Here is a 115,343-nt window from a genome sequence, read left to right as displayed (position 1 = left end):
CGACGCTGCTGGTGACGGGCGGCTCGCTGGGAGCTCTGCACGTGAACGAGTCGATGACCGGTGCCGCCGATGCGCTTCCGGAGGGTGCCCAGGTCGTGCACCTGACCGGCCGCGGCAAGGACGAGCCTGTCCGCGCCGCCGTCGAGGCAGCAGGTCTGTCGGATCGCTGGCATGTGATCGACTACCTGACGACGATGGAGGATGCGCTGGCCGTCGCAGACCTCGTCGTGTGTCGGTCGGGCGCGGGAACCGTGGCCGAGATGGAGGCCCTGGGCCTGCCCTGCATCTACGTGCCGCTGCCGATCGGCAACGGTGAGCAGCGTCTGAACGCGGCGGACCACGTGGCCGCCGGTGGCGCGCAGCTCGTTGACGACAAGGACTTCACGGCCGACTTCGTGCGCCGTAACGTCTTCCCGCTGCTGGGCTCGACCCGCCTGGCGGACATGGCGGCCGCATCCCAGTCGCTGGGCCGCGCGGGAGCTGCCCGTGCGCTGGCAGATCTGGCTCTTGAGCAGGTAAAGGAGGCCGGCCATGAGTGAGCCGACGCTGCAGGATCGTTTCCATCTGATTGGTATCGGCGGCGCGGGCATGAGCGTCGTCGCGGAGCTGCTGGCTTCGCGAGGCGCCACGGTCGAAGGCTCTGACCGTGAGGAGTCCGCCGTTCTCGAGCACCTGCGCTCGGTGGGCGTTCGCGCTTTCGTCGGGCACGAGGCCTCGCACGTGGACCCGAGCTCCGTGGTCGTGGTCTCGACGGCTATCCGCGAGGACAACCCGGAGCTGGCGATTGCGCGCGAGCGCGGCCAGCGCGTCATTCACCGCTCGCAGGCTCTTGCTCTCGCGGCCTCAGGCATGCGTTTCGTCGGCGTCGCCGGCGCGCACGGGAAGACGACGACGTCGGGCATGCTCGCGATCGGCCTGTCGGCCTGCGGGCTGGACCCGTCGGTGGCCGTCGGTGGTGTGCTGCCCCAGCTGGGTACTGGCGCACACCTGGGCGGCGGGGACGTGTTCGTCGCCGAGGCGGACGAGTCGGACGGCTCGTTCCTGAATTACACCCCGGCGATCGAGATCGTCACCAACGTCGAGCCTGATCACCTGGATCGGTACCACTCCCGCGAGGAGTTCGAGGAGATTTTCGTCGAGTTTGCGAGCCGCATGGTCCCCGGGGGCCTGCTGGTGACGTGCGCGGAGGACGAGGGTGCCGTTCGGCTGGCCCAATCTGCGCGCGCCGAAGGGCTGCGAGTCGTTACCTACGGTCGCGTCGAGCGTTCGCTGTGTACCCCCGACGTGGTGATCGCTGACGTGCACGTCGAGGCACACGGGGCTGGCGCGTCGCTGACGTGGGGCGAACTCAGCGCGTCGCTGGCGCTGAGCGTCCCCGGCGAGCACAACGTGCTCAATGCGGCTGCCGCGTGGGTCGCGGGCATCGAATGCGGGTTGTCGCCTCAGGCGATCGCCGACGGGCTGGGAGAGTTTAGCGGCGCGGCACGCCGATTCGAGGCCCGCGGCCAGGTCGGTTCGCGTCGCCTGTTCGATGACTACGCCCACCACCCGACGGAGGTGGAGGCCGCGATCCGTGAGGCGCATGTCGTGGCAGGCGAGGGCGATGTGACCGTCGTGTTCCAGCCGCACCTGTACTCGCGCACGCGCATCTTCGCGGAGCGTTTCGCCCAGGCGCTGTCGGGCGCTGACCACGTCGTGCTCGCGGGCATCTACGGCGCCCGGGAGGATCCTGAGCCGGGAGTCGACTCGTCCCTCATTTCGTCGCGCATTGAGGGCGCGTCCTACGTCGAGGACATGCACGAGGCCGCCCGCCTGGCCGCTTCTATGACTCCCGAGGGCGGCGTGTGCTTGACGATGGGCGCTGGTTCGATCACTCACTGTGCGTCTGACGTGCTCGATGAGTGGAAGCGGATGGGGGCATGAGGCCACCGTCGCCGAGGCGCCCGGGAGGTGCTCGCTCTCACGAGGAGCCGTCGTCGCGCGTGGAGGAGGCTGCCTCATCCTTCGATGAGGTCGTGTCCCCGTCGGCGGATGAGGAAGCGCAGGAGCCGAAGCGTCGTGCCTCCTCGCTCACGCAGCGCCGCCGTGCGCGCACGACCGTGGACCGTCCTATGCCCGTCGCCGATGCCGCATCCCTGCTGGGCGGCGAGGAGACAACGGATCTGGGGGATCGACTGCGTGAGCGCACCCGCGCGCGTCGTATCCTCCTCGCTCGTCGTATCGCGATCACGTTTGTGACGCTCGCGCTTGCAGCGGGAGGCGTGTGGGTCGCGTTCTTCTCGCCCGTTTTCGCGTTCTCGTCGTCCGCGGTCGTCGTTTCCGGCGAGGATGGCACGCTGGTGACGGCGGATTCCGTGCGCTCGTCAATCGCCTCCTTCGAGGGGGTTCCGCTCACGCGCCTGAACACGCAAGCGGTGGCTCGCGCGGTGGAGTCGAACGTGGCGGTGCGCTCGGCGAGCGTGTCGCGTCGATGGCCGACGAGCCTGCGCGTGTCGGTGACGATGCGGACGGGCATGGCTGTTGAGGCCGCGTCGGGTGGCTACTGGCTGGTGGACGATCAGGGCGTCGCCTTCCAGCAGGTGCCGTCGGCGGGGGATTACCCGCTCGCGACGCTGCCGGAGGACCGGGCCACCGGCGCGGCAGATATTGCCTCCGTGCTGGGTGCTCTGGACGAGGCGACGCGCGCCCAGGTGTCGGCCGTGACGTCGACGGGAACTCAGGTGAACTTCACGCTGCGCGGTGGTCAGACCGTCAAGTGGGGAACCCGCGGAGATGCGCCGCAAAAGGCGCGGGTGTTGGCGACTCTACTAGCTAATGTTCAGGCGAGCACCTACGACGTGTCGTCGCCGAATCACCCTGTGACCAGTTAAGCCTTTTCTTTTGTCCGCGTGTTGGCTTGAAGGATTGCCCGCGGACCCCTAGGTTCTTTCCGACACGAAGCACGTTAAACATCAACCTTCAACTAGAGGTTGAGGGTCTGATGCAAGGGAGACATCCATGGCGACACCGCAAAACCACCTGGCAGTGATCAAGGTCGTCGGCGTCGGCGGCGGCGGAGTTAACGCCGTGAACCGAATGATCGAGGTCGGCCTCAAGGGCGTTGAGTTCATTGCCGTCAACACTGACGCGCAGGCTCTGCTCATGTCCGATGCCGAGACCAAGCTCGACATCGGTCGCGAACTGACGCACGGCCTGGGCGCCGGCGCGGATCCGGCCGTCGGTCGTAAGGCTGCGGAGGATCACATCGACGAGATCACCGCCGCGCTCGAGGGTGCGGACATGGTGTTCGTGACCGCCGGTGAGGGAGGTGGCACCGGTACCGGTGCCGCCCCCGTTGTCGCCAAGATCGCCCGCGATGCTGGCGCTCTGACGGTCGGCGTTGTGACCCGTCCCTTCTCGTTCGAGGGCAACCGTCGTGCGGCTCAGGCTGAGGGCGGCGTGACGACCCTGCGCGAAGAGGTCGACACCCTGATCGTCATCCCGAACGATCGTCTCCTGGAGATCTCTGACGCGAACATCTCCGTGCTCGACGCTTTCCGTGCTGCCGACCAGGTGCTCCTCTCGGGTGTCCAGGGCATCACCGAACTGATCACCACCCCCGGCCTCATCAACGTGGACTTCAACGACGTCAAGTCGGTCATGAAGGACGCCGGTTCGGCCCTCATGGGTATCGGTGCGGCGACCGGCGAGGATCGCGCACTGCGCGCCGTCGAGAGCGCCATCTCCTCCCCGCTGCTGGAAGCCTCGATCGACGGCGCCCACGGCGTGCTCATGTTCTTCCAGGGTGGCTCCGACCTCAGCCTGCAAGAGGTTTACAGCTCCTCGCAGCTCGTGCGCGAGGCAGCCCACCCCGAGGCGAACATCATCTTCGGTAACGTCATCGACGATGCTCTGGGTGACGAGATCCGCGTGACGGTCATCGCCGCCGGTTTTGACGAGGCCGCGGATGCGGCGCTGTCGCGTCCGAACGTTGCCCGCGTGTCCGCTCCGGTGGCTCAGCAGCGTCCCGCCGCCCCCGAGGCCAAGGCTCCGGCCGCCGAGACCACCCGCATCACTCAGCTGTCGACGCGTCGCCCGCAGCACCGCGCCGACGTTGCGGCTCCCGTGCGTGAGGCCGCTCCGGCCCCCGTCGAGACGCCCGCTGCCGCTGAGTACGAGGAGTCCGAGTCCGAGCACTCCTTCGAGGTTCCTCGCGTCTACCCCGAGGCGCCCGAGAAGGAAGAGCTGGATATTCCTCCCTTCCTGCGCTGATGAGTGACAAGCTCTGGGCCGGTGCCCGGGTCCACCTCACGGAGGTGGACCCGGGCACCGGTGCGCTATGCGGCAATGTTGGCCTCCACGTGGGCGACCAGGAGCCGCTCGTGCGTGAGCGCAGGCGTGCCCTGGCGGCGACGCTCGGACGCGATATCGTCTGGATGGATCAGACTCATTCGACTCGGGTGGAGCTCATCGTTCGAGGTGAGAGCGCGCCCATTCTGGCGGCTTCTGGAGAGGCGCTCGGTAAGCCTGCGACGGGGGAGTGGGGGCCCGTCGACGCCGACGGCATCATCGTCGATGCCCGTGGCTGGCAGGGAGCTCCTGCCCTCGCCGTGCAGACCGCGGATTGCCTGCCCGTCGTGTTCTCCGCCGCCTCCGGTCGGATTGTCGCAGCCGTGCATGCGGGTCGTCGCGGCCTTCTCGGCGGGATCCTTGACAAGACCGTTGAGCGCATCCGTAGCCTCGACGGTGGCCCGATCGATGCCTTGATAGGTCCGGCGATCTGCGGGCGCTGCTACGAGGTGCCCGCCGACATGGCCGATGAGAGCGAAGAACTCATGCCCGGCATCCGTTCCGTCACGTCGTGGGACACTCCTGCACTTGACCTTCCCCGCGCTGCAGCCTCGACCCTGGGAGCCCGGGGCGTGAGAGTGGTGATCGATGAGCGCTGCACCCTCGAGGACGCCGACCTCTTCTCCTATCGCGCCGACTCTTCCTGCGGTCGCCAGGCGCTCATCATCCTTCCCGCCTGACTGGCACCTATGCCTTTGAATGGACCGTGGGTTGGCGGCTTTCCCGTGCCATGGTTCGGCGCTGAAACACCTCGTGACGAGGCTCGCCGGCGCGGTCCTTGCGACGCGCCGAGCGCCCTGCTCGGCGATGCCGCTCGGTAACTGTAGCTTGTGGCTATGCATCGGCTGAAGGAGGAACAATGAGCGAGTCGTTCGGTGCACGCGCACGTAAGTTTATGGGCTGGTACTCACCGGAGGAGCCCATCGATGAATTCGACGAATTCGACGAGGTGGAAGAGGTAGCTCCCGTGGCCGACATTACTCCCGTGTCCCGTCCGACCCTGACCAGCATTCGCCGTGACGAGCCGGCCGAGGATCTCACTCGCATCGTGACGATCCACCCCACCGCTTACTCTGATGCCGTCACGATCGGTGAGGCGTTCCGCGATGGTACGCCCGTCATCATCAACCTCACGGACATGGGCGAGGAAGAGGCGCGTCGGCTGGTTGACTTCGCAGCCGGCCTGACCTTCGGCCTGCACGGCGTCATCGAGCGCGTCACCAACCGTGTCTTCCTCCTGTCCCCGGCCACGGTCGAGGTTGCGGGCGATAACACCTCCGGCCGTCGCGGCTCCCTCTACAACCAGGGCTGAGGTCGCTCGTGGCCATTCTTGGCTGGATCGGGTGGGGACTGAGCGTTCTCATCAACCTCTACATGATGGTGCTGTTAGCGCGCGTCATTCTGGACTGGGGTCTGTTTTTCGCGCGCGGATGGCGCCCGAGTGGCATTCTGCTGGTCCTCGCGAATGTTCTCTACGCGCTGACTGATCCTCCGATTCGGTGGATCGGACGCTTCGTTCCGCCCCTGCGTCTGGGTGGAGGCATGGCAATCGATGTCGGTTTCATGCTCTTATTCCTGGTGCTTATCGTTGGGCAGCGATTCGCTAGTTTCCTGTACTTTTTGAGCCTGTAGAGCTCAAAAAGGGGGATGAGAGGTCCCACAAAAACGACCCTCACCTCGTGATGGATGTTGCTAGTGTGACAATTTCAGTTATTATTTTCGTGACGTGATAGCGGGCGGCCTTCCCGGTCGTCCAGGCGTGCGGCTTCCGCACGTCCAATCGAAACGACCGAGAGGCGAAGAAATGGCCCTGCTCACCACCGAGGATGTCCTCAACAAGAAGTTCCAGTACGTCAAGTTCCGCGAGGGATACGACCAGGACGAGGTTGACGAGTTCCTCGACGAGGTTGTCTCCACCATCTACTCCCTGCAGATGGAGAACCAGGATCTGAAGGAAAAGCTCGAGGCCGCTGAGCGCCGCATTGCCGAGCTGTCCAACTCCGACTACACGCCGGCCGAGACCCCCGCCCCCGTGGCAGCTCCGGTCGTCGAGACCCCGGCCCCCGCCGCCCCGGCCCTCACCGGCCCGCAGGATGCGGAGTCCGCCACCTCCATGCTGGCCCTCGCCCAGCGCGTCCACGACGAGTACGTGCGCGACGGCGAAGAGCAGTCCGCGAAGATCATCGCCGAGGCCAACGCCGAGCGCGACGCGATCATCGCCGACGCCCAGAAGCAGAAGGACTCGCTGCTCTCCCAGCTCGACCAGGAGCGCGAGCTGCTCGAGAACAAGATCAACGGTCTGCGTACCTTCGAGGCCGAGTACCGTTCGAACCTGCGCAACCACCTCGAGACCCTCCTCAAAGAGGTCGACAACGGCGAGAACTGATCGCAATCGCTTTGACCGGCGGCGGTGCACTTCGTGGTGCGCCGCCGCCGCTCGTTTAAGATAGGGAACCATGGCTGACTCCTCCCACCCGACCCACACCCGCGCGACGTGGATGTACGCGGGCCTCGTGTTCGCTGCCGCTATTGCCACCGATCAGGTGTCAAAGATGTGGGCGCGGACCGCCCTCGACGGCCAGGGGCCGCGCCCGCTCATCGGGCAGTGGCTGTCGCTGTCCCTTGTGCACAATTCGGGTGCCGCGTTCTCCTTCGCCGCCGGCAAGACGTGGGTTCTGACGATCTTCACCGTTGTCATCATCGGCGTGCTGGTCGTGATGGCGCGTCGCGTCCACCGCGCCTCGACCCTGCTGGCGATCGCACTGCTGGCGGGCGGCGCCGTTGGAAACCTGATCGACCGACTGACTGCCGAACCCGGCTTCGGCGTCGGTCATGTCACCGACTTCATCGCCTACGGCAACTGGTTCGTCGGCAATGTAGCAGACATTTGGATCGTCCTCGGGGCGCCTTTGCTGGCCCTCGCGCTCTCCCGTGAACCCTCGAAGGAGGACGCCCAGTGAGCTCCCGTATGCTTCCCGTCCCCGACGCCCTCGTGGGGGAGAGGGTTGACGCCGCTCTGGCCCGTATGCTCGGCCTGTCGCGCTCGCGCTGCGCGGAGCTGGCGGGGGAGGGGCACGTCCTCGTCAACGGCGTTGCCGCTGGCAAATCCGATCGCCTCGGGGCCCTCGACATCATCGAGGTCACCATTCCGGAACCGGAGAGCAAGCCGACGCCGGTCACCGACATGGCGATTCTCTACGACGACGAGGACATCGTCGTCGTCGATAAGCCCGTCGGCGTCGCCGCACACACCGGCCCCGGTTGGGAAGGCCCCACGGTCCTGGGCAACCTGGAGGCGGCCGGATATCGCATCACCACCTACGGGCCCCCCGAGCGCCAGGGCATCGTGCACCGCCTCGACGTGGGCACATCCGGCGCGATGATGGTCGCCAAGTCCGAGCTCGCCTACACCGTCATGAAGCGCGCGTTCAAAGAACGCACGATCGAAAAGGTGTACCACGCCGTCGTGGCAGGGCACCTTGACCCGGCCTCGGGCACGATCGACGCTCCGATCGGTCGTCATCCTTCGCGCGAATGGCGCATGGCCGTCATCGACGGTGGCAAGCGCGCCGTCACCCACTACGACACCCTCGAGCTCATGGCGGGAGCTCAGCTCACCGAGGTGCACCTGGAGACGGGACGCACCCACCAGATCCGCGTGCACATGGCCGCCGTCGGGCACCCGTGCGTGGGTGACACGTTCTACGGCGCTGACCCGACCCAGGCGGAGCGCCTGGGGCTCACCCGCCAGTGGCTGCACGCCGTTCGACTCGGATTTGCCCACCCTCGCACGGGCATGCCGATGAGCGTGTCCAGTCCCTATCCGGATGATCTCGCCGATGCTCTCGAGGAGCTGCGCCACCCGCGCGACTGACCCGACAGCACGGTGCGTCACCCTCCTCGGCCCCGGCCTCGTCGTGGCTGTCCGCCGTGAGATGAACGACCGCTCCGCTCGGGGCGTTCGCCGTGGGTGCGCGCGCCTCGGACAGTAGAATCGACGCATGGCTGATTCCTTCGTGCACCTCCACAACCACTCCGAGTATTCGATGCTCGACGGAGCGGCGAAGACGAAAGCGATGGCGGAGGAGGCCGCCCGTCTCGGGCAACCCGCGATCGGCCTGACGGATCACGGTTATCTTTTCGGCGCCTTCGACTTCTATACGAACTGCACGAACGCGGGCGTCAAGCCGATCATCGGCCTTGAGGCGTACGTGACGCCGGGGACCTCGCGCTTCGATCGCCAGAAGGTCCTGTGGGGTGAGCCGTGGCAGCGCTCCGACGACGTGAGCGCCGGCGGCTCCTACAACCACCTGACCCTGGTCGCCTACAACACGACGGGTATGCACAACCTCTTCCGCCTGGGGTCCTACGCTTCGACCGACGGCCAGTTCGGCAAGTGGCCGCGTGCCGACAAGGAGCTGCTCAGCCAGTTCCATGAGGGCCTCATTGTGTTCACGGGCTGCCCCTCGGGTGCCGTGCAGACGCGCCTGCGCCTGGGGCAGTGGGACGAGGCCGTGGCTGAGGCCGCGGAGCTGCGCGACATTTTCGGGGCGGAGAACTTCTACGTCGAGGTCATGGACCACGGCATCGACATCGAGCGACGCACCCACCAGCAGGTCCTCGAGATTGCCAAGCTCATGAACGCGCCCCTCGTGGCGACCAACGACGCGCACTACGTCAAGCGCGAGGACCGCAAGATCCAGGACGCACTCCTGTGCATCAACTCGGGTTCGCGCATCAACGACCCCGACCGATTCAAGTTCGACGGCGACGGCTACTACATCCGCTCCTCGGACGAGATGCGTGCGCTGTGGAGCGAGCTGCCCGGCGCCTGCGACTCGACCCTCGAGATCGCCGAGCGCTGCGACGTGCACTTCACGACCACGAAGGAGGGCGCCAACTACATGCCCGACTTCCCGGTGCCCGAGGGTGAAGACAAGACCTCGTGGTTCATCAAGGAGGTCGAGCGAGGCCTGCGCGATCGCTTCCCGAATGGCATCCCGGACGACGTGCGCAAGCAGGCCCAGTACGAGGAAGACGTCATCATCAAGATGGGCTTCCCCGGCTACTTCCTCACGGTCGCCGACTACATCAACTGGGCGAAGTCGCAGGGGATCCGCGTGGGACCCGGGCGTGGCTCGGGCGCGGGCTCGATGGTGGCCTACGCCTTGAAGATCACCGAGCTCAACCCCCTCGAGCACGGCCTGATTTTCGAGCGATTCCTCAACCCCGAGCGAATCTCGATGCCCGACTTCGACGTCGACTTCGACGAACGCAGGCGCGACGAGGTCATCGCCTACGTCAAGCGCAAGTACGGTGAGGACCGCATCAGCCAGGTCGTCACCTACGGCACGATTAAGACCAAGCAGGCCCTGAAGGACTCCGCGCGCATCCTCGGCAAGGACTTCAAGGTCGGTGAGCAGCTCACTAAGGCGCTGCCCCCGGCGATCATGGGCAAGGACATCACGGTCCACGGCATCTTCGACGAGAAGGACAAGCGCTACGCCGAGGCCTCGGAGTTCCGTAAGTTCTACGAGGAGAACCCCGACACGCACGAGGTCGTCCAGTACGCGCTCGGCCTGGAGGGCCTGACACGCCAGTGGGGTGTGCACGCGTGTGCGGTCATCATGAGCTCCCACACGCTCACCGACATCATCCCGATCATGAAGCGCCCGCAGGACGGCGCGATCATCACGCAGTTCGACTACCCGACGTGCGAGACGCTGGGCCTGCTGAAGATGGACTTCCTGGGCCTGCGTAACCTCACCGTCGTGTCCGACGCCCTTGAGAACATTGCGCTCAACGGCAAGCCGGACCCGGACCTCGACCACCTGACCTTCGACGACAAGAAGACCTACGAGCTGCTGGGACGAGGCGACACCCTCGGCGTCTTCCAGCTGGATGGTGGCGGCATGCGCGACCTCCTCAAGCTCATGAAGCCCGACAACTTCGAAGACATCTCCGCCGTCGGCGCCCTGTACCGCCCCGGCCCGATGGGTGCGAACTCCCACACGAACTACGCGCTGCGTAAGAACGGGCGTCAGGAGATCACGCCCATCCACCCGGAGCTGGCGGAGCCGCTCGAGGACATCCTGGGAACGACCTTCGGTCTGATTGTGTACCAGGAGCAGGTCATGCAGATCGCCCAGAAGCTGGCGGGCTACTCGCTAGGCCAGGCAGACATTCTGCGTAAGGCCATGGGTAAGAAGAAGAAGGAGGTCCTCGACCAGCAGTTCAAGGGCTTCCGCCAGGGCATGGTCGATAACGGCTACTCCGAGGAATCGATCAAGGCCCTGTGGGACGTCGTCGTTCCCTTCTCCGCCTACGCGTTCAACAAGGCCCACTCGGCCGCATATGGCCTCGTCTCCTACTGGACGGCCTTCCTCAAGGCGAACTTCCCGACGGAGTACATGGCAGCCCTGCTGACCTCGACGAAGGACAACAAGGATCGTCGAGCCCTGTACCTGGCGGAGTGCCGTCACATGGACATCACGGTCCTGCCCCCGGACGTGAACGCGTCGATGGGTAACTTTGCGCCTGATGGCGAGGCGATCCGCTTCGGCTTGAACGCCATCCAGAACGTGGGCGGCCCGGTCGTCGACGCGATTGTGGAAACCCGCGCCGAGAAGGGGCGTTTCGCCTCGTTCCAGGACTTCCTGGACAAGGTGCCTCAGGTGGTGTGCAACAAGCGCACGATCCAGTCCCTCATCCGTGCCGGCGCTTTCGACTCGATGGGTCACACGCGTCGCGCCCTCCTCGCGCGCTGCGACGAGGCCGTGGACGCGATCATCGACGTCAAGCGCAACGAGGCGATCGGACAGTTCGACCTGTTCGGTGCTCTGGGGGAGGACGAGGATACGGGCTCTGGCCTGACGATCGACATCCCGGACCTGCCCGAGTTCGACCGCAAGACGAAGCTGGCGGCCGAGCGTGAGATGCTGGGCCTGTACGTCTCCGACCACCCGCTGCGCGGCGTGGAGGCGGCGCTGGCTCGCCACCAGGACTACGAGATCGCGCAGGTCGTCGGCTCGGACGGGGCGATGGCGGACCGTATCGTGAAGATCGCGGGCCTCATTTCGGGCGTCACGACGAAGGTGACGAAGCAGGGCAACGCGTGGGCGATCGCGACAATCGAGGACCTGTCGGGTTCGGTGGATGTGCTATTCTTCCCGCGCTCCTACGAGTCGATTCAGACCTACCTCGCGCAGGACATCATCGTCCAGATTGAGGGCAAGGTGAACGTGCGTGAGGAGGGCATGACCATCTACGGCCAGTCGATGACCCTCCTGGATCTGTCGGGCGGGGCGGACCTGCCTCTCGACCTGCGCCTGCCGGCCGCGCGTTGCACGCCCGAGCTGCTCACCGACCTGCGCGGCGTCCTCGAGTCTTACCCCGGCGGCTCCCCGGTGCGCCTGCACCTGACGGAGCCGGGACGCACGACGGTCGTCGAGCTGGATCCGAAGCTGCGCGTTGAGCAGACGAGCGCCTTCTTCAGTCATATCAAGGCAGTCGTCGGTGCGGGCGGTGTCGTCACCTCGTCCTAATATGATGCGAGCCGGGCCCCGGTGGGACTCGGCTCGCGTCGTCGACGGGCGTGCTTAGGAGGCGGATCCGACGATCGCGGAGGCCCTGCCCCAGGGGGCGTCGACCTCGACGAGGTCGCCGGCGCTCAGGTGATGGCCGCGGCGCGTCTCCACCTCGCCGTTGACGGTCACGTCGCCGGCCTGGATGAGTTCGCGGGCCTGTGCGCCGTCTTCCGCGAGGGAGGCGAGCTTGACGAATTGGCCGAGCTTGATCTCCCCGCGCACGGGGATCGTCGGTGTGCTCATGGTGATTCCTTTCGCTGGTGGAGAGCGCATCACGCGCGAGGGCGTGGATGAACAGTATCCTTGGGTAGAGACACACAGTATAAGGAGGAGCGGTGAGCGCTCACAACGACGATATCGACGCGGAGTTCCAGTCGCTGGTTGCATCGCTGGGATCGACGCCCGCCGCGGGCGATTCTCTGCCGTCCCTCGATCCGGACGACACTCCCGTTGACGAGTCCCTGCACCTGGAGGGCGGCCGCCTGTCGGTTGCCCTCGTGCTCGCCCCGATTTCCTACCCGGAGGCGCTCCACTCGCTGCTCGCTCTGACGGGTGTGCGTGAGTCGATCGTGCGTCTCAAGCCGTGGACCGCCGTGTGGCTGCGCGTTGAGACGACGCCGACCGACGAGGAGGAGCTCGACGCTCTGCTGACCGGCCAGCGTCCGATGCCCGACGCGGTGGATCGCGTGGCCCGCGCCGTCTCGAACCTGTCGAAGTACGGGGCGGTCGCTCTCATGAGCTGGCTCGTCGAGGGGGATGGCGTGGAGCCGGGCGTCTCGGGCCGTATCTCCGCCCAGCGCTACGTGAGCGGTGAGCCCGAGGAGACGATTCCCGCGGGCCTGCTGCTGGGTGCGATGCCCGCGGCGACGGAGGATCTCCTGTTGGGGCGTACGACGCCCGCCGACTACAAGGATTCCGTGGCCGCCGACGGCAGCTGCCAGGGCGGCGGCCCCTTCGGTTGGCTGCGCCGCAAGCAATCATGACGATCCTCGAACTGCTGCCCGCGATCGACGTGATGGGCGGTCAGGCCGTGCGCCTGTCCTCCGGATCGATCGACGAGGGCTCCTGGGGCAGCCCGATCGATGTCGCCCGTTCGTTTGACGAGGCCGGGGCTCGCTGGGTGCACCTCGTGGACCTTGACCTGGCGTTTGGTCGCGGCGAGAACTCTGAGCTGCTCGCCCGGGTGATCCGTGAGGTTCCCGTGCGTGTTGAGTTGTCGGGAGGCATTACGAGCCGAGCGGCCATCGAGGCTGGGCTGGCGATGGGCCCCGAGCGCGTCAATATCGCGACGCAAGCCCTTGAGGACATCGATGCCGTGTGCGAGGCCGTTGACACTTTCGGCGAGCGCGTCGCTGTGTGCCTGGACGTGCGCGGCGATCGCCTGGCCGCACGCGGCGGAAGTGGCGAGGGTGGCAACGTCTGGGAAGCCCTGCGCGTCCTGAATGAGGCGGGTGTGGCCCGGCTGGTCGTCACAGACGTGACTCGTGACGGTCAGATGAACGGTTCCAATCGAGACCTGCTGGCCCGCGTCGCGGATCAGAGTTCCGCCCGGATCATTGCCTCGGGCGGGGTCAACTCCCTGGCCGACATCGAAGCTCTGCGCGCCCTCGGCATCGAGGGTGCAATCGTCGGAAAAGCCCTGTACCAGGGCGCATTCACTCTGGCCGATGCGCTGGACGTTGCCGGATACGAGGAACTCTCATGACTCCCACGCCCCCTTCTCTCACCGAGGAACAGAAGAACCGACTGGCGCAGCGCCTGTCGATGATGAGCCACGACCGCGCAGACGTGGGACAGGGGCTTCCCCGGACCGCCCGGGCGCTTGCGCTGGGGCAGGGGAGTGACGCGGGGGCGGCCAGGCTTGAGGCGCTCGTCGATGCTCTCGTCTTTGAACGCGTGATTGTTCCCATCGACGTCGAACCAGACCCGCGTGTGACGGGCGTTCACGCCGGCGAAAACGGACACAACCCGATCGACTTCGTGCGCGCGCAGACCCCTGCGGGGGAGGCGCTCGCCATCTATTCGTCGGCGCAGGCACTGTCCGCTCACCGCCCCGGTGACCGTCCGATGGCCCTGGACTTCCGCACGATCGGTCTGACGGCCCTCGTGGAGACGGGCGGGCGCATCGTCGTCAACCCGGGTACCGATGCGGTGCTGCTGCCGCGCCCCGCCGTGGCCGCGCTCGCGCAGGGGGATGAGTGGTTGCCCGCCTGGCGCGACGAGGATCTGCGCGAGCTCCTGCTCGCCGATGCCGCCGCAGCGTGCCCGGCCATCGTCGACGTTGAGATCGCCTACGCGGGCGACGGCCTCACGCGCGTGCTCGTGTCCGTGGACCGCGCGTCTTTCGCCCAGGGGGCCGATGCCTCGGCAATGAAAGAAACCCTGTCGGCAGCCTTGAACGCCCTGGGGTCCAACCCGCGCCTCATCGCCTCGGCCGACCGGGTCGAGATCGCGCCTGTCCTGCGCTGAACGGGCATCGAACGTTCCCAGTAAAGCGTGAGGCGCGCAATGATTGCTGATCTGGCGATCTCTCATTATTTCTGGTACAGTTGATACGACCGTCTGGGCGAAAGCCCGGAACGCAAGCGGAGAAATCCCACCTGGATACCCGCCTCTCGCCAGAGAGGATGCCGCCCACAGGGGCGTTGCGCAGGGGATCGGGTACGACGGTCAACACCCGTGTGTGTTGACCTATGGAAGCCTCCGTGCGCGTCGCGTAACGGAGGCTTTTCGTTACACGCATAAGGATTCTGTGGAAGGAGCCGCTCATCAGCGAGACTCGCATCAATGAGCGTATTCGAGTCCCCGAGGTTCGCCTCGTGGGACCCGGAGGTGAACAGGTCGGCGTCGTCCGAGTTGAGGACGCGCTGCGTCTGGCCGAAGAGGCCGGGCTCGACCTGGTTGAGGTTGCGCCGAACGCCAAGCCGCCCGTCGCAAAGCTCATGGATTACGGCAAGTACAAGTACGAAGCCGCCCAGAAGGCCCGCGATGCTCGCCGCAACCAGGCGAACACGCAGCTGAAGGAAATCCGCTTCCGACTGAAGATCGACGATCATGACTTCGGCGTCAAGAAGGGCCACGTTGAGCGCTTCCTGTCCGCCGGCGACAAGGTCAAGGTCATGATCATGTTCCGCGGTCGAGAGCAGTCTCGCCCCGAGGCTGGCGTTCGCCTCCTGCAGCGCCTCGCCGAGGAGATTGGTGACCTTGCCACCGTCGAGTCGATGCCCCGTCAGGACGGGCGCAACATGACGATGGTGCTGGCCCCCACCAAGCGCAAGGCTGACGCCCTGACTGAGCAGCGCAAGCGCCGCGAGGCCGAGCGCGCTGAGCGCCGGGGCAAGCGCGCGGAGCGCGCCAGCAAGGACCAGGCCCGAGTGGCAGCCGACAAGGCTGACGAACAGGACTGACGGCGATACCCATCGCCTCACAACGAAGGAATAGAAATGCCGAAGAACAAGACTCATTCCGGTGCTAAGAAGCGCTTCCGCACGACCGGCTCGGGCAAGATCATGCGCGAGCAGGCCGGCGCCCGCCACCTGCTGGAGCACAAGTCCAGCCGTAAGACCCGCCGTCTGGCGACCGACCAGGTCCTGGAGACCGCTGACGTCAAGCGCGTCAAGCGCATGCTGGGCATCTGAGCTCGAGTAAGAGGAGAACAGTAGAAAATGGCACGTGTTAAGCGTTCTGTCAACGCCAAGAAGAAGCGTCGTACCGTACTCGAGCAGGCCTCCGGCTACCGTGGCCAGCGCTCGCGCATGTACCGCAAGGCCAAGGAGCAGGTCACTCACTCCTTCGTCTACTCCTACCGCGACCGCAAGGCCAAGAAGGGCGACTTCCGTCGTCTGTGGATCCAGCGCATCAACGCTGCTTCCCGCGCCCAGGGCCTGACCTACAACCGCCTCATCCAGGGCCTGAACCTGGCCGGCGTCGAGGTCGACCGTCGCATGCTGGCCGAGCTGGCCGTCAACGACATCAACGCGTTCAACGCCCTGGTGAAGGTCGCCAAGGACGCGCTGCCCGCCGACATCAACGCCCCCAAGGCCTGATAGGTGAGCTTTTCCGCCGAGCGCCTGACCGTTCTCGATAATCCCCGCGCCGATCGCGTGCGCAGGGTGTCGGGTCTGGTCGGGCGCTCGGCGCGTTCACGCTCGGGTCTGATGCTCGTTGAGGGGCCTCAGGCAGTGCGTGAACTAGCCCTGCACCGACCGGATGCGGTGCGCGACGTGTACGTGCGCGAGGACGTGTGGGAGACGCACGCGGACGTCGTGGACGTGGCCCGCCGCGCCACGCGCTGGGTGCACCCGGTGTCCGCCGAGGTCTCGGCTGCCCTTTCGGGTGACTCGCAGGGTATCTGCGCAGTCGCATCTCTTGATGCGCTGTCGCGTGAACTGCCCGAGCCGAGCGTCGGTGAGACGATTGTCGTGCTCGCTCAGGGGCGCGACCCTGGCAACGTCGGCACGATCATCCGCACGGCCGACGCATTCGGTGCGGTCGGTGTCGTGGCCGTTGCGGGCACAGTCGACGCCGCGAGTCCGAAGGTTGTGCGCTCGAGCGCCGGCTCGGTCTTCCACATTCCCGTGTGCGTGGTTCCCTCTTTTGCTGACGCCCGCGCTCTTATTCACGGTCGCAGCGCGGCCCTGCTGGGCACCAGCGGTGGCGCCGGTTCAATCAGCCTCTCCGACCTCCTCGTGCAGGGCGTGTCGGCGCGCTCGCGCCTGTCCCAGTCGCACGCGTGGGTGTTCGGCAACGAGGCACGCGGCCTGTCGGGCGACGAGATGCGCCTGTGCGACGCCCTCGTATCCATTCCCATGACGGGGGACGCGGAATCCTTGAACGTTGCCAGCGCAGCCGCGACCTGCCTCTTTGCCTCCCAGACCGTGCGAGGCGTCGAAAACTGAGGTGCCTTCGCGGCGCGGTGCTGCGCCCGCGACTAGTCTGGTTCCTATGAAGTTAGCTGAGCTATCCGAGGCGCAGTTGGTGTCTCATTTCCGCGAGTCTTTCCCGCGCGGCGAGCGCACGATGATCGGCATTGGTGACGACTGTGCCCAGGTCGCGGCTCCCGAAGGATCGTTCATCGTGACGACGGACGTCATGGTGGAGGACCAGCATTTCCACCTGTCCTGGTCGACCGGCTACGAGGTCGGAGCCCGCGTTGCCGCCCAGAACCTCGCGGATATCGATGCGATGGGCGGACGTCCCTCGGCACTCGTCGCCTCGGTGGTGGCGCCGCGCGATATGGACGCGGACGTTTTTCTGGATGTTGTCCGAGGCCTCGGGGACCGCGCGCGAGAGGTCGGAGCCGGTGTGGTTGGCGGAGACCTGAGCGCGGGGGAGAAGCTCGTCATCTCGATCACGGCCTTCGGCTATTGCCCGGGACCGGTGGTGCGCCGTGACGGCGCGCGCCCCGGTGATGTCGTGGCGGTCAGCGGCACCCTCGGATACTCCTACGCCGGCCTCGATCTCCTGGAAGGTGGGCACGTCGATCCCTCGTCACGAGGAGTTGAGCAGCTGGGCGATCTGGCGCCCTTCATCGAGACCTACCGCGCGCCGAGACCTCCGCTGGGCTCCGGCGTGGCCGCCGCGGCCGCGGGCGCTCGCGCCATGATGGACCTGTCGGATGGACCAGCGACGGACGCAGCGCGTATCGCTCAGGCCTCGGGCGTCGTCATTGAGTTCGATCGTGATGCCATCGAGGCTGAGGCATCCCACCTGGCTCCCGCCGCCCGCGTCTGCGCGGTCGATCCTGTGCGGTGGGTCCTGCAAGGGGGAGAGGAACACGGCATGATCGCCGTTTTTCCGCCGGATGCGCAGCTGCCCGACGGCTTCCGGGTTGTCGGCGCGGTGCGAGCATGCCGGGCTGAGGAAGAACCGCAGGCGATGATGGATGGGGCGGTCCTGCGCGGGGCGTGGGATCATTTCTCGGCGGATTCCGTAGACTAGTGTGATGTGGGCCGCTGGAGTCTTTGTTGATAGACGGGGAAGCGAAGCGGCGTGACGACCAACGATTGGAGTACATCAGGATGACCGCGTTGACTGAGGGCACCCCGGCCTCGTCTCGACCGATGTCGCGCGTGGCGCGCAAGCTCGCGGAGTCGTCGGAGGAGATTCCGGCGACCGCTGGCCTGTCCCTGCCCGCGCTGCAGGGTGACGCCTGCGTGCCGCCGACGAAGGCCCTGCCCGTCGTCGATGCGGAGACTGACGCTGACGCCTGAGGGAGCTCAGCGCCTGACCTACCGTGCCGACGGTGACGCTCGTGTGCGTGGGTTCGCGTGGCCGACATGATGCGATCCCCGCGAGCGTCCGGCATGCGTCGGTCACAAAAGTTCAGTTGATGAAGAATATACCGTGTGAGAAAATTTAGCGGTTTCGGTGTGGCCAACCTCGTCAGTGGCACCGCAGCGCCTGCCCATCGGCGCGCACAACAGTGAGGATTGAGAGATGTCTGAGCAGCACTACGATGCGAATCAGGGTGCGGTGCCCCCGCCCCCGGCCCCTTCCCAGAGCCCGACGCCTCCGCCCGCTCCTAGCCCCCAGAATGTGGTCGCTCCGGCTGTCGCAGTCCCGCAGGCGGGCGTGACCTTTACGCCGATGTCGGACAAGAGCCGCCGTCGCATCAAGCGCATCGTCGTGGGCGTTGTAGCCCTTGTTGTCCTCGGGGTTGTCACAACCGTCGCCTTGGCGATCGCCAACTGGACGCGCACGCCCGAGGCGCAGGTTCGCCAGTACCTTGATCTTCTCGCGGACGGAAAGGCCAGCGCTGCGACGGCGATGGTTGATCCGGGCCTGCCCAACGATCAGCGCGGTTTCCTCTCCGACGAGGTCATGGCCTCGTCGAGCGCCCGCATTGAGGTTGAGGACGTCACCGTGGACGATGCGGAGCACTCGAAGGAACGGGTGGTGACGGCGACGATGCGCCTCGACGGCGAACGCTTCACCCGTTCATTCCGTGTCAGTGCAGCGAAGAATACCTTTGGCCTGCTGAAGAACTGGAAGATCCAGGATGCGATGGTCGCTCGTGTGGATGTGCAGGCAGACAACGTCACGCACTTCTCGATCGGCGGCGAAAAGATGTCGGTTGCGACGCTGAAGGAAGCCCCGAGTAGCTCCATCGTGCTCTACCCGGGCGTCTACACCTTCACCCCGGAGGAGACGGGCGAGTATATCGACGCTGCGCCCAAGACCATTTCGGTGAAGGCAGCAACGGGTTACGACAGCTCCTACTACGGTGGAACGGTCGAGCTGAAGGGCACCTACAACGACAAGATGGCTGCTGCCGCGCTCGATGCTGCGGCCGCGCTCACGAACTCGTGCGCGACCGTCCCCGGCAACATCGACACGGCATGCCCGAGCGCGGTTCAGTCCCGGACCCTGGCCCTGCTGCAGGTCAAGACGATGCCCACGGCCATGAAGGCGACGACGGATGAAGGCGGTGTCTATACCGGCGAGGCAACGTTCACGACCCAGGGCATGGAGAGCTGGGAGAAGCAGCGTGACGTGACGTCCCGGGTGACCGCGACGGTGAAGACCGACAAGGACGGCAAGCTCGAGTTGGACGCTTCGGGCAAGCCACAGTTCGAGGTTCGATTCGGCTACTAAGGCCTCGTAAGGCCTCGAATCACGCCATTGATGCACCGGGTATGCGGACTCGATGAAAGAAGTTCGCATACCCGGTGGCGTATAAGCGGTTGCACGCTATGATGGGTTGTTGGTAACTCTGTCACACCGAACATGGAGCAGCCCGCATGAGCAACGATGCTAAGGCAACGAGCACCCGTCGGCCCGGCCGTCCGAAGGCCGGTAGCGAGGATAAGAAGGCGCGCATCCTGTCGGAGGCGCTGACCCTTTTCTCGACGCAGGGCTACGTGGCAACCTCGCTTGCAGACATCGCGCGTGCCTCCGATATTTCGAAGGCGGGGCTCCTGCATCACTACTCCTCGAAGGATCAGCTGCTCGCGGCAGTCCTGGACGAGCGTGATCGCCGCATCGTCAGCCGACTCCCACGCCCCGAGGAGGGGGCCGAGGCCGCGCTGGATGCCTGGGTGGACATGGTGGCCCACAACCAGCGCCATCCCGACGGAGTGGCGCTCTACACGGCGATGTCGGCTGCCGTCATTGATTCGAAGCACCAGGCGCACCCGTGGTTCCGCGAGCACCTGATCGGTGCGATTTCCTACCTCGTTGAGGCTTTCGAGCACGGCAAGACCACGGGCGAGGTGCGTGAGGACGCTCCGAGTGAGCAGATCGCGCGCCGCCTCGTTGCGATATCAGACGGGCTTCAGGTCCAGTGGCTCTGCTCGCGCGCGGACGGTGGTCGTACGCTCAATATGCACGAGGTCATGGCTGGCGTCGTGCTCGACATGAAAGAGCGGTGGCTCATTCGCCCGGAGTGAGGCGGGGCGCAGCTGCGTAGAGCGACGTCCTTATGTGAGAAGCGACACTTGATATCTGACTTTGTGGGCGTTTCCTGCGTTTTGGGGCTTAGGTCCCTTGTTTGATCGTATCGGTGATGAGCGATGCCAATACGGGTAGGTCGTACGCGCGTTACGATGGACAAACCAGCATCCTTCACAACGTCGGGAGTAGTGCTGAGCGTGTCCAGCGTTGGCGCTCCACCCGAGGCCGAGAATCCGTCGCACATCCACGCCTGGAGGTCTACGCATGGCGAACGCCGCTGTTCCCACCCCGTCCCACCACAATGCCAGCGCTCGACGCTGCCCCGATGACCTATGGGCCTTGGGGGAGCGGGCGATCATTCGGGCCCGCCGCTGGGCCGATGAATCGGCCTTTGAGCCCACGCCGCGCTCGGCCAAACTCCTGTCTCGTATCCTCGCCGATCCGGACGGACTTACTTTCACGACCCGATTCGTCGATGACGTCGTGCGTCCCGCGGACCTGGACGTAGCCAGCGCAGCCATGAAGCGCTTGTCGGCTGGGCGTAAAAACTTCCTGCCCCCGGCCCTGGCTGCGGCGATGGGCCTCGGCTCGACAGCATCGCTCCTCGCTCCGCGCACGGTGACGGCGGTGGCCCGACGTGTATTCCGCGAGATCGTCGGTGACCTCGTCGTCGATGCGACCGACAAGGGCCTGGGGCCCGCGCTCGCCCGCCTGCGTCAGGGCGGCCATCGCCTGAACGTGAACCTCCTCGGAGAGGCTGTCCTCGGTGAGAAGGAAGCATCCCATCGCCTGGCCGAGGTCTCGCGCCTCGTGACCCGCGAGGATGTCGACTACGTGTCCATCAAGGTCTCCGCGGTGACAGGCCCCCACAACCCGTGGGGCTTCGAGGAGGTCGTCGAACACGGCGTGAGCGCGCTCCTGCCTCTCTACCGACTCGCTCGCGATCACGGGACCTTCCTCAACCTCGACATGGAGGACTACAAGGACCTCGACCTGACGATCGCGGTGTTCACCGCCATCCTCGACCAGCCGGATATGCGCGACTACGAGGCCGGCATCGTCCTCCAGGCCTACCTGCCCGATTCGCTCGGTGCGCTCCAGCGTCTCCAGGAGTGGGCGCGCGCACGCGTGGACGCGGGAGGCTCGCGCATCAAGGTTCGCATCGTGAAGGGCGCGAACCTGTCCATGGAGAAGGTGGACGCCGAGATTCACGGCTGGGAGCTGACGACCTGGCCGTCCAAGCAGGCCACCGACACCAACTACAAGCGCATGCTGAACTGGGCGATGACGCCCGAGCGCACCCGGGCGATTCGCCTGGGCGTCGCCGGACAGAACGTCTTCGATATTGCGTTCGCCTACGAGCTGCGGGCAGCACGCGGCGTCGAGGACAGCGTCGAGTTTGAGATGCTCTCCGGCATGGCCACCGGCATTCAAGAGGTCGTCCGACGCGATGTCGGCTCCCTGCTCCTGTACGTCCCGGTTGTCAACCCCCGAGAGTTCGACGTCGCCATCTCCTACCTAGTGCGCCGCCTAGAGGAAAACGCCGCGCCTGAAAACTTCATGTCCGGGGTCTTCGACATCGCCACAAACGAGGATATCTTCGCTCGCGAGCGCGACCGTTTCCTCGCTGCGCTCTCCGACGTTGATCCGGACGCCCCCTTGCCGGTTCCCAACCGCGTCCAGGATCGTCTGGCCGAGCGTAAGGCCGGGGTTCCGGCTGAGCAGGGGAGCCTTGCCGAGCGCGCGCGTCGTCCCTTTGTCTCCGAACCGGATTCAGATCCCGCCCTGGCGGCCAACCGCCAGTGGGCCCGTGAGATTGCTGCGGCCATCCCCGCCTCGACACGAGGTGTAGAAGCCGTGCGTGCCGGCGCGCAGGCTCTGGATACACGCGAGGCGGTCGACGCCCTCGTCGAGGCAAGCACCAAGGCGGCGCACGCCTGGCAGGCCCTGGCCCCCGAGGAGCGCGCAGCCGTGCTGCATCGCGTCGGTGATGTTCTCGCCGCGCGCCGTGGGGAGCTCATCGAGGTCGCCGGATCTGAGGCCGGCAAGACCATCGATCAGGCTGATCCTGAGGTGAGCGAGGCGATCGACTTCTGCCATCACTACGCGGACGCCTCGTTGCAGCTCTCCGATGAGACCTACATGGCGGGTGCGCGATTCGTGCCCGTGAACGTCACTGTCGTTGCCTCGCCCTGGAACTTCCCCGTAGCCATTCCCGTGGGTGGCGTCGCCGCTGCTTTGGCGGCGGGCAGCGCGGTGATCCTCAAGCCGGCCCCGCCGGCCAAGCGTTGCGCCGCGGAGCTTGTCGCGGCTTTCCATGAGGCCGGGGTTCCCCGTGAGCTGGTGGCGCTCGCCCCGCTTGAGGACGGCGACGTGTCGCGCTACCTGGTGACCCACCAGGGTGTTGATCGCGTTGTCCTGACGGGCTCGTACGACACGGCCCGCCTCTTCCGTTCGTGGAAGCCCGACATGCACCTGCTGGGCGAGACGAGCGGCAAGAACGCCATCATCGTCACTCCGTCCGCTGACCCCGACCTGGCGGTGCGCGACATCGTTCATTCGGCCTTCGCGCACGCGGGACAAAAGTGCTCGGCGTCCTCCCTGCTGATCCTCGTCGGATCTGCGGGGCGCTCGAGCCGCATCGCTCGCCAGCTCGTGGATGCGGCCGCCTCGCTGCGCGTGGGCCTGCCGGCATCCTTGGACTCGCAGGTCGGCCCGGTTGTCGTGCCCGACGACGAGAAGGCCGTACGAGGCCTGACCACCCTGGGAGAGGGCGAGCACTGGGTGCTCAAGCCCCGGTACCTGGGTGACGGGCTGTGGACGCCGGGCATCCGCGCGGGCGTGGTGCCCGGCAGCGAGTTCCACCTGACCGAGTACTTCGCGCCCGTCCTCGGCGTCATGCGCGTCGACACCCTCGAGGACGCTATTGAGGCCGTGAACGAGGTCGACTACGGACTGACCTCCGGCCTCCATACCCTCGACACGGATGAGTTGGCGACCTGGCTGGAGGGCATCGAGGCCGGCAACCTCTACGTCAACCGCGGAATCACCGGCGCGATCGTTCGCCGTCAGCCTTTCGGCGGCTGGAAGCGCTCGGCGATCGGGTCAACGACGAAGGCTGGCGGTCCCTCCTACCTGCTGGGTCTGGGCGAGGTCGAGCCCGACCGTGATGCGGTGGCGGGGGAGTCCGGCGCTCCCACGGCGTCGCTCGATCCGAGTGTGCTCGCCCTGTGTCGTGCGGCCGGTCCTCATCTGAGCGCGGACGATGCGGCCGAACTGAGCCGCGCCGTCGCCGCCGATGGCGCTGCCTGGGCATCCGATTACGGAGTCAATCGTGACGTTACCGGCATGGCCTGTGAGCGCAATGTCTTGCGTTACCGTTCCACGCCCGTGCTCGTGCGCGCCGGGAGCGGGACTGCCCTCGCCGACACGGTGCGTGTGCTGGCAGCGGGCATCCTCGCGGGTGGCCCCATCGGGCTGTCCGTTGCCGATGAGCTTCCGGCTACCATCCGGGAGCTACTGGAGGGCTGGGATATCGAGGTGACGGTCGAAGACGCGCACTCGTGGGGTTCTCGCCTGGCGATGGTGGCGAACTCCGGTGGCCTGGGCATGCGCGTGCGTGTCCTCGGTCCGCGCGATGAAAGCTCGCAGCAGCGCTGGGCGGAGGCAACCCGCGCGAGCGGTGGCAGCCCCGACGTCGCCCTGTACACGGGTGCCGTCACGGCCTGGCCGCACTCGGAGCTCCTGCCGTTCCTGCGCGAGCAGGCGGTCTCGATCACGAACCACCGTTTCGGAACCCCGCTCGACCTGGCCGCGGATCTTCTCTGAGCCTCGCCTCCTGAGAGCGGACGGGGAATCCAGGCACGCAAGGTACGGGTCAGCGCCCGCGACGTCTCGTCGCGGGCGCTGACCCGTACACGCGCGGGGCGCAAGTAATGGGGGAGTAGATGAGATAAACGCCGGAGGGGCGAGCCTCTTGGCTCACCCCTCCGGCGTTACGTCAGTGTCGACTCAGATCGCGCGGGCGACCTTGTCGGACTTCAGGCACTTGGTGCAGACGTTCAGGCGCTTGGGCGTCCCATTGACAAGGGCGCGAACGCGCTGAATGTTCGGATTCCACCGGCGGTTGGTGCGAACGTGCGAGTGCGACACGCTCTTGCCGAAGCCGGGTCCCTTACCGCACACGTCACAAACGGCAGCCACGATGTTCTCCTCGGTATGTCTTCCAGTTCAGTCTTTGTCTCCGCGCTTGCGGAGAACGCATCCTTCGGTGCTTGAACCGAAGGCAACCATGACAGAATAGCGGACGAACCACGCTTTCAACAAGTCGCAGCCGATCTGGGTCGTGTCAGGTCGCACACACCGAGCCGCGCAGGGACAATGGGAGGGGGCTGAAAGGGGAGTCATGGATCTGAATGCATCTGTCATTATCGAGGCGTGTCGTGCCGGGGCTGAGGAGGCCGCCAGGCTCGCCCCCTTCCTCGATGACCTGGACGGATGGGATGGGGCTGACTGCGATACGGGGTCGAATGGTGCGGCGACGATGGCTGCGCTCGAGGCTGCTATGGACTCCCTGGACCCGCGTGCTCACCTGCGCGACGCGCTTGAAGCGGCCGTGGAGACGATTATCCGCCGCGGCCTTGGACACAGCGGCATGGCCCTCGGAGCTCTTTTCGAGGCGTGGGCCGGCGCTCTCGGGGACGAACACCATGTCACGCCTCTCGTCCTGCGTCGCATGCTCGCCGCATCCCTGAGCCCTGTGGCCTCCTCCATCGAGTGGTCCGATGCCCTCGTGGAAATGCTCGGCGGCGCGGTGCGCGAACTTGAGGACCTGGGGGCGACGCTCCCGGAGGTTGACGACGTTTTCTCTCGTTTCTCTTCCCAGGCGCAGATCGGCCTCGTTGAGGCGACGAACGAGGCGACGGGGCGTATCGACCCCGGTGGTGCTTTCATCGCCCTGGTCCTGGCCTGCATCGACGCTTCGATGCGAGGCGACGCCGGAATCCTTCAGTCGTTCACCGCCATGCTGGCCGACCTTGCGGAGCGTCATTCGCGTGCGCCCGAGGCCGCCTCCCCTCCGCCCGGCCGCGACTTCACGGTCGATATCATCCTGGAGGGGACCCAGGAGGACCTGGACGCGCTGCTCGCGCGCCTCGGTGGTCTGGGGGCGCGCCTGTCCTACGTGGGCAGGGTTGATCTCTTTGGCATGGGGGAGTGGAGGCTGCACGTCGACACCTCCGCGCCGCTGGCCGCGCACCCGACTTCGGGGCAGGTCATTCGCTTCCAGGTCTGCGACGCCCGCCCAGACGCGCAGATCGGCATTGACGAGCTGGCCGACGAGGGCCTGAGCCACCGCGGTGTGCGCCTGCTGCAGCGCCGACCTATGCGCCGCGTTGAGCGTGCCCGCGTCATTGCCTGCACCAGTGCCCCCGGCCTCGTCGAAGATCTCGCGCGTGCGGGAGCGGTCGTCTTCTTGGACCTGAGCTCTGGGGATGCCGCGGGCATCGTGTCGGCGGCGACCTCGCGCACGGGCGTGACCCTCGTGGCCACGTGCGACGAGGCCAGTGCCTCCCTGGTCGGTACCGTGGCCTCGGTGCTGCCTTCGCCCGCCCCGGGTGTTCCAGCGATCTTGCGCGCGGGTAGTCGCGATGACCTCGACGTCCTCGCGGTCGCGCGAGCCTGCGCCCCGCTGTTCGTGCCCCAGCCGGGTGGTGTTGAGGCCGCTCCGACGCTGGCGCGCATGCTGCGCGACGGCGCACACGACGCCCTCGCCTCGTGCGCGAGCGCCCCGCTGCCCCCGGGCGGCGACCCGGAGGGCATCGCCGAGGCCCTGGCCGAGGCCTCACGCAGTGGCGGTGATTCCTGGCGCCTCCTTATTTCGCGCGACGACGACGGCCCCTACACCGTGGCCACCGTTCGCCAGCTGCTCTCCACGCGCGACGCGTCGTCGACGATCGACCTGGAGACCTGGGATGGCGGGCAGAGCGGGCCGAGCCTGGTCGCGGGGTGCGCCTCGTGAGTGCACTCGACGTCCCCCTGTCCCTGCGCCTGCCGAAAAAGACGGCGAAGGCCCTTGAGGGGGCGGGTGTGGCAACGGTCGGCGACCTGCTGCTGGTCGCACCGCGCCGCTACTACCACTGGGGTCGCCTCACGCCGCTGTCTTCCCTGCGCGAAGGCGAGGACGTGACGATCCTCGCCGAGGTCGCAGGTGCACACCTCGTCGCCAACCGATCCGGCTCGGGCGTGCGCTTGGAAGTCACCCTCACCGACGGCGTTCAATTCCTGTCAGCGACCTTCTTCGCGAAGAACCAGTACAAGCTCGCCCCCATTGAACGTCTCCTGACGCCGGGGCAGTCCTTCCTCTTCGCCGGCAAGGTCGGGGCCTACCGCGGCAAGCTGCAACTCACCCATCCCTCCTTCGAGGGCGTGGACGGGGAGGACATCGAGCGCATCGCCTCGCGCCCCATCCCGATCTACCCGGCGACCGGATCGCTGGCCTCGTGGGCGATCGCCCGAGCAGTCGGCATGGTGCTGGATCACCTGGACGATGCTGATGTGCCCGACCCGGTTCCCGCCGATGTCCGCGAGCGCGCCGGCTTCGCCTCCCACGCCGAGTGCCTGCGTGCCCTGCACCAGCCCGAGACGGACGAGGACTACCAGCAGGCGCGCAAGGCCCTGGCCTTCGCCGAGGCGTTCGTCCTCCAGGTGGGGCTGGCCGCGCAGCGCCGGGGCGTGCGGGCCGTGGCGGCGCTGGCCTCGCCGGTCAACGCGCCGCTGTGCGAGCGTTTCCGGCAGTCGCTGCCTTTTGAGCTCACGGACTCCCAGCGCGAGGCGGTCGCCCAGATTGGGGCCGACCTGGCCGGTGAGGTGCCGATGCAGCGGCTCCTGCAGGGAGACGTGGGATCGGGCAAGACCGTCGTCGCGCTCAGCGCGCTGCTCCAGGTGGTCGCCGCTGGTCACCAGGGGGCGTTCGTCGCGCCGACCGAGGTCCTGGCGGAGCAGCACGCCGCCTCCCTGCGGGCGCTCCTGGAGCCCCTGGGGATGGACGCCCCGGACGTTCGGCTGCTGACGGGTTCGACGACGCCCGCCGCCCGCCGCGAGATTCAAAGCGCGATGAACGCCGCCGAGCCCCTCATCGTCGTGGGAACCCACGCTCTCTTCCAGGAGAGCGTGCGTTTCGCGGACCTGGCTCTCGTCGTCGTCGACGAACAGCATCGCTTCGGCGTCGAGCAGCGAGCCGCGCTGCGCGGGGCACGCGAGGACGGGCGTGCGGTTCACGAGCTCGTTATGACCGCGACTCCGATTCCGCGAACAATCGCCATGACCGTCTTCGGAGATCTCGACGACACACGCATGAGCGGGATGCCTTCGGGGCGCACCCCCGTGGCCACCTACCTCGCCGACAGTGCCAACGCCGCGTGGGTGGAGCGCACGTGGGCGCGGGCCGCGGAGGAGATCGCCCAGGGGCGTCGCGTCTACGTCGTGTGCCCGCGCATCGACGCCTCTGACGACGTCGCCGACGCCGAGGAGGAGGGCGCACGCGCCCTCGCCTCTGTCGAGGAGGTCGCCGCGTACCTGCGCTCCCACCCCGCCCTGTCCGGCATCGCCATCCATGAGTTGACGGGACGCACGCCCTCGCCCGTCAAGGCGCAGATCATGGAGGATTTCTCCACCGGGCGCGCACCCCTCCTCGTCGCCACAACCGTCATCGAGGTTGGCGTCGACGTGTCGGAGGCGACCCTCATGGTTATCCTCGACGCCCAACAATTCGGCCTTGCCCAGCTTCATCAGCTGCGTGGGCGCGTCGGACGCTCCTCCCTGCCCTCGCTGTGCATCGCCATGCATCGCCACGAACTCACGGACTCGGGCAGAGCGCGCCTGCAGGCCTTCGCGGACACGACCGACGGTTTCGAGCTTGCCGAGGCCGACCTGCGCCTGCGCAAGGAAGGCGACGTCCTTGGAGCCGGCCAGTCGGGCACGGCCACCCACCTGCGCTTCCTCTCGGTGCGCCGCGACGAGGCGCTGATCCGCCGCGCGAAAGGCGAAGCCGAAACCCTCCTGGAACAGGACCCGATGCTGGAGCGCCACCCGGACCTCGCCCGGGCGCTGCGCGCTGCATCGGACGGACAGATCGAGTGGATGCAACGCTCCTGAGGTGCGCCCGGTAGGGTAGGGGTATGACCAGAATCGTCGCAGGCAGCGTCAAGGGGCGTACCCTCGCCGTGCCCAAGTCCGGCACCCGTCCCACTTCCGAGCGGGTTCGCGAGGCGCTCTTTTCGCGCCTGGACCACATGAACGTGCTGGACGGTGCGACCGTCCTCGACCTCTATGCCGGAACGGGTGCCCTCGGCCTGGAAGCCCTGTCGCGCGGAGGCACCCATGCCACCCTCGTCGAAAAGGCTTCGGCCGCCGCCCGCGTCGCCTCCGCAAACGTTCGCTCGACGGGCCTGCCCGCGCGCGTCGTCACCGCCGACGCGCGCACCTACCTGGGAGCGCGCAACGGGGAAGCGCTCGCGGGAGACATCGACCTGGTCTTTATCGACCCGCCCTACGACATCGCCGAAGACGACATGATGACGGTGCTGGCCTCCCTCGGTCCGTGGATCGGCCCCGATGCCCTCGTCGTCGTCGAACGGTCCACGCGTGCGCCCGCTCCCACGTGGCCGGATTTCCTCGTCCTCGAGGACCAGCGCACCTGGGGCGAAACCGTCGCCTACTTCGCCGGTCCGCCCCTGCCCAAGGACGAATCCGTCGACAGCCCGCAGCCCCTCGAGGATGCCCAGGCCTCGTCGCACGCGGAGGAGGAAGACCGATGATCGCGCTGTTCCCAGGTTCTTTTGACCCCTTCACGAATGGGCACCTCGACGTCGCCGAGCGCGTCTGTGCCATCGCCGACCGCCTGATCATCGGCGTCGGAGCGAACCCCACCAAGCGCGGCCTGATCGCCCCCGAAGAGCGCGTCAGGCTCATCCGGGAGGCCACCGGCCACCTCGGCGGCGTTGAGGTCGTCCTCCTGCAGGGGGCGACCATGGATGAGGCCTCGCGCCTGGGAGCCACGCTTATCGTCAAGGGTGTGCGCTCGTCGATCGACGTGGACTACGAGGCTCCCCAGGCGGTCTTTAACCGTGAGATCGGGGGCGTCGACACCTGGTGGATTCCGACCCGTCCGGCCCTCGCACACATATCGTCGAGCGCCGTGCGCGAACTCGTGGGTCTGAAAAAGGATATTTCTCGGTATGTCCCTCCAGCGATTGAGCGATTTTTGACCGACAATAGAAGCTGAATAATGCCCGGTGGAACCCAGGAGGCAGCCATGGCTGACACGACCGACAACCAGACTCAGGACGAGTGGAACGAGGAAACCGTCTACGGTCCCTCCACCGTGATCGCCGCCCTCGACCAGATCGAGGACCTCGTTGAGTCCTCGCGTGCGGTGCCCCTGTCGGCCTCGATCATGGTCAACAAGGCCGAAATCCTCGACCTGCTCGACCAGGCCCGTGAGGCTCTGCCGGAGGACCTCGTGGCCGCCGACGCCGTCGTCGCCGACGCGGATGCCGTGCTGGGACGCGCCGATTCCGCCGCCGAGACCCGCATCGCCGAGGCGAACTCGCGCGCCTCTTCCACCCTCGATCAGGCCAACGAGCGCGCCGCGCAGATCCTCGCCGATGCAGAGGAAGAAGCCGAGCGCACGCGCTCGCGCGCAAACGACGAGGCCACCGCGCTCGTCTCGCAGGCCCGCTCGGATGCCGAGGCCACGATCGCCGACGCGAACGCCCAGGCCGCCCGCATCGTCTCCACCGAGAACATCGTGCGCATGGCCGAGGATCGCGCCCGCGAGATCGTCTCCGAGGCCAAGCGCTCGGCAGCATCCCTGCGTGAAGGCGCGGACGACTACGTGGCCTCCTCGCTGGATGAGCTTGCCCACCTCATCTCCGACCTCGCGCGTCGCACCGACGCTGGACGTCGCACGATCGCGGAACGCCGCGGCGTCGACGTCACCGATGTGGATCTGACCAATGAGTGACAATTCCCTGACCCTGTCCCTGGCGCGCCTGCCGCGCGCCCTGGGTTCGACGCTGCACCAGGACCTCGTGTGGGTCACCCCCGACGACCTGGGCACCCCCTCCATGTCGGCCGTCCCCGGCGTCCCCCTGGACGTGTCGGTGGACTTCACCAGCGTCGAGGACGGCGTGCTCGTGCAGCTGACCACCTCCGTGGATCTCATCGGGGAGTGTGTGCGCTGCCTCGATGAGGTGCGCGACCATCACGACGTCTCCAGTGCGGAGGTCTACTTCGAGGCCGACGCGCCCGCCCTGACCCCCTCCGAGGACGACGAGGAGGTCGATGATCTGTTCGTCATCGGCGAGCGCGACACCGTCGACATCGAGACGCAGCTGCGCGATGCGATCGTTCCTCTTGTGGATCCGCGCCCGCTGTGCAGCGAGGACTGCGCGGGCCTGTGCGACGTCTGCGGCGAGAAGTGGGCGGATCTGCCCTCCGACCACGAGCACTTTGTCGTCGACCCGCGCTTGGCTTCCCTGGCCTCCCTGCTGGGCGACGACGCCGAGCCGGGGCGATCCTGATGAGTCGTTCCAAGCACCTGCCCGTTCCTCCGCGCACCGACACGGAGGCGCTGGTGGAGGCGTGGGGGACCCGCATCGACGCCCCGCTCCTGCAGCTGGCGCTCGTACACCGGTCCTACGCGAACGAGGCCGGGGGCATCGCGAATAACGAACGCCTTGAGTTTCTGGGTGACTCGGTCCTGTCGATCGTGATCGCGCAGAAGCTCTACGAGCAGTACCCGGACGTGGCAGAGTCGGACCTGTCGCGCATGCGTGCCGCGACCGTCTCCCAGCAGCCCCTGGCTGCCGCCGCCCGCCGGATCGGCCTGGGTGACTTCGTGTTCCTGGGCAAGGGCGAGTCGATGCACGGCGGACGCGACAAGGATTCGATCCTGTCCGACACCTTCGAGGCTCTCATCGGCGCGACCTATCTGACTAGCGGCCTGGAAGAGGCGCGCCGGGTCATCCTCGAGCGCCTGAGCTTCCTCCTCGTGGACGCCCCCTCGCGCGGCCAGCACCAGGACTGGAAGACGATCCTCATCGAATACTCGCAGGCTCAGGGCCTGGGCGAGGTCTCCTACGAGGTCGAGGGGGAGGGGCCGGACCACCAGCGCGTGTTCACAGCCCGCGCTTTCGTCTCCGAGCGCCCCGATCCGATCGGCTCGGGGCAGGCCTCGTCGAAGAAGCACGCGGAGAACGCGGCCGCGCAGGACGCGATGAGCCGCCTGTCTCCCGAGAAGTAGTAAGTACACGAGGGCGTTTGCCCTCCCGACGGTTAGAATCAACACGTGAGTGAAAATACGTCCGCGCGCACGCGCGTCATGATCATTGACGACCACGAGATCGTTCGACGTGGCATAGCCGAGATCGTCGACCGCGACGACGCCCTCGAGGTTGTCGCTGAGGCCGGCTCCGTTGCTGATGCCGTGCGCCGCGCTGACCTGGTGCGTCCCGACGTGATCCTGGTGGACCTGCAGCTGCCCGACGGCACCGGCATCGACATCATGAATCGACTGCGTTCCTCGCACCCGCAGATCCTCCCCGTCGTGCTCACCTCCTTCGATGACGACGAGGCCCTGGCTGAGTCCCTCGAAGCGGGTGCTCGTGCGTACATCCTCAAGACCGTGCGCGGCGCGGAAATCACCGACGTGATCAAGGCGGTCGCCGACGGTCGCGTGCTGCTCGACGAGCGCACTCTGACGCGTCGCCGCGTCGATCACGAGGATCCGACCGCCGACCTGACGCCGTCGGAGCGCAAGGTTCTGGACCTGATCGGCGATGGCCTGTCGAACCGCGAGATCGGCGAGAAGCTGGGTGTCGCGGAAAAGACCGTGAAGAACCACATCACCTCTCTCCTGTCGAAGATGGGCCTGCAGCGCCGCACGCAGGTGGCCGCGTGGGTGGCCGGGCAGAGGGCAGCGTCCTGGCGTAACTGAGCCACTGCCTCGTCCCGGATGGGACCAAAGCGGATGCGAGCGGGTCGGAATTATCCGGCCCGCTCGGCTTTTGTGTGCGCCGTTCGGCTTATTCCCCGCGCGTCTAGTTGTGTGCTAATCGGGGGTATCCCTGATTTGTGAGAAAGCTACTATCAAACTGGTTTATGGAAAAGCCCTGTGGGGTAACGTTCGCCTCATCCTCACCGTTGAGGACGGACACTGTCGTCCACCATTACCCCTTGAAAGGACACCCCGTGAACCTCAAGCGAATGCTTGCCGGTTGTGCGGTTGCTACGGCACTGGTGCTCGCACCCATGAGCGCCCCGAGTTTTGCCGACGCAGCACCAGCGCCCACCGGCGTCCCCGCAGCGGTCCCACTGAGCTCCACCCCCAAGATCGCCAAGTGGCAAGAACTCCAGTACGGCATGTTCATGCACTTCGGCGTCTACTCCGTATACGGCGGCTACTACAACGGCCACCGCCAGGGCATGGGCTACCCCGAGCAGATCAAGGCCTGGGAGAACATCCCCACCGACGACTACCTGCTCAAGGCCAAGGACCTGGCCGCGAACTTCGATGCCTCTGCTATCTGCAAGACGGTCCACGACTCGGGTATGAAGTACCTGATGATCACGTCGAAGCACCACGACGGCTTCGCCATGTGGGACACAAAGACGACCGACTACAACATCGTCAAGCAGTCCAACTACGGCAAGGACCCGATGAAGGAGCTGTCGACCGAGTGCAACAAGCTCGGCGTGAAGCTCGCCTTCTACTTCTCGATCATCGACTGGACCAAGCAGACGCCCGAGCCCTACGGCAACGTCAACCCCATCGATGAGGACCTGATGACGACCGTCATCAAGCCCCAGCTGACCGAGCTCCTCACCAACTACGGCCCGATCGCCGAGCTGTGGTTCGACATGGGTGGCCCCACCGCCGAGCAGTCTCAGCGCATGGCCCAGTGGGTTCACGAGCTCCAGCCCGAGACGATGGTCAACTCGCGCGTCTGGAACAAGGCCGGCGACTTCGAGGTTGGCGGCGACAACTCGGTGACCACGGACTTCCACATGGGGCCCTGGGAGTCGATTCGCTCGATCTACCCGGCCTGCTGGGGATACTGCTCGTGGGCGAACCGCGACGATAGCGCGAAGAGCTACAAGGAACGCGAGCTGGTCAACAACCTCATCGGCACGGTCGCCTCGGGTGGCCAGTTCGCCTACAACATCGGCCCCAAGGGGGACGGCACGATCGAGGCCTTCGACGCCGGCGTCGTCACCGAGGTCGGCCAGTGGATGCAACGTCACCCCGACGCCATCACGGGAGCTCGCCCGACGTGGTACCCCGCCCCCGCCTGGGGCAAGGTCATGACCAAGGGCAACGACCTCTACTTCTTCCCCGAGCTGTGGAGCCCCGGCAAGACACTGACGCTTCCCAGCGTCGGCGGCCACGTCACAGCCGTCACCGTGGACGGCACCGACCGTTCCCTCGAGTTCACCCAGGACGGCACCACGCTCACGGTGACCATGTCGGGTGAGAACCCGGAGCCGAACCTGCGCCCCGTCGTCAAGGTCACCTTCGATGCCGCACCCACCTACGTGCCCACGCAGACGGTCACCGCCGTCGACGGCGCGACCATCTCCTCGGAGCAGTTCTTCGGACGAGCCTCCGCGCTGCGCTACTCCGGCGCGCAGGCCTACGACGCCTACCTGGTGAACAAGACGGACAAGGCCATCACCGACCTGACCCTGAAGTTCTCGGGGAACTTCGACGCCTCCACGACCTACAAGATCACCCTCGGGGCCACCTCCATTGAGGTGACCGGCGCGCAGATTGAGGCCGGAGAAGTCGGCGAGGGCCTCAGCCTCGAGCCCGGCAAGGTCACGCCCTTGCGCCTCGAACTGGCACACCCCTCCTACTACGCCAACCCGATCGGCCTGCGCTCCGTGAGCGCGACCCTGCACGTCTACGGTGAGAACGCGGCCACCCAGCCGCCCGTCATTGCCACGGACCCCTCCTCGGTCTCCGTCAAGGCGGGGGAGAGCGCCACCTTCACCGTCGTCGCCTCGGGCCGACCAGCCGCCACCATCCAGTGGTACCGCGTCCCCAAGGGGGCAAGCGAAGGAACGGCGATTCCGGACGCCACGAACGCCATGTACACCCTGACGACGACGCTCGAGGATGACGGCGCACAGTTCTACGCCGTCGCCACGAACGCCAACGGCTCCACGACCTCCCAGCGTGCGACCCTGACCGTCACCAAGGGCAGCGACAACCTCGCACTCAACAAGACGGCCACCATGTCCTCGACCGGCTGGGGCGGCACCGCCTCGCGCGCCGTCGACGGCAACACGGACGGCGTGTGGGACAACGGCTCGGTCGCCCACACCGGCAAACAGGCCAACCCCTGGTGGGAGGTCGACCTCGGCGAAACCCACCCCCTGGGTGTCGTCAACGTCTGGAACCGCTCCTCCTCCGACAACTGCCAGGGAATCTCCTGCGACCAGCGCCTGCACGACTTCTGGGTCGTCGCCTCCGAGACGCGCCTCGACGCTTCCTTTAACCCCGCCACGGCTGGCGCGGTCGACGGCGTCCACATGATCAAGGTCGACGGAGTCGGCGGCCGCCCGAGCGCGGTCGACTTCGAGGGCTTCGATGCTCGCTTCATTCGCGTCATCCAGCCCACCGAGTTTGGCGAGTTTGCGCTCGCGGAGGTCGAGGCCTTCGCGGCTGCTGCCCCCACCCCGGATCCGGGCGATCAGGAGCCTCCGGTCATCAAGCCGCTGACCGTTACCGCTAACCCCGCCGAAGACGCGCAGATCTCCGGTGACGGCGCCTTCCGCACCGTGACGGCGAAGGAAGGCACGCAGGTCACGATCAAGGCCGAGGCGAGCGGCAAGCCCACGCCGACCCTGTTCTGGCAGATCAAGCGCGAGGGCTCCGATTCGTGGGCTATCGTCGAAGAGGAGAACGGCCCCGAGCTGACCCTCACGATCGACGGTGAGAACAATGGCTCGGTCATCCGCGTCATGGCTATGAACGAGGCCGGGTTCGCTGAATCGGGCCTCGTAACCCTCTCCCTTGCCGAGGAACCGGCGCCCGATCCCGAGCCCAGCCCCGATCCGACCCCGGACCCCGCACCGACGCCCGATCCGACCCCGGACCCCGCACCGACGCCTGATCCGACTCCGGACCCCGCGCCCGCTCCCGATCACACGGTGGGCACCTGGATGAACGACGGCACCGGCTGGTGGTGGAAGATCAGCGCCGGCGGCTACGCCAAGAACGAGACCCTCACGCTCGGTGGCAACGTGTACCGCTTCGACCAGAACGGCTACATGCTCTCCGGCTGGGTCTACTGGGATGGCGCGTGGCGCTACCACAACGGCGCCGGAGCGCAGGTCACCGGATGGGTCAACCTGGGTGGCTCGTGGTTCTACTTGACGCCAGAGACCGGCGCGATGGTCACCGGCTGGCAGATGGTGGGAGACAAGTGGTTCTTCTTCGCCTCTAACGGTGTCATGATGACCGGCTGGCTCTACACGAGCGGCGCGTGGTACTACCTGGATCCGTCCGGTGCGATGCACACCGGCTGGCTTCAGATGGGCTCTCACTGGTACCTGATGAGCGACAGTGGCGCCATGACGATCGGATGGAAGCCGCTGGGAAGCACCTGGTACTACTTCGGTGCCTCGGGCCAGATGGCCACCGGCTGGCAGCAGATCGGAGGCGCCTGGTACTACTTCGGGACCGGAGGCGACATGTACACGGGCGGCCACTGGATTGGGTGGCGCTGGTACACCTTCGGCAGTGACGGACGCTGGCTGGGTTGATGCTCAGCTGAGAGCCGGGAGATAACAACTCCCGTCCGCACGCGGTGGGGGTGGAGTTCCAATCGGAACGTCCACCCCTACCGTCGTGTTGTGCGTGTGCGTCTGGTCAGCACTCAAGCGGAGCGATCCACCGGATCTGGGTGCCCACCCCGCCCTCGCCGCTGCCGGCATCGAACGAGCCGCGGTGTCGTCGTGCACGTTCCGCCATGTTCGCCAAGCCGGAGTTGCGGGTGCGCGATGGGTCGATGCCTCGACCGTCGTCGGTGATCGTGATGCGCACGCGCCCCGATTTGCCCCGCCCCGACACATCGACGCACACGGCCGCTGCGGTTGCGTGGGCGTGGCGGGCGATATTAGACAGGCCTTCGCGCACGATCGCAACGACATCGTCGGACAGGTCCGGGTCGACGCGACCGTCGAACTCGTCGATGACGACGAGCTCGTTATCCAGGTCCGAGTTGATGGCACTGCCGTCAAGTGTGATGAGCAGCGAGGGCGCAAAACCGAGGGCGGAACGCGTCAGTGACGATTCGCGGCGGATTCTCTCCACCAGGCCGACGGCCTTGTCGCGCTCGCGTAGGTTGTGCACGATCGTGCGGATCTGACGCACGGCCTCGTCGATTGAGGCGAGCGAGGAATCGATGAGGGACTCGAGGGCAGCCGGGTCCGTCTGGCCGGCTGCGACCTTCTGCTTGGCCGCATCCAGGGCCATGCCGGTCGCAAACAGCTGCTGGATGGCAAAGTCATGGAGGTCGCGCCCGATACGGTCGCGCTCGTCCAGCAGTGCGGCCACGTCCTGCGCGTGGCGGGCCGATGCGAGCTCGAGGGCGAGCGTGGCCTGGGAGGCGAGGGACTCGGCGAGCGAAAGCTCGGAACTGTCGAACTCGGGTGCGCCGATCTGACGGAGCAGGATGAGGACACCGGAGGACACGCCACGTGAACGCAGGGGAGCGTAGAGAGCCGATCCGAAGGCCGCCAGCTGGGGGACGCGCATTGTCTGCGCACGCGACATCGAGTCGACGATCATGCCGGTGCCCTCGTGCAACACGCTCATCGCGCGCCCTTCGGGCGGGAAAGTCAGGCCCAGCAGGCTGGAGGCGTTCTTGCCGTCGACGATTTCAGCTGCCCAGGTGTCACCCACGGACTGAAGGACGATGATGGCGGTGTCCGCGTGGGACACTTCGCGCACTGTCTTGGCAATGAGCTCGAGCGCCGCCTCCTCATCGGCGCCCTCCAGCATGGTGGTCGTCAGCGACTGAGAGGCGCTGATCCACCGTGCGGTGCGCTTCGAGTCCGCGTACAGGTGCGCGTTTTCGACGGCGATGCCGGCGGCGGGCGCGAGCGCGCTGAGGACGGCGGCATCGGCGGATGAATACCCGCCCGCCTTTCCGCACAGGTAGAGGCGTCCGTAGACCTGCTCGTGCACGAGGATCGAGACGCCCAGAAACGGGGGAGTGGTCTCCGGCAGATCGAGGTCGGGTGCGTCCGACGGCGAGTTGACGAGGAGAGGCATGCTCGCGGGGATCGCCGTCATGAGAGCTTCGGGGACCTCAGGAATTGGACCGGGCTCGTGGAACTCGAGTTGCAGGGTGGTGGCCCCCCACGTGTCCAGGACTGAAAGTGTGGCGTGCGGAGAGGACGTGAGGACGCAGGCCTGGTCCACGAAGTTTTGCAGGCCGGCCTTTAGATCCAGGGAACTGGTGAGGTCTAGGGCCGCTTTCAGCAGCGTGAAGTCTGTGGAGTCGGTGCTCATTGTTCCTCCTGGTCGAGGGCCCATCGGTAGGCGGGGAGGGCCTGCAGGACCTCGTCGTGTGTCCCGCGCGCGGCGATCGTCGCGCACTGGCCGGGCTCGGGCGCAGCCAAGACGATGACGTGGTCGGCCTGGTCCAGGGCGCTCAAGCGGTGGGTGACCACCAGGGTAGCCCGCTCGGGTGAGCGCGTCAGGAGTGTTTCCATGAGGCGGTCGGCCGTCGCCGCATCGAGGTGCTCGGAGGCCTCGTCGAGAGCCATGATCGGAGCGGGCGCGGCGAGAGCCCTGGCCATGAGAAGGCGGCGACGTTCGCCGCCGGACACGGTTGTGCCTCCGGAGCCGATCACGGTGTCGAGGCCGTCGGGCAGGGACTGGACCCACTGCGCGAGGCCGGCACGGGACAGGAGCTCCGAGGCCTCGTCCCGGGTGAGGGATGCGCGGGCAACCCGCAGGTTTTCGTAGATGGTGGTGGCGAAGACGTGTGCGTCCTCTGCTGTCATCGTGATGCGTGAGGTGAGTTGGTCGCGATCGGCTCCCCACGCGGGAACGCCGTTGATCAGAGCACTGCCCGACTTGGGCGGGATAATACCCGTGAGGGTCGCCAGCAGCGTCGTCTTGCCGATGCCCGAGGGCCCGACGATTGCGAGGGACGATCCGGGGCGCAGCGTCAGCGAAATACCCGTTGCGAGCGTTGGTCCGCCCGGCCAACCGATGGCGAGATCGCGTGCCTCGATGACGGTGGGTCCCTCCGGGATGTCGTGGGGCTGCGCCGGTGCGTCCTCGTCGAGGAGCGAACAGATGCGCGTCGCGGCCTGGGCGCTGCGCACGAGCTGGGCGGCGGCGGGCGTCAGCTCGGCGACTCCCTCGAATGCGGATAGCGGGACGAGGACGATGACAGCCAGGAGGACCTGCGCGAGGACCCCCGAGGTCGTCTGTGGGATCCCGATCAGGAGGGCGCCGATCACCGCGACGCCCATCGCGCACACGTCGAGGCCGCGCGCGAACGCGGACAAGCGCGCCGAGCGGGCCAGAGCGGCGCTCAGCGCGGCCTCGGACTTGTTGAGCGAGCGGCGTGCGCGCTCCAGCGTGCCCGCCATGGACAGCTCGGTGGCACCCTCGAGGATCGCGAGCGAGGTCGCCGCGATGTCGGTGCGCGCATCGGCTCCCTGGCTCTCGGCCAGGCGCACCGAGCGGGCGATGAGGGCCGGGGCGATGACGCCCGAGACGACGAGGCTGATCGCGAGGATGATGCCGGCCGCCGGAGAGATGATCGCGATGACGCCGACCGTACCCACGCCGACGATCGCCGCGACAAGAGCCGGCAGGAGAGTCTTGACGACGACGTTGCCGACCTCATCAACGTCGGCTCCCGCGCGGGTCATGAGATCGCCTCGGCGCAGCGTGGAAAGCTTCGTTCCGGGGGCCGCGGCCAACTCGTCGTAGAGGTTGTTGCGCAGGCTATCCATGCCCGTCAGCGCCACCTTGTGGGAAGCGAGGCGCGACAGGTAGCGTGCGAGTGCACGCGAGACACCAAAGAGACGAACCGAGGTGGCGGCGACCGTCAGGTAGAGCACCGGGGGTTGCTGGGAGGCGCGAGCGATGAGCCAGGCGGCGGTGCCGCCGAGAGCGATTGCGGCGCTGAGGGCGGTGACGCCGAGAAGCAACGATAGAGCGAAACCCGAGCGCGAGACTTCGAGCATGGAGATGCATCGGCGCAGCGCAGCGGATTCGGAGCGGGTGAGAAAGAGCTTCATGCGCGTGCCTCCTCGTCAGCGGCCGAGCGAACGTCGATGACAGCATCAGCTGCCTCCATCATGGCTGCACGGTGCGCGATGACGATGACGGTGCGTCCTGCGTCACGCATCGCGTCGATGGCCCGCACGACGGTCTCTTCGCTGACGGCATCGAGGTGCGCTGTGGGCTCGTCGAGGATAACGACCTGGGAGTGTGCGGCGAGGGCGCGCGTGAGGGCGAGGCGCTGGCGCTGACCAACGGACAGGCCGACGCCGCCGGAGCCGATGACGGTATTCCACCCGTTGGGGGTGCTGGCCAAGACCTCATCGAAGCCGGTTGCCGCTGCCGCATCGCTAAGGTCGTCCGGAGGCAGATCGCCCATGTTGTCCAGGATCGTACCGGGTACCAGCGTGGGGGATTGAGGCACCCACGAGATCTGGCGACGCCACGCGGCGGGATCGATATCTGACAGGATGGACTCGCCGCTTTCGGAGGACGAGGCCGACGGCCGCAGCAGGATGCGACCTGCATCCGGTGTCATGTCGGCCAGCAAACACGCAACAATCGTTGACTTTCCCGCGCCTGAGGGGCCGCACAGCGCGGTCACGATGCCAGGCGTGATGACGCCGCTCGTCGGAGCTGGAGCCCATGCACCGCGCGCACGCACACCGAGGCCATCGAGAACGATGTCAGTGCGTGCCATGTCGGGGCATGCGTCGGTTCCGGGGGAGTCCACGGCCTCGGCCTCTTCGATGATGTCGAACGCTGCCTTCGACGCCGTCACGCCGTTCGCCGACGCGTGGAACTGCGCGCCGACCTGGCGCAGGGGTTCGAAAACCTCGGGCGCGAGCATGATGACGGCGAGGCCATGAAACAGCGAAATGTTGCCGAAAACGAGGCGCATACCGACCTCGACGGCGACGAGGGCCACCGACAGCGTCGTCAGGAACTCGAGCACGCCGCCCGACAGGAACGCGACGCGAAGCGTGGCCATCGTGGCCTTCGTATTCGCGGCACCCAGAGCGTGCAGGTGCGTGCGCGGTGCCTTTTCGCGGCCGAGGCCGCGGAGCGTGGGCAGGCCCGACATGAGGTCGAGGAGCTGGGCGGTCAGGCGCTTCATCGACGCGAGCTTGTCCTCCGAGGCTGCCTGCGTAAAACGCCCGATGAGAATCATGAAGATCGGGATCAGAGGGATAACGAGGAGGGCGATGAAAGCGGACCAGAAGTCGAGCAGAAGAATGACGCCGAGGGCCGCCGGGGTCACCGTGCACACGAGGACAAGCTGAGGCAGGAAGGAGACGAAGTAGGGGCGCAGATCCTCGAGCCCGGTCGACAGCAGGGTCGTCGTCTCTGCGCCCTTGGTCGCCCTCCAACGAGGCCCCAGCGTGACGCTCGCATCGACGACGCGTCCGCGCAGCTCCCTGACCGCGGCGGCGGCCGCACGAGTGCTCACCGCCTCACGGGCGGCGACGATCAGTGCGCGGCAGGCGAACACGGCCGCAATACCCACAATGAAGGGCCAGACGTCGGCCAGGGACGCGGTACCCGACACGACGGGGGAGAGGGCTGCGGAAATGAGAAGCGCCTGGGCGAGAACCAACAGCGCGGTCAACGTCCCCAGGAGGGCCGTCACAGCGATGGGGCCGCGCGCTGAGCGGGCATAACGCAACAAGCGAGGATCAAAGGGACGCACGTATCTATTGTGCCTGAAAAAGCCTCGTCATGGGCCAAAGGTCCCCATTCTCGTGGCGTGACAACAAACGCGCCCGGCCCCTGCGTGAGGGACCGGGCGCGTCGTGATGCGAGGATCAGTTGGCGAAGAAGTTTTCGCCCACGCGGATCTTCTTGAGCAGCAGACCCGTCTGCGTCTCAACGTCCTCGGCGCCCACGCGAGCGCGGAACATCCAGTAGGACCAGAAGACGTAGACCAGGACGATCGGCAGCAGGCAGACGGTCACGATGGTCATGACAGTCAGCGTCGACGGGGTCGAGGAAGCCTGATCAATCGTCAGCGAGTACGCCGGGTTGATCGAGGACTTCTGGACGGCCGGAGCCATCGACGCGAACACCCACGCGACAGTGCCGGCGATGGCGACCGAGGAGGCCACGAAGGACCAGCCCTCACGACGCAGCGACGCCTGCGACAGAGCCGTCGACGCGATGATCGCGAGCGCGGCGACCACGAGGGGGATCCACGCCAGAACGTTCGTCGTGTAGGCGAACTGACCCCACACGAGCCAGGCGGCGGCCAGGACAGTCGCGGCGATCGTCGCGGGGGCGGCAATCGCGTTGGCGCGGTCGCGGACCTCGCCCGTCGTCTTCAGCGCCAGGAACTGTGCGCCGTGAGCCAGGCACACGGCCATAACGGCCAGACCGCCCAGGATGGTGTAGGGCGTGAGCAGCGAGAAGAACCCGCCGGTCAGCTGGTGCGTCGCGGTTGCCAGCGACTGGTTGACCAGCGTCGGGTCGATGACGGTGCCGGTGGCCACGTCAACAACCTCAATGCGCATGCCCTGGACGAAGTTCGCGAAAGCGACGCCCAGCAGGATCGGGACGAGCCACGCGCAGATCGTGTGCGCCCAGTCCCAGGCGTGACGCCACTTCTCGGTGGCGACCTTGGAACGCCACTCGAGGGCCATGACGCGGATGATCAGGCAGACGAGGATCAGGAACAGGGCGAGGTACATGCCCGAGAACATGGTCGCGTACCACTCGGGGAACGCGGCGAAGGTCGCGCCACCGGCGGTGAGCAGCCACACCTCGTTGCCGTCCCAGTGGGGGCCGATCGTGCGCACGGTCTGAGTGCGCTCACGGTCGCCCTTGGCAACGAAGGGGAGGAGCATGCCGACGCCGAAGTCGAAGCCCTCGAGGATCAGGTAGACCGTCCACAGAACGGCGATGAGAATGAACCACAGGATAGACAGAGTCATGATCGGTGTTCCTCTCAGTATCCGAAGGACAGGTCGGCGGGAGCATCGTCCTTAGCCTTGTCGGCCTTGGACGAGTGGATGCCCTCGACGGCGTAGCGCTTCATGAGGATGTACCACATGACGCCGAGGACGCCGTACAGCAGGGTGAACAGGATGAGCGAGGTGAGCATCTGGCCAGCCGGAACGTTGGGGGAGATGCCCATGTCGGTCATCATGTTGACGGAGCCCAGGTCGGAGCCCGCGGACAGCGCCTGCAGGTTCGGGACGACAACCCACGGCTGACGACCCATCTCGGTGAAGATCCAGCCGAAGGAAGCGGCTGCGAACGGCAGGGGAAGGTTGACCAGGGCGAGGACGCTCAGCCACTTGTTGGACGAGGTACGACCGCCGTGGGTGGCCCACAGGCCCCATGCTGCCAGCAGGAAGGCCAGCATGCCCAGGCCGATCATGAAACGGAACGACCAGAAGGCGACCATCTGCGGAGGACGGAAGTCGTACTGCGAGGCGTCACCGTACTTGGCGGTGAAGTTCGCATCGGAGTTGAGCAGCTCCACCATGCGTTCCTGGACGTCGGCGACGCCCTCGGAGGTGGCCGTGAAGGAGTTGTGCGACATGAAGGACGCGACGCCGGGGACCTTGATGAACTGGGTCGGCTGCGCGCCGTCATCGCCGAGGGGGCAGGAGCCGAACTGGGCGACCGTGAAGGCCGCGCCCTCGGTGTCCACACAGATGCCTTCGGCGGCAGCCATCTTCATGGGCTGGACCTCAACCATCTCCTGGCCCTGGATGTGGCCGGAGGCAGCGGTGCCGAGGCCGCCGATCAGGACGGCGGTCAGGCCGAAGCGGGCGATCGGGCGCCAGACGTCACGCGACTGAGCCATGGCCTCGTCGGAACCCTCGCGGGCGGTGCGCACCATCCACCAGATGGAGATACCGGCAACGAAAGAGCCGGCGACCAACCAGGCGGAGGTGATGACGTGTGCGTATTCGCTCAGGTACACGCCGGAGGTGATGAGCTCCATGAAGCCGCTCACGCCGTCGAGCTCGGCGCGGCCGGTCTCGGGGTTGAAGCGGGCGCCCACGGGGTGCTGCATCCAGGCGTTCGCCGCGAGAATCCACGCCGCGGAGAACATGGTGCCCAGGGCGACGCACCAGATCGTCAGCAGGTGCATGCCCTTGGAGAGGCGGCCCCAGCCGAAGATCCACAGGCCCAGGAAGGTGGACTCGAGGAAGAAGGCGAGGAGGGCCTCAACGGCCAGGGGAGCGCCGAAGATGTCGCCGACGAAGCGGGAGTATTCGGACCAGTTCATGCCGAACTGGAACTCCTGCACGATACCGGTGGCGACACCGAGCGCGAAGTTGATGAGGAGAAGCTTGCCAAAGAAGCGGGTTGCTTGCAGCCAGTATTCCTTGCCGGTGCGGTGCCACGCGGTCTGCATGATGGCAACCAGCAGGGACAGGCCGATCGTCAGCGGCACGAGGACGAAGTGGTAGACGGTGGTAACACCGAACTGCCATCGTCCGACGGTGACCGCGTCAAGCGCTGTCTGCGCGAGGGTCATGATGGGACCTTCTCGTGTTGGGATTAGGGTCGATTGTCCCGTGTCCGAAGTCCGTGGGACCTATGTCACGGGTTGATATTAATGTAGCCCAAAAACGTCGGTTGGATTGGTTGAAATGCTGGTTCAGAGGCCGTTTTGTGACATACGCGTCCGAATAATTTTTACGGGTTCTTCCGTGAGATATCGCTCCGTGTTGCGTTGTCCTGATCACCCCATCGTCGGTACGAGGCCCTGTTGTGCGACAATAGAGGTGAATGGATGTCGCGGGAGTGCCCCCGCGACGAGAGCCGAGCGATGACGTATTCATATGCCGCCGGCCGCTGCGCATCAGCGCTCCACTAGGTTTCCGCCCCATGCGGGCGATGAAAAAGGGTGCGTCCAGGCACGGGGCGCGCACCCGCCATTGGAGAATCGTGACAACCGAATCCACCACGCCCGTGGCACCCGCCGCGTCGTTGCTGTTCCAGGCGCCCGTGTTCCAGGCTGCCCCCGAGGTCGCTCCTCCCGCAATTGTCGAGGAAGCCGAGCCCAAGCGTCGCCGCAAGTCCGCTGCCGCCGACGAGGAGTCCGCTCCTCGCGAAGAGGCGGCTCCCAAGCGTCGCCGTCGCTCCAAGAAGGCCGCTGACGAGGCCGAGACTGCGGAAGCCTCCGAGGCGCCCGCGTCCGAGTCTGAGTCTGAGGAGGCGCCCGCCGAACCGAAGACCCGCCGTCGCCGTCGCTCCAAGAAGGCGGACGAGGCCTCGGCCCCCGCACAGGAAGACGCCGACAAAGCCGACGCGCCCGCGCAGGACTCCGATTCCTCGGACGAGGAGGAAACCTCCGGTCGTCGCCGTCGTCGCCGTCGTCGCCGTCGCGCGCGAAGCTCCGCCTCCTCCGAGGAAGGTGGCGATCCCGCGGACCAGGTCCAGGCCCTGAAGGGATCCACGCGCCTGGAGGCGAAGAAGATGCGTCGTCGCGAAGGTCGCCGTGAAGGCCGCCGTCGCCACTCCATCTCCGAGTCCGAGTTCCTCGCGCGCCGTGAGTCCGTCGAGCGCACGATGGTGATCCGTGACCAGGACGGCCTCGATCAGATCGCGATCCTCGAGGACGGTCTGCTCGTCGAGCACTACGTCGCGCGTCGCACGCAGTCCTCGATGGTTGGCAACATCTACCTGGGCCGCGTCCAGAACGTGCTTCCCTCGATGGAAGCGGCATTCGTCGACGTGGGCCGCGGGCGCAACGCCGTCCTGTACGCCGGCGAGGTCAACTGGGACGCCGTCGGAATGGAGGGCAAGCCCCGTCGTATCGAGGCGGCGCTGAAGTCTGGCGATCCGGTCCTCGTTCAGGTGACGAAGGATCCGATCGGCCATAAGGGCGCCCGCCTGACCTCTCAGATCACGCTGGCCGGCCGCTACCTGGTCCTCATCCCCGGCGGGTCCATGATGGGCATCTCCCGCAAGCTGCCGGACAAGGAACGTGCTCGCCTGAAGAAGATCCTCAAGGCTGTCGTGCCGTCGGGCTCTGGCGTCATCGTGCGTACCGCCGCGGAAGGCGCGACGGAGGAGCAGATCCGCGACGACGTCGCTCGCCTGACCCGTCAGTGGGAGGACATCGAGAAGAAGCGCGCCAACACGAAGAGCGCCCCGACGCTGCTGCGCGGCGAGCCCGAGCTGGCCGTGCGCGTTGTGCGAGACATCTTTAACGAGGACTTCTCCAAGCTCGTCATCGAGGGCCGCGACACCTACGCGACCGTCAAGGAATACGTCGACGAGCTCAGCCCCGAGCTCTCCGATCGCGTCGAGCAGTGGGTCGGCACGGAGGACGTCTTCCACGCGCACCGCATCGACGAGCAGCTCGCCAAGGGCATGGACCGCAAGGTCTGGCTGCCCTCGGGCGGCACCCTGATCATCGACCGCACCGAGGCGATGACCGTCATCGACGTCAACACCGGCAAGTTCATCGGCGCCGGCGGCACACTCGAGGAGACGGTGACCCGTAACAACCTCGAAGCTGCCGAAGAGATCGTGCGCCAGCTGCGCCTGCGCGATATCGGTGGCATCGTCATCATCGACTTCGTGGACATGGTCCTCGAATCCAACCGTGACCTCGTGCTGCGTCGCCTGGTGGAGTGCCTGGGACGCGACCGTACGCGCCACCAGGTCACCGAGATTACGTCCCTGGGCCTCGTGCAGATGACCCGCAAGCGCGTGGGTGAGGGCCTCGTCGAGGCATTCTCCTCCTCGTGCGAGGCCTGCGAGGGTCGCGGCTTCATCGTTCACCAGCACCCGGTGGAGACCTCCGGTTCCGAACAGTCTTCGAAGGGGTCGAAGGGGTCGAAGAAGCAGCAGAAAAAGGCTGAGCCTCGCCGTATCGAGGACAATGCCGATCACGAGCGCGCCAAGGAGGCCCTGAGCGCGATCGCCGCTGCCTCGACCCGTAAGGAAGAGGAGAGTGCGGCTGAGGAGGCCGCTCCCACCAAGAAGCGCCGCACGCGTGCCGCTTCGACCGAGGCCAAGGAACCCGAGGCTACTTCCGTCGAGCAGGTTGCAGCGCCCGAGGCCACCGCTGAGGAATCCGCGTCTAAGCCCGCCGCCGAGAAGGCCGAGGAAAGCGCGACCAAGCGTCCTCGTCGTCGCCGCCGCGTCGCCGAGTCTGCTCCGCTGCCCGAACTGCCCGTGCACATCGACCTTCCCGAGCCGGTCGATCACTCGGACGAGCCTGCGGCCCCCGCCAAGGATGCCTCCGAGATTCAGCTGCCCGAGCATCGCGAGAAGGCTCCGGCCACCCGCCGCCGCGCATCTCGCACAGCTGCCACGGCCTCGTCCGACGAACCGGCCGAGGCGCCCGCACCGAAGAAGACCCGTCGCCGCGCCACCGCGCAGACGGCTGTTCCCGAGGTGCAGACGGACGAGACTCCGGCCACTGCGCCGGTGAGCGCGCCGGTCGCGGAGGAAACTCCCGTCCAGGCGCCCGCCGCGCCGCGCAAGACTCGTAAGCGCCGTGCCGCCGTCTCGACCGGCGTCGTCGAGCCCGACGCGGCTCCCGCCCCCGTCGTCATCGACCTGCCCGCGCGCGCTGAGGTGAGCGCTCCGGCGGTGCCGACCAAGTCGACCGATGACATTGCGCTTCCCGAGGCGAGCGATCAACCGCGCGTCAAGCGCCGTCGTCGCGCCGTATCGACCGGCATCGTTGACGCCGGTTAATGCTCCAGGCGCCGGGGGAGGGGCGATCATCCCTCCCCCGAGCGTAGGGTGTGGAATCGCACAGCACTTCACACCCGCCCGTGACCGTGCCGGCTTGCAATCCGGCGTGCGAATCGGCTAAATTTGATCGTCGGCGCAACAAGCGCCAACGGAATCATGACAATGAGACAAGTCCTCGGCAGTTTCGAGGCGCGATTCCGGTTACGAATACGAGAAGAGATGAGCTCCAACGTGGTCTACGCGATCGTCAAGGCTGGCGGCCGGCAGGAAAAGGTGTCCGTCGGTGACGTCGTCGTCGTCGACAAGCTGGCAGAAGAAATCGGTTCGAGCATCGAGCTCCAGCCGCTGATGCTGGTGGATGGCGACGCCATCACCGTTGACGCAGCCAAGCTGGGCAAGGTTTCCGTCAAGGCTGAGGTTGTTGACTCGGCCAAGGGCCCCAAGATTTCCATCATTAAGTACAAGAACAAGTCGGGCTACCGCAAGCGCCAGGGACACCGTCAGAAGATGTCGGTCGTCAAGATCACCGAGATCGCCTGAACCCGACGTTCCCACGAGCAGAAAGTAGCAACTGATGGCACATAAGAAGGGCCTTGGTTCCTCCCGTAACGGTCGCGACTCGAACGCGCAGCGCCTCGGCGTGAAGCGCTACGGCGGCCAGCTGGTCAACGCTGGTGAGATCCTCGTTCGTCAGCGCGGCACCCACTTCCACCCTGGCGACGGCGTTGGCCGTGGCAAGGATGACACCCTGTTCGCCCTGCGCGCCGGTGCGGTTGAGTTCGGCCGCAAGCGCGATCGCAAGGTCGTCAGCGTTTCGCCGGTCTCTGCCTGAGACCGCGCGCATAAAGGGCGTCCGGCGTTGCCGGGCGCCCTTTTCAACATTCATTTTCAGTCGTCAGGAGCAACAGTGGCAGACTTCGTGGATCGCGTGACTCTGCATGCGATGGGTGGTAACGGCGGTAACGGCGTTGCCTCGATTAAGCGTGAAAAGTTCAAGCCGCTGGCCGGCCCTGACGGCGGAGACGGCGGCAATGGTGGCTCGGTCATCCTGGAGGTGAGCGAGCAGGAGACCACGCTGCTGAACTACCACCGTAGCCCGCATCGTCGTGCGGATAACGGCACGCCCGGCATGGGTGACTTCCGTCAGGGTAAGACCGGCGCGGACATCATCCTGCCGGTTCCTGAGGGCACGGTCGTCAAGTCGATGTCGGGTGAGCTACTCGCTGACCTGACGGGTGCGGGCGCCCGATACGTGGTCGCCGAGGGCGGTCGCGGTGGCCTGGGCAACGCGGCGCTGGCGTCGAAGGCTCGTAAGGCCCCTGGCTTCGCCCTGCTGGGCGAGCCCGGCGAGGAGCGCGACGTCATCCTAGAGCTGAAGTCCGTCGCGGACGTGGCTCTCGTTGGCTTCCCGTCGGCGGGTAAGTCCTCGCTGATTGCGGCCCTGAGCTCGGCGCGCCCGAAGATCGCCGATTACCCCTTCACGACGCTGGTCCCGAACCTGGGCGTCGTGTCGGCCGGCGACACGCGCTACACGGTCGCCGACGTTCCCGGCCTGATCCCCGGTGCCTCTCAAGGACGAGGCCTCGGTCTTGACTTCCTGCGCCACATCGAGCGTTGCGCCGTCATCGTGCACGTGCTCGACACGGCCGCCTTCGAGACTGATCGCGAGCCGGTTGAGGACCTGCGCATCATCGAGGCAGAGCTGGAGGCTTACCAGGGTGACCTGACGCAGGTCGAGGGCTACGTGCCGATCATGGAGCGCCCCCGCGTCATCGTTTTGAACAAGATCGACATCCCGGACGGGCGTGATCTCGCCGAGATTACGCGCCCGGACCTGGAGTCTTTCGGCTGGCCCGTTCTCGAGGTGTCTGCCGTGTCCCACGAGGGCCTGAAGGAGCTGTCCTTTGTTCTGGCCGGCATCGTCGAGGCGGAGCGCGCAAAGCGTCCCGCTCTCGAGGCTGCTCGTCCCGTCATCCGTCCCAAGGCTGTCGGGCGCAGCGTGGAGATCACGGTGCGCAAGACCCGTAAGGATGGCGAGGAAGTGTTCCAGGTGCGCGGCGACAAGCCGGAGCGCTGGGTGCGTCAGACCGACTTTGCTAACGACGAGGCCGTGGGTTACCTTGCGGATCGCCTGAACGCCGCGGGCGTCGAGGACGAGCTGATGAAGGCCGGCGCGGTCGCCGGCGACACCGTCGTGATCGGCGACCTGGATGGAGGCGTCGTCTTCGACTGGGAGCCGACCCTGACGACCGGACCGGAGCTGCTGGGCTCGCGCGGCACCGACCTGCGCCTGGACCAGAACGCGCGCCCGAGCCGTAAGGAGCGCCGCGAGGTGTACCACCAGGTTATGGATGCCAAGACCGCTGCCCGTGACGAGCTGTGGACGGAGCGCCAGGCCGGGCACTGGACCGATGCGTCGGACCAGTCATGAGCGGAGTGTCTGCGGCTTCTCGCATCGTTGTCAAGATTGGCTCGTCGTCGCTCACGCGTGAGGACGGCGGACTGGATCTGAACCGTATTGACTCGGTCGCGCGCCTCGTGGCGCGCTGGCGCGGGACGGATCGCGAGGTCGTCATCGTGTCGTCGGGCGCGGTCGCGGCGGGCCTTGATCCGCTTGGCTTCACCTCGAAGCCGAAGGACCTGCCGAGTGTGCAGGCCGCTGCGGCGATGGGGCAGGGGCTTCTGATGGCGCGGTGGACGGCTGCCTTCCAGGCGCATCACTTGGATGCCGCCCAGGTGCTGCTGACCACGGACGACGTTATGCGCCGCGATCACTATACGAACGTGCGCGCCTCGCTGACGCGTCTCCTCGGCCTCGGCGTCGTCCCGATTCTCAATGAAAACGACGCGGTGACCACCCGAGAGCTGCGTTTCGGCGACAACGATCGTCTTGCGGCGCTCATCGCGCAGATGATCAAGGCCGACGCCCTCGTGCTGCTGACGGACGTCGACGGCCTCTACACGGCTCCTCCGGACCACCCGGGCTCGAAGCTGATCGAGCGCGTCGAGAGCGCGGACGATCTCATGAGCGTGCTCGTGACCGGCGCTGGCTCTCGCGTAGGCACGGGCGGCATGGCGACGAAGGTGCAGGCCGCCATGCTGGCGACCACCAGCGGCATCGGCGTGCAGCTCGCCTGCGCGGATGCTCTGGAGTCGGTGCTCGCGGGTAAAAACGTCGGTACGTGGTTCGAGCCTTCCCAGGAGCGTCCGGCCTCGCGCCGCCTGTGGATCGCCCACGTGGCCCCGTCGCGCGGCGAAATCATCGTCGACGGGGGTGCAGCCCAGGCGATCACGGTCGGTAAGAAGTCTCTGCTGGTCGCCGGAGTGCGTTCCGTGCTCGGCCACTTCGAGGCCGGCGACGTCGTCGATGTGGCCTCCCCGACGGGTCTGGTCGCCCGCGGCGTGTCGGGATACGACTCCGACACCCTGGCCGAGATCGCAGGATCGGGCACGGCGGAACTGCAGGCTGCAGGCCATGAGCACCCCAGGCCGGCCATCCACCGCGACGACTTGGCGGTGTTGGGTGACGCATTTTCTGCGCTGAGCGCTGACTGACGCGGCTTGACAGGCTCTCGTGTGCCATGATGGCCCGGTGGATACTGCTGCAGATATTTCCCAGGTGACGGATGCTGCTCGCGCTGCGGCGCGAGCGCTTGCGAACGCGACGACCCAGGTGAAGAACCGCGGTCTCGAGGCGATTGCGGCTGCGCTCATTGATCGCAGTGACCAGATCCTGGCCGCTAATGCTGAAGATGTCGCCCGCGGTCGCGCGGAGCAGATGAGCGAGGGCCTGCTGGATCGCCTTGCGCTGACCTCCGATCGTATTCGGGGAATCGCCGAGGCCGTCCGTGAGATCGCTGGTCTGCCCGACCCGATCGGTCAGGTCGTGCGCGGAATGCGCACCGATATTGGCCTGCGCGTGACGCAGGAGCGCGTGCCCCTGGGCGTTATTGGCATCATCTACGAGGCCCGACCCAACGTGACGATCGATGCTGCCTCGCTTGCTGTGAAGGCCGGCAACGCGGTCGTACTGCGCGGTGGAAGCGCCGCGCAGTCCTCGAATCGCGTGCTCATCGAGGTGTGCCGCGATGCGCTGACCTCCGTCGGCCTGCCCGCTGATGCGATCACCACGGTGGATCCGTGGGGCCGCGCGGGCGCCCGAGCGATGATGCGTGCGCGTGGCGCGATCGATGCGCTGATTCCGCGAGGGGGAGCGGGGCTCATCAATGCTGTCGTCGAAGAGTCGCGGGTTCCGGTCATCGAGACGGGCACGGGTAACTGCCACGTGTACGTGGATGCCTCCGCTGACCTGGAGGCCGCCGAGGCCATCATCATGAACGCGAAGACGCAGCGCGTGGGCGTGTGCAACGCGGCGGAGACGCTGCTCGTACACGCCGATGTCGCGCAGCGTTTCCTCGTCGCCGCCGTCACCCGTCTGACGACGGCGGGCGTGACGATCCACGCCGACGAGGCCACACGGGCCATCGTCGATGGCCAGCCGTCGATTGACGCGGACATGATTGTTGACGCCACCGAGGTCGACTGGGAGACCGAGTACCTCTCGATGGACCTGGCTGTGCGCGTCGTCGCCGACGTTGACGAGGCGATTGAGCACATCCGTCGCTATTCCTCGGGCCACACCGAGGGAATCGTTGCCTCCGACATCGCCGCCGTGCGTGCGTTCCGTGCGGGCGTCGACGCGGCTGCGATTGCTGTGAACGCGTCGACGCGCTTTACGGACGGCGGACAGCTGGGCCTGGGTGCCGAGGTTGGTATCTCGACGCAGAAGCTGCACGCGCGCGGCCCCATGGGCCTGACCGAGTTGACCACGACCACGTGGATCTACGAGGGGGAGGGAACGATTCGCCCGTGAGCACCACGAACACGCAAACGGAGCAGGCCTTGGAGGAGATCGCGCTCGAAAAGACCACCGAGGCCACGGCGGGGGCGACTGCAGCCCCGGCCTCGCCCCAGCATCCCCCGCGCGCGCTGCGTCGGCGCCGCGCGATCGGCATCATGGGCGGTACCTTCGATCCGATCCACCACGGTCACCTCGTTGCGGCCTCGGAGGTCATGGACGTCTTCGGCCTTGACCAGGTCGTCTTCGTCCCGGCGGCCATGCAGCCCTTCAAGGCGGATCGACGTGTGACCTCGGCCGAGCATCGCTACCTGATGACGGTTATCGCTACCGCATCGAATCCGCGTTTCGCCGTGTCGCGCGTCGATATTGACCGCGGTGGGACGACCTACACGATCGATACGCTGGCGGACCTGTCTCGCGAATACCCGGACTCGGATTTCTACTTCATCACGGGTGCCGATGCGCTGGCGCAGATCGCGCAGTGGAAGGACGCCGATAAGCTCTTTGAGCAGGCGCACTTCATCGGCGTGACGCGCCCCGGGCACAACCTGTCGGATCCCGGCCTGCCGCACGAGTCCGTGTCGCTGCTGGAGGTGCCCGCCATGGCGATCTCGTCGACGGACTGCCGCACACGCGTCGAAGAGGGCAAGCCGGTGTGGTACCTGGTGCCCGACGGCGTCGTCCAATACATCAATAAGTACGGCCTGTACCGGTCCTAACCCAAGGAGAAACGTGAGCCTTCCCGACGCTACCGCAGAACTGGCGAGCCTGGTTGCTCGCGCCGCACACGACCGCGGCGGCATCAACCCCGTGCTTGTCGATGTGACCAGCAAGCTCGCCCTGGCGGATGCTTTCGTGGTCGTCTCGGCCCCGACGGACCGTCAGGTTCGCGCCATCGCCGAGGACATCATGGATCGCATCTGGGGTGAGCATCAGCGCCGCCCCGCCCACATTGAGGGCCGCGCGGAGGGCACGTGGGTGCTCCTGGACTACTCCGACCTGCTCGTTCACGTCCTGTCCGAGGAGGAGCGCGAGTACTACGCTCTTGAGCGCCTGTGGGGTGACTGCCCGGCCGTGCCGATCGACGTTGACACTGACGAGGCTCGCGCCGCTGCCGCCGAGCGTGCTGCCGCGCACGGTGCGGAGAGCGCACAGTGAGCGCCTCGCGGATCGTCCTGCTGCGCCACGGCCAGACGGATTTCAACCTGGCGAGGCGCTTTCAGGGGCGGATCGATCAACCCCTGAACGAGGCCGGACGGTCCCAGGCGGCGGGCGCCGCCGGTGTGCTGGTGAGCCGACTGTGCGAGCCGAGCGCCGAGGTTGGCATGATCGCCGCCGAAGACGGGCGCAGCTACGACGATGGGGGAGTGCGTATCGTGAGTTCGCCCCTGGGGCGCGCGGTTGATACCGCGAAGATCGTCGCGCGTGTGTTCGATATCGCGGGCTACCCCTGCGAAGGGCCGGAGCTCGATGAGCGGCTCACGGAGCGCTTCTACGGGAGCTTTGAGGGTAAGACCTACGAGGAGATCGCCGCCGAGCAGCCCGAGGCCTATGCCCAGTACCGCGCGGACGGCGAGTGCGACCTTGCCGAGGTGGAACGCTCCGAGGTGGTGGGTGCGCGCGTGCGCGATGCTGTCTTGGAAGCCGCGCGGGCGTGCCGCGATGATCAGTCGCTGATCGTGGTCTCGCACGGCTCCGCGATCGCGCGGGGCATTGTGTCCCTGTTGGGGCTGGACCCCGCCGTCTTCAACGGACTGCGAGGCGTGGACAACTGCCACTGGTCGGAACTCGTGCCCGTAGGGATGTCGACTTCTAAGAGTGCGGCGATCAGCGGGTGGCGCCTGGCGTCGCACAACATCGGCTCTCGTGAGGACATTTTGGGGGCGTGATGCCTCTCGGGTCCCTCGTCACCGCAGAATCTTGAGATTTTCGAGCGTTGTGACGAGGGGCACTCGATTGGATTTGCGTCATTCTCGAAAGGTCCGCTATTATTTATCAGGTCGCCAGGGCGACGAACTAAATAACGGGGCTATGGCGCAGTTGGTAGCGCGCTTCCATGGCATGGAAGAGGTCGGGGGTTCGAATCCCCCTAGCTCCACAGAAAATTTCGACATCCGACTTCGGATGTCGATTTTTTATTGCTGGAGCAGTGGTTGTGCTTGTGATTGCAGCTTGGTCAGTTGTTTTATCCGAAATATAACGTTTCGGTATCGGCATGTGGGATGTTCAAAATCTGTCAAACTGAGAAAGCCTTGAAAATAGGTAGATTCACCTATAAAGACTTACTGAAAAAATCTTGAAAAATGCTGTACCGCGTGGAAAGATTTACCTGTTCTTGTTCCATTGTGTTAGGCCGGTAGTCAATGTCGTTCCAGCTCACTCGTACACACACGTCCGTGGTCCTCGCTGCAACCACGATCGCGGCTTCCCTCGTCGTCATCCCCACCCTCGCTGAAGGAAATGCGACGACCAGCGACGCGTTCTGCAACGCCCTGTCGGGGGCGGAAGGCCGCATCACCGCTGAATACAATCCGCTTCTGGCGAGCTACGCCGCCGCGGCCGCGGGTAACTCTGCGACTCCCGCCCTGGACCCCGCCCGTGAGTCCGAGCTGCGAGCTGCCGTCGCCGATGCGCAGGCCGCACTCGAGGCTGCGCAGCAGGGCGCCCTTGAGCCCACCACGTCCGCCGGTGAGGCTGCGCCCGCGGCTGATACCGCGAGCCGTGGCCTCGACTGGGTTGACTGGTCCCAGGTTGACGACGCCACTCAGGCGCGCATCATCGAGGCTCTCATCATTCAGAAGATGAACGCCTACCGAGCCAACGCTGGCCTGCCCGAGCTGGTCGTCTCCGATACGGTGACTACCGACGCTCGCGCGTGGAGCAAGCACATGTCGGACAGCGATGACTTCAACCACGACCCGGACTACAAGTACTTCGGCGTAGGCAAGCTCGACGGCGGTGACACAACCTACGCCGGTGAGAACATCGCCTACAACCACCGCGAGAACTTCGGCGACAAGTGGGGCGCCTACGGCACCTCCAAGAATCCGATGCAGGCGGCGGACGCCCTCTTCGATCAGTGGAAGAACTCCTCTGGCCACGACAAGAACATGCTGGCCCAGAACAATGTTGTCGGCGTCGGCGTGCACATCGCGAAGCACGGTAACTTCACGCGTATCTACGGCACGCAGAAGTTCTACGCCGTCACCGGCGGCTCGCCCAACGCGTCGCGCTTCCACACGACTGGCGATACTGCGTCCGCGTACGGCTTCGACGGCGCCGCTTTCAACGCTGACAACACCAACTACGTCTCCGGCCTCGCGGGTGGCGGCGACGCACAGCGCGCCAACTCCTGGCAGAACAAGGTGGGCTCCCTTCCCGGTGTCGCCCTCCCCGTCGACGTGTCGAGCCTCCCCGCAAAGGCTGGATCTGCTGCGCCCGCGACCTCAACGCCCGCACCCGCCGACACCGCACCCTCCGCTGATCGTCAGCAGGCCGTGATCGACGCGCAGGCATCTGTCAACGCCGCTCAGGCTGCTCTGGACGAGTACCTGGCCTCGGCTGAGGAAAGCAAGCCCGCCACCTCTCTCGCGGATATCGACGCTGAGCTTGACCGTGTCGCGGAGTCCATTGCGTCCCAGACCGCCGTGCACCCCGAAAAGGATGGTGGCGTCACGCTGCAGGGTGGCGAGAACGCTGGCCGCTACTTGACCGCCACCGAGTACCGTGATGCCCTCACGCGTTGCACGACCCTCTCTGTCGAGCAGGATGGCAACAACCCCTCCGTGGGTGACGCGGCAGGTTCGACGCCGGATCAGCAGAGCCCATCGGATGAGGCGCCCGCGCTTGCGAACGGTGACGAGAACCCCTCCGTGGGCCAGGAGCCCGGTCAGACGCCCGCTCCTTCCGTTCCATCTGCCGTGCCTTCTGCCCCCGCCAACGGTGATGGCAACCCGTCGGTCACGCCTTCCACCCCCGCCAACGGTGATACCACCCCCGCGAACGGTGATACCATCCCGGCTGCACCTGAGACGAACGCTCCCGCTGACGATCAGGGCGCGGTGACCGCTCGCGTCGACATCACCCCGAGTGCTGATCCGACGCAGGCATCCACCCCTGCAGCCAAGAATGCTTCCACCCCGACTCAGGCGCGCGCCGATGCCCTCGCTGCGACCGGTGCGTCCTCGGTGTGGGTGGGCGTGGGAGCCGTCGCGGTTCTGGTTGCCGGCGCCGGTGCGGTGGTTGCATCGCGCCGAGCTAAGCGCTGACGTATCGCTCTGAAGCCTCGGCTTCATCCTTCATCGAAAGCCTCTCGTTTCTTGGAGATCTCCAAGAAACGAGAGGCTTTTCGTGCCTGTGGACCTGTAACTCAAGCATGATCGTTTGCCGGTGAGCGGGGTCGTGGCTGGTCACTGTTCGTTGGTGCCTGAGCCTCACTGTTGAAAGTCATGCTGCCCGATGCCAGTGCCGGTGTGGGGGTTTTGCACTACACGAGGCCCTCTGACGGCGTGTCGCCGGCGTGTCGCTCCCTCTTGCCGTGCAATTCCCCCCGCCTCGCAGGCAGTCTGAACGGCGTGGCACCCAAAATACAGACCGTCTCGCCAAAACGGCGAGAAGGGGAGGCTGCGACTGAGGTGGCCTGTGTGTAGGGACAATCCCGCGGGGTGGGTGCGCACGAATACGTCGGTGAGCACGTGACGAGGGTGCTCGTGATCCAACCGAGCATGTGCTAGCACGTTAACCCCTGAGCATGCGCGTAAACCGATTGATACGCGCGTAAACCGCTCAACATGCGTGTGGGCGGGGCCGCCAGTTGATGTCCTCTGTCGACGCTCGCAGTACGGGCAAGACAGATGAAGGGGGCGTGGCCACGCGGCCACGCCCCCCCCTGGCGTCTCTGTGAGGCTGATCAGCCCGCGTCCACCGCCTGGTTGGCGATCTGACGCTCACACACGTCGATGAGCTCGCGGATGATGCGGATCGTGCCGGCGGATGCGTCCGCGTGAGCCTCGATCCAGGCCTTGCCGGAGGCGACCACGTCGACCTCGGGGGCGTAGCCCGCCAGCGCGTTCGGGAAGAGCAGCGTCGTGAGGTCCTCGGCGGTGTGGAAGGTGAAGGTCTCCCAGATGCCCGCCAGGGCCTCGAAGTACTCGCCCACGTAGCTGGCGTATGCCGACGGGTTGGTGCGCGCCTGCGCCCAGAAGCCCGAGATCATCGCCCAGCGGGTGTCGTTGGGGATCGAGGTGTCGGTGAGGACCTTGTCCCACACGTCAGCCTTGATCCACTCGCCCTCGCGAGCCGCACGAGCGGCGGCCGCGTTCTGGTGGCCGGTCATCGTGTCGTCGGTAGCCTCCAGGGCTGCGATGTCCTCCTCGGTGGCGGCGCCTCCGCGCACCAGGGCGATCAGCAGGTCCCACTTGAGGTCGACGTCGAGGTCCAGGCCGTCCAGGGTCTGGGTGCCGTCGTAGAGGGCGCGGATGGCCTCGAACTGCTCGGGGCTGGTCGCGTTGCGGGCCGCGGCGGCGACGAGCATGCGCTGCGCGTCGGAGCCGGAGGCGGCCGTGCGAGCCAGGAGGAGCAGGCGACGGCCCGTGTCCTCGGCGGCCTCAGCGCGGTACTTCGGTGCCACGAAGGTGCGCACGGCCTCGTCGATGTGACGCAGGGTGAGCGTCAGGAGGCTCATGTTGTCCTCGACGGGAACGGCGCGCAGGGCCAGGTTCAGATAGTCGCGTGCCGGCATCTCGCCGTCGCGGGTCATGTCCCACGCGGAGGCCATGACGACGCCGCGGGTCAGCGAATCCGTGAACTTGGTGATGTTGGTGATCGCGAAGGCCAGGGACTGCTCGTCGAGGCGGACCTTGGCGTAGCCGAGGTCTCCGTCGTTGACGAGGATGAAGTCCGGGCGGGCGATGCCCGCGGCGGCCTCGATCACCGTGGAGGCGCCGTCGATGTCGAGCTCCTCGCGGAAGACCTGGGCCAGCGTCCCCTCTTCGGTCAGCGAGTAGCCGGCCACGCCCATGCGGTGCGGGCGCAGGGATGCGCCCTCGGAGAAGGCTTCCTGCGTGATCTCGAGGCGCTCGATCGTACCGTCCTCAGAGGTCGTGATGACCGGACGCAGGAGGGTGACGCCGGCTTCCTCCAGCCACACCTTCGACCACGAGGCCAGGTCGCGACCCGAGGCGGCGGCCAGCTCGGAGAGCAGGTCGTCCAGCGTGGCGTTGGCGTAGGAGTGCTTCGTCAGGTACTCGTGCAGGCCCGCGAAGAAGGCGTCGCGTCCCACGTAGGAGACGAGCTGGCGCAGCACGGAGGCGCCCTTGGCGTAGGTGATGCCGTCGAAGTTGACCTCGACGTCGGCCAGGTCGCGGATCTCGGCAGTGATCGGGTGGGTCGTGGGCAGCTGATCCTGCTTGAGGCCCCAGTCCTTGCGGACCATGAAGCCCGTCCAGCCTTCGGTGTACTTGGTGGCCTCGGCCAGAGCCAGGTGGCTCATGAACTCGGCGAAGGACTCGTTGAGCCACAGGTCGTTCCACCACTTCATGGTGACCAGGTCGCCGAACCACATATGCGCCAGCTCGTGCAGGATCGTGTTGGCGCGAGCCTCCAGCTGAGCCTCGGTGGGACGCGTACGGAACACGTAGGCGTCGCGGAAGGTCACGCAGCCGGCATTCTCCATGGCGCCCGCGTTGTACTCGGGCACGAAGATCTGGTCGTACTTGGTGAAGGGGTAGGCGATGCCGTAGGCACCCTCGAAGAACTCGAAGCCCTGACGGGTGATCTCGATGATCTCGTCGGCATCCAGGTGCTCGACGATCGAGGCGCGGGCGTAGACGCCCAGGTCGATCGTGCGGCCGTCGGAGGAGGTCAGCGTGGCCGTCGTGCCCTCGTAGGGGCCGGCGACGATCGCGGTGATGTAGGTCGACATGACCTCGGTGGTTGCGAAGCGGTAGATCCAGGCCTCGCCCTCTTCCTCGGGGGTGGGGGTCGGCGCGTTGGAGAAGACCTTCCAGCCCTTGGGGGCCTTGACCGTCAGGGTGAAGGTGGACTTCAGGTCGGGCTGCTCGAAGGTCGTGTAGACGCGGCGGGCGTCCGGGACCTCGAACTGGGAGTAGGTGTAGGCCTGGCCGTCGGCGGGGTCGACGAAGCGGTGCAGGCCCTCTCCCGTGTGCATGTACTGGCAGGACGCCTCAACCTCGAGGACGTTGTGCTCGGCAAGGTTCTCCAGCGCGATGCGGTTGTCCTGGTGCACCGAGAAGGGGTCCAGGGCGTTGCCGTTCAGCGTGATCGAGTGGACGTTGTTGGACACGAGGTCAGCGAACGTGGAGGCGCCTTCGCGCGCGTCGAACTCGATGCGGGTGAATGAACCGAAGTCGGTGTCTCCGCGCGTGAGGTCCAGGGAGATCTCGTAGCGGGTCACAGAGGAAATGATCGAGGCGCGCTCGGTCGCTTCCTCGCGAGTCAGGTTCAGGCCTGGCATGGGTTGCCTTTCCGTTGATGGAATGGGAGCGCTGTTGCGCTCAACATTCCTATGTTGTCATGTGTTGGGTGTGATTGCGCGGGGCGCGCCGTATTTTGTCGGCTGGGACACGCTTTTACCAGATGGTGACGCGCTGAGAGGGCTCCAGCCACATCTCGTCGGTGGGGGTCACGTCGAATGCCCGGGCGAAAGTGTCAAGGTTGCGCAGTACCTGGTTGCAGCGGAACTCGGCGGGCGAGTGGGGGTCGATCGCCAGCATCTGGCGCGCAAACTGGGGGCGCGTGGCCGTGCGCCAGGCGCGTGCCCACGAGTAGAAGAAGCGCTGCGGCCCGGTGATGCCGTCGATGACGGGAGCAGACTGCGGGGTCAGCCCCTGCTCGGCGAGCGAGGCCGCCCAGGCCTTCCATGCGATGGTCAGGCCGCCGAGGTCGCCGATGTTCTCGCCGATCGTGAGCGCGCCGTTGACGTGGGGGAGCGTGCGCTCGTTACCCTCCTCCGACTCTTCGCCCTGCTCGAGGAGGATGGTCGGGGTGAGTGCGTCGTACTGCTCGATGAGGGCGTGCGTGCGCTCTTCGAAGGCGGCGCGGTCCTCATCCGTCCACCAGTTCGACAGGTTTCCCTCCCCGTCGTAGCGCGAGCCCTGGTCGTCGAAGCCGTGCCCGATCTCGTGGCCGATGACCGCGCCGATCGCGCCGAAGTTCACCGCGTCGTCGGCCTCGGTGTCGAAGAATGGAGGCTGAAGGATCGCGGCGGGGAAGACGATCTCGTTCTGCGTGGGGTTGTAGTAGGCGTTGACGGTCTGGGGAGTCATGTACCACTCGTCGCGGTCGACAGGGCGGCCGAGCTTGGCCCATTCGCGGTCGGTGGCGTGAGCGTTGGCGGCGCGAACGTTCTCAACGATCGTAGCCTCAGGGTCCAGGTGCAGCGTCGAGTAGTCGCGCCACTTGACGGGGTAGCCGATCTTGGGGTTGAAGGTCGCGAGCTTGTCGAGCGCCTTGACCTTGGTGTCCTCGCTCATCCAGTCGAGGCCGCGGATCGACTCGCCGTATGCGTCGAGGAGGCGGCGCACCAGGGCATCCATTGCTTCCTTGGCGTTGGGCGGGAAGTGGCGGGCCACCCACGCGCGGCCCATGGCCTCGCCCAGGTAGGCCTCGATGAGGCCCAGTGCGCGCTTCCAGCGCGGACGCAGTTCCTCCGTGCCGGACAGGGTGCGGCCGTGGAAGTCGAAGTTCTCGTTGACGAAAACGCTCGACAGGAGCGACGCGTGGCAGTCGATCGCCGAGGCGCTCAGCCATTCCTTGAGCACGGACAGGTCGGTGTCGGCCCACAGGGCGGCGGCAGCCGACAGGAAGTCGGGCTGGTCGACGTTCACGACGAGGCCGGTGACGGGCATGCGCGCGCCCTCCGCCCACGCGTCCCAGTCGAACCCGGGGGCCAGGGTGGCAATCTCCTCCCAGGGGGTCGGGTTGTCGGAGAGTAGCGGGTCGCGGTTGCTCACGGAGTCGCGGTGGTGGGAGGCGATCGCGGTTTCCAGTTCCATGATGCGCGCGGCCGCGCCCTCCGGGTCTGCCATGCCGGCGAGGCCAAGGAGGCGGGCGGTGTGGGCGACGTAGGCCTCGCGGATCGGTGCGTAGTCGTCCTCGCGGTAGTAGGCCTCGTCGGGCAGGCCGATGCCGGACTGGACGAGGGAGACCATGTAGCGCGAAGAATCGTGCGGATCGGTGCCCACGTATGCGCCGACGAGGCCTCCGATGCCCTCGCGCATGAGGCGGCCCATCTCGCGGGCGAGTTCCTCGTGGGTGGTGCAGGCGTTGATGGCGTCGAGGTCTGGGCTGAGGGGAGTGGCGCCTGCTGCTTCGATGGTGTCCTCATCGAGGAATTGAGTCCACAGCGTGGCGATGCGGTGCGCATCCGGATCGTCCAGCGTGCCATCGGCTGCGTCCTGGGCGATTGCGCGCGCGTACTTTTCGGATGCGTCGCGCAGCGTGTGGAACGCCCCGTCCATGGGGCGGTCCGCGGGGATCGTGTGGGTCGCCAGCCACGTGCCGTTGACGTGGCGGTAGAAATCGTCCTGCGGGCGCACCGTCGAATCGATGTTCGCGGTGTCGAGGACTCGGGCGAGCAGTGTGTTCGTCATGTCTTAACTCTAGGGGGAGAGGCGGGGGTCGCGTGGGATGAGTGTTCACGAGGGACACGTCGATTGTATTTACGTGATGGGCATGGGATGTAATTCGTCATTTTCTCGCGGAATTGTGCGGGGGAGTGCGGATGTCAGTTTGAGACACCCCCGTCGTGCACATATGTGCACAGCGGTGTGTACATTCGTGCAAAAGGGGCGTGTAGGGGCATGATGGAGAGAGCAATGAGGCACTTCCTCATCAAGAGGTGAAGGGATTTTTAACGGTGAAGACACTTCGCACTGACGTGTGCGTCATCGGTGGCGGATCCACCGGTGCCGGCGTCGTCCGCGACGTCGCCATGCGCGGCTTCTCAGCCGTCCTCGTCGACCGGGCGGACATCGCTCAGGGAACCTCCGGTCGCTTCCACGGTCTGCTCCACTCGGGCGGCCGCTACATTGCGTCCGATCCTGAGTCGGCCACCGAGTGCGCCGAAGAAAACGAGATCGTCAAGCGCATCAACGCCAACGCCGTCGAGGCCACCGGAGGCCTCTTCGTTGTGACCGCCCAGGACGATGAGGAATACGCGGATCAGTTCCTGGCCCGCGCAGCGGCTGCAAAGGTGCCCGCCGCCGAAATCTCCATCGCCGAGGCGCTGCGTCGCGAACCGCGCCTGGACCCGCGTATTAAGCGCGCCTTCGAGGTCCAGGACGGCACGGTCGATGGCTGGCAGATGACCTGGGGAGCGATTCGCTCTGCGCAGGCATACGGGGCGCAGGTCCTGACCTACCACCGCGTCACCTCGATCGAACGCGAGGGCGAGCGCATCAGCGCCGTCATCGTCCACGACGAGCGCGGGGGCGAGGACGTGCGCATCGAATGCGGCTTCGTCCTCAACTGCGGCGGCCCCTGGGCCGGACAGATCGCCGCCATGGCGGATTGCCACGGCGTCGACGTCGTTCCCGGCGCCGGCATCATGATCGCCATGAACCACCGGTTGAGCCATTCGGTCATCAACCGCTGCGTGTGGCCCGCCGACGGCGACATCCTCGTGCCTGACCACACCGTGTGCATCATCGGCACGACCGACCTCAAGGCCGACGACCCGGATCGCCTCTCCATCCCCGCCGACCAGGTTCAGCAGATGCTCGACTCCGGCGAGGCCATGATTCCCGGCTTCCGCAAGTCCCGTGCCGTGCACGCCTGGGCCGGTGCGCGCCCCCTCGTCAAGGACTCGCGCGTGTCCGCGACCGACACCCGCCACATGGCGCGCGGCATGAGCATCATCGACCACAACACGCGCGACGGCGTCTACGGCATGCTCACCATCGCGGGCGGTAAGCTCACCACCTACCGCCTCATGGCTGAGCGCATCGTCGACATCATGTGCGAGGAGATGGGCGAAAAGCGCGCCTGCAAGACCGCCGACGAGGCCGTTCCTCCCGCCAAGGAAGAGCGCCTGTACACGATCGGTCACCGCCTCGACAATGTAGAATCGCGCAACGAATCCCCCTCCCACGAGCAGATCATCTGCGAGTGCGAGATGGCTACGCGAGCCATGCTTGAAAACGTCATGGACACCCTGCCCAAGGGGCAGCTCGACGACGTGCGTCGCCAGATGCGCCTGGGCATGGGCCCCTGCCAGGGTGGTTTCTGCTCCCAGCGCGCCGCGGGCATCGCCCACGAGCGCGGAGACATCGACTCGATGCGCGCCAACTCCCTCCTGCGTCTCTTCCTGAAGAACCGCTGGATCGGATTGTGGCCCATCATGTTTGGCAAGCAAGCCAGGCAGGCCGCACTGGATGCCTGGATCCACGAGGGCACGCTCGATGTCGAGCACCTGCCCGCACCCAGCGAGGAGGTCGTTCGATGAGGGACGTCGTCGTTATCGGCGCTGGCCTGGCAGGCCTGGCCGCCGCAATCAAAGCAGCTGACGCGGGACTGAGCGTCACGCTCGTCACGAAGGGTGTGGGTGGCATCCAGCTCGGCACGGGCACGGTCGACATCCTCGGCTACCGCCCCGAGCCGGTCGAGAAGCCCCTGGAGGCTCTCGAAGGCCACGTGGCCTCGCGCCCGACCCACCCCTACAGCCACGTCACCCCCGACTTTGTCGGCGCATCCGTCGCGTGGCTGCGTGACCTCGTCGGCGCGGACGCCCTCATCGGCGATGAGGCCCGCAACGTGCGCATTCCCACCGGGGTTGGCGCGCTGCGCCCCACCTGCCTGATCCCGCCCTCCATGGAGGCTGGCATCCCCCAGGCAGGCGCCCGCTACGCCATCGTCGGACTGGCGCGCTTCAAGGACTTCTACCCCGGCCTCGTCGCCGAGAACCTGACGCGCCAGAACGGCCCTGACGGCGCCCCGATCAAGGCGCGCGCCCTGTCCGTCGACTATGTCGTGCGCGAGGGTGAGGTCGACTCGACCGGCACCAACCACGCGCGCAGCCTCGACCGCGAGGAGAACCGCGCGCGCCTGGCAGACCAGATCCGTCCCCTCCTCGAAGAGGGGGAGATCGTCGGCCTGCCAGCCGTCCTCGGCCTCGACGATCCGAATGCATGGCGTGACCTAGCGGACAAGCTCGGACACCCCGTCTTCGAGATCCCGATCCAGCCCCCGTCGGTACCCGGCATGCGCCTCAACGCGCTGCTCACCCGCATCGCCTCCGACAAGTGCCGAGTCATCCTCGGATCCCCGATCAAGGCTGTGCACACGGCAGACGGACGCGTGAGCGCCGTCGAGTACGCCAGCGCGGGACGCTCCACGATCGTGGAAACCCGATCCCTCATCCTGGCCGCCGGCGGCTTCGAATCCGGCGCCCTCGACATGGACTCCTACGGCACCGTGCGAGAGACCGTCTGCGGGCTGCCCGTCATGGGCGCCTCCGGACAGCTCCTGCACGCCGACTTCTGGGGCGAGGACCAGCCCCTCTTCCTCTCAGGACTCGCCGTCGACGACAACATGCGCGTCCTGAACGAGGAAGGCGTGCCCGTGTGCCCGAACCTGTACGCGGCCGGAGGCAACCTGGCCGGCGCCACCCGCTGGCGTGAAAAGAGCGGCGAAGGAATCGCGCTGGCCAGCGCGCTCGCGGCCGTCGACTCGATCGTGGAGGAACTGAAATGACCCTCGAAATGTCAACGCTGATGGGACCGGGCGTGGAGGAAGAGGACGTCTTCGCCCTGAGTGGTGACGCCGCGCTGCGCGCGAGCCTCGACTCCTGCGTCAAGTGCACGATCTGCGAGACCCAGTGCCCCGTCATGCGTGTCACCGACCTGTTCGCCGGCCCCAAGTACTCCGGCCCGCAGGCCGAGCGCTTCCGCAAGGACGGGCAGATGGTGGACAAGTCCATCGACTACTGCTCCTCATGCGGCACCTGCTCGCTCGTGTGCCCCCAGGGCGTGAAGGTCACCGAGATCATCCACCACCGCCGCACCGCCATGAAGGAAGCGCACGGCATTCCGCTGCGCGACCGCCTCATCGGCCGCACCTCCCTGATCGGCACCATGATGACCCCGGTCGCCCCGATCGCAAACTGGGCGCTCGACGTCAAGCCGATTCGCCTGGCGATGGAGGCCGTCATCGGCGTGCACCGCTCGGCCCCCATGCCGCGCGCGTATGGTCGTACCTTCGAGTCCTGGTTCAAGAAGCACAAGCCGCTGCCGAACTCGGGCACGCGCGGCCAGGTGATCTTCTTCCACGGATGTGCCGGCCAGTACTTCGAGGTTGAGACCTCGATCCACTCGGTCATGGTGCTTGAGCACCTCGGCTACGAGGTCCTGGTCCCCAAGCACGGCTGCTGCGGCCTGGCCCTGCAGTCCAACGGCCTGTACGACGATGCGCGCAAGTACGTCTCGAAGCTGACCAACGACCTGCGCAGCGTCAACCGTGACGCCCCGATCATCTCCGCGTCGGGCTCGTGCGGCGGGATGCTGCGCCACGAGGCCCACGAGATCCTCGAGATGGACACCCCGGAGCTGCGCGACGTGGGCTCCCGCACGTGGGACATCAGCGAGTTCTTGCTACACCTGTACGACAAGGGCGAGCTGGACACGAACTTCCAGCGCATCGACGTCACCATTCCGTACCACGCGCCCTGTCAGGTCAAGTCCCAGGGTCTGGGCAAGCCCGCGATCGAGCTCATGAGCCTGATTCCCGGCGTGACCGTCAAGGACTCCGAGCAGCCCTGCTGCGGTATCGCGGGTACGTACGGCATGAAGAAGGAGAAGTACGCGATCGCCCAGGCTGTGGGCGCCCCCGTCTTCGACTTCATCAAGCAGGTCAACGCCGAGCTGGCCGCCTGCGACACGGAGACGTGCCGCTGGCAGCTGCGCACGGCCACGGGCGCGAACGTCGTCCACCCGATCTGGCTGATCCACAAGGCCTACGGCCTGCCCAACGGCTGAGACGCCAGCGAGTATCCCCGGGCGCGCACGACGGTGCGTACCCGGGGATATTACTGTTGCCCTATGAGCAATTCGCGCCGCGTCGTCGTCACTGGAGCATCCACTGGAATCGGACAGGCCACCGCCCGCCTGTTGGCGCAGAGGGGGTGGAGGGTTGTCGCCGTGGCCAGGCGCCGCGAGCGCCTGGAGGCCCTCGCCGCTGAAATTGGCTGCGAATACTGGGCGGCCGACCTCACCAATGAGGCGCAGGTGGAGGAGATGGCCGCCCACATCCTGGAGGGTGGCCCCGTGGATGCAGTCGTCAACAACGCTGGCGGAGCCATTGGTGTAGACCGGGTCGCGGAGGGAGATCCGGCCAGGTGGAGCGCGATGTTTGAGCGCAACGTGCTCACCGCCCTGCATTGCTCGCGCGCCTTCCTGCCGGGGATGCGCGAGCGCGGGGGAGACCTCGTGTTCCTGACCTCGACCGCCGCCCACGACACCTACCCGGGAGGCGGCGGCTACGTGGCCGCCAAGCACGCCGAGCGCATCATCGCGAACACGCTACGCCAGGAGCTGGTGGGTGAGCCCGTTCGCATCATCGAGATCGCGCCCGGCATGGTGCGCACCGAGGAGTTTTCCCTCAACCGCCTCGGCTCCCAGGAGGCTGCCGACCGCGTCTACGAGGGCGTTGCCGCCCCTCTCGTCGCCGAAGATGTCGCCGAGGCGATCGTGTGGACCCTGGAGCGTCCCTCCCACGTCAACATCGACTCGATGATCGTGCGCCCGGTGGCTCAGGCGACGAACACCCTCGTGGCGAGGGATACTGCCGGAGCGTAGTACCGCTGTCAGCTGACAAATAAATCAAACCTCAAAAGGTGATGTGCGACACCCGTTATTTCATAGCGTTTTCACAGTCTCGCCATAACGTCCGCTTATGTGTTGCTCCTAATCTGCGAAGCAATGATGCACAAATCAGCAGAAAGGAGCGTCCCCATGGCGGACGACAACAAGAACCTGGCAGGTGACACCGAGCGCACTTCGATCCTGCCCCAGTCGGAGGCGCAGGCCACGGAGCAGACCGAAGTCCTGCCCACGCACGCGTCTCAGGCGGAAACGGCGCAGATGCCTCCCGTCGCCCAGGAGGAAACCAGCAATGCGTTTGCTGGTACGCCCCTGGAGTCGGTCGCGCACTCTTCTTCCGACGAGCATTCGCAGGACGAGGCCGTGGCGGCTAGCGCCGCGACAGTCGAGCCTGCAACGAAGAAGACCTCGTGGGGCAAGCGCGCGGCCATCGCCGGCGCCGCAGCCGCGGTGCTGTCCGTCGGCTTCGGCGCGGGCGTCATCACGCATGCAGCCGTCATGGGCGATGGTCAAGACTTCTATGAACAGGGCTACGAGGACGGCTACAACGACCAGGGCTACGGCGACGAGGACGAGGATTTCGGCCCCGGCAATGGCCAGCAAGGTCCGGGTAACGGCCAGCAGCAGGGTCCTGGCGGCCAGCAAGGTCCGGGTAATGGCCAGCAGCAGGGTCCTGGCGGCCAGCAGGGGCCGGGCGGTGAGCAGGGCGATACGGGCAGCACCCGCCCGGGACCTCCCCCGGAGGGAGGCCGAGGCCCCGGCAGCAAGAATGGAAGCCAGGGCAGTGCGGACACCTCCTCCCAGGGCGAAGGAACGACCGCTAGCTGAGCGCTGAGGGCGCGCGAGACGATATCAGTCTCGCGCGCCTTTTATGTGAGTGTAGCTGCCAGGGTCGAGACGGCCACGCACACCAGAAGCGCAGCAAACACAAAACCCAGCACGCGATTTGACACTCTCTTTGTGAGCCTGGCCCCCACGATGCCTCCTCCCATTGATGCTGCGGCGAAGAGCGCGACCATGACCCCGGCCTCGGCGGTGATCGTCAGGGTCCCGGCGGCCGTGCGCGACGCCAGCCCGAAGGCTGCGGTGATGACCATGACCAGCAGGGATGTCGCGGAGGCCCGCTTCATCGGGTAGCGCAGCGCTAAGTGCAGCGCGGGTACGATCGCGAAGCCGCCGCCGACGCCGAAGAATCCCGTGAGGAAACCCGTCAGCGTCGCCAGCGCGACAACCCGGCAGATGGTCACGAGCGTCCAGGACCCCTGAACATCAGCGGCACCCCCGGCCTCGTCTGAAGAGGACGAGGCAGATGGGCTCAGCTGGGAGCGCACCATGAAGACCGCGACCGCTCCCAGGAGAGCGCAGAAGGAGAGCATCAGGGCACGCGCTGGGACGAGTGGGCCGAGCGTCGAGCCTGCCCACGTGCCCACGAGGCCAGCCAGGGCGAAGAGAGCGCCCTCGCGCCATGCGACGTTCCCGCTGCGCGCGCGCGTCGCCAGCGAGACGGCGGCCGTCAGCCCCACGATGATGAGGGATAGGCCCGTCGCCTGGTGAGGATCCTGCCCAAGAATGTAGACGAGGATCGGCACCGACAAGATGCCGCCTCCCGCGCCGAGCGAGCCGACGACGATGCCGACGAATGCGCCGATGAGGAGCGCTTCAATGATCATTGGTCAGTCCGGATGGATGTGGTGAGAGATAGTCCGAGGGAGGTAGAGACCGCGGGGTCCATGATGTCCGAGGCCGGCCTGCCCGCCGCGATCAGCATGCCCATTGCGCGCAGGGCCGGGGTGGCGTGCTCGTAGAACGCCCGGTACCCCTCGCACAGGTAGTTGTGTGAGGACTCGCCGCGGCGCACGAAACGGTCTTTCGGGCACCCGCCCCAGCACAGCCGCAGGTGCGGGCACGCGCGGCACTCGTCGTCCAGGCTGGGCTTGAGGCGTGCGAAGTCCCGCATCTTGTCCGAGGCCGCCAGCTGCGTGAAGGACGAGGAGTTGATCGAGCCGACCAACCAATCCGGCTCTACCCAGTGATCGCAGGCGTAGACGTCGCCGTTGAATTCCATCGCCATGTTCGCCCCGCACTGGGGTGCGTGTACGCACACCGTGGCCGAGCCAAACATGGCCGACAGGGTCGAATCCACGTCCTGGATGAACACCTCGCCGACGTCGGCGGCCAACCACTGGTCGAACACCTCGCACAGGAAACGCCCGTAGGAAGCGGGGGACGTGGAACGGCTGGTGACGCAGTCCCCGTCCTGGCGGTACAGGAGCGCCGAGGTCCCGGAACGCCAGCCACGCTCAGCCTGGGCCAAGTCGGCTGCGCGCACGCGCTCGACGATCGGAATGAACTGCAGGTAGCGAGCCCCCAGATCGTCGCGGAAGTAGCGGTACACCCGCTCCCCGTACTCCTCGTTGGCGGCGTTGACCGTGCACAGGATGTTCGTCTCCACGCCCGCGCGGGCGAGGGCCTCCCAGCCGCGCACAACCATCGCGTGGGTGCCGCGCCCGCCGCGATTGAGCCGGTAGGCGTCGTGCAGGGGAGCGGGACCGTCGATGGACACGCCCACGAGGAAGTCGTGGTCCGCGAAAAAGCGTGCCCACTCGTCGGTCACCAACGTACCGTTTGTCTGCAGAGCGTGACGCACGCGCTGGGTGGGGCGACGGTAGGCCTCGCACAGCTGAATGAGGCGCTCAAAAAAAGGCAGGCCACGCAGGGTCGGCTCCCCACCCTGCCACAGCATCGTGACCTCGCCGTCGGGGCTCGACTCCAGGTACGCCTCGACGTAGCGTTCCAAGGTCTGCTCGGACATGGTCTGCGCGGCAGCGTCGTAGAGAAGCTCCTTGGACAGGAAAAAGCAATACTGGCAATCCAGGTTGCACGCTGCCCCCGTCGGTTTGGTGACGACGGAGAATGGGATTGAGCGTGTCACGGCATGCCCCCGCGATCGGTGCGCGTCTCCATCGACGAGGCAGGCCCCGCCTCCCGGGCTGAGCCTTCCTCGGGATGGTGGGCGGCTGCGCCGTCCTCCTCAAAGGGGTGGGCGGCAATATACGCGCTGGCCTGAGCGGCCCCCAAAGGCCCCAGCGATGCCCCCACGACGTCGATATCCCACTCCATGACGGGAATGAGCTCCCTATGCATGGCGGCCGCGATGTCGGATCGCAGGGAGGGAAACGCGTCGACGATTTCGCCGGCCACGATGATGGCCCGAGGGTTAATGAGGAGCGCGGCCGAACCCAAGACATAGCCGACAGCCTGGGCAGCCTGCTCCAGGGCCTCGCGCGCACGCGTATCGCCGGACAATACGGCGGCTCGCAGCTGAGAAATATCGGCAACCCCCGCGCGCTCGCACAGCGCCGGGACGGACGCCAGTGTTTCGAGGCAACCGCGCTTGCCACAGGCGCAGGGCGAGTCATTGGCACCCACCGTCATATGTCCCAGTTCCCCGGCCAGCCCGCCCGCTCCGCCAACGAGGCGGAAATCGGAGACGACGCAGCCGCCCACGCCCCCCGACAGGCGCAGATAGATGAACGAGGACGTGTCCGCGCCCGCGCCCCACAGGGCCTCCGCGAGCGCAGCCATGCGCACGGTGTTGTCGACGATCGGGAGAGGATCCCACCAGCGACCTGTGAGCTCGCTGAGCTCCTCCATGGTCGGGTACGCGTCCGAGGAGAGCCTGGCGTTACGCCCCATCGGAATGGGGACGCCCACGCCCACCGCGCGCACCGTCGAGGTAACAATTCCCTGACGGGCTGCGCTCGCGGCCAGAGCCTCGCAGGTCTGTTCGAGAGAGAGCTGGAGGGAAGGGGAGGCGGGGGAAACGATGTGGACGGCCGCCAGGACGGTGCCGGCGCGTGAGAGCATGACGCCCGCGCACGACGTGCGTGTGACGTTCAGGCCGACGCAGTGTGCCGCCGAGGAGTTGAGGGTGAGGAGCTGGGTGGGACGGCCTCGTCCGGGGGCGTTCGTGCGCACGGGCGTCACCGATCCCTCGTCGAGGAGGGTGGTGAGCGCACGCCCCAGGTTTGTGCGCGAGGTGTCGAGCGCCTCGCACAGCTGGGAGCGCGTTGCGGGGGCTTTGGCCAGGTGGGCGACGATACGGTCTTCGAGGGTGGGCAGAGGTCTGCGCGTGGGGTAGTGCATGCCTCTCCTTCCCGGCGCTTCATCGTTGGCATCCGCTCGGGGCACTCCGGCCTCGTTGACAGTTTCTATGATACGCGTCACTGTGAGGGGTGTGCAGGGCGCGAGTTCGCCTCGGCGGCGGGGGCGCGTCAGTCCTCCCACCGCCGAGGCCGGGGGTTAGTCGCTCGTGACCTCGTCGAGGTCGGAGCGAGCCGTGTTCACCAGCGGGATGTCGAAGTCCGTCATCGCCGCCATCCACTTGGCGAAGGAATGATCCCCGCGCTCGCGCAGTTGCAGGTACAGGTTCGTGGCCAGCTCCCTGCGGATCTCGTCGTAGACGGGCACGGTGTACACGTTGTTCATCTCGGCCGGATCCAGGCGCAGGTCGTAGAGCTCGTTGATCGACTCGGGGTTGATGACGAGCTTGAAGTCCCGCGTGCGCAGCATGCGCTGCTGGAGGGGGAAGTGGTGGCCATGGAACTCGCACACGATGTCCTCGCGCCAGCCGTCGACCTGCCCGCCGCGCGTCAGGTCCACGATCGAGCGGCCGTCCTCCACGAGCGAGGTGTCCAGGCCCGCGATGTCGAGGACCGTGGCCGGCAGGTCGATGAGGGAGACGAATGCGTCGGAGCGTCCCACGGTTGAGACGCCGGGGATGTGGGCGATGAAGGGGACGTTGTAGATGTCGTCGTACATCATCGGGCCCTTGTCGTTGAGGCGGTGTGAACCCGTGAACTCGCCGTGGTCCGCGCAGAAGAAGACCGCCGTGTCGTCCAGGATGCCGAGCTCGCGCGCCACGTCCATGATGCGCCCGATCTCGAAGTCGATCATGGCCGTGTATCCCCAGTAGACCGCGATGAGCTTCTTCCACTGCTCGTTCGTGAACGAGGACGTGGACCAGTAGGTCGCGTAGTTCTCCTGGATCGGGGGCTTGCCGATGAGGGAGTCCCCGAAGTTTTCCGGCAGCTCGACGTCGTTTGGATCGATGAGGTCGAACCACTCGTCGGGCAGGAAGTAGGGCAGGTGGGGGCCGAAGAAATGCACGTCGAGGCAGAAGGGCTGCTTCGAGTCCTTCCAGTCGGCGGCGTACTCGCGAAGCTTCTCGATCGCACGGTCCGCCAGGAAGCGCTCGAAGGTGGCTTCCTCGGGCTGGTCGAGGCGCGCGGCGATGATGTGCCCGTCGCGTCCGCCGGGCAGCTTGCCGCGCCACAGGTCGTGTGCGCGCACCGGCGGGAGGTTGTTGGCCTCGAGCCAGGCGACATACTTCTCGTTGGCCACCGGATTTTCGGCGCCCCAGTATGTGTCGTCGTCCGCGCCGAACTTGTCGGGCAGGTTGTAGCCGCAGTGGTACTTGCCGACGATGCCGACGTTGTAGCCGGCGTCGCGCAGCTCCTGCGTGTACGTCCACGTGCCCTCGGGGATCGAGACCTGGTAGGCGATATTCCACTCGGGGTTGGCCAGCACCTGGTGCTTGCCCGGGCGCTTGCCGGTCAGCAGGGAGGCACGAGCCGGCGTGCAGATCGCCGTGGGGGTGAAGCAATGGGTGAAGGCGAAACCCGATTCGCCCATCGCGTCGATGACGGGGGTTTGGGCGTGGGGGTTGCCCAGGCAGCCGATCGTGTCGGTGCGGTGCTGGTCGGTCATGATGACCAGGACGTTGCGCACGTTGTCGGGAATGTCCCGCGGTGTGTGGGTCATCAGTGACTCCTTCTCCCAGTGGCGGGCGATCAACGGCGTACGCTCGCTCACACTTCACTGTACGCGCATGGTTTTGCGCCCACTGAACCGGACAAAAAGACCAAAAGTGGGTCGCGTCACCAATCGTGTTAGCGCGTCTGAACCACGAACTCCGGATTCGGCGTCTGTGCCGGCGTCACCGAATCAGCCTCAATAACCAGCGCCTTCCCACCGCGCACACGCAACGTACCGCTCACATGCACCCAGCTATCCGCCGCAGGAGCAGGCCCAGCCCACCGCACCGCAAAACCAACCGGATACGCATCCGCCGCACAACACCAAATCGCCATACGCGCCACCGCAAAGCTCTCCTCATCCGTCACACGCGGAATCGACGCCTGAGCGCTCGCGGCCTCGGAACTGAGGACGAAGCCAGTGAGTTCAACGCGCTGACCGTCGTGCGCGCGTCCGTTGGCGATCATCTCCTCCACCTGGGAGTAGAAGTTGTCGGTCGTGAGCTCCAGCTTCCCGCTCGACGAGGCCTGCCCCGCGCCGCCGTTCTGGCTGCCACTGCCGGTGGCTGGGTTGGTGCCCCCGTTCGCTGCGTCGTTAGATGCCCCGGGGGTGTCCTCGGTCGAATCGTCGGTGTCCGCGTCGATGGTGGATCCGCCAGAGGTGGGGCGTGCGCCAATCGCGCCCGCGGCCAGCTCGGAGGGGGAGACGCGGAAGGGGAGGATGAGCAGGGCGGCAGCCAGGAGGGCGACGAGGCTGCGCGTCGTGGCCCGGTAGGAGGCTGCCGTGTCCGCGCTCGTGTGTTCGCCGGCGTCGATGCGCGCGGAGAGTGCGAGCGCGCAGGCGAACAAGCCGATGCTGGACGCGATGATGCTCAAGCGCGCCGACGGGGGCACGAAGGATGCGTAGCGGCCAGACATGGCGAGCCATAGGAGTACGCCGCCGAGGGATGCGAGGGAGAGTGACTCGAGGGCGGGGCCGATGCGGTCGATGAGCTTCACGCGAGGACCCCCATCCACCAGGCGCCACCAATGACGGCGGCGGCGATGCCCGTGACGGTCGCAAACAGGCGAAGCACGAACGCGCCGCGGAACTGCGAGGACAGCAGCGCCACGTTCTTCACGTCCATCATCGGGCCGTAGACCATGAACCCCATGAGCGCGCCCTGCGGCGCGAGGGAGGCCAGCGAACGCGCGATCACCGCGTCGGACGAGGAACATAGCGACAGGGCGAAGCCCGCCGCCATCATGAGTGCCAGCGCACCGGGCGCGGGCAGGCCCGCGAGCAGGGAAGACACCGGCCAGAACACCTGCGCCGCTGTTGAGGCGGCCACACCGCCCAGCAGGTAGGGCAGGATCCGCCCGAAGGAATGACCGGTCGCGCCAAGGACGCCAGAGAACGAGCGGTCCGGCGTCTCGCAGCCGCCGTCGCATCCGCACGAGTCCCCGTGGTGGACGTGAGCATCCTCCCGCAGGGCGCTCGGAGGAGAAACCAACATCGACAGGCCCACGGACACAGCGACGACGATGCTCAGGCCGATACGCGCACCCACAATCGCCCACGAGCCGAACGCGTAATACGTCGACGCAATCACCAGGGGATTGATCGCGGGGGATGCCAGCATGAGAGTGGTCGCCGCCGACAGAGGCACGCCCTTGCGCAGCAGTGAACGGAAGATCGGCACCGCCGAGCAATCGCACACGGGAAGAAGAAAAGCAGCGACGAGAGCGGTCAACACGGACGCCACCGGGTTCGTCGGAAACACGCGCGCGATCAGGGCGGGGGAGATGAAAGCCTCGATGAGTTCTGCGACGAACACGCCCAAGAGTAGGAAAGGAATCGCCTGTAGGGTCATGCCCACGGCGATCGTCGCCGCGCGACCAATGGGCAGGCCCGATCCGGCCAGGGTTCCCTGCGTGGCCCACACGGCAACCAGGGCCACCAACACAAGCGCGCCGACAAGCACGCCCCAGGGGCGCGCGGGGCTTTTCGTCTCCACTACACTCACCCCACAACTCTAGGACAGGAGTCCCGCGCCTCTCCGTTCACTCGCCGACCACGGCCCACCAGATCGTTGTCTACGCGCGTGAGGACAAGCGCTTGCGAGCGCGCTGTGTGCAGACAGACGCTCCGCCCAGTGGGCGCGAGGGAGTTTCTTCGCTACACTGGTTTTTCGCTACGATCCGGCCCGCTTACGCGGGGTATCACCGGGGAGCATCCGGAAGAAAGAGGAACGCGAAAGCCGGCCACGGCCTCGTCCCCTCCAGTAGAACCGGACGGGAGGGCCCGACACAGCCCCAACGAAGCGGCCGCACCCCATGAGGGAGCGGCAAGCGGGGTGGTACCGCGGGTGCCGGCGACGCCGGTCCTCGTCCCTGTATAGGCGCGAGACGAGGACACTCATGACGAAGCACGGCTTCTACCCCCGCCACCGGCAAGAAGAGGTGGACCCCAGCCCTTCCTTCCCCACGATGGAAGAGGGCACCCTGGCGTTCTGGGCCAGCAACGACACCTTCCGCAAGTCCATTGAGATGCGCGATGCCGGCGAGAATGGCTCCAACGAGTTCGTGTTCTACGATGGCCCGCCTTTCGCCAATGGCCTGCCCCACTACGGTCACCTGCTGACCGGCTACGTCAAGGACGTTGTGGGCCGCTACCAGACCATGAAGGGCCACCGCGTCGAGCGCCGCTTCGGCTGGGACACGCACGGCCTGCCCGCCGAGCTCGAGGCCCAGCGCCAGCTCGGCATCGAGGACGTCACCGAGATCACCCGCGAAGGTGGCATCGGCATCGAGGCGTTCAACGCAGCCTGCCGCTCCTCCGTCCTGCGCTACACGAAGGAATGGGAAGAGTACGTCACCCGCCAGGCCCGCTGGGTGGACTTCGAACACGACTACAAGACGCTCGACATGCCCTACACCGAGTCCGTGATCTGGGCATTCAAGCAGCTCTACGACAAGGGCCTGGCCTACCAGGGCCACCGCGTCCTGCCCTACTGCTGGAACGACCGCACGCCCCTGAGCAACCATGAGCTCAAGATGGACGACGACGTGTACCAGGACCGCACCGACAACACGGTGACGGTGGGCCTGCGTCTCGAACAGAAGCTGCGCGAGGACTCGGCGCGCCCCGAGCTGGCCCTCATCTGGACGACCACGCCCTGGACCCTGCCCTCGAACTCGGCCGTCGCCGTGGGCCCGGAGATCGAATACTCCCTCGTTGAGGTGGCTGCCGACCACGAGGGTGTCCTCGCGGGCGAGCGCGTCCTCATCGCCACCGACCTGGTGAGCGCCTACGCCAAGGAGTTGGGCGAGGAACCCACCGTCGTGACCACCTACAAGGGCTCGGAGCTGGTGGGCACCCACTACCACCCGATCTACGACTACTTCGACACCCCCGAGCGCCGCGCTGAGGGTGGCGCCCCCGGCCCCAACGGCTGGTCGATCATCGCCGCCGACTACGTGACGACCACGGACGGCACCGGCCTCGTCCACCAGGCCCCCGCCTTCGGTGAGGACGACATGTGGACGTGCATGGAGTACGGCATCGGCGTGGTCCTGCCCGTCGACGAGGGTGGCGTCTTCACCTCCGAGGTGAGCGACTACGAGGGCATGCAGATCTTCGACGCGAACCGCTACGTGGTCGCCGACCTGCGCGAGCAGGGTGGCCCGATCGCGCGCCGCGCCCCCGAGATCCGCGCCGTGCTGGTGCGCGAGAAGTCCTACGTGCACTCCTACCCGCACTGCTGGCGCTGCCGCAAGCCCCTCATGTACAAGGCTGTGTCCTCGTGGTTCGTCCGCGTGACCGAGATCCGCGACCGCATGGTGGAGCTCAACCAGGAGATCACCTGGACCCCCGCGCACACCAAGGACGGCATCTTCGGCAAGTGGCTGGAGGGCGCCCGCGACTGGTCGATTTCGCGTAACCGCTTCTGGGGTGCGCCGATCCCCGTGTGGGTCTCGGACGATCCGGCCTACCCGCGCACCGACGTCTATGGCTCCATCGCTGAGCTCGAGGCCGACTTCGGCGTGAAGGTCACGGACTTCCACCGTCCCTTCATTGATCAGCTCACGCGCCCGAACCCGGACGACCCGACGGGCAAGTCGACGATGCGTCGTATCTCCGACGTGTTCGACTGCTGGTTCGAGTCCGGCTCGATGCCCTTCGCGCAGGTGCACTACCCCTTCGAGAACCAGGAGTGGTTCGAGAACCACTACCCGGGCGACTTCATCGTCGAGTACATCGGTCAGACGCGTGGCTGGTTCTACACGCTGCACGTCCTGGCGACCGCGCTCTTCGATCGCCCCGCGTTCCGCTCCTGCGTCTCCCACGGCATCGTCCTGGGTGACGACGGCCTGAAGATGAGTAAGTCGCTGCGTAACTACCCGGACGTGGCCGAGGTGTTCAACAAGTACGGCTCCGACGCCATGCGTTGGTTCCTCATGTCGAGCCCGGTCGTGCGCGGCGGTAACCTGATCGTCAAGGAGGAGTCGATCCGCGACACCGTTCGTCAGGTGCTGCTGCCCATCTGGAACACGTACTACTTCTTCACGCTGTACGCGGGCGCCTGCAACAAGGGCGAGGGCTACGAGGCGAAGCGTATCGATCTGTCCTCGCCCGAGGCCGTGGCCGCGCTGGCGCAGATGGACCGCTACCTGCTGGCCCACACCCGTACCCTCGCCGAGGATGTGCGTGGCGCGCTCGACGGCTACGACGTTGCCGGCGCGTGCGAGGCGATCCGCGACTACCTGGATGTTCTGACGAACTGGTACGTGCGTACCCAGCGTCAGCGCTTCTGGGACGAGGATGGCGCCGCGTTCGACACGCTGTACACGGCTCTCGTGACGCTCATGGAGCTGGCGGCGCCCCTGCTGCCGCTGCTGAGCGAGGAGATCTGGCGCGGCCTGACGGGCGGCGAGTCTGTGCACCTCGTTGACTTCCCTGTCATTGACGAGGCCGTGGACGCCCCCGAGCTGGTCGCCGCCATGGATGAGGTTCGTTCGATCGTGTCGGCAGCCCACGCGCTGCGCAAGACGCATCAGCTGCGCGTGCGCCAGCCGCTGGCCTCCCTGCTGGTCGTGTCGGAGAACTTCGCTGCGCTGGAGCCCTTCGCGGACCTGATCGCCTCCGAGGTGAACGTGAAGTCCGTGGTGTTCTCTGCGCCTGAGGACTCTGGCTTGAGCGTCCGCACCGAGCTGGCGCTGAACCCGCGCGCCTTCGATCCGGCCGTGCGTAAGCTGACGAGCCAGCTGTTCAAGGCTCAGAAGTCCGGTGAGTGGGAGGTCGTGGACGGCGAGTGCCGTTTCGCCTCCGTCGAGCTGGATGGGGCGCCGCTGGTGCTCACGGGCGACATGTTCTCCGTGTCCACCTCCGTGGACGCCGCCGAGGGCCAGGTCGCGGACGTTCTGGCGTCGGGCACCTTCGTCGTGCTCGATACGGAGCTGACTCCCGAGCTCGAGGCCGAGGGCTACGCCCGCGACGTCGTGCGCGCCGTTCAGGACGAGCGTAAGAATGCCGGCCTGCACATCGCGGACCGCATCGACCTGTCGCTGACGGTGCCCTCCGATCACGTGGCCGACGTGGAGACCTGGCGCGACATGATCGCCGCCGAGACCCTCGCTCTGTCGCTTGAAGTCGAGGCCGGCGACAAGCTCGCAGTGAGCGTCGCCAAGCACTGAGTGCTGTTACTGAGGCGGGCGGGCTGCGCGAAAGCGCGGCCCGCCCGTTTCTCTGTCCGCAGGTACCTCGGTTGAAAACGTGCGATCAGCTGTCTGTCGCCGTCATCTCCTGGTAGCGCTTGAAGAGGAGCGCGAGGCGTTCCTCGTTGGTCTCCAAGGGCTTCTTCGCGCCGAAGGCGCGGTCGACCGCGCGATCGAGGACGCGGTGGGCCTTGAGCAGGCTCGGTGCCATCGCCAGCGGGTTGTACATGTCGGCCAGGCTCGCTCCCGGCTGCTCGGCGCGAGCGTCCAGGACCCCCTGGCCAGCCGCGATGATTTCGGTGCGAAGCTTGTCGGATACTTCGGGCAGTGGGAGGGTGTTCCACACGATCTTGTTGGAAAAGCGCAGATCCGACTTCATGTGTCCGCCGACAGCGCGCTGCCACGTAATGAACATCGAGGAGCTAATGATGGCAAAAAGGAAACCGTCGGGGTCGAGTGCGGTAAAGAGCGCGTCGCTCGCAATTGTCTCTTCGTCAAGGTGTGCAACGGTGTAGAAATGTCGTGATTCTGATATGACGCGCGGGATAGCAACAAAAGGAACGGTTGGCTGGTGGTTTTCTTGGAAGAGGTGAGCAGTCTTTGCGCTCTCGTTGGTTGCCTTCTTCCTCGAATTTAGTCTGAACTCTTTGCAAGCGCTAACACGTTCCTTTAGCAGAAGGCTTCGTTGGATATCTCTCGAATCAAAATTGGATCCTGCCATCCACAAACACCAGCGATTTAAGCCATGGAGTAGCTCGCGAGCATTGCTAAAAGGTCGTAAGTACTTGGACGCGATTGGATCTTCAAGGAATTCTCGATAATCCTCCATTTCAACGATGAGATTGCCTCCGTCCGCCGGTTTTGATCCGAAACGTACCTCGGGAAGAATAGGGGAAAGAGGTCTTGTCCGCGCCTCGATAAAAATGTTCGCTCCTTCGATCAAATATGGGCTGATATGTTCGACAGGAGCGACCGCAGGCTGCGACTTGGGAGAAGAATAGGTAAAGAGCAGTGCGGGAGCTTTCTCATGAGGGGCACCCCGGTCGAAGCCTGTGATGACGCAGTGGACGGCGGCGGCCCCCGGCGCCTCGGACGTCCATGCGAAAGTCTGGTGCGCGAAACGGATCCTCCAGCTGCCTTCGAGGAGAGGACGGAAGAGAGCAACGACAGGCACTCCTTGTGCGATCGAGTTCGTCGAGACGAAAGCGAAGCGGCCGCCGTTCGGGACGGATTGGAAGAAGCGGGATGCCTTGATGAACCATCCGGTCACGTAGTCGAGGTAGCCGTCGTAGCCATCGCCCCACACGAAGCGCAGGTCATCGGTCTGCTCCTCGGATCGCATGTACTGGCCGATGAAGGGTGGATTGCCGACGATCCTGACGTACGGGGAGGGCGGACACACCTGCGTCCACTCCGTGCGCAGCGCGTTGCCGATCGTGATGTGGGCGGACGCCTTGAGAGGAAGGATCGAGGGAGCCTGGCCGAGAAGCCGCTCCATCTCGCGGTTCGCCTGATGATGGGCCAGGTGCAGGGCCGTCTGGGCGATGCGGGCCGGCCATTCCTCGATCTCGATGCCGAAGAAGTGGTCTAGCTGGACAGTGATGTCGGCGCTTTCTCCCTGGTCATCGAAGAAGATCGTGGCCTGGAACTCGTCGTTATCCTTGCGGGCGAGCTCCAGTTCGCGGATGCGTTTGAGGATCTCCGTGTCTAGGTGGCGCAACTCTCGATAGGCAACGACCAAGAAATTGCCGCAGCCGCAGGCGGGATCCATGATCCGTAGGTCTCTGAGCTCCTGACGGAGCTCCTTGAGCTTGGCGAGATCGTGCGTGTGTTCTGCGAAGCGTTCACGCAGGTCGTCGAGGAAGAGCGGGCCAAGGGTCTTCAGGATGTTTGTTTCGCTCGTGTAGTGTTCGCCGAGCTCGCGGCGTGCCTCGGGGGACTTGACGGCCTGGAAGAGGGAACCGAAGACTGCTGGGCTGATGCCCGACCAGTCGAAGGCGCACGCGCGCATGAGCTCGTCACGCATCGTGGAGGAGAAGCTGGGGATGTTGAGCTGCTCCTCGAAGATCCCGCCGTTGACGTACGGGAAACGCGCGGTCAGCTCGTCGAGGGTCGACTGACGACGCTCCATGGGTGTTTTCAGCGTCTGGTAGAGGACTGCGAGCTGCGCGCCGAGGTCGCTGCCGTCCTCGCGAGTTCGGGTCTCGAGAAACTCCGTGAACAGGTCGCGTTCCCACAGGCCGGCGTCGTCTCCATAGAGGCAAAAGAGCGTACGGATGAGGAAGATGGAGGCCTCGTGATCGCTGTAACCCGACCCGTCCAGGGCCTCGTAGAGGTCGGCCATGACGCGGGCGGCCCGAATCGAGGCCTCCTCCTGCTCGCGCGAACCGACCTGAACCATTCCGTATCCGGCGAGGAACTTCAGGTCGTCGACGTGATCGGGAAGCTGGGCGAGTCGAAACTCCGTGCGCCCGGCATCTCCAGAACCGTCAGTTGCTATCTCACTGTCGAGATCGACGATCCGAATGCGGCGGAAGTCGCTGATGATGAGGAGACGTGGAGTCTCGACGTCAGCGAGGTCGTGGATGTAATCGAGAGCCTGCTCCTCAGCCCTATCGAGGTCCTTCCCCGCGGACTTCATCTCGATGAGTGCCTTGCCGGGGATGAGCGCGTCAATGTATCCCTGGCGCCCCGTCGATGCGCGGTTCGAGCGCCTCTCGTAGGAAATCGCTTTGCGCTTGGTGATGCCGAAACACTTCATGAGTTCGCGCATGAACTCGTGACCGTCCTGCTTCTCATCCCCCACACAATCGCTCCAGTCGTAAGCGAACTTCACGCACCTTTCGCGGATGGCGTTAATCGAGAGCGTTGCGGGCACGGGCGACTCCTGGTTGTCGACGGAAGTGGGCGCGAGCGGGGCTCGAGGCCGGTTGCTTGCTCAGTATATCTAGGCTTGACAGTCCGTAGGTATCCGACGCGAGCGGAAATTGTCGCTCCTGAAATCTCAACCGGATTACGTTGAAACGCGCGCGATGTCTCTTGTTTGAGCACGTCAGAGCCATTTAGACATGCTGAGCGTGCAGCGTATTGCCAGGACGTCTCAGGGGTGTGCCCTCCTGACGTGCGTCGTTGCTCGCCGCGTATGGAGGAGGAGCCTCCAGCTCATTCCTAGTATGAGTCGTCGGTCGGCAGCTTCACACCCGCATGGTGCAGGCGCTCCAGGTGCGGCTCGACAGAGGAAAGATACGGGGAGAGAACGGGATTCGCGTCCGGGTCCATGAAGGACTCGAGGTAGTCCTCCAGTGGGAACTGCGTGGCGAAGAGCGTCTGACGCAGCTCGAGGCTATTCACCGACTCGACGACCATCGTCGGGTCGGCGACGCTCGTGTATCGCTTGACCCGCGGCCACCGCGTGTCCGTGATCGTCCACTGTTCCGATGAGGGAGCCTCACCCGGGATCACGATGGGGCGCTGGCGCATCCGTGCGCGACGCAGCGCACCGACCTGGGTGATCAGCACGTAGCTGGCCAACGTCTCGCTACGTGTATCCATGGTGAACCGTCTGCTCGGATGGCGTTCGGACCAGCTAAAGCGGTAGTAGCCCGACATCTCCCAGGCGGTGAAGAAATCGGTGTTGTAGTTCGAGAACGAATACCCGTACCCGTATCCGTCTTGAAAGTCGGTTTTAGCGACGGAAGTATCCGAACAGATCTTGCCAATTAATTCTTCCAATTTCTCCAACATGCTCGGAGACTCCTTCGATGATGTTCTGCGTGATGAGCTCGTCGATCGTCATGGGCGCCCAGCCGCCGATGAAGACCTTCTCGATGATGCGCACCTGCGGGATTTGCCCGTGGGAACCCATGTCTTTGTCGAGCAGGCAGATTTCGATGGCGACGTCCTCGGGCAACGGGTTATCAGTGAAGCGGAACTGGCGGTACAGCTCGTTGTAGTTGGCGGGTGGACCCGAGCGGAACTCCGAGGGGAAGATCAGGCCCTTGATGATGGGCGTCAGGTTGCGCGCCCCGACGTGCCCGATATGGTCCAGGCCGTCGATGTCGAAGGCCTCGATGAACTCGTCTTTATCGCGGAAGTAGCGGTTGGTTCCGGGGACTTCACCGTGGTCGCGGTCATCGCGCCATGCCGGACAGATCGTCCCTGGCTGCGAGAAACGCGAGCGCATCCAGTCGGCCGTCGACCGAATGTACGGGTCGGTTCCTTTGGCCATCTGGAGTTCCATGGCGCCGGTTACGTCAGCTCCGCACCGGTAACGCTCTCCGAGGCCCTGCGCCGCGTTGGGCAGCACGTCGCCGGGGCCAGGCGCGCGGGAGGGAAAGATCTCCGTCTGGTAGACGGTGCGCCGAGCTTCATCGGGCGAAGGAGTCTCTAGTTGCATCGGAACTCGCTCCTCTTTGTCGGTGTCGGCGCAGGGATTGGTGGGGCCGAGGCCTCGGCCGGCGGGAGGGGAATCGGCGGTTCGGAGCCCGGCGCGGGGGCGTCGGAGGCAGTCGCGCTGTCCTGCGGCTCGGCGGCCGGCGGCGGGGGGATTGGGGGTTCGGCGGTCGAGGCCTCGGCCGCTTTATCCTCCTGAGCGCTTTCCGCGGTTTCATCCTCGGGCTCGCTGTCGCCGCTGTCCTCCACCTGCTCGCCGTCGCCGGTGCCGACGGTCTGCTCGCTCTCGTCGGCGGTGCTCGCCGCGCTTCCTCCGGTCTCCTCGGAGGCCTTCTCTTCTTCGGCGTCGTCGGTATCCTCGGAGGTTCTTTCCTTGACGGGCGCGGGCACGGGCTCCTGGTACATCGCCAGCTCGATAGCGTCGACGATCGGGCACACGATCTTGTTGAAACCCTCGTAGTCGAGGTCGCGCAGGTCGTCGTTGCCGCACCGAATGCGCAGGTTGATGAAGTGCACCTGGTTGTAGAAGATGATGAGCATTGGTTCTTTGACGACCACGGACTCGCCGCCGATCCCGATGTTGCCAGCCTCGGGGATGGAGAGCACGTCGGCGCGCGACTCGAGCTTGATGGAGTGATCGTCCACGAAGATCGTGATGTCCGCAAAATACTCAAAGGCGGCGTAGACCGCCTGAAGCATCATCTCCCACGAGACGCGGTTCGTGAGGGTAAAGGTGGACAGGAGCCAGCCGCCGTCCTCGTGATGCCCTTCCAGGTACATGCCAGTGTTCCTCTCGCTTCCTGGGTTGTGTGCGTGGGGGGTCTTAGCCCTTGGGCAGCGTGGCCGGCGGGACGTGCATCATGATCTCGATGGAGTCCATGAACTGGCACATCGACTTGTTGAACTTCTCGTAGTCGGTGGTCTGGAATTCCTCGTTGACCCGGCCGATCGCGACGTTGATAAACGGCTTCTGGTTGAAGAAGGTCAGCATGATCGGTGCCTTGAGGATGGGCGACATGCCTCGGATCATGATGCTGGAAGCCTCGGGAATGGCCAGCAGATCCTCGGGAGTGGAGAAGTGGAGGGGCTCGCCGTCGACCTGCACCTCGGCGTCCTCGATGTAGGGGTAGACCCCACGCACGCCCTGGATCAGTTTCTCCCACGGCACGCGGTACGTGAGGTTGAAGCTGGATCGGATCCAGCCCGGTTCTTCGGTGAGACCTGCCAGCAGCATCGGGAATCCTTCGCGTCATTGAGGATGTCTGTGTGGTCGGCATCCTATCAGAGCGGGTGGCTGGCTGATCGCAAGGGAAACATCGAGGGGAACATGCGGTGCGACCAGCCCCGGCTGCGTCGTCATCGATGAGAGGAAGGCGCGCATAACGCCGCGCAGCCGGCGGATGCCCTCACGCGGATAGGTTATGAGCATCTGGATAGGTTATGAGCATCTGGATAGGTTAATAACCTATCCGTATCCGCGTAACCTATCCGGAAGTGCGCAACCTATCCGGAAGTGCGCAACCTATCCGCGTGAGTGAGCGTCACCGGGGAAATGGTCACCTATTTGCCGACCCTCTGCGGGCGGCGTCGATTGCCGCCTTCGCGGTTTTCAGGCCGACGCCAGTGCGGTCCCGGTAGGCCTTGACGGCGTTGAGCGTCCTGCCCTCGGCGATCATCTGGAGTTCGGCTGCGTTCAGCTCCGGGAACGAGGCCGTGGCCGGGTTGGCTGCACCGGCTGGAAAGGCGGGACCTGAAGCCTGCGGGACTGCTGCCTCGGAAGAGGGGAAGGACGATCCGGCGAGTGCCGTGACCCCGGCGTCCGCGTAGGCGGTGCGCAGTCGCGCCTCGAGGGTCGCAACCTGTTCCTTGAGTCGCTGGTTCTCGGCGCGCAGCTCCTCGATTTCGGATGCCTGACCAAACCACTTACCCACGTGTTGCCTCCTGAAATGGATCATCGTGAAGGCTTTCATTCTATTTGTCTGCGCCAGCGCGGTGACGACGAGCTCGCTGCGGCGAATGTGGGGGTTCGGGGGTACCCCGCCCCGGCCTCGTCGATGACGACGCGCGGACTGTGCACGACAACGCGCCGTGACCGGCAGAACAAGCCGCCCGCCGCGCCCGGCCCGGTAAAATAGCGAAGACACTGCGAGTAGCGGAGGAAACATGGCAGGCGAATCGTTCTTCGGGCAAGACCCCACCCACGAGGACCAGCAGGGCGGCATCCCGGCCGACCTGATCCCGTACCTGGAAGCGGCCGACGAGGTCGAGGACACCGAGGCGGGGGAGGGCACCGACCCTCAGGCTGAGGAGAGCGAACGCGAGGCGGCGCTGCGCGCACTCGTCGAGCACTCGCTGCTGCTGGGCCCAGACCCCTCCGTCCTCGCCGAGATCGAGGGCGAGGTGGATGAGGACTTCGCGGATGACGCCGCCGAGGCACGCGACGAGCGCGCCTCCCACGAGGCCGCGCTGGCGAAGGCCGAGGAGGACGTCGCCCTGGATGCCCGTGTGCAGGAGATCTACCAGTCCATCGTCGCGCGCGCACCCGAGCACGACATCGATCCCACGCTCGACCGCGTCAAGCTCGCCTTGGACATCCTGGGCGACCCGCAGAACTCCTACCCGTCGATCCACATCACGGGCACCAACGGCAAGACGTCCACGTCGCGCATGATCGACTCGCTCCTCACGGCTTTCGGCATGAAGACGGGCCGCTTCACGAGCCCGCACCTGCTCGACGTGCGCGAACGCATCTCCCTGGAGGGCCACCCGATCACGCGCGAGGGCTTCGTGCGCGCATGGGAGGACATCGCCCCCTACGTCGGCATGGTCGACGAGCGCAGCCAGGAAGAGGGTGGCCCGCGCCTGTCCTTCTTCGAGGTGTTCACGATCATGGCGTACGCGGCCTTCGCCGACTACCCGGTCGACGCCGCTGTCGTCGAGGTCGGCATGGGCGGGCGCTGGGACGCCACGAACGTTATTGACGCGGGCGTCTCCGTCATCACGCCGATCGCCCTGGACCACACGAAGTGGCTCGGCTCCACGATCGAGGAAATCGCGCGCGAAAAGGCCGGCATCATCAAGCCCGGCCAGGTTGTCGTCATCATGGCTCAGGAGGAGGAAGTCCTCGACATCCTCCTCGAGCAGGCGCGCTCCGTCGACGCGATCGCCCGTGTCGAGGGCCGCGACTTCGAGGTCGTGGATCGTCAGATGGGCGTCGGCGGCCAGATGGTCACGATCCGCACGCCTTCCGCGGTCTACGAGGACGTGTTCGTCCCGCTGTTCGGCCAGTATCAGGCGCACAACGCGGCGGCGGCCCTCGTCGCCGTTGAGGCCTTCATGGGCGGGCGCGGCCTGGACGGCCGCATCGTCGAGCAGGGCCTCATGAACGCCTCCAGCCCGGGACGCATGCAGGTCGTGCGTCATTCGCCCACGATCATCGTGGACGCCGCGCACAACCCTGCGGGTGCGGCCACCCTGCGCGAGGCTGTGGAATCCTCCTTTGGGTTCGCGCGCATCGCGGGCGTGTACGCGGCGATGGGGGACAAGGACGTCGAAGGCGTTCTGTCCGAGGTCGAGCCCTTCATCGATCACCTCGTCGTCACGCAGATGCCGGGCGAGCGCGCGGCTGACATCGCGCGTCTGGCCGAGATCGCCGAGGAGGTCTTCGGTCCTGACCGGGTAGACGTGCGTGAGTCACTGGCCGACGCGGTCGATCGTGCAGCCGAGATCGCCGAGGCCGGGGCCGAGCCTGCGGATCGCAGCGGAGTTCTCGTGTTTGGCTCGGTCATGCTGGCCGGGGAAATGCTGGCCCTCGCCGGTCACAGCCCCCGCTAGGATGGAACCCAACCAGAGCGGCCGCATCGTGGCGGCCGCCACGGTTGGGATTTCGTGCTCAAAGGTGGCACGATTGATCACGCATACAAGTACAGATGAGCAATGTGCAAGGAGGCATCATGAAGAAGCTCGTCAATGACGTCCACGCCGTCGTCCGCGAAACCCTCGAAGGTTTCGCCCTGGCCCACCCTGACCTCGTCGATGTCCATTACTCGCCCGACTTCGTGACCCGTCACGTCCCCAAGGCTGAGGGCAAGGTCGGCCTCGTCTCCGGTGGTGGATCCGGACACGAGCCCCTGCACGCGGGCTTCGTCGGCGAAGGCATGCTGGATGCGGCCGTGCCCGGCGCGGTCTTCACCTCGCCCACCCCCGACCCGATCCTGGAGGCCACGAAGGCCGCCGACCACGGTGCGGGCGTCCTGCACATCGTCAAGAACTACACGGGCGACGTCCTCAACTTTGAGACCGCCGCCGAGCTGGCCGACATGGAGGACATCAAGGTCTCGTCGGTCGTCGTTAATGATGACGTGGCCGTCGAGGATTCCCTCTACACGGCGGGGCGTCGCGGCGTCGCCGGCACTATCTTCGTGGAGAAGATCGCGGGCGCTGCCGCCGAGCGCGGCGACTCCCTCGAGGAAGTCACCCGTATCGCCACCAAGGTCAACGACCAGACCCGCTCCATGGGCCTGGCCCTGGGCCCCTGCACCGTGCCCCACGCCGGCAAGCCCTCCTTCGACCTGGGCGAGGACGAGATCGAGCTGGGCATCGGCATCCACGGCGAGCCCGGATACCGCCGCGGTGCCATGGAGACCGCTGACAGCCTCGTCGCCGAGCTCTACGAGCGCGTGCGCGAAGACCTGGGCCTCACCGAAGGCGAGAGCGTCGTGGCCCTCGTCAACGGCATGGGCGGCACCCCCGTCTCCGAGCTCTACATCTGCTTCCGCGCCCTCGCCGCCCTGCTGAAGAAGGACGGCATCGAGATCGCTCGCCAGATGGTCGGCAACTACGTCACCAGCCTGGAGATGCCCGGCGTCTCCGTGACCCTCATGCGCGCCGACGACGAGCTCCTCGAGCTCTTCGACGCGCCCGTGAACACGGTCGCTTGGAAGTAAGCAGCGAAGCAGGACAAGGAGAATCACGATGAGCCTAGATGCAGCGTGGGCACTGCGGTGGATCGAGCTGGCGGCGGCGGACGTCGCTGAGCAGCGCGACTACCTGGTGGACCTGGACCGAGCCATCGGGGATGGCGACCACGGCGAGAACATGGACCGCGGATTCAAGGCCGCCGTCGAGGCCCTGGGACAGGCCCAGCCGGGCAGCGTCGCTGAGGTCCTCAAGACGGTTGCCAAGACCCTCATGTCCACGGTCGGCGGCGCCGCCGGGCCCCTGTACGGGACGGCGTTCCTGCGTGCATCGAAGGCCGCCGGTGACGGTGAACTCGACGGCACGGGCGTCGCTGCGGTGATCGCGGGCGCGCTCGAAGGAATCCAGGCGCGAGGCAAGGCCACCACGGGCGAAAAGACCATGGTGGACGCGTGGACTCCGGCCCTCGAGGCCGCCCGCGCGGCCGCCGAGGCCGGTAGCGATCCTTACGCCGTTCTCGAGGCCGCCGCCACCGCCGCTGAGGCCGGAGCCGCCGCCACGGAACCCATGCGGGCCACGAAGGGACGCGCCTCCTACCTGGGAGAACGCTCCATCGGGCACCTCGATCCGGGCGCGGTTTCCACCTCCCTCATCCTGCGTGCAGCCGTGCGCGCAGCGGGCGAGGCCGGCACGGCATGAGAGTGCGCGTCTCTTTCGTTATCGTCTCCCACTCGGCCTCCCTGGCCACCGGAGTCTGCGAGCTGGCCGCCCAGATGGCCCCCGACGTGCACTTCGAGGCCGCCGGGGGCACGGACGACGGCCGTATCGGCACGTCCTACGACCTCGTGGAGACCGCCCTCGAGGCCGCCCTTGCTGCCGTGGACGGTGAGGGAAGTGGCGTCATCGTGCTGACCGACCTCGGCTCGGCCACGATGACCGTCGAATCCGTCATCGACATGAGCGACGAGCCCGAGCGCGTGCGCTTTGTCGATACCTGCCTCGTCGAAGGAGCCGTCGCCTCCTCCGTGCGGGCCCAGCTCGGCGAAGACCTCGACCAGGTCGCCGACGTCGCAGCCGCCCTGGCCCCCCGCGTGGACGACGTGCCCGCCCAGGAGGCACCCAGCTCCGCTCCCGCGAAGCCCAGCGGGGGAGAGGGAGGGGCCCCGGCCTCGTCGACGTGGGCGCAGGGGGACGCGGTCGTTGCAGACCCCGTCGGCCTGCACGCGCGACCCGCCGCCGCCTTCGTGCGCCTGGCGGGCACCTTCGACGCCGAGGTCACCGTGAACGGGGCGGACGGCGGGTCGGTCCTGGAACTCATGGCGCTGGGCATCACCCAAGGTCAGAGCGTCCACATCGAAGCCAATGGGGCAGACGCCACAGCGGCGGTCGCGGCCCTGACAGATATGCTGGAAAGCGCAACTGAGCAACCCTCATCATCAAAGGAGACAATGTGAGCGCTAAGAGTGTTCTGCTGGAGCCTCAGCACCTTCTCGACCCCACCCTGGAGCACACCCTCATCGTCGTGAAGCCCGACGGCTACGCCCGCGGCCTGACCGGTGAAATCCTGCGCCGCATCGAGGCCAAGGGCTACACGATCAAGGGCCTCAAGCTCATGATCGCCTCCCGCGAGCTGCTCGCCGAGCACTACGCCGACCACAAGGACAAGCCCTTCTTCGAGGGCCTCCTGGAGTTCATGAGCTCCGGCCCCGTCGTCGCCATCATCGTCGAAGGCCAGCGCGTCGTCGAAGGCATGCGCGTCCTCATGGGCTCGACCGACCCGACGACGGCCCCCGCGGGCACGATCCGCGGAGACCTGGGTCGCGCGTGGAACAGCCCCCACATGGAGAACCTGATCCACGGCTCGGACTCTGTGGACAACGCAACGCGCGAAATCTCCCTGTGGTTCCCGGAGATTTACTGAGACACGGCTAACCTGCAAGGGTGTACCTCAAAAACCTGACGCTGCGGGGCTTTAAGTCCTTCGCCAGTGCGACCACGCTTGCCCTCCAACCGGGCATCACGTGCGTCGTCGGCCCCAATGGGTCGGGTAAATCCAACGTCGTCGACGCGCTCGCCTGGGTTATGGGCGAGCAGGGTGCCCGCGCGCTGCGCGGCGGGCAAATGGCGGACGTGATTTTCGCGGGAACATCTGGGCGCGCCGCGTTGGGGCGCGCCCAGGTGGACCTGACGATTGACAACACCGACGGGTTGCTCGACATCGAGTATTCCGAGGTGACGATCAGCCGCACCCTGTTCCGCGGGGGCGGCTCCGAATACTCCATTAACGGCACTCCGGCGAGGCTGCTGGACGTGCAGGAGCTTCTCTCCGACACGGGTATGGGCCGTCAGATGCACGTCATCGTCGGCCAGGGGCAGCTCGACGCGATTCTGTCCTCTACGCCCGAGGAGCGGCGCGGCTTCATCGAAGAGGCCGCGGGAGTCCTCAAGCATCGCCGGCGTAAGGAGCGTGCGCTCAAGAAGCTGGCCGACATGGACGCGAACCTCGTGCGCGTCCTGGACCTGACGAACGAGATTCACCGCCAGTTGGGTCCCCTGGCCCGCCAGGCGCGGGTTGCTCGTCGCGCGTCCCTCATTCAGGCGCGCGTGCGCGACGCGAAGGCCCGCCTGCTTGCCGACGACCTCGCATCGGCTCTGTCGAAGCTGTCCGTGCTCGAGGCATCGGACGAGTCGGCCGCCGCACGCCGGGCCTCGCTCGAGGAGCAGATAGCCGCCGCGCGCGCCGAGTTGTCACGGCTGGAGGAAGCCGAACGGGCATCCTCACCGGCGCTCGATCAGGCCTCCTCCGACTGGCAGTCGCTGACCACAATCACCGAGCGCCTGCGCGGCACGCTCATGGCCGCGACCCAGAAGGTCTCGCTGCGGGCGACCCCCGAGCTGCCCCCGGGCGGCGAGGATCCCGACGTGCTCGACGAGCGTGCCCGCGTCGCCGGCGCCGAGGACGCAGCCCTGGCCGGCCAGGTCGAAGCCGCGCGCTCTGCGCTGACGTCCGCGACTCGCGTGCGCGAGGCCGCGGAAGACGCCGACGATTCCGCATCCCGCGAGCTGGCCCGCGTCAACCGCGTCATCGCCGACCACCGCGAGAAGGTCGCGCGCCTGACGGGCGACGCCTCCACGGCCGCGTCTCGCTTGGAGGCCGCGATCGCCGAGGCCGACCGAGCCTGGGGCGCCTACCGTGCGGCTCAGGAGCGCGCCGAGGCCGCCGAGAAAGCCGTGCCCGCGTCGTCTGTGAGCTCCGGGGACGCTTCCGTCGCTGAGGGAGCCTCGCCCGAGGACGAAGCCAGCGGGGGAGCGGCCCGCGCACACGCCGAGGCCTCCGCCCGCCGCGACACCGCACGCGCCCGCGTGGACGAGCTGCTCGGCGTCGAACGCGAGGCCCGCGCTGACCGTGCGCGCTGGGAGGCGCGTCGCGATGCCCTCGAGCAGCTACTCGCCCCCGAGGACGGCACCGCCGAGCTGCTGGGACGACCGGGAGTGCTCGGCCAGGTCGCGCCCCTCCTGCACGTCACCCCCGGTTTCGAGGATGCCGTCGCCGCCGCGCTGGCCCCCTTCGCCGACGCCGTCGTCGTCGACTCCCTGGCCCGAGGCCTGGGCGAGCTGGACGCCGCGCGCGCCGCCGGGCGCTCGCTGCGGTTGGTCGTGTCATCTGATTCTTCCGGTCCTTCTGACGGTGCCGTGGATGGGACCAGCGGGGCCATCCGCGCCGATCTGCCCAAGGGCGCGACGTGGCTGTCCGACGTCGTCACCTGCGAGGGGGCCGCCGCGCCCCTCGCGTCGCTGCTGGACGGGGTCGTTGCCTGCTCCCTCGAGGTCGCCGCTGACGTGCTGGATGTGCCCGGCGTGCGCGCCGTCGTCACGTCGGGCGGCGACGTGCTGCGCTCTTGGTCAGTGGAGGGTGGCCGCCAGGCCTCCTCCGTGCTCTCCGTGCGCGCAGACTACGAGGAGGCGTGCGCGCAGGCAGAGTCCGCCGGTGCCCGCATGGCCGAGGTGTCAGAGCAACTCAGCGAGGCAAACGCCCACCTGGACCGGTGCATCCGCGAGGCAAACGATGCCCTGAAGGCCCTGCGTGAGGAAGACGCGCAGCGCGCTAAGGAAGCCCAGGAACTGGCCCGCGCCCAGTCGGCAGCGCAGGCCGCCCGAGCCGAGGCCGAGCGCGCCCACGACGTGGCCCGCCGAGCCGACGAACAGGTGACGTGGGCCCGCGAGCAGGACGTGGCCGCACGCGCACGCCTCGACGGCGCCGACACCGTCGGCCCGCCCGAGTCCCTCGAAGATGCCCAGGCCCGCGCGGATGCAGCCTCCCGCGCCGCGCGCGAGGCCCGCGAGGCCGAAAACGAGGCGCGCCTATCACTGCGAGCCCTCGAAGAGCAATCGCGGCGCGCCGCCTCCCGTGCCCGCTCCCTGCGCCAGGCCGCCGCCGCTGAGCGCGAGGAGCGCGCCCGCTACGCCCGGCGCGAGGCCGCGCGAAAGACGGAGCTTGCCACGGCCTCGGACGTGGAGGCGGCCGCCCGCGTCGCCCTCGAGGCCGCCGAGCGAGCCCTGGCTCAGTCCACCGCCGAGCGCGACCGCCTGAGCGAGCGGCGCTCCCAGGTCTCCCAGGAGGTGTCGGACGCCCGCCGCGCCCTGGATCGGCTGAGCGCCGAGCTGTCGGAGGCCACGGCCTCGGCCCACCAGGGGCAGATCGCCGCAGAGCAGACGCGCCTGCGCGTCGAGGACCTGCAGCGGCGCGCCCTGGAGGAGCTGTCCCTCGAGCCCGAGCAGCTGCTCGCCGAGTTCGGGCCGCAGATGCTGGTGCCGATGCTGCCGATCGACCCCGATCAGGTCGAGAAGGCCGCGGCCGCCGAGCCGAGCGCGTACGTGCGCGCCGAGCAGGAACGCGCGCTCGCCAAGGCGCTGAAGGACCTGGAGAAGCTGGGGCGCGTCAACCCGCTGGCGCTCGAGGAGCACGAGGCGCTGGCCTCGCGGCACAAGTTCTTAGTGGATCAGGTCCAAGACCTCAAGGCGTCGAAGGCGGATCTGCTGCGCATCGTGCAGGACGTGGATCGCCTGGTGGAGGAGGCCTTCGCGTCGGCGTTCGCCGAGACGCGCGAGCAGTTCGAGCACGTGTTCGGCGTGCTCTTCCCAGGCGGCCAGGGCGACCTGGTGCTCACCGACCCGGACGACATGCTCTCGACCGGCATCGAGATCGAAGCTCGGCCCGCGGGCAAGAAGGTGAAGCGCCTGTCGCTGCTGTCGGGCGGCGAGCGTTCCCTGGCCGCGATCGCATTCCTGGTCGCGATCTTCAAGGCACGCCCGTCCCCGTTCTACGTCATGGACGAGGTCGAGGCCGCCCTGGACGACATGAACCTGACGCGCCTGCTCGCCATCTTCAAGGAGCTGCAGGAAACCTCGCAGCTGATCGTCATCACCCACCAGAAGCGCACGATGGAGATCGCGGACGCCCTCTACGGCGTCACGATGCGCGACGGCGTCACGACGGTGGTGTCCCAGCGCTTGGCGGACTAGGGGAGTGGCCTTCTCGCGCTGATGGAGCCGTTACTTCTGGTCGTGATGGCCGCACCTTCACAGAAAATGATGACAGAGATTTTTGGACCTGAGAGGAGAAGGCAATGAGCAAGAAGCCAGAAGAAACCTATCGTCTTGCGGGAGGAATCACCGTTACCGACGCCGATCTTGAGGCAGATGCGCAGCGCTTCGAAGCGGGCGAATATGACGGAGCGTGGAAGGTCATCCCGGAGCGCCGGACGCTTGTCGGTGAGGAATAAATGCCGGTCGGCACGCGCCTACTCGAATCCTTAGTTCGAGAGCTCGACGAGGCGGCAGGGGAACTCCGACAAACGCGCAGTGAGCTCGTTCGTCGTTTCATTTCTGAGGGCTTGATGTGCTGAATCCGTTAGGTTGAGGAAGAGCGTCTGCCACTGTGCGGTTACAGACGCTTCTTATCCGGCTCTTCATAATTGAGGGTGTAGTTGGGGTCTGAATCCTCCGGTTTCGAGGAGTGCTCGGGTGATGTAGTGGTTGAGGTTTCGGAATCCGAGTGCGGATCCGCGTAGGTGTTCGAGGCGGCCGTTGATGGCTTCGGTAGGACCGTTGCTGGTGTGGGGATGATCGAAGTAAGCCAAGATGTCTCCGGCTCTGCGTTTGAGCGTTCTGCCCAGCGTGATGAGCTCGGTCAGGCCCCTGGGTACGCGCGTGGAGGTCAGTGTGTTGATTTCGGCTTGCATTAGGGCCTTGCCGCGGATTTTGTGGGGATCGCGGTAGCTGTCGATGATGTTCTGGTAGACGCTCCAGGTGACTTCGAGTGCGACGTGGCAATCGCTGGCGAACAGATCGGCTAGCTGGTGTTGCTGGCGTGGGGTGAGCAGGCAAGATCTGGTGTGTAACATCCTGCGAGCCTTGTACAGGGGATCCGTGGCCCGCCCGCGCCGATGGTGAAGTTCTTGCTGAATGCGCCTGCGGCACTCATCGAGAGCATCACCGGCCAGGCGCACAACGTGGAAAGGATCCATGACCGCCCTCGCGTCTGGGAGCTCTTCGGCGGCGGCGCTCTTAAAGCCGGTGAATCCATCCATCGCGACGATCTCAATGCGCTCGCGCCAGGTGTCGGGCTGGGAGGCCAGCCAGGTTTTGAAAACCCGCTTGGATCGGCCCGGAATCATATCCAGGAGCCGGGAGGGACCACGACGGTCACGTATAGGAGTCAAGTCCAAGATGACGGTGACGTATTTGTCCCCGTATGGGGTGTGTCGCCACACGTGTTCATCCACGCCAATGACACGCACCCCCTCGAAACGATCAGGATCATCGATGAGCATGCGCTGGCCTTCACCTAAGATCGCGGTATTGGCAGTGTTCCACGACACGGCCAATACGTCGGCGACGCGCGCCACCGTCAGATGATGGACCACCAGGCCCACCAGCGCCCAGCGCACCGCCGCACGCGAGAGCTTCGCACGCGGGTCGGCCGCTGCACTCATGTTTTGACGCCACACGTGAGCACACTCTGGGCAGCGGTAGCGGCGCACGCTCACGTGCAACATGGTGGGGTGCCACCCGTAGGGTACGTGAGCCAAGCGCCTGACCACCGTGTCACGTACGACGCCCTCACCCCCACACTGTCGGCACCACCGATCCTCACCCACTACCTTGCAGGCCAAGACGGTCCGATCGTCTCCTACACGTTGACCCATCACTTCCAGTCCTAGGTCATCCAGGCCCGTGAAGGCGCTCAGATCAGGGCGATCAAAGGTAGCATTGGACATGTCGAGGTCTTTCAGATGGACGGTGTCGCAACCCCCATCATCGGAAGACCTCGACCTCTACCCGGCCACGACACGCCCAACCCCGCATACCACCCCCACACCCTCAATTATGAAGAGCCTCTTATCCTACAGGATCCGCATGGCCGCTAGAAGTCGGCAGTGTTATCAGTGTGGATAAGCATGTGCGGCGTTTGACTCCTTATGGCGATAAGTGCGTCACCGTTGTCTTGGACTTTACGGGTTCTTCATAATTGAGGGTGTAGTTCATCTCAGCCCAGGGGCTTTTATTTTTAGTCTCAGTCCTCGGAAGACTTACTGTACTTTGCCTCGACGCACCTGACGCTCACTCTTCGTCTGCCCAACAACATACTTCGTATCGCACAAGTCATAAAACTGGGCATAAATATCTTGCGAAGAGCCATACATCCCCACCACGCTCATCACATCCAGGCCGTCCTCCTCAGCCCAACGCCCGTGATCATCACGGTACAGCACCTGGGCCATCAGGATCGTCGCATCAAACTGGTACGGGTCAAAGCTGCAGGTGCGCTTACCCATCTCAGTGCTACCAATACGCAAGAACCCGTTCTTGCCGTTGTTCTCCACGTGGGCAAACGTGATGGAGGGGTAGGTGAAGGTGCGTTCTTTCCACCGCCAATTACGCCACCGCACGCAATCCTCACGCAGTTCGAGGTAGAAGGCGTAGCAGTGATTCAGGGGAATAGCACCCAGCAGACCAAGAGACACGATGCTAAAAATAAGGCCCGAAATCGCAACGGTGAAATTTTCTGTTCCTGGTTGGGCATCCCACCGACCAAGAGATAGCCAAATAAGCGGTGCACCAACAAACCCGAGGATAGTTACAAGCCAGAAAAAGATATATGCCAGGATGGGTCTTTTCTGCCTCTTATTCAGCGTGGGCTTGCCGAGCTTAATACGGTAGCCCGGTATCAGGGCGACGATAAGCCCTCCGAGGAGTCCGTCTTCAACAGCGCTCATTAATGTTTCCCTGCAGCTATCTTATGAGAACCATCCAATGCTTCCCCAGCCTTCAATACTGGAGGAGTGCCAGCTAGCATAGCCGGCTGACTCTTATAGATATCATACGCATCTTTCAGGGTTCTTCGCATTTGAGGGTGTAGGTGTTGTGGGCGGGGTTGGGCGTGTCATGGCCGGGTAGGGGTCGAGGTCTTCCGATGATGGAGATTGCTACACCGTCCATCTGAAAGACCTCGACATGGCCAATACTACCTTTGATCGCCCTGACCTGAGCGCGTTCACGCGCCTGGATGACCTGGGCCTGGAAGTGACGGGCCAGCGCGTTGAGGCAGACCATGCAGTGTCGGCTTGCCGGATTGCTGGTGAGGACCGGTGGTGTCGACGCTGCGGGTGCCAGGGCATTTGTCGTGACACGGTGGTCAGGCGCTTGGCGCATGAGCCCTGCGGGTGGCGTCCCACGATCTTGCATGTGAGCGTGCGCCGCTACCGGTGCCCGGAGTGTGCTCACGTGTGGCGTCAAGATATGAGCCAAGCGGCCGATCCGCGCGCCAAGCTCTCGCGCGCAGCGGTGCGCTGGGCGCTCACTGGGCTGGTCGTTCATCATGTGACGGTGGCGCGTATCTCCCAGGCCCTCGGTGTGTCCTGGAAGAGCCGCCAACACCGCTGTCCTGGGTCAAGGCCAGCGTCTACTGATCAATGATCCAACTCGGTTCGATGGCGTGCGTGTCATCGGGGTGGATGAACACGTGTGGCGCCACACCCCCTACGGCGACAAATACGTCACCGTCATCTTGGACTTGACACCCATCCGAGAACGCAGCGGCCCCTCCCGACTCTTGGACATGGTCCCGGGTCGCTCCAAGCAGGTCTTCAAAACCTGGCTGGCCTCCCAGCCCAACACCTGGCGCGAGAATATTGAGATCGTCGCGATGGATGGATTCACCGGCTTCAAAAGCGCAGCCGCCGAAGAACTCCCCGGCGCGAGGGCGGTCATGGATCCCTTCACGTCGTGCACCTTGCCGGTGATGCTCTCGATGAGTGCCGCAGACGCATTCAGCAAGAACTTCACCATCGGCGCGGGCGTGCCACCGACCCCCTGTACAAGGCCCGCAGGATGTTACACACCAGATCCTGCCGACTCGCCGCGTGTCAGCAGCATCAGATCCTCGACCTGTTCGCCAGCGATTGCCACGTTGCCCTCGAAGTCACCTGGAGCGTCTGCCAGAGTATTATCGACGCCTACCGCGATCCCAACAGAATCCGTGGTAAGGCCCTGATGCAAGCCGAAATCAACACACTGACCTCCACACGCGTACCGAGGGGCCTGGCCGAGCTCGTGACGCTGGGCAGGACACTCAAACGCCAAGCCAGGGACTTCCTGGCCTACTTCAATCATCCCCACACCAGCAATGGCCCCACCAAAGCCATCAACGGCCGCCTCGAACACCTACGCGGCTCCGCAGTCGGATTCCGAAACCTCACCAACTACATCACCCGAGCACTCCTCGAAACAGGAGGCTTCAGACCCCAACTACACCCCCAATTATGAAGAGCCGGATTAGGGGAGTGCCCTTTCGGGGCGGTGGTCGCCGTTTCTGGCTTTGATCGATCATTGGTTTCATTGGCCAGCGTTCCCGTGAGGACAGCGTTAGAATTTTGTTAACGAAATTCCTGGCATGGGCGCGGGGGAGGTGAGGCAATGATGGACGTGCCGGTTGTTGTGCATCCACGAGTGAGTGTGCGCCATCCTGAGATCACCGACGAAGATGCGATTCACGCCTGGGTGTATGCGGTCGAATGCGCCGAACGCGTGGACTCACCGTACTGGCCTGCGTACGCAGCGCTGGGATACGACAGGAATGGGAGGCTACTAGAGCTCCTCGCCGCGCTCCAGGAAGACGGTAGCATTCTCATCTATCACGCGATGACTCCACCTTCAAAGAAAATGATGACAGAAATATTTGGACCTGAGAGGAGAGGACAATGAGCAGGAAGCAAGAGGGGACCTATCGTCTCGCGGGAGGGATCACCGTTACCGACGCCGATCTTGAAGCAGATGCGCAGCGCTTCGAAGCGGGTGAATGTGACGGAGCGTGGAAGGTCCTCCCGGGGCGTCCGCAGCTCTTCGGCGAGGACACAATGCCGGTCGGCACACGCCTGCCCGAATCCTTAGTCCGCGAGCTCGACGAGGTGGCAGGAGAACTTGGACAAACTCGCAGTGAACTCGTTCGTCGTTTCATCTCTGACGGCCTGCTGGCGCTGAAAGCATAAAAATTGCACAAAGCGGTGCGGATCTCCTGCCGCAATGCCCAGGAGATCCCCACCGATGCCGCCGCTTCTATGTGCCTGGGGCGCCCGCCGCTCTCAGGACTCGAGCTTCGTTAGCGTGCCGTGCGTGAGCTCGTAGATCGTGTCCACGTAGGGGAGGATCGAGCGATCATGCGTCACCATGATGGCGCTCTTGTTCTTGGACTTCACTTCCTTGCAGATCAGCTGGGCGATCTCCTGGCCACGATCCGGGTCTAGGCTCGCGGTCGGCTCGTCGGCCAGGATCAGCTGCGGGTTTCCGATGAAGGCGCGAGCGATCGCCGCCCGCTGCTTCTGGCCGCCTGACATCTGGCGCGGGTACTTGGCGTAGGAGGCCTCAATACCCAGGTCCTGCATGAGGGAACGGACCTCGGCCTGACGCGCGGCCTTGTCCTTCTGACCCTTGAGCTTGGCGACCAGCTCGAGCTGATCGCCGATACGCATGTAGGGGTGGGCTTGTGTGCACGTTGTTGGTCGTTCGTTCAACCGGCTTTTGTCGAGGCTACGTAGTGTCGTTCGTCGTGGAGCGAGATTATTGCCGGGATTGCTGATTGTTGATCTGGATAGGATGCGGCCTTCTGGATAGGTTATGAGCTTCTGGATAGGTTAATAAGCTATCCAGAACTGCGTTTCCTATCCAAAAGAGTGTGGGGGAATCGGTGGAGTGCGGGCCCACACATGCGCACGTTAATCCGCCTGGTGGAGTGTGGGCGGCCGCGCGCCCTTGATGCAGGGGCTTCCTCCGCTGACGACATGTGATGATCTAGTACAGTGCCTTTGCCGCAGCACAAAGCCGCACAGTCACCTTGCCAGCAATATGCAGCGCCCGCTGCCTCATAGCAACGGCGGTTCGAGTATGAAAACGCGGACGAGGACCCCGTCGGTCCCCGCCCGCGCCTGCAAGCCGTGCGTCCCACCGCTGCGGGAGGCTCGCTCTCAGTCGTTCATGAAATGACGCTCGTCCAGGATCTGCGCGCCAGCGCCCACCAGCGAGGGCAGGTGCTCATTTGCGTGGTGGCCGCAGAAGTAGAGCTGGCCACCCGACGGCATCGTCGCACGAACCCAGGCGCGAGCGCCGCAGGCATCGCAACGATTCGCCGCATTCAGCTGCGGCTCGTCCAGTACGGGGCGTTCAAGAGTCTGTGCGTTCATGCTTCCATCACACACCATCACCCCACGCCGCGCACCCCTGTTCACCCGGGGCGCAATCGACCGCCCGCACGCCGACACAATGAAACGGGGAGTGGAAATCACTCCAACGACAGCACCAAGAGCCTCCGAAACGGCACCCACCAGCGCGTTCTGGCCCCGGCCTCGTCAATCGTGGAAAGCGTCCCAGAACCTGCGCCACGCGCACCGTTGGCCACAAACGAGCGCCCAGCCACATATGATGCACATCGTGACTCCTACCGACGCATCCGACTACAACGCACGGCACCTCTCGGTCCTCGAGGGGCTCGAGGCCGTGCGCAAGCGCCCCGGCATGTACATCGGCTCGACCGACCACCGGGGCCTCATGCACTGCCTCTGGGAGATCATCGACAACGCGGTCGACGAGGCCCTGGAAGGCCACTGCGACACGATCGACGTGCGCCTGCACCCCGACCACTCCGCCTCCGTCGCCGACAATGGCCGAGGCATCCCCGTCGACATCGTGCCTGGACAGGGCCTGACGGGTGTCGAGGTCGTCTACACCAAGCTCCACGCCGGCGGTAAGTTCGGCGGCGGCTCCTACGCGGCCTCGGGTGGCCTCCACGGCGTCGGCGCCTCCGTCGTCAACGCACTGTCGGCCCGCCTCGACGTGCAGGTCGACCGTGGCGGCAAGACCCACGAGATGTGTTTCCGCCGCGGCGAGCCCGGCGAATTCGACGACTCGAAGCAGCGCACCCCCAACTCGCCCTTCAAGCCCTTCGTGGACGGCTCGACCCTCAAGACCGTCGGCAAGGTGAAGAAAACCCAGACCGGCACGCGCGTGCGTTTTTGGGCGGACTTCCAGATCTTCCCGGCCACTGAGGGCTTCTCCTGGGAGAACCTGCTGGCGCGCGCCCGCCAGACCGCGTTCCTCGTGCCCGGCCTGACCATCAACTGCTACGACGAGCGCGGCGAGGAGGAGCTCCACGAGAGCTTCCGCTTCGACGGCGGCGTCGTCGACTTCGCGAACTGGCTGGCCTCCGACGGCCCTGTCACCGACACCTGGCACATCACGGGCGAGGGCAGCTACAACGAGACCGTGCAGGCCCTGGACTCCGAGACTGGGCACCTGCGCGCCACCGAGGTCGAGCGCACCTGCGAGGTCGATATCGCGCTGCGCTGGGGTATCGGCTACGACACGACCGTCCAGTCCTTCGTCAACATCATCGCCACCCCCAAGGGCGGCACCCACGTCACTGGCTTCGAGCAGGCGGTCCTCAAGACCCTGCGCACCGTGATCGACAAGAACGCGCGCAAGCTCAAGGTCGGCGCGAAGGACGGGCGACCCGAAAAGGACGACGTCCAGGCCGGCATGACCGCCGTCATCACCGTGCGCTTCCCCGAGCCTCAGTTCGAGGGACAGACGAAGGAAACGCTGGGCACTCCCCAGATCCGCACCGTCGTTAACCGCGTGGTCTCCGACTGGCTCAAGGCCAAGTTCGCCTCCTCCAAGCGCGACGACAAGCAGCAGACCTCCCTCCTCATGGAGAAGGTCGTCGGCGAGATGAAGGCGCGTGTCTCCGCGCGCCTGCACAAGGAGATCTCGCGTAAGAAGAATGCGCTCGAGACCTCCTCGCTGCCCGCCAAGCTCGCGGACTGCCGCCTCGAGGACGTCGAGGAGACTGAGCTCTTCATCGTCGAGGGTGACTCCGCCCTGGGCACGGCCAAGGCCGCGCGCAACTCCCACTACCAGGCCCTGTTCCCGATTCGAGGAAAGATCCTCAACGTGCAGAAGGCCTCGACCGCGGACATGCTGGCCAACGCCGAGTGTGCCAACATCATTCAGGTGATCGGCGCGGGTTCGGGCCGTACCTTCGACCTGTCTCAGGCTCGCTACGGCAAGGTCATCCTCATGACCGACGCCGACGTGGATGGCGCGCACATCCGCACCCTGCTGCTCACCCTCTTCTTCCGCTATATGCGTCCCATGGTCGAGGCCGGCCGCATCTACGCCGCCGTCCCGCCCCTGCACCGCATCGAGGTCGCGGGTAAGGGACGTAAGAAGCGCGAGTACATCTACACCTACTCCGAGGACGAGCTGCATCGTAAGCTCGCCGCCCTGCGTCGCTCGGGTCGCACGTGGAAGGAACCCATCCAGCGGTACAAGGGCCTGGGTGAGATGGACGCCGACCAGCTGGCTGAGACCACGATGGACCGGGCTCACCGCTCGCTGCGTCGCATCACGCTGGCCGACGAGGAAGCCCTGCGCCAGGCGGAGGACGTGTTTGAGCTGCTCATGGGCTCGACCGTGGGTCCGCGCAAGGAGTTCATTGTCGAGGAATCCGCGGGGCTGGATCGTACGCGCATCGACGCGTAATCACGGGCAAAATTCCCCGCGCGCTGCACAAACGTTCACGCGCGTTGACCAAATGTCAAGCGCCAGTGTGACTAAAGGCCCGAATAGCCGGTAGGATATCTGCCATGACAGGACTTGCGCAGCGACTCACGCCGCCCGGGTCCGTCCCGTACCCGGGCAATCACCTCGGGTTGCGCTGGCGGCCCATGATCGGCCGCGATGCCCCCGCCGTGTACGCGCTTATCTCCCTGATCGAAGACGACGACAACGCCATTCGGCGCACCTCCGTCGACGACATCGCGGACATGATGGAGGGCGAGAACGGGCGCGACTGGGTGGACACGATCGTCGGCCTGGACGCGAAGCGAAACATCTGCGCGGTGGCGTCCGTGCGCGTGCTGCGCGGCATTCACGAGGCCGCGACCGCCGTCGTCAGTGCCTTCATTCACCCGCACTGGCGTGGCCGAGGCGTGGGCCGGGCTCTGCTCTACTGGCAGGACGGGCGCGCCAGGCAGATGCTCGTCGAGGAATTTGGAGCCGATTCTGAGGTTCCTGCCTCGATTTCGAACCTCGTCGACGCGCACATGACCGATCGTCGCCGCCTCTACATTGCGGCCGGCTTCTTCGCTAAGCGCACGTACCAGGTCATGTACCGCGACCTGGCCGGTGGCGAGGTCCCCGTGCCCGCGCGCCACGGATATCGCATCCTGCCGTGGAACGAGGTTCCGCAGGACCAGGTTCGTGCCATCCACATGGAGGCCTTCCAGCAGTCGTTCCGTTCGCCCCTGCGCGCCCTGTGGTGGGACGACGCGATGAACCACTTCGACCCGCGTTGGTCGTTCGTGGCCGTGGATGCTCAGGGTGAGGTCGTTGGCTACGCGATCACCGGCCGTCCCGCGCAGCGCTGGGTGGCTACGGGCCGTCCGGAGGCCTACATCTACCTGCTCGGCGTCGCCGAGGCGCACCGTGGACGCTCCATTGCGAGCGCCCTCGTCGGTCACGCCGTTGCCGCAGCGTCCGCGTCTGGCGCGTCGCGCATTGGCCTCGACGTTGACATGTCGAGCCCGGACGGAGCGCATAAGATTTACGAACACCTGGGCTTCGTGGACGAAGCCGCCGAGGTTTACTACACGATCGACCAGTAGGGACGGAAGGAGGCGAGCATGAGCATTCCTCTCGCGCAGCGAGCAAATGCCCCCGAGTTCGTCCCCTTCCCGGGCGAACATCATGGGATCGAATGGGAGTCGCTGACGGCTGCCCACCACGATGGCCTGTCCGCGCTTTTCGCCCGCATGGAGGCCCGTGACAACCCGCCGTATCGCACCAGCCCGGACGAGGTCGAGGAGATGCTCTCGGGTGCCTCCCAGTGGCGAGGCCTCGTTGGGATTGCCCGCAGGGGTATCGCAGCGGGTCGCATCGTTGCCTTCGCTCAGGTGGTCCTGCGTTTCCCTGGGCGAGTGGAGTGTGTGTGCGTCGGGGGAGTGGATCCCGACTTTCGGCGTATCGGCCTCGGCAACGCGATCGTCGACTGGCAGGAGGGAACTGCCCGCCAGATGCTGTCCGAGGTCGAGGGGGAGGCTCCCGCTCAGATCACCTGTCACGTCGAGACCGGCCAGGATGACCTCGAGGCGCAGCTGAAGGTGCACGGCTTCCGCTGGACGCGCACCTACTACGAGCTGCGCGCGTCCTTGGAGGGTCTTCCGCAGGTTCCTGACCTGGGCTCGTACATGAGTATCGAGGCCTGGGGTCCCCAGTGGGAGGAACCCGCCCTGCGCGCGGCGAACCGCCTCAACGAGTCCGAGTGGGGTCGGCCCCCGCTCACCCAGGAGCAGTGGATGCAGGGGCGCACGGCCTTCGCTCCCGAATGGTCGTTCGTCGCCGTCGACCGCACGGGCGATCGTCCCCGTGTTGCCGGCTTCCTGCTGGCATCGCGTTACGAGCAGGACTGGGCGGCTCTGGGCTGGCGCGAGGGGTACATCGACCAGCTGGGTGTCCTGTCCCAGTGGCGCGAGAGCCGCGTTGCTGACGCGCTGATCCTGGCGTCGATGTGGGCGCAGAAGCGCGACGGCATGGATCGCGCGGGCACGGGCGTGGGGTCTGCTAACCACACCGGTGCTCTCGCCATCTATGACTACCTCGGCTTCCGCACGGTGGGACAGACCAGGCTCTACGCCATCGAGATCTGACTGTCGTTTCGCATGGTGGACGTTTCCGCGCATCCCCTTGTGTTACCGTCGTTACTTTTTCTTTTGTCGTGGGTGCTTTTCGTCCTGTTTTCTATTCAGTTTTCGCATAAGTGCTCCCTAGGTCCTAATCGTCCGACCAATTGATTTCTTAGGCTCGCGACAGAGGCAGGAACGGCCTCGGCGCCCTGCGCGTCCCCTCCCACAGTGCGGAGCCAGCATGACATCTCAGTCATCATCACCGTCTCGATCCATTCCTCCCCTGGTCATTCGAAGCGCCATCGTTGCATCCCTCGGCGGCCTGCTCTTCGGCTTTGACACAGCCGTTATCTCGGGTGCGGAAGAAAAACTCACCGAGCTTTATGCCCTGTCCTCCACGGGAGAAGGCATGATCGTTGCGATCGCAACCATCGGCACTATCGTCGGTGCTATCGTCGCTGGTAAACTCGCCGACCGCTTTGGCCGTAAACCCATCCTCTTCTGGATCGGCATTCTCTTCGGCGTGGGTGCGCTGGCCACTGCCCTGGCGCCTGTGCCTACCCTGGTGACAGCTGCTGACGGCACGGTTTCGGCCTCGTCCGCCTTCCCGATCACCTTCTTCATGATCTTCCGCTTCCTGGGCGGCGTCGGCGTCGGACTGTCCTCCGTTGTCGCTCCCATCTACACCGCCGAAATCGCCCCCGCCCGCGTGCGCGGACGCCTGGTCGGCCTGGTCCAGTTCAACATCGTCTTCGGTATCCTCCTGGCCTACGCCTCCAACGCGGTCATCCGCGAAATTGCGCACGAAGACACCGCGTGGCGCTGGATGCTCGGCGTCATGGCTGTGCCCGCCGTCTTCTTCCTGATCTTCCTGGCCACCGTGCCCGAGACTCCTCGCTGGCTCCTGGCTCATGGACAGGAAGAGTGCGCCGTCACAATCTCCGAGCGTCTCACCGCCTCTCAAGCCGAATGCGACGAGCAGATCTGCGAAATGAAGGCGCAGATCGCCGAGGACGCCGCCGGCGGCAAGGTCGCCTTCTTCACGCGCCGCTACCGCAAGGTCATCCTCATGGCCTTCTGCATCGCGATGTTCAACCAGCTCTCGGGCATCAATGCGATCCTCTACTACGCCCCCAAGGTCATGAAGCTCGCGGGCGGTGCCGCCGTGCTGGGTGACGCCTTCCCCTACATCGGCTCCGTCATCGTCGGCCTCATGAACCTGATCGCCACCATGGCCGCCCTGACCGTCATCGACAAGCTCGGCCGCCGCCAGCTCATGATTGTCGGATCGATCGGCTATCTGATCTCCCTCGGCTTCCTCGCTGGCATGATGTTCGCCTACGAGGGCGGCGTCTTCCAGGAGGGCAGCGCCGCTCCCGTCTGGCTCATCCTCCTCGGCCTGCTCGGCTTCATCGCCTCCCACGCCTTCGGTCAGGGATCGGTCATCTGGGTCTTCATCTCCGAAATCTTCCCGAACCGAGTGCGTGCCCGCGGCCAGTCCCTGGGCTCGCTCACGCACTGGGTGTTCGCCTTCATCACCACGTACGCCTTCCCGGTCCTCACGGATAAGCTCGGCGGCGGCTTCGCGTTCGGGATCTTCTTCCTCGCGATGGTCGGTCAGCTATTCTGGGTCCTGAAGGTGATGCCCGAAACCAAGGGCATTCCGCTCGAAGAAATGGAAGAGAAACTGGGGTTGACGAATGACTAGAATCGTGAACATCGGGGAAGCTCTCATCGATGAGATCACCCGCCCACACAGTGAACCCGTCGAGGTTGTCGGGGGATCGATGCTCAACGTTGCCGCCGGCCTGACCCGGCTCGGCCACGAATCCGAGCTGGCGACCTGGTTCGCCCGCGACGCTCGCGGCGACAAGGTGCGCGCCCATGCCGAGGCCGCCGGTGTCACCCTGACGCCCGGCAGCGACGGCGCCGAGTTCACGACGGTCGCCCACGCGGCCGTCGACGAGAAGGGTCACGCCACCTACGAGTTCGACCTGACGTGGGACGTTCCCGCCGTCGAGGACCCGGACACCGTCGGGCATGTCCACACCGGCTCCTACGTGGTCGTCGTCGAGCCGGGCGCCGACAAGGTGCTGGCCGCCGTTAAGCGCCAGGCCATCCGCGGCACCGTGTCCTACGACCCGAACATCCGTCCCGCCCTGCTGGGAACCCCCGACGAGGCCCGCCCGCACGTCGAGGCGATCGTGGCCCTTGCGGATGTGGTGAAGGCGTCGGACGAGGATCTGAAGTGGCTGTACCCGGGTCGTCCCGTCGAGGATGTCCTGCGCGAGTGGTCCCAGTCCGGTCCCTCCCTGATCCTATGCACGCGCGGCCCCTGGGGCGTCTACATCAAGACCGCCGCCGAGCGCGACATGCTCGTCGTCGATCCCCTCGACGTCGAGCTGGTGGACACCGTGGGTGCTGGCGACTCTCTCATGGCCGGCCTGATCTCCGGCCTGGTGGATGCGGGTCTGCTGGGCTCGGCCGAGGCGAAGCAGCGCCTGCGCGAGGCCTCGTGGGACCAGATCTTGCCCGCCATCCACCGCGGCATCATCACCTCAGGCATCACGATCCTCTACCAGGGCGCCTACTCGCCCACGCGCGAGGAAGTCAACGAGATCCTGGCAGCAGACAAGACGCTGCGAGGCTGACGGGGGAGCGATCCTCAACTGATGGGTGTGGGCCCGGCCGATTGGCTGGGCCCACACCCATATCAGAATGACGACAGAGAAAGCGGTGGGGTAGCCGGGACAATTCCCGGCCACCCCACCGTCATGACTAGGAGGGCACGTCAGCCGATCGATGCGATTGCGAAAGTGATCGGCACACCCGAGCCGTCGCGGCGCTCGTCCTCTGCGGGCAACTCAACGGGCGAACCGTCCGCGGACGCGGCCCGTGCCGGCTTCGTGCCGACCCACGCGATATCGAGGCGATCCTCGCCGCGCAGGAAGCGCTGGCAGCGTACACCCTGACCGCCTCGGCCCTTTGACGGGTAGCACTCGAAAGGCGTCACCTTCACCGTCGTCTGGCCCGTGCCCGGCAGCGCGCCCAGCGCGGCGGCCACAGTCACCACCACAGCATCGATGGGAGCCTCGACCACCCAGAATCCCAGGGCCTCGGCCCCGGGGTTGAGCTTCATGCCGGCCATGCCGCCGGCAGTGCGGCCCTGCGGGCGCACCTTCGCGGCGGGAGTACGCAGCAGCTGCGCGTCCGACGAAATAAACACCAGGTCCGCCTCGTCCGAGCATCGATCGAAGCCCACGAGACGGTCGCCGTCCTCCAGGGCGATGACCTCCCACTCGTCGCGCTGCAGTACGTCCGGGCGCAGGCGCTTGACCGTGCCGCGAGCCGTGCCCATCGCGACGACGTCCGTGCCCTCGGGATCGAGCAGACCCACGGCGGGAACGTCCGTGTGCAGGAGGAGCGACGAGGGCATGGCGCCGGCGAGCGACAAGCCCGTCTCGAAGCGGGGGAGCGCCGGCAGATCCACGACGTCGATGCGGTGGGCGACGCCGTCCTCCGTCACCACGGCCACCTGCGAGCGGGCCGTCGACGGCAGCTGCACGCGCCAGCCGTCCGACGCCGCGCGTGGACCGGGCTCCAGGGGTTCCCCGCCCTCGACGCGGGCGAGAGCTCCCGAGGAGGACAGGACCACGACGCACGGGTCGTCCGGGATCTGCAGGTCAAGGCCCTTACCGGAACGTGACACCGACGGCAGTGCGGCCAGCGCAGCATCGTCGGCGGCCGCGGCTGCCGCTCCCACGGGCGTGCCCGTCGAGGCCAGCAGCAGCGTGCGACGCGGCGTACCCAGGCGATCCGAGACCTCGCGCAGCTCCTTCTTCACGAGCGCGCGCAGCAGCTCCGGATCCTCCAGGATCTCGCGTAGCGAGGCGATCTTCGCCAGCAGCTCATCGCGCTCGGTCTCCAGCTCGATGCGCGAGAACTTCGTGAGGCGACGCAGGCGCAGCTCGAGGATGTAGTTGGCCTGGGCCTCGGACAGGTCGAACGCCGTCATGAGGCGCTCGCGCGCGATCTCCGCGTCGTCGGAGGAGCGGATGATGGCGATAACGTCGTCGATGTCCAGGATCGCGATGAGCAGGCCCTCGACCAGGTGCAGGCGATCCTCGCACTTCTTCAGGCGGAAACGGCTGCGACGAGTCGTCACGTCCAGGCGGTGATCCAGGAAGACCTGCAGCATCTCTTTGAGGCCCAGCGTGCGTGGCTGGCCGCCCACGAGCGCCACCGCGTTGATCGAGAAGGAATCCTCCAACGGCGTGCGCTGGTAGAGCTGCTGGAGCACGGCCTCGGGGTTGAAACCGTTCTTCACCTCGATAACTAGGCGCAGGCCGTGGATACGGTCGGTGAGGTTCTGGACCGAGGAGATGCCCTTGAGGCGTCCCGCGTTCGCGTTCTCCTTGATCTTTTCGATGACCTTTTCCGGGCCGACCATGTAGGGCAGCTGCGTGACGATAATGCCCATCTTGCGGGCGGTCACGCGCTCGATCTGGACCTTCGCGCGGGTCTTGAACGCGCCTCGGCCCGTCTCGTAGGCTTCCTTGATGCCTTCGAGGCCGACGATGACGCCGCCCTCGGGCAGGTCGGGACCGGGGATGTAGCGCATGAGGTCGGCGACGGATGCCGATGGGTTATCCAGCAGGTGGATGGCACCAGCGATCGTCTCCGACAGGTTGTGCGGGGCGATATTCGTCGCCATGCCCACGGCAATGCCCGAGGCGCCGTTGACCAGGAGCTGGGGGAAGGCCGCCGGCAGGACGTCCGGCTGCATGAACTGGTTGTCGTAGTTGGGGACGAAATCGACCGTGTCCTCATCCAGGCCCGTCACCAGGTCCAGCGCGGCGGGCGCCATGCGCGCCTCGGTGTAACGCGCGGCGGCCGGGCCGTCGTCGAGAGAGCCGAAGTTACCGTGCCCATCGACCAACGGCACACGCAGGTTGAAGGGCTGCGCGAGGCGCACCAGGGCCTCGTAAATCGCGGAATCGCCGTGCGGGTGGAGCTTACCCATGACCTCGCCGACGACTCGCTGGGACTTCACGTGCCCCTTGTCGGGGCGCAGCCCCATCTGGTCCATCTGGAATAGGATGCGGCGCTGCACGGGCTTGAGGCCGTCGCGCGCGTCGGGGAGCGCGCGAGCGTAGATCACCGAGACGGCATACTCCAGGAAGGACCCACGCATCTCATCGGACACGTCGATCTCTGTGATGTTCTCGTCCTTCTCAGGGATGTCGACGACCTGGTCCTTCTTAGCCATACGCGCAATTATTGCGCGGCTTGGCGCTCATTTCGACTGGCGCGCCGCTTCGGGGCACAATTGGGGCATGGACACATGGACCCGTATCGAACGTGGGGGCTTCTACCCCAAGGCCGTGCAGCGTGCGCTGCGCCGCGCTCTGGGCGCAGCGGAGCCGCTCGCGACGCTGTGCCAGGTGGATACGGGTTTCGACCGTGGATCGGTCTTCCGGCACCTCACGGTCGCCTCGCTGACGGACCGCGCCATCGTCCAGCTGCACGTTGATGAGATGGACGGCGGCTCGGCGACGATCGCAACGGCCGTGCACCGCGTGGGTGACATCGCCGGGTACTCCACGATGGAGGTCTACACGGACCCCGAGAACGCGAGCGGCCTGTCCGAGATGACGATCGCCCTGGACCTGAAGGGCGCGCGCCGCCTCGAGCTCGAGCCCGCACGCTGCGACGACCCGAATTGCATGGCCGATCATGGCCTGGCGGGCACGTCCTTCCCCGACGACATGACCTTCCGTATCTCCGCTGCCGCCGACGGGCAGGATGCTCTCGACGAGGCAGCGGTCTTCGTCGATCACCTCGCTTACCTGATGGGAACGCGCAGTGAGTGAGCGGGAGCTGACGCTGGACCTGCCAGGGGCCGACCTGCCTGGCGCGGGGGATCCGGTCATCACGGACGTCATCGCTGGCGCCCTCTCGTCGATCGATACCTCCCTGCCCGGTGCCTCCTCACAGGCGGCCGGCGCCCTCGGGATCGAGGCCGGGGCTGAGCAGGTGCTTCTCATCCTCGTGGACGGGCTTGGATACGAGCTGATCCAGGATCACCTGGGGCACACTCCGACGCTGCGCCGCGTGCGAGACGATATTCGCTCGATTCACACGGTCGTCCCCTCGACGACGGCCGCGGCCATCACGGCTTTCGGCACGGGTGCGCGCCCTGGCGCCACCAACATGGTGGGCTTCTCCGTTGCCTACGGCGGCGGCGTCATGAACCTGCTGGCCATGGAGGGTGGGCCGGCGCCCACCGAGTGGCAGCCCACGCCCACCTACTTTGAGCGCCTCGCCGCAGCGGGCGTGTCCTCCGCCGTCATCTCGCCCGCGCGCTTTGCCGGTTCCGGGCTGACGGGAGCGGCGCTGCGGGGAGCACGCCACGTGCCCGCAGAGTCACTCAGCGACCGCGTGAGTGCAGCTCTGCGCGAGCTGCGTGCGGGAACGCCCGTCGTCTACCTCTACTGGTCCGAGATCGACCACGCCGGCCATAGCTCCGGCGTCGGGTCCGATGCGTGGATCGGTTGCCTCGAAGAGTTCGACGCGGGGCTGTCCGAGCTGCTGCGTGGCCTGCCCGCTGGCGTGCGGACCGTCATGACCGCGGACCACGGCATGATCAACGTGGAGCACTCCGCCCTCGTGGACGTTGCCGCGACGCCCGCTCTGCGCGAGGGCGTGCGCATCGTCGCCGGCGAGACACGAGCCGTGCACGTGCACGCGCAGGAGGGCCACGCCGCCGACGTGGAGGCGCGCTGGCGCGACGCCCTGGGGGAGAACGCCTGGATCCTCTCACGAGACCAGATGGGCGCGCTCATCGGCCCCGGAGACGGCGCCTCGATCATCGGCGACCTGCTGGTTCTCGCCCGCGGAAACGGCGGCATTGTGGATTCGCGGACCCAGAGCGCCTCGGCGATCGCGATGCCGGGCGTCCACGGCTCGCTCACCTCGACGGAGATGCGCATCCCTGTCATCGTCCTGTCGTAAGACGACTACGGGACATAAGCGAAGCGGCCGCTCACATCAGTGAGCGGCCGCTTAACGTGTGAACGGTTTAGGACTTCGACCCGAAAAGAATCTCGTCCCAGCTGGGGACCGACCGGCGGGTCTTCTTCGAGGAAGCGCGCGCCATCCTCGAACCCGTCACGCCCTGCGCGGGAACGGACCCGGTCGCGCTCTCTTCGGCCTCGGCAGGAGCGGAGTTGGTGGAATCGGGCCTCGACACGGCCTTCATGGGGATCGCGGGGGTCGCCTGTTCCTCGGCCTTTGGCTCCTCGTCGCCCTTGTCCTCACCGGAGGACGCGGGGGCGTCGGACAGCCACGGGAGCACGCCCGACGAGGCCGGGGCCTCGGTCTTGGGGGAGTGGGACGCCACCGGGATGGCGCCCGTCAGCGTCGGACGGGCAGACGGGATCTGACCGGTCGCGGGGAACAGCGTATCCTCGGCGGGTTCGGACGGCGTCTCCGCCTTAGTGCGCGCCGACGCGAGGGAATAGATGCGCGCGGAAATCGGGCCCGTCGACGTGTCGGGCTCCGTCGTGGGAGCCTCCTCCTCGCCGGCGATAGCTGCCAGGTACTCGGCCTCCTCGTCGACCTCATCGTCCAGGTCCAGGTCAATCTGCTGGCGCTTACCGCGCACGGCGTTGAGCTGGTCGATGATGGCCTCGCGGTTGCGCAAGTCCTCAGCACCGGGATCGACGACAGGAGCCGGCGCGGTGCGCGGCAGGGGAGTGAAGATCGAGGCCGTCGGGGAAGCGGAAACCTGCTCGGTCAGCCACTGAGCCTCCTGATCGATCGCCTCAAGTGAGCCGGAGTTCGACAGGTGCCAGTGGGCGGCGTGCTCGGCCGCACCCTGCACGAAGGTCACGATGATCTGCCAGGGCTCCCCGGCCTCGCGCGTCGCGGTCCACTCCAGAGACGACGGGTCGACGCCGCGCGCCGCCAGTCGATCCAGAACGAGGTCGCCCATCGTAGGGCCGCCCTCGCCAATGCGAACGGCGCGGGCGCGAGTCAGCGCATAATCCTTCTCGGCCTGAACGGGAGCCTCAAAACGCTCGACCGCACTGACTTCCATGCCGTGCTGCTCCGCGATCTCTGCCGGGGTCGCGCCGGCGCGCAGGAGAGCCTGAATATCGCGAGGAGCGAGGGTCGGACGAGCGGGCGCCAGCTCCACTCGCGGACGATCACGGCGCGTCGCGCCGCGGAGCTCATCGGAAATCAACACCGAATAGCGTTCACCCTGGGCATCGGTGAGCACCAGGGACTCGCCATCGGCGCTGGTCCCGAGCAATTCGAGCTCAATCATCACTTCCTCCTCAAACGTCTAGGTCGAATCGTCTCAAATAATGCTCAGAATGTCGCGTAGCTGAGCGCGTGTCACACATACGATGGCACATTACTCCCACAAGTGTTATCCTCCCTGCGCATAGACCACTCGCGCAAACCGGCTCGAGAGGCGAAAGGGGAGAACCATGGCAACCGATTACGATGCGCCGCGCAAGAACGAAGACGAGGTCGCAGAGGACTCGATCGAGGAGCTGAAGTCCCGTCGCAACGACGCCGGCTCCGCCGAGATCGAAGAAGACGAAAACGAAGCGGCTGAGAATTTCGAGCTTCCCGGCGCGGACCTGTCAAAGGAGGAACTGACGGTCCACGTCGTTCCTCGCCAGGAAGACGAATTCACCTGCTCGCAGTGTTTCCTCGTGCACCACGCGTCGCAGCTCGACCACGTGGACGCCAACGGCGCCCCCGTGTGCACCGAGTGCGCGATGTGAGGTAGGGCGATGTTCGGACGCAAGAAGAAGACTGTCGAAGAAGAGATCGAAGAGGTCGAGGCCCTGCCTCGCCTGAGCGACGAAGACGCTGCGATTTGGAGTGAGCCCGGCCCTCGTAACTACGAGGAGGTCGACACCACCGACGGCTACGTCGACATGGGGTCCATCCTGTTCCCCGCGGTTCAGGGCATGCAGCTGCGCACTCAGGTCGCAGACGACGGCACGACCGTCCTGCAGATCCTCGTCGTGCTCGGTAGCTCCGGCATCCAAATGAGCGTCGCGGCCGCACCCCGCTCCGGCGGCGTGTGGGAGGAACTGCGCGAAGAGATCCGCAAGGGCTTCGAAGATCAGGGTGCCAAGGTCGCCGACTACCCGACGCGTTACGGCAACGAGCTGCTCGTCGACATGCCGATGCAGATGCCCGACGGACGCTCCGCGACCTCGCGCATGCGCATCATCGGTCGTGAAGGCGACCGCTGGTTCGCGCGCATCGATATCCTCGGCCCGGCCGCTGCCACCGCGGAAGCCGGCGCCGACATCGAGAAGGTCATCGACCGCATCGTCGTGCGTCGCGACAACCACCCGCGCACGCGCCTGGAACTGTTGCCCGTGCACCTGCCCGCGGGTGCTCAGGAGGCCTGACATGGCCTCGTGGTTCGCTAAGGTTGGCGCCGCGCTCGGCCTTGACAAGGACACGCGTTCCCTGGACGCCGCCCTCGACGAGGACTCGGCGCGCGCCGCCCGCGGCGTCACGCCGATTCGCGACGTGGCCGACCGCTCTCACGCACTCGTGTTCGGCACGCTGCTGGGCATGACGTATCCGCCCGAAGAGGGCGCTCAGCGCGTCCTCGTCGCGACCCTCTATGACGGCACCGACACGCTCGAACTGCGCTGGCCCGGACGATCCTCCATCCCCGGACTCAGCGTCGGCCAGCGCCTCGAGGTGGAAGGCACCGTCGGACGCGTGGGCGATCGCCTCGTCATCATCAACCCGCTGTACCGCGTGATCGCGGGGGAGGGCTGATGTCGACTCCTCGCTGGATGGATCAGGCCACCTCTGAGGAATTCTCCTGGTCACGAGCCCTGGGCGGCACACGCGGTGTCATCGAAGCCACCGCGCCCGGACTGCTCTTCGTCATCGTTTTTGTGGCCACGCGCGCCCTCGTACCGACGCTCATCGCGGCCTCGGCCGTCGCGGCGATCGCCTGCGTGATCCGCCTCGTCCAACGCCAGGGGATGCAGCAGGCTCTCTCCGGCCTGTTTGGAGTCGCCATCGGCGTCATCTTCGCGGCGGCGACCGGGCGGGGAGAAAACTACTTCGTCTGGGGCATCGCCACGAACGTGGCCATGGCGCTTGCTTTCGCTTTGTCCGTCCTGTTCGGGAGAAGCCTCGTCGCCCAGTTCTACGGTCCGCTGACCGGCCTGGCGAAAGGCTGGCAGTCCGACCCCGCCTACGCGTCCCTGCGCCGCAGCTGCGCCGCGATCACGTGGATGTGGGCGGGAATCTTCGCGCTGCGCGTCGCCGTGCAGGCGCCCCTCTGGATCGCCGGCCAGGTCGCTGCTCTCGGCGTTGCCAAGCTGGCCCTCGGACTCCCACTCTTCGCGCTGGGAGCCTGGGCCACCTGGTGGAAGCTGAAGGATTACTCCTCGCCTTCCTCGTCGTCGGACTCCTCCGAGACAGGGGATGCGACCAGCTGACGCAGGTCCTCCAACTCAGCGATGTCCGCATCGGGCACGAGAAGGAGCAGCTCATCAGAGGCCTCGAACACATCGTCAGCGCTCGGCGTGATCGGACGACCGTCGCGCAGGAGCGCGGCGAGGACCGAACGGGCCGGCAGCGCCAGTGAATGGACGCGCTTGCCCACAACCGGGGAATCCTCCGGCAGGATGAGCGCGTGCATCGACACGGCGGCCGTGTTGAAGGAGAACAGGCGCACCGGAACGCCCACCGACACCGCCTCCTCGACGAGGGAGGTCATAATGCGCGGCGTCGAGACGGACACGTCCACGCCCCATGCCTGATCGAACAGCCACTCGTTCTTCGGGTTGTTCAGGCGAGCAACCACGCGGGGGACCGCGAATTCGGTCTTGGCCAGCAGGGAGATGACCAGGTTCGCCTTGTCGTCGCCGGTCGCGGCGACCATCACGTCGGCCTCGTCCACGCCCGCGTCGTGCAGCGCGTCAGGCGAGCACGCGTCGGCGAGCACCCAGTCCGCATCTGCCACGGACGAGATGCGCAGCTTCTCGGGCATGTTGTCGATCAGGGTGATGTCGTGTCCGTGAGCGAGCAGCTCCAGGGCGACGCTGCGGCCCACCGATCCGGCTCCAGCAATCACAATCTTCATGCTCACACCTCCGTCTTGGGCGGGTTAGCCAACTGGTCGCGCAGCTGCGTGGTCTCGGTCCCGTTGATCGCGAAGTACAGCTGATCGTGCTCCTGGACCACGAGGTCCGGCGACGCGGTGCGGATGGATCCCAAGCGCGACGTGAAG

General features: G+C 66.0%; 98 protein-coding genes, 1 tRNA gene and 1 pseudogene (2 of these 100 running past the window's edge). 71 read left to right on the top strand and 29 right to left on the bottom strand.

All coding sequences use genetic code 11. From position 1 onward, the window contains the following. The 11 genes from murG to dnaE form a co-directional block, all read left to right on the top strand. Nucleotides 1-539 carry the 3' end of an undecaprenyldiphospho-muramoylpentapeptide beta-N-acetylglucosaminyltransferase gene (gene murG / locus JJJ16_RS04825; RefSeq protein WP_219751581.1) on the top strand. Its footprint begins 586 nt before the window's first position, so 539 of the gene's 1,125 nt are visible here — the last part of the coding sequence; the start codon falls outside the window, past its left edge; the stop codon is at nucleotides 537-539. Further along, complete coding sequence (gene murC, locus JJJ16_RS04820; RefSeq protein ID WP_219751580.1) at nucleotides 532-1,923, top strand: UDP-N-acetylmuramate--L-alanine ligase; 1,392 nt, start codon at nucleotides 532-534, stop codon at nucleotides 1,921-1,923. Before murG ends, murC begins: the two co-directional genes overlap by 8 nt. A gap of 59 nt (nucleotides 1,924-1,982) precedes the next feature. Next, on the top strand, nucleotides 1,983-2,870 hold the full coding sequence (locus JJJ16_RS04815) for a cell division protein FtsQ/DivIB (protein WP_219751986.1): 888 nt from the start codon (nucleotides 1,983-1,985) through the stop codon (nucleotides 2,868-2,870). Between the two features lie 127 nt (nucleotides 2,871-2,997). Next, nucleotides 2,998-4,251, top strand: coding sequence for a cell division protein FtsZ (gene ftsZ / locus JJJ16_RS04810; protein WP_034464337.1), 1,254 nt, complete (start codon nucleotides 2,998-3,000; stop codon nucleotides 4,249-4,251). Continuing rightward, entirely contained in the window at nucleotides 4,251-5,009 is a 759-nt protein-coding gene (locus tag JJJ16_RS04805) for a polyphenol oxidase family protein (protein ID WP_219751579.1), read from the top strand. The genes ftsZ and JJJ16_RS04805 overlap by 1 nt, the downstream gene beginning before the upstream one ends. A 179-nt stretch (nucleotides 5,010-5,188) precedes the next feature. Then, nucleotides 5,189-5,641, top strand: a complete 453-nt coding sequence (locus JJJ16_RS04800) for a cell division protein SepF (RefSeq protein WP_034464341.1) — start codon at nucleotides 5,189-5,191, stop codon at nucleotides 5,639-5,641. Between the two features lie 8 nt (nucleotides 5,642-5,649). Continuing rightward, a complete protein-coding gene (locus JJJ16_RS04795) occupies nucleotides 5,650-5,961 on the top strand; it encodes a YggT family protein (protein ID WP_219751578.1) in 312 nt (103 codons plus the stop codon). 172 nt (nucleotides 5,962-6,133) lie between these two features. Next, nucleotides 6,134-6,715: a DivIVA domain-containing protein gene (locus JJJ16_RS04790; protein WP_219751577.1), complete on the top strand. Its 582-nt coding sequence runs from the start codon at nucleotides 6,134-6,136 to the stop codon at nucleotides 6,713-6,715. A gap of 70 nt (nucleotides 6,716-6,785) precedes the next feature. Next, nucleotides 6,786-7,289: a signal peptidase II gene (gene lspA / locus JJJ16_RS04785; RefSeq protein WP_219751576.1), complete on the top strand. Its 504-nt coding sequence runs from the start codon at nucleotides 6,786-6,788 to the stop codon at nucleotides 7,287-7,289. Nucleotides 7,290-7,297: 8 nt separating this feature from the next. Further along, entirely contained in the window at nucleotides 7,298-8,203 is a 906-nt protein-coding gene (locus JJJ16_RS04780; protein WP_219751985.1) for an RluA family pseudouridine synthase, read from the top strand. A 127-nt stretch (nucleotides 8,204-8,330) separates the two neighbouring features. Next, nucleotides 8,331-11,873 carry a DNA polymerase III subunit alpha gene (dnaE, locus tag JJJ16_RS04775; RefSeq protein ID WP_219751575.1) on the top strand — a complete coding sequence of 1,181 codons (3,543 nt, stop codon included), beginning with the start codon at nucleotides 8,331-8,333 and terminating at the stop codon, nucleotides 11,871-11,873. Nucleotides 11,874-11,927: 54 nt separating this feature from the next. Here dnaE and JJJ16_RS04770 read toward each other — a convergent pair whose 3' ends face one another. Beyond that, complete coding sequence (locus JJJ16_RS04770; protein ID WP_034464356.1) at nucleotides 11,928-12,158, bottom strand: RNA-binding S4 domain-containing protein; 231 nt, start codon at nucleotides 12,156-12,158, stop codon at nucleotides 11,928-11,930. A gap of 92 nt (nucleotides 12,159-12,250) precedes the next feature. Here JJJ16_RS04770 and JJJ16_RS04765 point away from each other — a divergent pair, with 92 nt between their 5' ends. The 12 genes from JJJ16_RS04765 to JJJ16_RS04710 all read left to right on the top strand — a co-directional run bounded on the left by JJJ16_RS04765 (nucleotide 12,251) and on the right by JJJ16_RS04710 (nucleotide 24,137). Then, nucleotides 12,251-12,898 (top strand): hypothetical protein, encoded by a 648-nt coding sequence (locus tag JJJ16_RS04765; protein ID WP_007587778.1) that lies wholly within the window; start codon nucleotides 12,251-12,253, stop codon nucleotides 12,896-12,898. Then, complete coding sequence (locus JJJ16_RS04760; RefSeq protein ID WP_219751574.1) at nucleotides 12,895-13,620, top strand: HisA/HisF-related TIM barrel protein; 726 nt, start codon at nucleotides 12,895-12,897, stop codon at nucleotides 13,618-13,620. Before JJJ16_RS04765 ends, JJJ16_RS04760 begins: the two co-directional genes overlap by 4 nt. Beyond that, entirely contained in the window at nucleotides 13,617-14,384 is a 768-nt protein-coding gene (locus JJJ16_RS04755) for an SseB family protein (RefSeq protein ID WP_219751573.1), read from the top strand. Before JJJ16_RS04760 ends, JJJ16_RS04755 begins: the two co-directional genes overlap by 4 nt. A 272-nt stretch (nucleotides 14,385-14,656) precedes the next feature. After that, nucleotides 14,657-15,322 carry a translation initiation factor IF-3 gene (gene infC, locus JJJ16_RS04750; protein ID WP_081445781.1) on the top strand — a complete coding sequence of 222 codons (666 nt, stop codon included), beginning with the start codon at nucleotides 14,657-14,659 and terminating at the stop codon, nucleotides 15,320-15,322. A gap of 36 nt (nucleotides 15,323-15,358) precedes the next feature. Next, nucleotides 15,359-15,553: a 50S ribosomal protein L35 gene (gene rpmI, locus JJJ16_RS04745; protein WP_003792667.1), complete on the top strand. Its 195-nt coding sequence runs from the start codon at nucleotides 15,359-15,361 to the stop codon at nucleotides 15,551-15,553. 27 nt (nucleotides 15,554-15,580) lie between these two features. Then, nucleotides 15,581-15,961, top strand: a complete 381-nt coding sequence (rplT, locus tag JJJ16_RS04740) for a 50S ribosomal protein L20 (RefSeq protein ID WP_007587751.1) — start codon at nucleotides 15,581-15,583, stop codon at nucleotides 15,959-15,961. Between the two features lie 3 nt (nucleotides 15,962-15,964). Next, nucleotides 15,965-16,813, top strand: a complete 849-nt coding sequence (locus JJJ16_RS04735) for a TrmH family RNA methyltransferase (RefSeq protein WP_219751572.1) — start codon at nucleotides 15,965-15,967, stop codon at nucleotides 16,811-16,813. A gap of 46 nt (nucleotides 16,814-16,859) precedes the next feature. After that, nucleotides 16,860-17,855, top strand: a complete 996-nt coding sequence (gene thiL, locus JJJ16_RS04730) for a thiamine-phosphate kinase (RefSeq protein ID WP_219751571.1) — start codon at nucleotides 16,860-16,862, stop codon at nucleotides 17,853-17,855. Between the two features lie 80 nt (nucleotides 17,856-17,935). Then, nucleotides 17,936-18,127, top strand: coding sequence for a hypothetical protein (locus JJJ16_RS04725; RefSeq protein WP_219751570.1), 192 nt, complete (start codon nucleotides 17,936-17,938; stop codon nucleotides 18,125-18,127). Between the two features lie 226 nt (nucleotides 18,128-18,353). Next, nucleotides 18,354-19,511: a hypothetical protein gene (locus JJJ16_RS04720; protein ID WP_225904993.1), complete on the top strand. Its 1,158-nt coding sequence runs from the start codon at nucleotides 18,354-18,356 to the stop codon at nucleotides 19,509-19,511. A 146-nt stretch (nucleotides 19,512-19,657) separates the two neighbouring features. Beyond that, nucleotides 19,658-20,305 (top strand): TetR/AcrR family transcriptional regulator, encoded by a 648-nt coding sequence (locus JJJ16_RS04715; RefSeq protein ID WP_219751569.1) that lies wholly within the window; start codon nucleotides 19,658-19,660, stop codon nucleotides 20,303-20,305. Between the two features lie 268 nt (nucleotides 20,306-20,573). Then, entirely contained in the window at nucleotides 20,574-24,137 is a 3,564-nt protein-coding gene (locus JJJ16_RS04710; protein ID WP_219751568.1) for a bifunctional proline dehydrogenase/L-glutamate gamma-semialdehyde dehydrogenase, read from the top strand. Nucleotides 24,138-24,320: 183 nt separating this feature from the next. On the opposite strand, the gene rpmB is transcribed toward JJJ16_RS04710, so the two are convergent. Beyond that, the gene (gene rpmB, locus JJJ16_RS04705; RefSeq protein WP_003792657.1) at nucleotides 24,321-24,512 is read right to left on the bottom strand and encodes a 50S ribosomal protein L28; all 192 of its coding nucleotides are present in this window, start codon (nucleotides 24,510-24,512) and stop codon (nucleotides 24,321-24,323) included. A gap of 202 nt (nucleotides 24,513-24,714) precedes the next feature. Between rpmB and JJJ16_RS04700 the strand changes: the two genes are divergently transcribed. The 9 genes from JJJ16_RS04700 (at nucleotide 24,715) to JJJ16_RS04660 (ending at nucleotide 36,140) form a co-directional block, all read left to right on the top strand. After that, nucleotides 24,715-26,328 carry a DAK2 domain-containing protein gene (locus tag JJJ16_RS04700; RefSeq protein ID WP_219751567.1) on the top strand — a complete coding sequence of 538 codons (1,614 nt, stop codon included), beginning with the start codon at nucleotides 24,715-24,717 and terminating at the stop codon, nucleotides 26,326-26,328. Then, nucleotides 26,316-28,463, top strand: coding sequence for an ATP-dependent DNA helicase RecG (locus tag JJJ16_RS04695; protein WP_219751566.1), 2,148 nt, complete (start codon nucleotides 26,316-26,318; stop codon nucleotides 28,461-28,463). The genes JJJ16_RS04700 and JJJ16_RS04695 overlap by 13 nt, the downstream gene beginning before the upstream one ends. A gap of 23 nt (nucleotides 28,464-28,486) precedes the next feature. Next, nucleotides 28,487-29,125, top strand: coding sequence for a 16S rRNA (guanine(966)-N(2))-methyltransferase RsmD (gene rsmD, locus JJJ16_RS04690; protein ID WP_219751565.1), 639 nt, complete (start codon nucleotides 28,487-28,489; stop codon nucleotides 29,123-29,125). After that, complete coding sequence (gene coaD, locus JJJ16_RS04685; protein ID WP_219751564.1) at nucleotides 29,122-29,592, top strand: pantetheine-phosphate adenylyltransferase; 471 nt, start codon at nucleotides 29,122-29,124, stop codon at nucleotides 29,590-29,592. The genes rsmD and coaD overlap by 4 nt, the downstream gene beginning before the upstream one ends. Before the next feature lie 30 nt (nucleotides 29,593-29,622). Beyond that, on the top strand, nucleotides 29,623-30,333 hold the full coding sequence (locus JJJ16_RS04680; protein WP_034464377.1) for a hypothetical protein: 711 nt from the start codon (nucleotides 29,623-29,625) through the stop codon (nucleotides 30,331-30,333). Continuing rightward, on the top strand, nucleotides 30,326-30,892 hold the full coding sequence (locus JJJ16_RS04675) for a YceD family protein (protein WP_219751563.1): 567 nt from the start codon (nucleotides 30,326-30,328) through the stop codon (nucleotides 30,890-30,892). Before JJJ16_RS04680 ends, JJJ16_RS04675 begins: the two co-directional genes overlap by 8 nt. Beyond that, on the top strand, nucleotides 30,892-31,614 hold the full coding sequence (gene rnc, locus JJJ16_RS04670) for a ribonuclease III (protein WP_034464381.1): 723 nt from the start codon (nucleotides 30,892-30,894) through the stop codon (nucleotides 31,612-31,614). The genes JJJ16_RS04675 and rnc overlap by 1 nt, the downstream gene beginning before the upstream one ends. A gap of 78 nt (nucleotides 31,615-31,692) precedes the next feature. Continuing rightward, a complete protein-coding gene (locus JJJ16_RS04665; protein ID WP_003796284.1) occupies nucleotides 31,693-32,307 on the top strand; it encodes a response regulator in 615 nt (204 codons plus the stop codon). A 254-nt stretch (nucleotides 32,308-32,561) separates the two neighbouring features. Next, a complete protein-coding gene (locus tag JJJ16_RS04660) occupies nucleotides 32,562-36,140 on the top strand; it encodes an alpha-L-fucosidase (protein ID WP_219751562.1) in 3,579 nt (1,192 codons plus the stop codon). A 106-nt stretch (nucleotides 36,141-36,246) separates the two neighbouring features. Here JJJ16_RS04660 and JJJ16_RS04655 read toward each other — a convergent pair whose 3' ends face one another. From JJJ16_RS04655 to JJJ16_RS04635, 5 genes are all read right to left on the bottom strand, one after another. Then, entirely contained in the window at nucleotides 36,247-37,893 is a 1,647-nt protein-coding gene (locus JJJ16_RS04655) for a GAF domain-containing sensor histidine kinase (protein WP_219751561.1), read from the bottom strand. Next, nucleotides 37,890-39,644 (bottom strand): thiol reductant ABC exporter subunit CydC, encoded by a 1,755-nt coding sequence (gene cydC / locus JJJ16_RS04650; RefSeq protein WP_219751560.1) that lies wholly within the window; start codon nucleotides 39,642-39,644, stop codon nucleotides 37,890-37,892. Before cydC ends, JJJ16_RS04655 begins: the two co-directional genes overlap by 4 nt. Beyond that, complete coding sequence (gene cydD, locus JJJ16_RS04645) at nucleotides 39,641-41,317, bottom strand: thiol reductant ABC exporter subunit CydD (protein ID WP_219751559.1); 1,677 nt, start codon at nucleotides 41,315-41,317, stop codon at nucleotides 39,641-39,643. The genes cydC and cydD overlap by 4 nt, the downstream gene beginning before the upstream one ends. A 115-nt stretch (nucleotides 41,318-41,432) precedes the next feature. Continuing rightward, nucleotides 41,433-42,554 carry a cytochrome d ubiquinol oxidase subunit II gene (gene cydB / locus JJJ16_RS04640; protein WP_219751558.1) on the bottom strand — a complete coding sequence of 374 codons (1,122 nt, stop codon included), beginning with the start codon at nucleotides 42,552-42,554 and terminating at the stop codon, nucleotides 41,433-41,435. A gap of 14 nt (nucleotides 42,555-42,568) precedes the next feature. Continuing rightward, a complete protein-coding gene (locus tag JJJ16_RS04635) occupies nucleotides 42,569-44,116 on the bottom strand; it encodes a cytochrome ubiquinol oxidase subunit I (RefSeq protein ID WP_219751557.1) in 1,548 nt (515 codons plus the stop codon). Between the two features lie 362 nt (nucleotides 44,117-44,478). Here JJJ16_RS04635 and JJJ16_RS04630 point away from each other — a divergent pair, with 362 nt between their 5' ends. The 11 genes from JJJ16_RS04630 to JJJ16_RS04580 all read left to right on the top strand — a co-directional run bounded on the left by JJJ16_RS04630 (nucleotide 44,479) and on the right by JJJ16_RS04580 (nucleotide 56,427). Next, nucleotides 44,479-47,298 carry an Rne/Rng family ribonuclease gene (locus tag JJJ16_RS04630; RefSeq protein WP_219751983.1) on the top strand — a complete coding sequence of 940 codons (2,820 nt, stop codon included), beginning with the start codon at nucleotides 44,479-44,481 and terminating at the stop codon, nucleotides 47,296-47,298. A gap of 219 nt (nucleotides 47,299-47,517) precedes the next feature. Further along, nucleotides 47,518-47,838 carry a 50S ribosomal protein L21 gene (rplU, locus tag JJJ16_RS04625; RefSeq protein WP_003796298.1) on the top strand — a complete coding sequence of 107 codons (321 nt, stop codon included), beginning with the start codon at nucleotides 47,518-47,520 and terminating at the stop codon, nucleotides 47,836-47,838. 34 nt (nucleotides 47,839-47,872) lie between these two features. Continuing rightward, on the top strand, nucleotides 47,873-48,130 hold the full coding sequence (rpmA, locus tag JJJ16_RS04620) for a 50S ribosomal protein L27 (RefSeq protein WP_003792637.1): 258 nt from the start codon (nucleotides 47,873-47,875) through the stop codon (nucleotides 48,128-48,130). Between the two features lie 75 nt (nucleotides 48,131-48,205). Next, the gene (gene obgE, locus JJJ16_RS04615; protein WP_219751556.1) at nucleotides 48,206-49,729 is read left to right on the top strand and encodes a GTPase ObgE; all 1,524 of its coding nucleotides are present in this window, start codon (nucleotides 48,206-48,208) and stop codon (nucleotides 49,727-49,729) included. Continuing rightward, nucleotides 49,726-50,853, top strand: a complete 1,128-nt coding sequence (proB, locus tag JJJ16_RS04610; protein WP_219751555.1) for a glutamate 5-kinase — start codon at nucleotides 49,726-49,728, stop codon at nucleotides 50,851-50,853. The genes obgE and proB overlap by 4 nt, the downstream gene beginning before the upstream one ends. A gap of 37 nt (nucleotides 50,854-50,890) precedes the next feature. Further along, complete coding sequence (locus tag JJJ16_RS04605) at nucleotides 50,891-52,171, top strand: glutamate-5-semialdehyde dehydrogenase (protein WP_219751554.1); 1,281 nt, start codon at nucleotides 50,891-50,893, stop codon at nucleotides 52,169-52,171. Then, nucleotides 52,168-52,878, top strand: a complete 711-nt coding sequence (nadD, locus tag JJJ16_RS04600; protein WP_219751553.1) for a nicotinate-nucleotide adenylyltransferase — start codon at nucleotides 52,168-52,170, stop codon at nucleotides 52,876-52,878. Before JJJ16_RS04605 ends, nadD begins: the two co-directional genes overlap by 4 nt. 13 nt (nucleotides 52,879-52,891) lie before the next feature. Next, nucleotides 52,892-53,317: a ribosome silencing factor gene (gene rsfS / locus JJJ16_RS04595; RefSeq protein ID WP_219751552.1), complete on the top strand. Its 426-nt coding sequence runs from the start codon at nucleotides 52,892-52,894 to the stop codon at nucleotides 53,315-53,317. Continuing rightward, complete coding sequence (locus JJJ16_RS04590; RefSeq protein ID WP_219751551.1) at nucleotides 53,314-54,048, top strand: histidine phosphatase family protein; 735 nt, start codon at nucleotides 53,314-53,316, stop codon at nucleotides 54,046-54,048. Before rsfS ends, JJJ16_RS04590 begins: the two co-directional genes overlap by 4 nt. A gap of 136 nt (nucleotides 54,049-54,184) precedes the next feature. Continuing rightward, nucleotides 54,185-54,257: transfer RNA gene (locus JJJ16_RS04585), tRNA-Ala, on the top strand. Nucleotides 54,258-54,522: 265 nt separating this feature from the next. After that, nucleotides 54,523-56,427, top strand: a complete 1,905-nt coding sequence (locus tag JJJ16_RS04580) for a CAP domain-containing protein (RefSeq protein ID WP_219751550.1) — start codon at nucleotides 54,523-54,525, stop codon at nucleotides 56,425-56,427. 641 nt (nucleotides 56,428-57,068) lie between these two features. On the opposite strand, the gene pepN is transcribed toward JJJ16_RS04580, so the two are convergent. After that, entirely contained in the window at nucleotides 57,069-59,633 is a 2,565-nt protein-coding gene (gene pepN, locus JJJ16_RS04575) for an aminopeptidase N (RefSeq protein WP_219751549.1), read from the bottom strand. A gap of 115 nt (nucleotides 59,634-59,748) precedes the next feature. Then, a complete protein-coding gene (locus JJJ16_RS04570; protein ID WP_219751548.1) occupies nucleotides 59,749-61,770 on the bottom strand; it encodes a M13 family metallopeptidase in 2,022 nt (673 codons plus the stop codon). 266 nt (nucleotides 61,771-62,036) lie between these two features. Here JJJ16_RS04570 and glpA point away from each other — a divergent pair, with 266 nt between their 5' ends. The 5 genes from glpA to JJJ16_RS04545 all read left to right on the top strand — a co-directional run bounded on the left by glpA (nucleotide 62,037) and on the right by JJJ16_RS04545 (nucleotide 67,821). Then, the gene (glpA, locus tag JJJ16_RS04565; protein ID WP_219751547.1) at nucleotides 62,037-63,623 is read left to right on the top strand and encodes an anaerobic glycerol-3-phosphate dehydrogenase subunit GlpA; all 1,587 of its coding nucleotides are present in this window, start codon (nucleotides 62,037-62,039) and stop codon (nucleotides 63,621-63,623) included. Beyond that, nucleotides 63,620-64,870: a glycerol-3-phosphate dehydrogenase subunit GlpB gene (gene glpB / locus JJJ16_RS04560; protein WP_219751546.1), complete on the top strand. Its 1,251-nt coding sequence runs from the start codon at nucleotides 63,620-63,622 to the stop codon at nucleotides 64,868-64,870. The genes glpA and glpB overlap by 4 nt, the downstream gene beginning before the upstream one ends. After that, nucleotides 64,867-66,150 (top strand): anaerobic glycerol-3-phosphate dehydrogenase subunit C, encoded by a 1,284-nt coding sequence (locus JJJ16_RS04555; RefSeq protein WP_219751545.1) that lies wholly within the window; start codon nucleotides 64,867-64,869, stop codon nucleotides 66,148-66,150. The genes glpB and JJJ16_RS04555 overlap by 4 nt, the downstream gene beginning before the upstream one ends. 63 nt (nucleotides 66,151-66,213) lie before the next feature. Further along, nucleotides 66,214-66,969, top strand: a complete 756-nt coding sequence (locus JJJ16_RS04550) for an SDR family oxidoreductase (RefSeq protein ID WP_219751544.1) — start codon at nucleotides 66,214-66,216, stop codon at nucleotides 66,967-66,969. Between the two features lie 156 nt (nucleotides 66,970-67,125). Further along, nucleotides 67,126-67,821, top strand: coding sequence for a hypothetical protein (locus tag JJJ16_RS04545; protein ID WP_219751543.1), 696 nt, complete (start codon nucleotides 67,126-67,128; stop codon nucleotides 67,819-67,821). Between the two features lie 41 nt (nucleotides 67,822-67,862). On the opposite strand, the gene JJJ16_RS04540 is transcribed toward JJJ16_RS04545, so the two are convergent. The 6 genes from JJJ16_RS04540 to JJJ16_RS04515 all read right to left on the bottom strand — a co-directional run bounded on the left by JJJ16_RS04540 (nucleotide 67,863) and on the right by JJJ16_RS04515 (nucleotide 74,806). Then, on the bottom strand, nucleotides 67,863-68,663 hold the full coding sequence (locus tag JJJ16_RS04540; RefSeq protein ID WP_219751542.1) for a sulfite exporter TauE/SafE family protein: 801 nt from the start codon (nucleotides 68,661-68,663) through the stop codon (nucleotides 67,863-67,865). Continuing rightward, complete coding sequence (locus JJJ16_RS04535) at nucleotides 68,660-69,925, bottom strand: anaerobic sulfatase maturase (RefSeq protein ID WP_219751541.1); 1,266 nt, start codon at nucleotides 69,923-69,925, stop codon at nucleotides 68,660-68,662. Before JJJ16_RS04535 ends, JJJ16_RS04540 begins: the two co-directional genes overlap by 4 nt. Next, nucleotides 69,922-71,139 carry an ROK family transcriptional regulator gene (locus JJJ16_RS04530; protein ID WP_219751540.1) on the bottom strand — a complete coding sequence of 406 codons (1,218 nt, stop codon included), beginning with the start codon at nucleotides 71,137-71,139 and terminating at the stop codon, nucleotides 69,922-69,924. Before JJJ16_RS04530 ends, JJJ16_RS04535 begins: the two co-directional genes overlap by 4 nt. A 156-nt stretch (nucleotides 71,140-71,295) precedes the next feature. Beyond that, nucleotides 71,296-72,816 carry a sulfatase-like hydrolase/transferase gene (locus JJJ16_RS04525; RefSeq protein WP_219751539.1) on the bottom strand — a complete coding sequence of 507 codons (1,521 nt, stop codon included), beginning with the start codon at nucleotides 72,814-72,816 and terminating at the stop codon, nucleotides 71,296-71,298. A 128-nt stretch (nucleotides 72,817-72,944) separates the two neighbouring features. Next, nucleotides 72,945-73,808 carry a TIGR03943 family putative permease subunit gene (locus JJJ16_RS04520; RefSeq protein WP_219751538.1) on the bottom strand — a complete coding sequence of 288 codons (864 nt, stop codon included), beginning with the start codon at nucleotides 73,806-73,808 and terminating at the stop codon, nucleotides 72,945-72,947. Then, entirely contained in the window at nucleotides 73,805-74,806 is a 1,002-nt protein-coding gene (locus JJJ16_RS04515; protein ID WP_219751982.1) for a permease, read from the bottom strand. Before JJJ16_RS04515 ends, JJJ16_RS04520 begins: the two co-directional genes overlap by 4 nt. A 403-nt stretch (nucleotides 74,807-75,209) precedes the next feature. On the opposite strand from JJJ16_RS04515, the gene ileS reads away from it, so the two are divergent. Next, nucleotides 75,210-78,485 carry an isoleucine--tRNA ligase gene (gene ileS, locus JJJ16_RS04510; RefSeq protein WP_219751537.1) on the top strand — a complete coding sequence of 1,092 codons (3,276 nt, stop codon included), beginning with the start codon at nucleotides 75,210-75,212 and terminating at the stop codon, nucleotides 78,483-78,485. 85 nt (nucleotides 78,486-78,570) lie between these two features. Here the strand turns inward: ileS and JJJ16_RS10185 are convergent, their stop codons facing one another. The 6 genes from JJJ16_RS10185 to JJJ16_RS04480 form a co-directional block, all read right to left on the bottom strand. Next, the gene (locus JJJ16_RS10185) at nucleotides 78,571-81,384 is read right to left on the bottom strand and encodes a DNA methyltransferase (protein WP_225904991.1); all 2,814 of its coding nucleotides are present in this window, start codon (nucleotides 81,382-81,384) and stop codon (nucleotides 78,571-78,573) included. A 290-nt stretch (nucleotides 81,385-81,674) separates the two neighbouring features. Beyond that, nucleotides 81,675-82,250, bottom strand: a complete 576-nt coding sequence (locus JJJ16_RS04500) for a hypothetical protein (protein ID WP_225904990.1) — start codon at nucleotides 82,248-82,250, stop codon at nucleotides 81,675-81,677. After that, on the bottom strand, nucleotides 82,192-82,902 hold the full coding sequence (locus tag JJJ16_RS04495; RefSeq protein WP_219751536.1) for a hypothetical protein: 711 nt from the start codon (nucleotides 82,900-82,902) through the stop codon (nucleotides 82,192-82,194). Before JJJ16_RS04495 ends, JJJ16_RS04500 begins: the two co-directional genes overlap by 59 nt. Further along, a complete protein-coding gene (locus tag JJJ16_RS04490; RefSeq protein WP_219751535.1) occupies nucleotides 82,893-83,678 on the bottom strand; it encodes a hypothetical protein in 786 nt (261 codons plus the stop codon). The genes JJJ16_RS04495 and JJJ16_RS04490 overlap by 10 nt, the downstream gene beginning before the upstream one ends. 43 nt (nucleotides 83,679-83,721) lie before the next feature. Further along, a complete protein-coding gene (locus tag JJJ16_RS04485; RefSeq protein WP_219751534.1) occupies nucleotides 83,722-84,132 on the bottom strand; it encodes a hypothetical protein in 411 nt (136 codons plus the stop codon). A gap of 322 nt (nucleotides 84,133-84,454) precedes the next feature. Continuing rightward, nucleotides 84,455-84,829, bottom strand: coding sequence for a 50S ribosomal protein L7/L12 (locus tag JJJ16_RS04480; RefSeq protein ID WP_413243683.1), 375 nt, complete (start codon nucleotides 84,827-84,829; stop codon nucleotides 84,455-84,457). A 232-nt stretch (nucleotides 84,830-85,061) separates the two neighbouring features. On the opposite strand from JJJ16_RS04480, the gene JJJ16_RS04475 reads away from it, so the two are divergent. From JJJ16_RS04475 to JJJ16_RS10175, 8 genes are all read left to right on the top strand, one after another. Next, a complete protein-coding gene (locus tag JJJ16_RS04475; RefSeq protein WP_219751532.1) occupies nucleotides 85,062-86,732 on the top strand; it encodes a bifunctional folylpolyglutamate synthase/dihydrofolate synthase in 1,671 nt (556 codons plus the stop codon). Between the two features lie 119 nt (nucleotides 86,733-86,851). After that, nucleotides 86,852-87,844, top strand: a complete 993-nt coding sequence (gene dhaK, locus JJJ16_RS04470) for a dihydroxyacetone kinase subunit DhaK (RefSeq protein WP_219751531.1) — start codon at nucleotides 86,852-86,854, stop codon at nucleotides 87,842-87,844. 28 nt (nucleotides 87,845-87,872) lie between these two features. Then, nucleotides 87,873-88,514, top strand: a complete 642-nt coding sequence (dhaL, locus tag JJJ16_RS04465; RefSeq protein WP_219751530.1) for a dihydroxyacetone kinase subunit DhaL — start codon at nucleotides 87,873-87,875, stop codon at nucleotides 88,512-88,514. Beyond that, nucleotides 88,511-89,269 carry a dihydroxyacetone kinase phosphoryl donor subunit DhaM gene (gene dhaM / locus JJJ16_RS04460; protein WP_219751529.1) on the top strand — a complete coding sequence of 253 codons (759 nt, stop codon included), beginning with the start codon at nucleotides 88,511-88,513 and terminating at the stop codon, nucleotides 89,267-89,269. The genes dhaL and dhaM overlap by 4 nt, the downstream gene beginning before the upstream one ends. Then, nucleotides 89,266-89,736 carry a nucleoside-diphosphate kinase gene (ndk, locus tag JJJ16_RS04455; protein ID WP_003792595.1) on the top strand — a complete coding sequence of 157 codons (471 nt, stop codon included), beginning with the start codon at nucleotides 89,266-89,268 and terminating at the stop codon, nucleotides 89,734-89,736. The genes dhaM and ndk overlap by 4 nt, the downstream gene beginning before the upstream one ends. 20 nt (nucleotides 89,737-89,756) lie before the next feature. Next, nucleotides 89,757-93,338 carry a chromosome segregation protein SMC gene (gene smc, locus JJJ16_RS04450; protein ID WP_219751528.1) on the top strand — a complete coding sequence of 1,194 codons (3,582 nt, stop codon included), beginning with the start codon at nucleotides 89,757-89,759 and terminating at the stop codon, nucleotides 93,336-93,338. A gap of 104 nt (nucleotides 93,339-93,442) precedes the next feature. Next, nucleotides 93,443-93,598 carry a hypothetical protein gene (locus JJJ16_RS10180; protein ID WP_225904989.1) on the top strand — a complete coding sequence of 52 codons (156 nt, stop codon included), beginning with the start codon at nucleotides 93,443-93,445 and terminating at the stop codon, nucleotides 93,596-93,598. Then, the gene (locus JJJ16_RS10175; protein WP_225904988.1) at nucleotides 93,599-93,721 is read left to right on the top strand and encodes a ribbon-helix-helix protein, CopG family; all 123 of its coding nucleotides are present in this window, start codon (nucleotides 93,599-93,601) and stop codon (nucleotides 93,719-93,721) included. A 63-nt stretch (nucleotides 93,722-93,784) separates the two neighbouring features. Here the strand turns inward: JJJ16_RS10175 and JJJ16_RS04440 are convergent, their stop codons facing one another. Both JJJ16_RS04440 and JJJ16_RS04435 read right to left on the bottom strand, forming a co-directional pair. Beyond that, a complete protein-coding gene (locus JJJ16_RS04440; RefSeq protein WP_101602518.1) occupies nucleotides 93,785-95,095 on the bottom strand; it encodes an ISL3 family transposase in 1,311 nt (436 codons plus the stop codon). Nucleotides 95,096-95,407: 312 nt separating this feature from the next. Then, on the bottom strand, nucleotides 95,408-96,094 hold the full coding sequence (locus JJJ16_RS04435; protein WP_219751527.1) for a hypothetical protein: 687 nt from the start codon (nucleotides 96,092-96,094) through the stop codon (nucleotides 95,408-95,410). A gap of 238 nt (nucleotides 96,095-96,332) precedes the next feature. Here JJJ16_RS04435 and JJJ16_RS04430 point away from each other — a divergent pair. From JJJ16_RS04430 to JJJ16_RS04420, 3 genes and pseudogenes are all read left to right on the top strand, one after another. Then, nucleotides 96,333-97,643 (top strand): annotated as a pseudogene (locus JJJ16_RS04430) (ISL3 family transposase). 150 nt (nucleotides 97,644-97,793) lie between these two features. Next, entirely contained in the window at nucleotides 97,794-98,081 is a 288-nt protein-coding gene (locus JJJ16_RS04425; protein WP_219751526.1) for a hypothetical protein, read from the top strand. Then, nucleotides 98,078-98,365, top strand: a complete 288-nt coding sequence (locus tag JJJ16_RS04420) for a ribbon-helix-helix domain-containing protein (protein ID WP_219751525.1) — start codon at nucleotides 98,078-98,080, stop codon at nucleotides 98,363-98,365. Before JJJ16_RS04425 ends, JJJ16_RS04420 begins: the two co-directional genes overlap by 4 nt. A 93-nt stretch (nucleotides 98,366-98,458) precedes the next feature. Here JJJ16_RS04420 and JJJ16_RS04415 read toward each other — a convergent pair whose 3' ends face one another. Both JJJ16_RS04415 and JJJ16_RS04410 read right to left on the bottom strand, forming a co-directional pair. After that, a complete protein-coding gene (locus JJJ16_RS04415; RefSeq protein ID WP_318836534.1) occupies nucleotides 98,459-98,953 on the bottom strand; it encodes an ATP-binding cassette domain-containing protein in 495 nt (164 codons plus the stop codon). 384 nt (nucleotides 98,954-99,337) lie between these two features. Then, the gene (locus tag JJJ16_RS04410; RefSeq protein ID WP_219751524.1) at nucleotides 99,338-99,553 is read right to left on the bottom strand and encodes a hypothetical protein; all 216 of its coding nucleotides are present in this window, start codon (nucleotides 99,551-99,553) and stop codon (nucleotides 99,338-99,340) included. A 235-nt stretch (nucleotides 99,554-99,788) separates the two neighbouring features. Between JJJ16_RS04410 and JJJ16_RS04405 the strand changes: the two genes are divergently transcribed. The 5 genes from JJJ16_RS04405 to JJJ16_RS04385 all read left to right on the top strand — a co-directional run bounded on the left by JJJ16_RS04405 (nucleotide 99,789) and on the right by JJJ16_RS04385 (nucleotide 106,701). Next, nucleotides 99,789-101,909 carry a DNA gyrase/topoisomerase IV subunit B gene (locus JJJ16_RS04405; protein ID WP_219751523.1) on the top strand — a complete coding sequence of 707 codons (2,121 nt, stop codon included), beginning with the start codon at nucleotides 99,789-99,791 and terminating at the stop codon, nucleotides 101,907-101,909. Nucleotides 101,910-102,094: 185 nt separating this feature from the next. Beyond that, nucleotides 102,095-103,033, top strand: coding sequence for a GNAT family N-acetyltransferase (locus JJJ16_RS04400; RefSeq protein WP_082632895.1), 939 nt, complete (start codon nucleotides 102,095-102,097; stop codon nucleotides 103,031-103,033). Nucleotides 103,034-103,051: 18 nt separating this feature from the next. Then, entirely contained in the window at nucleotides 103,052-104,074 is a 1,023-nt protein-coding gene (locus JJJ16_RS04395; RefSeq protein WP_219751522.1) for a GNAT family N-acetyltransferase, read from the top strand. A 217-nt stretch (nucleotides 104,075-104,291) separates the two neighbouring features. Continuing rightward, nucleotides 104,292-105,758: a sugar porter family MFS transporter gene (locus JJJ16_RS04390; RefSeq protein WP_219751521.1), complete on the top strand. Its 1,467-nt coding sequence runs from the start codon at nucleotides 104,292-104,294 to the stop codon at nucleotides 105,756-105,758. Then, nucleotides 105,751-106,701, top strand: a complete 951-nt coding sequence (locus JJJ16_RS04385) for a PfkB family carbohydrate kinase (protein WP_219751520.1) — start codon at nucleotides 105,751-105,753, stop codon at nucleotides 106,699-106,701. Before JJJ16_RS04390 ends, JJJ16_RS04385 begins: the two co-directional genes overlap by 8 nt. Before the next feature lie 140 nt (nucleotides 106,702-106,841). Here the strand turns inward: JJJ16_RS04385 and JJJ16_RS04380 are convergent, their stop codons facing one another. Continuing rightward, entirely contained in the window at nucleotides 106,842-109,319 is a 2,478-nt protein-coding gene (locus tag JJJ16_RS04380) for a DNA topoisomerase (ATP-hydrolyzing) subunit A (protein WP_219751519.1), read from the bottom strand. A 67-nt stretch (nucleotides 109,320-109,386) separates the two neighbouring features. Here JJJ16_RS04380 and JJJ16_RS04375 point away from each other — a divergent pair, with 67 nt between their 5' ends. After that, nucleotides 109,387-109,923: a DUF5998 family protein gene (locus tag JJJ16_RS04375; RefSeq protein ID WP_219751518.1), complete on the top strand. Its 537-nt coding sequence runs from the start codon at nucleotides 109,387-109,389 to the stop codon at nucleotides 109,921-109,923. After that, nucleotides 109,916-111,064, top strand: coding sequence for an alkaline phosphatase family protein (locus tag JJJ16_RS04370; RefSeq protein ID WP_219751517.1), 1,149 nt, complete (start codon nucleotides 109,916-109,918; stop codon nucleotides 111,062-111,064). The genes JJJ16_RS04375 and JJJ16_RS04370 overlap by 8 nt, the downstream gene beginning before the upstream one ends. Nucleotides 111,065-111,131: 67 nt before the next feature. Here the strand turns inward: JJJ16_RS04370 and sepH are convergent, their stop codons facing one another. Beyond that, a complete protein-coding gene (sepH, locus tag JJJ16_RS04365) occupies nucleotides 111,132-112,382 on the bottom strand; it encodes a septation protein SepH (RefSeq protein ID WP_219751516.1) in 1,251 nt (416 codons plus the stop codon). Between the two features lie 166 nt (nucleotides 112,383-112,548). Here sepH and JJJ16_RS04360 point away from each other — a divergent pair, with 166 nt between their 5' ends. The 4 genes from JJJ16_RS04360 to JJJ16_RS04345 are packed head-to-tail and all read left to right on the top strand — an operon-like array spanning nucleotide 112,549 to nucleotide 114,549. Continuing rightward, complete coding sequence (locus tag JJJ16_RS04360) at nucleotides 112,549-112,851, top strand: DUF4193 domain-containing protein (protein ID WP_003792577.1); 303 nt, start codon at nucleotides 112,549-112,551, stop codon at nucleotides 112,849-112,851. A 9-nt stretch (nucleotides 112,852-112,860) separates the two neighbouring features. Further along, on the top strand, nucleotides 112,861-113,493 hold the full coding sequence (locus tag JJJ16_RS04355; RefSeq protein WP_219751515.1) for a DUF3710 domain-containing protein: 633 nt from the start codon (nucleotides 112,861-112,863) through the stop codon (nucleotides 113,491-113,493). A 1-nt stretch (nucleotide 113,494) separates the two neighbouring features. Continuing rightward, nucleotides 113,495-113,875 carry an OB-fold nucleic acid binding domain-containing protein gene (locus tag JJJ16_RS04350; RefSeq protein WP_219751514.1) on the top strand — a complete coding sequence of 127 codons (381 nt, stop codon included), beginning with the start codon at nucleotides 113,495-113,497 and terminating at the stop codon, nucleotides 113,873-113,875. Then, nucleotides 113,875-114,549 carry a DUF3159 domain-containing protein gene (locus JJJ16_RS04345; RefSeq protein ID WP_219751513.1) on the top strand — a complete coding sequence of 225 codons (675 nt, stop codon included), beginning with the start codon at nucleotides 113,875-113,877 and terminating at the stop codon, nucleotides 114,547-114,549. Before JJJ16_RS04350 ends, JJJ16_RS04345 begins: the two co-directional genes overlap by 1 nt. Here the strand turns inward: JJJ16_RS04345 and JJJ16_RS04340 are convergent. Next, nucleotides 114,492-115,196: a potassium channel family protein gene (locus JJJ16_RS04340; RefSeq protein ID WP_219751512.1), complete on the bottom strand. Its 705-nt coding sequence runs from the start codon at nucleotides 115,194-115,196 to the stop codon at nucleotides 114,492-114,494. The two genes, JJJ16_RS04345 and JJJ16_RS04340, sit on opposite strands and share 58 nt — an antisense overlap. A 2-nt stretch (nucleotides 115,197-115,198) precedes the next feature. Beyond that, nucleotides 115,199-115,343: the 3' end of a potassium channel family protein gene (locus JJJ16_RS04335; protein WP_219751511.1), read on the bottom strand. Its footprint extends 521 nt past the window's final position; 145 of the gene's 666 nt are visible here — the last part of the coding sequence; its start codon lies beyond the right edge, outside the window — the gene reads right to left on this strand; its stop codon occupies nucleotides 115,199-115,201.

The sequence above is a fragment of the Schaalia sp. ORNL0103 genome (assembly GCF_019429565.1).
In the GTDB taxonomy this organism is placed as follows: Bacteria; Actinomycetota; Actinomycetes; order Actinomycetales; family Actinomycetaceae; genus Pauljensenia.
This window is presented reverse-complemented; position numbering and strand designations above follow the sequence as displayed.

What these genes read in the sequence shown, in the direction of transcription:
- JJJ16_RS04720 (WP_225904993.1), top strand. Translation starts at nt 18,354, where the DNA reads ATGTCTGAGCAGCACTACGATGCGAATCAGGGTGCGGTGCCCCCGCCC.
- JJJ16_RS04440 (WP_101602518.1), bottom strand. Translation starts at nt 95,095, where the DNA reads ATGTCCAATGCTACCTTTGATCGCCCTGATCTGAGCGCCTTCACGGGC.
- JJJ16_RS04425 (WP_219751526.1), top strand. Translation starts at nt 97,794, where the DNA reads ATGATGGACGTGCCGGTTGTTGTGCATCCACGAGTGAGTGTGCGCCAT.
- JJJ16_RS04385 (WP_219751520.1), top strand. Translation starts at nt 105,751, where the DNA reads ATGACTAGAATCGTGAACATCGGGGAAGCTCTCATCGATGAGATCACC.
- rpmA (WP_003792637.1), top strand. Translation starts at nt 47,873, where the DNA reads ATGGCACATAAGAAGGGCCTTGGTTCCTCCCGTAACGGTCGCGACTCG.
- JJJ16_RS04760 (WP_219751574.1), top strand. Translation starts at nt 12,895, where the DNA reads ATGACGATCCTCGAACTGCTGCCCGCGATCGACGTGATGGGCGGTCAG.
- JJJ16_RS04700 (WP_219751567.1), top strand. Translation starts at nt 24,715, where the DNA reads ATGGATCTGAATGCATCTGTCATTATCGAGGCGTGTCGTGCCGGGGCT.
- JJJ16_RS04655 (WP_219751561.1), bottom strand. Translation starts at nt 37,893, where the DNA reads ATGAGCACCGACTCCACAGACTTCACGCTGCTGAAAGCGGCCCTAGAC.
- JJJ16_RS04420 (WP_219751525.1), top strand. Translation starts at nt 98,078, where the DNA reads ATGAGCAGGAAGCAAGAGGGGACCTATCGTCTCGCGGGAGGGATCACC.
- JJJ16_RS04495 (WP_219751536.1), bottom strand. Translation starts at nt 82,902, where the DNA reads ATGCAACTAGAGACTCCTTCGCCCGATGAAGCTCGGCGCACCGTCTAC.
- JJJ16_RS04665 (WP_003796284.1), top strand. Translation starts at nt 31,693, where the DNA reads ATGATCATTGACGACCACGAGATCGTTCGACGTGGCATAGCCGAGATC.
- JJJ16_RS04675 (WP_219751563.1), top strand. Translation starts at nt 30,326, where the DNA reads ATGAGTGACAATTCCCTGACCCTGTCCCTGGCGCGCCTGCCGCGCGCC.
- JJJ16_RS10180 (WP_225904989.1), top strand. Translation starts at nt 93,443, where the DNA reads ATGAGCAAGAAGCCAGAAGAAACCTATCGTCTTGCGGGAGGAATCACC.
- JJJ16_RS04435 (WP_219751527.1), bottom strand. Translation starts at nt 96,094, where the DNA reads ATGAGCGCTGTTGAAGACGGACTCCTCGGAGGGCTTATCGTCGCCCTG.
- thiL (WP_219751571.1), top strand. Translation starts at nt 16,860, where the DNA reads ATGAAGTTAGCTGAGCTATCCGAGGCGCAGTTGGTGTCTCATTTCCGC.
- rnc (WP_034464381.1), top strand. Translation starts at nt 30,892, where the DNA reads ATGAGTCGTTCCAAGCACCTGCCCGTTCCTCCGCGCACCGACACGGAG.
- JJJ16_RS10175 (WP_225904988.1), top strand. Translation starts at nt 93,599, where the DNA reads ATGCCGGTCGGCACGCGCCTACTCGAATCCTTAGTTCGAGAGCTCGAC.
- JJJ16_RS04355 (WP_219751515.1), top strand. Translation starts at nt 112,861, where the DNA reads ATGTTCGGACGCAAGAAGAAGACTGTCGAAGAAGAGATCGAAGAGGTC.
- JJJ16_RS04580 (WP_219751550.1), top strand. Translation starts at nt 54,523, where the DNA reads ATGTCGTTCCAGCTCACTCGTACACACACGTCCGTGGTCCTCGCTGCA.
- ileS (WP_219751537.1), top strand. Translation starts at nt 75,210, where the DNA reads ATGACGAAGCACGGCTTCTACCCCCGCCACCGGCAAGAAGAGGTGGAC.
- JJJ16_RS04545 (WP_219751543.1), top strand. Translation starts at nt 67,126, where the DNA reads ATGGCGGACGACAACAAGAACCTGGCAGGTGACACCGAGCGCACTTCG.
- JJJ16_RS04635 (WP_219751557.1), bottom strand. Translation starts at nt 44,116, where the DNA reads ATGACCCTCGCGCAGACAGCGCTTGACGCGGTCACCGTCGGACGATGG.
- cydC (WP_219751560.1), bottom strand. Translation starts at nt 39,644, where the DNA reads ATGAAGCTCTTTCTCACCCGCTCCGAATCCGCTGCGCTGCGCCGATGC.
- JJJ16_RS04485 (WP_219751534.1), bottom strand. Translation starts at nt 84,132, where the DNA reads ATGCTGCTGGCAGGTCTCACCGAAGAACCGGGCTGGATCCGATCCAGC.
- JJJ16_RS04475 (WP_219751532.1), top strand. Translation starts at nt 85,062, where the DNA reads ATGGCAGGCGAATCGTTCTTCGGGCAAGACCCCACCCACGAGGACCAG.
- JJJ16_RS04390 (WP_219751521.1), top strand. Translation starts at nt 104,292, where the DNA reads ATGACATCTCAGTCATCATCACCGTCTCGATCCATTCCTCCCCTGGTC.
- JJJ16_RS04725 (WP_219751570.1), top strand. Translation starts at nt 17,936, where the DNA reads ATGACCGCGTTGACTGAGGGCACCCCGGCCTCGTCTCGACCGATGTCG.
- murC (WP_219751580.1), top strand. Translation starts at nt 532, where the DNA reads ATGAGTGAGCCGACGCTGCAGGATCGTTTCCATCTGATTGGTATCGGC.
- JJJ16_RS04525 (WP_219751539.1), bottom strand. Translation starts at nt 72,816, where the DNA reads ATGACCCACACACCGCGGGACATTCCCGACAACGTGCGCAACGTCCTG.
- JJJ16_RS04360 (WP_003792577.1), top strand. Translation starts at nt 112,549, where the DNA reads ATGGCAACCGATTACGATGCGCCGCGCAAGAACGAAGACGAGGTCGCA.
- JJJ16_RS04755 (WP_219751573.1), top strand. Translation starts at nt 13,617, where the DNA reads ATGACTCCCACGCCCCCTTCTCTCACCGAGGAACAGAAGAACCGACTG.
- ftsZ (WP_034464337.1), top strand. Translation starts at nt 2,998, where the DNA reads ATGGCGACACCGCAAAACCACCTGGCAGTGATCAAGGTCGTCGGCGTC.
- JJJ16_RS04350 (WP_219751514.1), top strand. Translation starts at nt 113,495, where the DNA reads ATGGCCTCGTGGTTCGCTAAGGTTGGCGCCGCGCTCGGCCTTGACAAG.
- JJJ16_RS04790 (WP_219751577.1), top strand. Translation starts at nt 6,134, where the DNA reads ATGGCCCTGCTCACCACCGAGGATGTCCTCAACAAGAAGTTCCAGTAC.
- rplT (WP_007587751.1), top strand. Translation starts at nt 15,581, where the DNA reads ATGGCACGTGTTAAGCGTTCTGTCAACGCCAAGAAGAAGCGTCGTACC.
- lspA (WP_219751576.1), top strand. Translation starts at nt 6,786, where the DNA reads ATGGCTGACTCCTCCCACCCGACCCACACCCGCGCGACGTGGATGTAC.
- dnaE (WP_219751575.1), top strand. Translation starts at nt 8,331, where the DNA reads ATGGCTGATTCCTTCGTGCACCTCCACAACCACTCCGAGTATTCGATG.
- JJJ16_RS04570 (WP_219751548.1), bottom strand. Translation starts at nt 61,770, where the DNA reads ATGACGAACACACTGCTCGCCCGAGTCCTCGACACCGCGAACATCGAT.
- JJJ16_RS04405 (WP_219751523.1), top strand. Translation starts at nt 99,789, where the DNA reads ATGATGCACATCGTGACTCCTACCGACGCATCCGACTACAACGCACGG.
- cydB (WP_219751558.1), bottom strand. Translation starts at nt 42,554, where the DNA reads ATGACTCTGTCTATCCTGTGGTTCATTCTCATCGCCGTTCTGTGGACG.
- JJJ16_RS04340 (WP_219751512.1), bottom strand. Translation starts at nt 115,196, where the DNA reads ATGAAGATTGTGATTGCTGGAGCCGGATCGGTGGGCCGCAGCGTCGCC.
- JJJ16_RS04540 (WP_219751542.1), bottom strand. Translation starts at nt 68,663, where the DNA reads ATGATCATTGAAGCGCTCCTCATCGGCGCATTCGTCGGCATCGTCGTC.
- JJJ16_RS04680 (WP_034464377.1), top strand. Translation starts at nt 29,623, where the DNA reads ATGGCTGACACGACCGACAACCAGACTCAGGACGAGTGGAACGAGGAA.
- JJJ16_RS04630 (WP_219751983.1), top strand. Translation starts at nt 44,479, where the DNA reads ATGAAAAAGGGTGCGTCCAGGCACGGGGCGCGCACCCGCCATTGGAGA.
- JJJ16_RS04770 (WP_034464356.1), bottom strand. Translation starts at nt 12,158, where the DNA reads ATGAGCACACCGACGATCCCCGTGCGCGGGGAGATCAAGCTCGGCCAA.
- rpmI (WP_003792667.1), top strand. Translation starts at nt 15,359, where the DNA reads ATGCCGAAGAACAAGACTCATTCCGGTGCTAAGAAGCGCTTCCGCACG.
- JJJ16_RS04380 (WP_219751519.1), bottom strand. Translation starts at nt 109,319, where the DNA reads ATGGCTAAGAAGGACCAGGTCGTCGACATCCCTGAGAAGGACGAGAAC.
- JJJ16_RS04345 (WP_219751513.1), top strand. Translation starts at nt 113,875, where the DNA reads ATGTCGACTCCTCGCTGGATGGATCAGGCCACCTCTGAGGAATTCTCC.
- JJJ16_RS04400 (WP_082632895.1), top strand. Translation starts at nt 102,095, where the DNA reads ATGATCGGCCGCGATGCCCCCGCCGTGTACGCGCTTATCTCCCTGATC.
- JJJ16_RS04410 (WP_219751524.1), bottom strand. Translation starts at nt 99,553, where the DNA reads ATGAACGCACAGACTCTTGAACGCCCCGTACTGGACGAGCCGCAGCTG.
- JJJ16_RS04550 (WP_219751544.1), top strand. Translation starts at nt 66,214, where the DNA reads ATGAGCAATTCGCGCCGCGTCGTCGTCACTGGAGCATCCACTGGAATC.
- JJJ16_RS04375 (WP_219751518.1), top strand. Translation starts at nt 109,387, where the DNA reads ATGGACACATGGACCCGTATCGAACGTGGGGGCTTCTACCCCAAGGCC.
- dhaK (WP_219751531.1), top strand. Translation starts at nt 86,852, where the DNA reads ATGAAGAAGCTCGTCAATGACGTCCACGCCGTCGTCCGCGAAACCCTC.
- dhaL (WP_219751530.1), top strand. Translation starts at nt 87,873, where the DNA reads ATGAGCCTAGATGCAGCGTGGGCACTGCGGTGGATCGAGCTGGCGGCG.
- rplU (WP_003796298.1), top strand. Translation starts at nt 47,518, where the DNA reads ATGAGCTCCAACGTGGTCTACGCGATCGTCAAGGCTGGCGGCCGGCAG.
- JJJ16_RS04490 (WP_219751535.1), bottom strand. Translation starts at nt 83,678, where the DNA reads ATGTACCTGGAAGGGCATCACGAGGACGGCGGCTGGCTCCTGTCCACC.
- coaD (WP_219751564.1), top strand. Translation starts at nt 29,122, where the DNA reads ATGATCGCGCTGTTCCCAGGTTCTTTTGACCCCTTCACGAATGGGCAC.
- JJJ16_RS04800 (WP_034464341.1), top strand. Translation starts at nt 5,189, where the DNA reads ATGAGCGAGTCGTTCGGTGCACGCGCACGTAAGTTTATGGGCTGGTAC.
- glpB (WP_219751546.1), top strand. Translation starts at nt 63,620, where the DNA reads ATGAGGGACGTCGTCGTTATCGGCGCTGGCCTGGCAGGCCTGGCCGCC.
- sepH (WP_219751516.1), bottom strand. Translation starts at nt 112,382, where the DNA reads ATGATTGAGCTCGAATTGCTCGGGACCAGCGCCGATGGCGAGTCCCTG.
- rsmD (WP_219751565.1), top strand. Translation starts at nt 28,487, where the DNA reads ATGACCAGAATCGTCGCAGGCAGCGTCAAGGGGCGTACCCTCGCCGTG.
- JJJ16_RS04395 (WP_219751522.1), top strand. Translation starts at nt 103,052, where the DNA reads ATGAGCATTCCTCTCGCGCAGCGAGCAAATGCCCCCGAGTTCGTCCCC.
- JJJ16_RS04500 (WP_225904990.1), bottom strand. Translation starts at nt 82,250, where the DNA reads ATGTTGGAGAAATTGGAAGAATTAATTGGCAAGATCTGTTCGGATACT.
- proB (WP_219751555.1), top strand. Translation starts at nt 49,726, where the DNA reads ATGAGCGGAGTGTCTGCGGCTTCTCGCATCGTTGTCAAGATTGGCTCG.
- JJJ16_RS04715 (WP_219751569.1), top strand. Translation starts at nt 19,658, where the DNA reads ATGAGCAACGATGCTAAGGCAACGAGCACCCGTCGGCCCGGCCGTCCG.
- JJJ16_RS04805 (WP_219751579.1), top strand. Translation starts at nt 4,251, where the DNA reads ATGAGTGACAAGCTCTGGGCCGGTGCCCGGGTCCACCTCACGGAGGTG.
- JJJ16_RS04710 (WP_219751568.1), top strand. Translation starts at nt 20,574, where the DNA reads ATGGCGAACGCCGCTGTTCCCACCCCGTCCCACCACAATGCCAGCGCT.
- JJJ16_RS04780 (WP_219751985.1), top strand. Translation starts at nt 7,298, where the DNA reads ATGCTTCCCGTCCCCGACGCCCTCGTGGGGGAGAGGGTTGACGCCGCT.
- JJJ16_RS04555 (WP_219751545.1), top strand. Translation starts at nt 64,867, where the DNA reads ATGACCCTCGAAATGTCAACGCTGATGGGACCGGGCGTGGAGGAAGAG.
- JJJ16_RS04530 (WP_219751540.1), bottom strand. Translation starts at nt 71,139, where the DNA reads ATGCACTACCCCACGCGCAGACCTCTGCCCACCCTCGAAGACCGTATC.
- pepN (WP_219751549.1), bottom strand. Translation starts at nt 59,633, where the DNA reads ATGCCAGGCCTGAACCTGACTCGCGAGGAAGCGACCGAGCGCGCCTCG.
- dhaM (WP_219751529.1), top strand. Translation starts at nt 88,511, where the DNA reads ATGAGAGTGCGCGTCTCTTTCGTTATCGTCTCCCACTCGGCCTCCCTG.